Genomic DNA, 115,343 nt, shown 5'->3' with positions numbered 1-115,343 from the left:
GAACGTTGCCAGATCTTGTCCGACTGCCCAAATTACGTTGGCTTCTGCTGTGGCGATGGAACTCAAATTAGCAACAGTCGGTAGATTGGTTTGCTGTATCCATGTTTTGCCGCCATCGAAGGTCTTAAGCAATGTAGAATCGTTTCCAACGGCCCATGCCGTGTTCATGGTCTGCGCGGCAATAGATGTAAGACGTCTAGTATGCCCGAAGCTTTGTGGCGGCCAGGACGTGCCGTTATCCGAAGTTTTGAGGATTGTGCCGGCAGCTCCAACGACCCAGGCCGTTTTCTTGTCTTTGACGACGGCCACTGAGAATAGGATGGAGCTTGTCCCTGCACTGTGTGGTTTCCACGTCTGGCCGCCGTCTTGGGTGATTATAATTTTGCCGCCACCGCTATTCCCGATTGCCCACGCCGTTTTCTGATCCAGTGCGAAGATTGATCGTAAGACGTAGAAGTCTCCTGAATTGTGAGCTACCCAGCCCGGCGTTCCATCGGCTGCGGTATCGCCACCGCTGAGAGTTGTTAGGATTGTGTCGCCAATGCCATCTCCGCCAACTATCCATGCGACGTCAGTGCTGACCGCAGCAACTGAAGACAAGGACCGATGCTGGTTAGCACCTTGGAAAGTCTGCAGGGCCCAGACGTCACCACCGTTGACGGTTTTAAGGATTGTGCTGTCGTCCCCAACAGCCCAAGCAGTTTTTGCGTCCGCGGCCGCAACTGATTTTAAATTTGCGACAACAGGCGCATTGTCTGGTGGAAGTGAGGTGGCGTGCTGTATTACCCAAGTATTGCCGCCGTCTGTCGTTCTTAGGATTGTGCCGATTTCTCCCACCGCCCACGCCGTCTGCGAATCTGCAACGGTAACAGAGGTCAAATTTGGTATTCGGTTTTCCGATTGAATTCCGACAATTGGTTGCGGTATTGGCACCTGGGTTAATCCAGATTCCTGTGCGACCCATGTCGCGCCGCCATCGATTGTCTTTAGGATCGTCCCAGCGTTCCCAACCGTCCAGGCAATCTTGGGATCCTGTTTATAAAATGAAATGGAATTCAGCTTGCTTGACGTTTTTGGATATTGCGGTACCCATGTCGCACCGCCATCCTTAGTTTTTAAAATAGTGCCGTTATTGCCGACCGACCAAGCTATCAATTCGTCGATCGCCACGATGCTTGTTAGATCATCGGCTGTCGGTAACGGATTTTGGACACACCATCCTCGTCCCTGTTTGCCGGTGCTGCATGTACGGTTTGCGACTGAGTCCAGATCTATTTCCTCGACGAAGACCGTGCGCGCAAGAGGCGTGCTGCGCTGGCTGGCGTCGATACAGGTTGCCGTAACCGTCTTATTCCTTCCGGTGTCGTAAGTTGTCGAGATCTCGCTATCCACCGTGGGCGTTCTTGTGCCTTTGCCGTCATCGAGATTCCACTCGTACAACAGCGTGCCTTGACCAACGCATTTTGCTGTGTAGGCCACGGCGCCGTTTATCCATGGCTCAGCTGGCGCAACTGTGAGTTCGGTCATTTCCGGCGGCGGATTCGTGCGTGAACTGCCGCCGTCGCCACCACCACCGCACGAGCCGAGAAAGGACAAAGCAAATATCGCGATACTTGCATCGAGCAGGCTAATGGCTCGCAAACCGCGTCTAGATTTTTTGTTTTGAGAAAATGAAATCATCTGTACGTACTCCTCCCTACTAACCGCGACGGTAGTCGGTTCTGTTGTTGTTCAGAAATTTGTCTGCACAAAAAAATGATACGGAGTTGCTGCGCTCCTCCGTAATGCTGTCCATGTTCACCGACATCGGCGTATCCGCAGAGGTTATCGATTGCGAATACGGCGATCTCAGGGACAGTCGGGGATGACAGTGCCATTGTTGTCTTTGGCTTCGTCATTGCCCCAACGCGTCAAGTAATACGCCGATACATACGCGGACGGGTGGCCCGCGCTATAGCTGTCGAGGTCGGTCCACAACCACCAATGGTTGTGGTCGTTGCCAACCGTTACCGTGTCGCCCAGCTTCTTACAAAAGACGTAGTTCGTCCCGGCGAAGAGTTGACCGACGGAAGCTGCGCCTTGGCTGTACGGATTCGGCGTGAGATAGCCGTTACCCGGAGCGAAAGTGTCGACCCAATATTTCGTGGTGGGCATAGGTGATGGCGGCGGCGGTGGCGGCGGAGGAGGCAAGCCGACGCAGTCGGGAATGTCGGTTCCGTTGTTGTCTTTGGCGACGTCATTGCCCCAGCGCGTTAAATAATACGCCGACACATAGGCTTTACTGTTGCCTGAGCTATGGCTATCGAGATCGGTCCATAACCACCAATGATTATGATCGCTGCCGACCGACACTACGGTCCCCAATGTTTTGCAAAAAACATAATTCCGACCCGCATAGAGTTGGCCAACCGGTGAATACCCGGAGATAGTTGGCGACGGATAACCGTCCGCCGAGGCAAACGTGTCTACCCAGTATTTCGCGTCGGGTGCCGACGTTGGTTCCGGCGGCGGATTCGACGATGGAGGGGGAGGCGTCGAGCAATCGATCGATGAGACGGTAATTTTTTGGTCGTTGGAAATATTGATCCACTGGCTACCCAGTCCGTGTCGATCGATTTTCTCGATGCGGGCGGGGACCCACGGTTTGGCGTATTGTCGCTTGAATTCCGTGGTGCATCCTCCCTCTGCTCGAAACGCTTCGGCGCTGCGAAAATCGGCGCGCTCGTTAGAAGCGTGTCCTGGAGATAGATCGATCAGCTTGGCTTTTTTGTTGGTGTTCTCGCCTAGTGGTGGCGGTAGACACGCTCGTACAAAGATGTCGTCGTCTTGGGGCAGACGATCGCTATAGCACCAATGGTTACTGACTTTGATATCGCGGGCCGGGAAGGTCGAGGTGCTGGTCGTGTTGTCGACCTTGCCGCACGGCGGAGCCGAGCACTCGCCTGGCGCGGCCATGCCGGTGATCGGCCATAATGCCCCAGCGAAAATTGCCAGCCAGGTTATGTATTTGCTGACGGATTGCATTCTTGTTCTCCCGCGCTCTATCGGCTTCTCTGCCGCTAGCCTTTTAATTCACTCGGTCGCGATCTCTGGGCGCCTATTGCGTCAGAGATTATTGCGCTCCATAGAGTCCGCCATTCGTAAGCGTCTTACTGACAAGCCCGCTGGGTCCGGCGATCCAGGCGCCTAGGTCGCTGACGGCGAATACGGAATACATATCGCCGGTCGTTCCCGAGGTCTGTAGTGACCAGGTCTCTCCGCCGTCTGCGGACTTCAACACAGTTCCCCGGTCACCCACGACCCACACGGCCATCGCGTCTCGCGCCGAGATCGACGTGAGGTTGGCCGACGTGCCGTTTTTCGAATTTTTCGACTCCCATGTCGCGCCGCCATCGGTCGTTTTCAGTATGGTTCCCTTGTCACCGACCGCCCAGGCCACGCTCGTATTTCCTGCGAGGACCGCAACGGCGATCAAGTTGTCGGTCACTTTGGCGGCGGTTGATTGGTCGATCCAATGACTGCCACCGTCAATCGTTTTGAAAATCGCTCCACCACGACCAACGATCCACGCCGTCTGCGAGTTCGCCGCCGCAATTGAACTGAGGTCGACGTCTGAATTGTTGCCGAGGTGTTGCGTACTCCAATTCGCACCGCCGTCCGTCGTCTTAAGGATGGTTCCGTTCGCTCCCACCACCCACGCTTCACTCGCGCTGAGCGCGGCAACGGATGTCAAATAGTCGGTGATAGGCGCGTCGCTTCGTGCCCAGCCGACTTTGCTGTCGGCAAACCGCAGGATCGCACCGTTCTCGCCGACTGCCCAGGCCGTGTTGGCGCCGCGCGCGGAAACGGAAACAAGCCGGTTGGTTCCGTAATATTCTTTACGCCAAGTCTCGCCGCCATTTATGGTTTTTAAAATGGCGCCGTTGTCGCCCACCGCCCAAGCGGTATCGGTGCCGACGGCGGCAATGGAGTTCAAGTTGTCAGTGCTATCGGAACTGTGCGGTTGCCAGGTAGTGCCATTCGTGGTTTGCAGAATCGCACCATCCCAACCGACCGCCCAGGCTGATTGCGCGTCGAATGCGACAATAGAGTTGAGGTTGGTATTGTTCCACTCGACTTGCTGGTCTATCCAACTGTCGCCGCCGTTCGTCGTTTTCAAGATCGCGCCATTGTCGCCCACGGCCCAGACAACGGTTGCGCTCAGGGCGGCAACTGAATTCAACCGGCCGACGATTCCTGCCGTCTTGTTTTTGTCCACCCAGGTGGCGCCACCATCGGTTGTTTGCAGGATCGTCGCCTCGCCGACGGCCCAGGCAGTGGTCGCATCCACCACGGCGATGGAGTACAGAGTGTTCGACGTTTGAAAACTGTGAACCGCCCAAGAACCGCCGGTGCCGGTGATTTTGTAAATGACGCCATCGCCGACCGCGAACGCCGTCGTCGCATTCACAACGGCGACGGCGTAGAGGTTGATGTTGATATCGATATCCGGAACGGCTTTCCAGGTTTCGCCGCCGTTTGTAGTGACCAGCACAGTTCCATTGTTACCGACGGCCCAGGCTGTGTTCGGATCGTAGGCGGCAGTCGCTCTTAGGTAATTGACTGTCCCGGAGTTCTGCGTCGACCATGCCGAGCCGCCGCTGATAGTTTTTAGGATGGTTCCTGCTTCACCGACGACCCAGGCGGTTTCGACATTCGCGGCGGCGAGGGCGCTCAGGTATTTGGAAGTGCCGGAATTTTGCACAGCCCACGTGCCGTCGTCCTTTGTCTTCAAGATGCCGCCCGGTCCGGCTGCCCAAAGTGTTGCACGGTCGAGCGCGACAACACTGTTCAGCGATGCCGCGGTCGGAAGGGGGTTTTGCGTGCACCAACCTTGTCCCTGCCTGCCGGTGCTGCAAGCACCGTTCGCCACGGAATTCAGGTTTATGTCCAGTACGTTGATATCCTTTGTGAGCCGGGTCTGTTGGTTGTGACCGTCGGTGCAGGTCAGCGCGACGGTTTTGTTTCCTGGGCTGACATAGATATGCGGGGCGATGGGCTTCGATGTCGTTTTATGAGTTCCATCGCCGAGGTCCCACTCGTATGTCAACGGACCGTCGCCGACACACTGCGCCTCGAACAGGACCCGTCCTTCAATCCACGGATCCGAAGGCGATGCAGTAAACCACGTCACCGCAGGCCCCGGCTCGGCACGCGAACCGCCATCGCCGCCGCCACCGCTGCAAGACGCGAACACGGAGAGGAAGAGTACGGCGACTACCGACGCGCATGCGCGGTTACCAAAAGGTTTGGTCCGCGATCGGAAATTCTTTTTGTTTCTTGTCATCACGACCAGATCCTTTGTGATGTTTGCCGTTCGCAACACTCCCGTGGACTATGCCGCGATTGCGTGTGTCCGCCAGTGGACCAACGTGATCGAAGGGACGGCTAAGGCGTTCAGCGGTGTAGGTCCATGTTTAATCGAGCCGAAGTATACATGCATCCACCACGCACGAAATGACGGCATCGGGCGCCAAGCGACATCGTTGAGCTGGGGATCGTCGTGTTTGGAGGAGGGTGCATCATAGGGCGGCAGTTCTTTCGTGCGGTCCTGCAGCAACACATATTCGGCGCGGCAAAATCCGTTTCATTCCGCACGCGGCTGATAATTCGGTACGCTTCGCGGTTTATGGAGAGTAGATATAGCCCGGAGGAGCGCAGCGAGTCCGGGGCGGTTTCTAAAGACGTCGGTAGTTACTATCTATTTATAATCACTCCCTGAATGAGGCAATTCAACTTCGTCCCCACCCATCTTATCGCCGTCACTTCATGGACCAGGCTTAGTAGCTTAACAACGCTAAACAATATGACATCGATCGCCGCACTCGACGATAAAACAGTGTGGGTCGCCGCTTGGGACGGTGCGATCTACCAGACAACCGATGGGCGATACTTGGAAAACGCAGAAGACGGCGACCATCGTTGGCTTAAACGCCATTATCGCGATCAACGCAAATTTCGCACTGGCAGTCGGTGATACTGGGACGATATTAAAGACGACCGACGGCGGCGCTACAAGAGCTCCAGCGTAACGCCGCGCCGGCTGAATTCGGTCACTGCGGTCGATAACAATACCGCATGGGCCGTTGGCGACGACGGCGTCATTGTGAAGACGACCGACGGCGGTATCACCTGGAGCGGGGAGAACTCGTATAAAAGTAATTCGCTGAGCTCAGTGATAGGCATCGATGCAAGAACAGCGTGGGCCGTCGGCGACAGCGGGGCGATCATTAAAATCACCAACGGTAACTCGTGGACGACACAGGGCGAGGGGATATCGAATGCCTTTTTGACGTCGATTGCCATCGACAAAGCGCATCCCGATACGGCATGGGTCGCCGCCGGCAACGTGATACTAAAGACAACGAACGCCGGTAATAACTGGGTAATTCAGAATCCAAATCCACCGGCGATTTTTCACGCCATCGCCGCAACAGATGCCAATACGGTGTGGGTCGTCGGCGAGACCGGACTCATCCTCAAAACCACGGACGGCGGCAGCACCTGGGTGACGCAGAATTCCGGCGTTAGCAGCGCTTTGTTCGGCGTCGCCGCGTTAAATACTAACGTGGCCTGGGCGGTCGGCGAAGGCGGCATCGTTCTAAAGACAACCAACGGCGGCGCCACCTGGAGCCCGCAAATTTCTACAACCAGCTCCGTACTGTTTTCAGCCACCGTAGTCGATGCCAACACTGTTTGGGCTGCAGGTGAAAGCGGAGCCATCATCAAGACCGTCGACGGCGGCGCTACCTGGCGCTCACAACGGGGAGCGGCAAGTCAGACTATGAGATCAATCGTTGCCGTTGATGCGGATACGGCGTGGGCGGTTGGGGAGGGGGGAATTATTGTTAAGACGGTAACGGGGGGGGTGATTCGGGGCGGCACCGATTTAAATCGTGTATCCCGGAGGTGTGGAGCGAGTACGGGGTGGTTGTTGTCGCGAAGATGGAGAGTTGCGATCCCGCTTTCGCGGAGATGGCGGATTCTGCATAAGCGCATTTGCTATCGGTGAGCGTTACGAGGCCGGCTTGATTTCGCCGATGTACTGAACCACCTACCGTTTCTGTTCCTCGTTGATAGTTGAGCGAGCTGTGTGCGTTGCGGCTCACCGCAACGGTACGGGGCAATGTGCTGCGCTTACTGCGTCCTATTGGAGCAAAAGGCGAGATCTGACCCTGTCGTGTTTTTTGCATTTTCGGGCAATGTCCAGATCGTATGAAGATGTTCCAGCAGGATACAGATGGCTTCAATCGTAAAGGCCCGCCTCGCCTTAATAACTCGAAACGCCTCACGCCTCTCGCACGACGTCGACATACTCCACCAACCACCGCACCGACTGATCCTGCCCGGAACAACATTGCGCCAATACCGAACCATGCTCACTACTTATTTTCGTAGCTCGGAGGAGCGCAGCGAGTCCGGGGTCGTCGTTGTGAAATGTTTAGATGTCAACACAAATCCTACGTTTATAATCGTGTTGGCGATTTGTGCGCCAGGGCAACGGAGATTCGAACCAACTTATTGGTTGATTGCGAATTCTATTTTAAAATCGTCAAAGTCCTGTGGCCGAACCGTTTTAGCACTAGTTAGTTTGGCGATAATTGTTTCAAAGTATTTTTCTATCATGGCCTCATTAAAAAGACCTGTATTTATCGCGTGACTTGCGATAGTGCTAACAACACTTGGGTCTACCTCGCATATTTCCGCGCTGTCATGTGGGTTTAATCCAGCAAGCCTATTTGACCCGTTGATAATCCAGAGGCAATAGTAAAATGTGAAAGCAAAGACCGCATATACATGTTCATGAAACGGTGACGATCTCATTTCATATTCAAGAGAAACCACCTCTTCATTAAATTTTGCATAGAGATCCTCGAAACGCACAGCGCTATCACTTACAAATTGCCACAGCGCTGTTAACACCGACTTCATGAAAACTTGCGATTCTTTCTTGCAATCACAAGAGTCGACTATTTTTTCTGCAAGACGAAGCACTGCACCAACCTTGATAGGCTCGACCAGTTCCTCATAGGCACCAATATCAATTCGCAACAATCTTTCCTCCTCTTATCGTCAACACTTCACCATTTACTGGATTTCTCACAATAATAGTGAGATTTGGATATTGTTCTGAGAACTGGCCCAATACTCCTAACGGTTTATCAGAATTCAATCCTTGTCGACATGTAGAACAGACTGGCTGATCTACCATCATGTGCACAGTTCCAGTGGTATCAGGACCATATCCGTTTACCCGCAAATCTTCCCTCATTTGATTCACCAAATCCTCTTCCGCATGCCGTCTATTAACGGTACTTGGTGACGATAAATCAGGATCGCTCCACGGCCATATAGCCCCACGTGCTGTATATGCACCACCAGAAGCACCTCTGTAAAGTCTATTGTCTAATCCTGGAATATCAGTTCTTGCGACTCCAACTGTACCGCCTGTTACAGTTCCTTTGGAGTTGAATTTCGGAACACCAGTTTCGTCGCGTGCGGCCCGCAGGTCATCAGCGAGATCACCGTTATCAGGTTTGGGTTTAACGTGTGAGTTGTTGTTAGGGTTGGGCTTTTCTATGCCGTCAGATGGATCAGACGCATCTGCTTTGTGAGTTAAACCAAGAACGTCAACCTTGGTGAAGGGGTTTGTTGTATAGCCATACAGATTAATCCCTCCGGATTGTCCAATTGGATCTGACTGTAAATATCGGCCAAGAGCGGGGCTGTAATACCGGAAACGGTTGTAATGTAAGTTCGTCTCTTGATCGTAGTAGTGTCCAGGAAAACGAAAATCGCATTCGACAGTGTTTCCAGCCGCCACTTCGATCAAACCATATGCGGCAATTTTCTTGGCCAACCAAACAACGTTACCCGCCGCATCTTCGATTTTTTCCGGCAAACCAACTTGATTCTGAAAAACGAAGTACGCCTGCCCGTTGTTGGCACGTGCATCCACGCTGGAATAGTCAATAAACATGAACGGTAGAAACGCTTCTGCGTTCGCGTATAGATAAATTCGCAGTTTCCCTTCGGCGTTGACTTCTGCTGCCAATCGATCGCCGTCCCAGTAGTAGTTGGTTCGTTGTTTTCCCACCGTTTTACTAATGCGCCGACACAAGCCGTCGTACTCCGCAGTCCACACGTCGTCGCGGTCGTTCCACGTCACCTGCACTAGCATGTCGAGGCTGTTGTAGTGGTAACTGACGCGGCTGACGTTGTGACGGATTTCCTCGATGAGATGGTTGCGGTTGTTGTGGCGAAATGAACTCGTTAGCGTTGACGCCAGGCGATTGCCTTCAGCGTACTGAATGCTTTGCACTTCAGGCGTGGATAGAAGATTACCAGCCGCGTCGTACTTATAATTTCGCTCAAGCCAGCCGTCGTAGTTTTCCGCAATTAAGCGATGTGCGGTGTCGTAGCGAAAATCGATAGTGCCGTTAACACTATCGATGATGCGACGCAGTTCACCAACGGCGCTGTACTGATAGGTGATCCAACGCGCTCGATCCGGATTTCCTTCGCGCCAATTTATCCGGCTGGTGCAGCGATAGTCGCGGTCATATCGGCGTAGCTCGTTGGTGCCGTTGGCAAGTTTGGTCAGTATCCGGCCGTCGGCAGCGCGCTGAATGCGGTGAGTGCCGCCATCCGGGGTGTGGATCAACACATCACCCGTGGGGACGAGTTCATAGTTGACTACAAAGCGATCGAAATACTCTGTCGCAACTAAATGATTGCCGTGGTATGTATGCCTGATGCCGCGGCCGTCGCGCAAGTCCGAGGTCCTGCGTCCGCGCCAGTCGCGTGACAGCCTGACATCATATTTATCCGTCGACGCCTTGGTAAAATTTCCATGAACGTCGTGCTCGAAACTATGAACTTCGCCAGAAGCGAGGACTCGTTTGCTATGCAGACCGTTGTTGCCGACCTCGAATTGCAGCAGCACATTGCCGTCGCCATCGCGTTTTTCGATCAGCCGGTCGCCCTCGTCATAGGTGTAGATCTCGCGAATCACACCGTGACGCGTCACGCTGATAAGTCGGTCCTTATAATCATAGGTATATCGGCTCTCGTTGCCGTTGGCGTCGATGATTCTCGAGATCTTCTCGCGGCGGGTATATCCGTAAGTAACGGTGTTACCGAGCGGATCGGTTTCAGTGCCGCGCAGGTTCCATGAGGCGGTGCGGTAGTTATATTCACGGCCGTCCTTATCCTTGAAGCGAACGACGTTGCCGGCGGCGTCGTGTCGATACTGCTCACTGCGGCCATCGATGTCTATTTCCTCGATTATGCGCCCAGCAGCGTCGCGTTTTTTCTGCGGTTCTTGGTTGACCGGTTCTGGCTGCGCCAGCGCTTGGTAGGCGCGGGCAGGGAGTCCTTTGGGCATGGCAAAGAATTCCGCCGGGCGCAGCTTTTTGATGTCGCCCCATTGCAGGCCGAGCGGCGTCGTCGGCACTTGGTGTGCCAATGGGTTCGGCAGGTTCGGTGCTTCGTCGATGGTCGGCCACTGGTTGCCCCAACGATCTACGCGTCCAGTGTTCTGGCCGCGTTCGTCATAGAGCCAACGCAACGCGCGACCGCCGGAGTCGATTTCTTCGATGACGCGGCCGTCATCGCCGAGAACACGCTGGCGTACGCCGCCGTAGGGATCGACGATGCGTGTGATCGTGCCGAGCTCGTTGTAGATGAACGTCCACTTGCCACCATCAGCTTCAGTCACGAGCGTGCGGCCGGGTTGGTATTCGAGACGCACCAGCCAGAGCTTGTCTTGGCCAGCGCTGGCGATGCACCGGCCTTCGCCATCGTATTTGTAGTAGAAGGAGTAGCCGTTGCGGTCGCCGACGCGCGTCATGCGTCGGTTGTCGTCGTAGTCATACGTGGCACTGGCGCCGAGTGGATCGCGCCACGTGGCCAAGCAGCCGGCAGCGTTGTAGTCGTAGCGGGCGATGACTGCTGCGGTTTCTTCGGTCGGGCCGCGTGCCACCTCGACCACGTGGTTATTTTGGTCGTGGCGTAGCCAGGTCGACACGGCATGTAAATCGTTCTCGTCGAGCGGAGTCTGCGTAATGCGGTCGAGTCGGCCGTGCTGGTCGTAGTGAAAGTCGCTGCGAATTTTTTTTGTGACTGAGCTGACGAGGCGGGCTGAGGAATCATTGGGATTGGCGCGGACGAATCCCATGTTGCCCATGATGTTGTGTTTCAGCACGAACCGACATTCATCGCGCTGCTCCAATTCGAATCCCCCAAAGACGCCGCCGTAGGTTCCGCCTTCGTAGCGTGAAAATTTGTACTTGCGGTTTTCGCCATTGATAAAGATCGCGCGTGTGCGCAGCAGCCGCAGCTCGAGTTGGTAGTAGTGGCGAAAGCCGAAGCCGAGGGGACCGTCCTGATCGTGCCAATCGCTGTAGTAGTAGCGATCCCATTTGAAAGGCAATGGCCCAGCATCGTCATAGTCGTGAAAGTCATTGGTGCTGGCGCCGGTGACCGGATCGATCGGCTCGCCCGGGTTTTGGCATTTTGAATTCTCGCCCTCGTGTTTCGGCTTCTTCGGCTTCTTCGGCTTTTTCGGTTTGCCCAATCCGCCCAAGAGATCCATCGCATCCGGCAGCGGGAAGCCGCCGACCAACACGGTCGGATTGCCGAGCAGTAAAATGCCGAAGCCCGGTGGGACGCCGGGATCCAGGCCGAGCATGAAGCTGAGCGCGGCTGTTATCGCGTCCGCGGCCGCTTGCGCACCGTCCACGATCGCCGCGGTGGTGTCACCGCCCGCGCCTTCCGCGGCCGCGGAAAGCCCGCCGGCGGCGGCGCCGACCAAGCCCAGGGCGGCACCCAACTTGCCGACATGGGACAACGGATTGCAGTGGAGTGTGATGTCTAACCCCATGCGCGCGACGCGTGCGCCGGCGAAGAACGTATTGCTCGATCCGGTAAAGATGCCATAAAGCGGGTACAAGCCGCCGCAAGTTGGCGCGCAACCCAAATCGCCGGCGCGTACGCCTGGCAACCCGCTGACTAAAACGTTCACGCTGCCAGCGCCCACGGTCCAGCCGATGCTTGGCAGCGGAACCCCGGTGCTCGGCGGATGAAGGTGCGCATGGGGAAAACCCAAATGTGGCACCATCACGAACGCCGCCGGCATGCCGGGCAGAAGTTTCGCCAGTGGGTCAACCGCGACGGACAGGCCGGTATTGAGCAATTCGGGAATAAAACCGACGACGGCGAGCCCCGCATTCACGCCGTGACTGATCTCGCCGACCGTGCCTTGTTTTGGATCTGGTCCTTCTTGGAACGGTTGCGCCGTGTTGTTGACGACGCTCGACATTGCGTCCACGCTGGCCAAGCCGGTCGGTGCGATCAATGGCTTTGCCGGTTGCGATTTATCCGGCGGTTGCAGCCTATCGCTCGGCGTCATGAATGACCTCCGTGCGCGTGGCTCGCATTGCAATCGTGTGCCGTCATGTCGCGACGCAGTGGCGATGCCGCTAGCGCTGTCCGTTCGCGTTCGAGCTTGCGCACTTCGTCCGGCATGTCGAGGGTTCGGTACACGCCGATCAGGTGACCCAGCAACGACTCTTGCTGTTCGATGCAGTCGTACCGCTGACACAGATCCTTGGCATCGCGCCACGTTTGAATCGCTTCGGTCGTCTTCCGGCAGCCGAGTTGCGCGAGGCCGAGCTTTTCCATCGATTGAATCTTGGCCGACAAGTTGACCAGTTTGCCGGCGCAGCGGTTGGCGAAATCGAAGTAGCCTTCGGCCTCGGCGAACTCCTTCAAACGCAAGCAGCACTCGCCAGCGCCGCTCAAGAGATTCAGCAACACCGCGAGATTTTTTTCCGGTACGGCGACCGCCAGGCTTTGCTGGTATCGCTTCCTTGCCTCTTCCAGTTGGTTGCGCTGCATTGCCACGTCGCCGGCGCCGGCCAACGCTAGCGCTTGGCCGACGGCATCTTTTTGCTGCACGTGGTAGGCGTGCAACAACGCATATTTTTCGAACGCCTGATCGTAACGTTTGTACGCGAGATCGAGCGCCGCGACTTGGGTCAGCGCCAGTATCCGTTCCGCGACCGGGATATCCGGATTGTTTATCGTTTTTACCAAGCTGTCCGCCGCTTTGGGTCCGGAGAAATCGACGTCGATCGTCAGGGTGTTTTGAGTTTTTTCGCGCGCGAGTTCCGGTAACAGAAACGGTTGGGTACGGTTGTCGCGCACTAAGAACCGGTGACCTTCCATCCAGTCATCGACGCCGTCGAGCGCCAGCAGGCCGGCGATCAATGTTTTGTAACCGGTGACGTCGCTAATCGTGACCGGACAGAAGATCCAGACGATGTCACCGTACTCGCTGGCGACGCGATGCACATACTCGACGGCGATACGAACGCGCTTGGGGAGTGGTTGTCGCGCGTCGTTGCATAGCAACGGCAACGGCGGCCAACGGTCGACTCCGTCCGCGGTGCGCTGCGCGTTGACCTTGTCGATTTGCGCAGTCAATGCGTCCATGCATTTTTGTAAGTAACTCGTGGCATCGACGCATTCGAATGGAAACAGCAGAAAGAAGTGATTCGGCCATTGCGAATCCCAGCTCTTCACGGCGGCTAGCGGCATTGCCAGATCAGCGTCTGAGCAATTGATCACCAGCGTCGGATAGTCGGGCTGCTCGATGAACTCGCGCATCGCCGATTCCATTGCAACGTACTCGCGGCGCATGTGTCGGTCCCGATCTCAGTTGAGACGAACGAAGCGGCTTCTGACGATGGTGTCCGCCTCGGTGCGGATATCGACGCCGCCCTGACCGCCGACGAATTCGAGCGTCTCGGCCTTGAGCCGCAGCTTGCCCGGGACTTCGATATCGACGCCGTCGTTCACCAGTCGCACCACCGGACCGCTGCTGCCGGAGTAAATCTCGACGACCGGTCGATCGTTGGCATCAACGACGCGTAGGCATTTGTCTTGCTCTAATTGCAGCAAGTGGCTCGCCTCGGTGTTCTCGCGGATCGGCTCCTTGGGCGCGGCACAATCCACGATCGCGGTCACGAGCTTCTCCGGCCAGTTGCCGGGCTGCGTGAGCAATACGCGATCGCCTTTGTCGGGTGTCGCACCACGCACGTACTTCAGCCAACGCTCGGTGGTGTGGCCGGCGTCGTCGGTCCAACGCACGAACACGTGGTTACGAAAATCGGGGTGGTGCGTGTCTAGTACTTCACCCAGTAACGGTTGCGACGTCGTCGCCGCTGCCGTTTTCTGGGAAGGACGTGCCAGCAGCAACTGGCGCAACGACGGGACGTCGGTCTCTTGCTCGGCGTGCGTTGCTAGTTGTTCCGTGTCAAATGACATGAGGGGTTCCTTGGTTGGCGGTTTCATCAGTTGTGGTGAATCATCCCGGTAAGATGGATGCCGCTCGAGTCGAGGACGATCGAGCCGCCCGAGGACTGTAGCGAGACCTTTGAGGGCTCGACCGTCACCGAACAGGATTGGCCGCTGGCTACGACGACTTTGGTGCTGCCGTCGATGAAGACTTCCTTGGGCCCGATGTTGACTTTGTTGTTTCCCTTGATTTCGGTCGTGTCGGTGGAGCTGACGGTGGCTGTCGGTTCTCCATGCAGCTCCGCATGCGGCTTGCCGTCCACGAGTGCTCCCAGTTCGCCCTTACCAACGAGCTTGGCCGTTTTTGCCGCGGTGATTGAGGCGTTGCCGTCCGTGGATTCCGCCGTATAGTCGCCGCCCGTCGCTTTTACCGAGCGTGGGCCGGATTTGACTGTGAGCGAGGCGCCCAGCTGAATCGTTTCATCTTGCATGCCGGCCAACACCTTGAGGATGTCGTTGCCGGTTTCCACCGTGCGCGTGCTGTCGTTCTTGACCATGACCGCGTGCGCGCCGACGGGGACGTTGAGTTGATAATTGCCGGCCAACGACGTGTGTACGATGTCTTTGTTGGCAGTGAGCACGCTCATGCCGGTCGTCACGGTGGTCGAGTCGTCGCCGGTCGCGATGACACTCGATCGTTGGCCCTGTACGAAGTCGGACTGGTTGTTTCCCACCCAATTTGACTGATCGTTACCGGCCCTCATCTGCATATCGTGTTGACCGAGGAGATTGAGCTTCTCCGCGCCGGCGGTGTCGTCCATCGTCATCTCGTTGCTGCCCTGGCCCTTGTGCGTCTGCGATTTCAGTCCGCTGATGACGCCGCCGTGCGGGACTTTTTGGTCGGCGTTGAACACGCGGCCGGTGATGATCGGCCGATCCGGATCCCCCTCGAGAAAATCAACGATCACTTCCTGACCGATGCGTGGCGTGCTCACTGCGCCCCAGCCCTTGCCGGCCCACGGTTGCGACACGCGCATCCAGCACGAGCTGTTCTCGTTGGATTGGCCGTAGCGGTCCCAATGAAACTGAACTTTTACGCGGCCGTGATCGTCCGTGTAGATTTCTTCGCCCGCTGGTCCGACTACGATCGCCGTCTGCGGTCCCTGCACGGCCGGCCGCGTCGTCGTCTGCTTCGTGCGAAACGGTTGTTGGCTGTGCAGGCCGGTGAGGTGAGCGCTGAAGCTCGCGCCGTCCGAGGCACCGGTTTCATAATTTTGGCCGTGCAACTCGAAGCTTGCCTTGACCACCAAGTACTCGCGGTTCTGATCGCTGCGCGGATGTCCAGTGAGCTTAAATAAACGGCCGACGGCCACACCGCGTGCGTTGCTGTCCGCGTTCACCAACTCGTGACGTGCCTGTAGCTCTTCCATGCGAATGCGCGCATATTTTTCGCCGTCTTCGCGGTTGGTGTACGAGCCGGGATAGTCGAAGATCTCGTAGTCCGCGAGCCCATGGCTGCGTTGCAACGAGGTAAGCGCCGCCAGATTAACGCTGGGTTTCTCGAAATCGAAATCGTGCAGTACGTATTTGCCGGGGCGAATCTCGCGCTCGCAAGCCCAATTGCCGATGTACTCGCGTTCAGGACGTGTCGACTGACCTTTGGGCAGAAACGCAATCTCTTCGTAATGCGGAAACGACGAGTGCGCGGCGTAGCTGTCGGTTAGCACCAGCATGTCGCGGTTGTCGCTCGGATCGAAATAGTAGTAGATGCCTTCTTCTTCCATCAGCCGGCTGATGAAGTCGAAGTCCGACTCGCGATACTGCACGCAGTAATCGCGCGTGCGATACGACTCCGTCAGTTCCAGCTTGTACTTCGCAACCTCGTGTTCCTCGAACACCTCTTTAATAATTTCCGGCGCGGTTTTGTTCTGATAGATGCGGCAGTCCTGGGTGCGCGTGAGAAACCATAGCCACGGTTTCAAGATCGCGTGGTATTTGTGATACCTGCCTTCCATGCCGACCAGGCCGAAGCGGGTGACATACGCCGAGAAATAACGGTCACCGCCGTCGGGCAGTTCCATCTTGATGGTGACGCTCTTGCCGAGAATGTCATCAGGATTGATGTCACCCGATTCGCTGAGTGCATCGAGCTGGTAATCGGCGAGCCGGCCGAGCTCCTCGGTCACGGTCATGTGATGGAACAGTAATACGTTCGCGCCGAGCGGGGTCGTGAGCTCGAACGTACGAGCCGATAGCGTGGGTGCGCTCGTGGTTCGGGACCCTGTCGCACGTTGTATGGCGGGTTGCGCTGCGGTCTGTGTCGTGACCTGTGTTGTAGTCGGCGTTGTGACCTGAGTCGAGACCTGTGTTGTTCCGAATCCGCGCTGAACCATTGCCACCTCCCTCACATAAGCATGGCGCGCATTCAATCCAATGACGATGCGGCCTGATAAAGAAATCGAGAATGTTGAGCGCCGATGTTTATGGGTTCGGCAAACCGTCAACGTGTAACCATGCTCCCACGGAGCTCGCAGGCACGAAACGACGTGAGCGGAGACGACGCGACATCAATGGACATCGCGTCGGAAAGATGAAACCTTTTTTGGGAAGCGGTGTGGTCAGCTCGAAGGTTCGTGTGATTCGATCGACTGCGTCCATGAGTTACCGTCCTTCGTTGTTTTTCGAGTCTTACCAGCCCTCGTTGGCGAGGTGTGTCTGCTGATGGGCTTTGCGCAATTCCTTCGCTGAGACATTCCGCAGCGACGGCCGAAACACCTTTGGCGCCGTTTGTAGTGGCAGCAGCGCAAATCGTTCCAGTTTTTTTCCCACCGGCCACGACGACAGTGCCAGGTACACCAGGATGCCAACGGAAAGTCCCGGAAACAAAGCGAACAGCCCGAGCCACGCCGAGTACCCCGCCTTCCTCGAAAGCTGCACGACGATCAGCGCCAATAGCGTATGCACTGTTAAGACGATCGTGATGTCCACCATGGTTCGTTCCTTGTTCAATGGTTCGCTTTGAAGTCCCGTCGAATATTCCCATTGCTCCATAGCGCACAAAACGACACAGGGTGACATCACGCGACATCAACTGACATTGCGTTAGTGAATGGGATAGGTAGAAGGAAGAGTTGGACGGCGTTGACGTCGCGAGCTGTTGTCGCTTAACGGTTCACGCGGAATTAAAAAACTCGAGTTCCCCTCTGCCGTTGCGGAAGAGGGGAACGGGAGAACTGTTCTAAGGCGCGAAGATCGCGACCTTCAATTGGCTAGGAAAGAGTCGTACACCCGATGCGTTGGTGCTGTTTTGTAACGACATGCTGGTCATGCGCGTCGCCGGCATCCCGCCCACCAGAAGGGTATATGCCGCAGTAAGGTGCCGGCTCGGGCCCATGACCATACCGGATGCGACACCCAACGCCACTCCAGCGTTGTCGCCGTTGCTTAGCGGAATGACGGTTCTCATGTTATGAGCCGGCGCAAGTCCCCACATCACGTGGTAAACACCTGGCACTCCCATCGGTCCGCTGGCAATATTTGGGTACGTTACTGGAACCGGCGTCGGTGGAGTCAAACAAACGTCGGGAAACGCGACGTCACTACCGCCCCTTTGGCAATTACCGAACATGGCTCATCCTACCTGTATTTGTTTGCCGTTGATCTTGACCAGCTCGCGCGACTTCACGATCGTATGGCTTGCGCCGATATTGACGACGTGCTCGGCCCGTAGATCTAAATGACCGACGCGTACGAGCTCCATCGATTCGATTTTGCGTTGATGCGTCTGCGCATGCACCGACCATAGCTCGGCGGTCTGTTTGATCACGCGCGCGGTACTCTCAAGCGTATCGGCGATCCAGCAGAACGCCTTGCCGATAATGTTGACCCGTTGGCCGGTAATCTGGATTGCCTCACCATTTACATTTACGTTGCGAGCTTTAAGCTGTAATTCGTTGCCGCTCTTCATAGATACACGGTCGGATGCGCCGAGCGTCAAATCGCCTTTAATCGCCAAGTTTACCGATCTGTCGAATCGCACATCGATCGGTGCTTCGACGTTTCGTTCCAAAACCGCAAGCACGAATACGTCCGCCCGATGCACGGCCAGCAACACCGTATCGCCGTAGGCCGGTTGCACCATGCATGATAGCGCCACCCGCGCAGAACGCAGCCCATGGGGCGTGGTGACGACCACACGCGAGCCATCGTTGCGCTCGGTCTCGCCTATCTCATGGATAACGCCTTGGGTCAAAACTGCATCTTCGACTTCTTTCAACATGTTGTTCTCCTCGTCATGACGTCTCGCGCCTGCTGTTAACGTCGAGGCGTCCAATTTTCTGCATTAAGAAATTCTTTGTCGTCGGGTGCCGCGCGTGCTCGATCGAGCAGCACGGTTCGTTCATCCTTCACACCGCGCAAATTGGCGCGAGTCATCTCGGCACCGCCGAAATGACTCGCGGTGATATCCGCATTGGAGAAATCGGCATACCGGGCATCAGCTCCGTCGAATTTACAATGTTGCAGCACCGTCTTCTGTAATACGGATTCGTAAAGCACGGCATTGCGAAAACTGGTCTCGAGCCCTCGTGCTTCCAACCATACCGATTGCGTAAGCTGCGCCTCGTCGAAACACGCTGCATCCAACTGTGCTTGTACCCAAAGCGTATGATCGGCGCTGCTGCCGGCGAAATTGGCCTGTGTCAGCTTGGCGCCTTTGAAATTGCTTCCGCTCAAGTTAGCGCCGGCAAAATTCGTCTGCGAAAGATCCGCCTCCATGAACTGCGAATGTGTCCATTGCGCGTGCGCGAAGTTCTGACCGGCGAGGTTGCATTCAGCGAATACGCAGCGATCGCCTTTGGGATTTTCAAATTTGACGTTCCGCAAGTCGGCTTTGTAGAAAATAGTCGCGGCAAACGGGGCGGCCGACAGGTCGGTGACGCCGAAGTCGCATTCAATAAACGACGCTTCTACTAACTTAGCGCGCTGAAAGTGTGTACCGGAAAGCGCGCATTGAATGAAATTGGCAAACTCAAAATCGGCGTCGTTGCCTTGAATGTCTGGCAAGGCACATTCGTTGAACGTTGCACCGATCCCCCGCGCCGAACCAAGCATCGCGCCGTGCATATTGCACTGATGAAAGGTGGCCAAGCGTAACCGGGAGTTGCTCAAATTTATCCGATCCATCTGGCATTCGATAAAGGAACACTCTTCCAAATCGGCGCCAGTAAGATCGCTGGTAGTAAAGTCGACTTTGTAGAAAATACCTTTACACAACTTGGCACCGGTCAATGACATGCCGGCCAGACTTATCTCATACAAAGGCTCGCCGGCTGCTACATGGCTTTCAATTTCCGAAAGGTTCATAAGCTAACCACTGCCAACCTGGCGCGCTTCTCCAACTTATGCGTTGGATGTCTGCGTGATTTGGCCATGAAGGCATCATCAAATCTCGTCGCAGAATCGGTTTCGATACGCATAAGGTCAGAAGCAAACAAGTTCGCATCGCTAAAGTCAGCCCCTTCCAGATGCGCATACTGTGCAATCACTTGCATCAGATTGGCCCCGACAAAGCATGCTTTTTGACAGTGCGCTTTCATCAATAGGGCATCCTTGAGGCTGGCTCGATAAAAGTTGCCGTTAGGACACTGTATTTCTGAGAGATCGCTACCATCGAGGCATGCCGCTGTGAAATCTGCATTGTCCAACGGCATCGCGCGGAAGCTTGCATTCGATACTATGGCGTCCTTGAAGGACGTCCGACGCAAAGAAGAACCATGCACGAAACGGATATTCGATGCCTGGCAGCTGTCAAAAATGCTGTCATCGAGCATGCAGGTCACGAAGGCTGTTGCCTTCAGTGCTGCGCCGGAGAAATCGCATGATTGTAGATCGGTTTCAATGAATGACGCGCCGGAAAGTTTTGTTCGTGCGAAATTCACGTGTGGCAATTGGCACTTTATGAAGTTGGCTTCCGTGAGATTCGCTTCACACCAAACGGATTTTCCGGCGGTCACCTCGATGAGCGTAGCGCCAGGTAAGCGGCTACGGTCGAACCTCGCTCCTTCGAGCGCCGTGTAATGCAACGTCGCGTCTGCAAAGTCACAGTCCACGCACGACGCTCCGACAAGCCGGGCTCGACCTAGGTTGGCGCCGGCGAAACTGGCATTGTCGAGCTTCGCGTCATCTAGTACCGCATGTGCAAGCGAGGCATTTCGGAAATTTGCACCGACGAGAATGGCGCCTGTGAAGTTGGCACCTTGAAGCTCCGCCTCCGTGAAGTCCACACCGGATAAATCTAGACCCGAAAAGTCTGCTGACTTAAGAGCGCATCGCGCAAAACCCTCAGTCCTTGCCTTGATGTGCAACGCCCGCTCTCGCCAGTGAGCCTTGGTCGCTGCGTCAAGTGGTTCGGGGGGATCCTGGAAGTGCGCTGCCGCACGCAGCATTGGTGCGAGCGCCTCGTCCGCTTGCATTGCCAGCGCTTTGAGCTTGGGATCGGTAACAGGCAGGAATTCGCTCGACATGGGTATGCGAGCGGACATTTCATCGAATTCCTTGACCATCTGGTTCAGTGACACAGAGTCTTGGGAAGGCTTTTTCGGTTTGAACAGCGCCTCGATCTGTTCCTTATCTTGTCCGACGGAGGCCAGCTCTTCTCGTATGCTCCGATCTATGTCCGCGATTTTTCCATCGAGTTTTTTCTTGAGCACCGGCATTGGGGGTATTTGCTGTTCTATCTCGCGCGCCAGCTTTAGCATCTCTTTAGGATCATCGGGGAATTGCCTTGGCAACTCTGGAATTCCCAACTCGCGCGTGAGCGCTGCAAGTTGTTCCTGGCTCTTTATTGCCTCTTCCGGATCAGGTGCCCACTGTTCCGGAGCAAGTGCTTGGCTCAGTTGCGCTGCCAGTTCTCGCTGTGCTTCTTCCAGCTTTCGATGCACGTTCTCCATCGACGCGCCGCTTGTGCCCAAGGCTCGTTCATAGTGCTTGAGCGATTCATCGGGTGTCGCGATACCTTCCGGCAAAAGCTCTTCGTCGTCCAACATCTTGAGTACGCCCTTGTCGTCATCCAGACGATCAATCACCGCCTGGATGTAGTGTGCTGGCGACTTCGGCTGGCGTATCCATTCGGCGGCCGCCAGCAGCAGATTCACATCGTCCGCGAATGCGTCTTCGACCGGCACGAGCGCGTGCCAAATCAGCACCATGCGCAACTGGTTAGGAAAGAACCAGAGTGTCGTAAGCGTTGGCTCCGCGAGATGTAGCTCGTTGGCAGACATATTTTTCATGCGCACGGCAACGACGGGTTTGATGCCGGGAAGCGTAGCGTGGATGTGCGGATGGTCGGGGTGCCAGTGCACTAGCTCGATGGTTTCGTTGCCATTGAAAGCTTGCTGCTGCCATTGATCCTCAGACGCAAGACAAAGAAAACGCCGGTTGAAATCCTCGGGTATGCCGGGATAATCGTGTTTTAACCATGCATTGTCGTATGTGCCATCGAAACGCTTACGTTGTGGCCACATTGGCGGAACGGGCGCGAAACTCGCGGGCAGTATCGTCGTCTTGGGCGATAGACTTGGCGAACGTGGGTATTCGACGGATGGTAGAGGCTGTAATTGCCTCTGCGGTGTCTCTATCATCGTCATACCGGTGCCGATCGGGTTGGTATCGAACTTTTGCCCACCGTAGGCATGTGCCCAATCGATCGGCTGTGTAAGGAAGGGCTGCGGCTCGCTGGAATGACGCGAGGTCCAATGGCGTGGACCGTAAACGTTCAAGACCTTGGTCAAGTTGCCCACGCGTGCCCCGACTTGGAGTTCCGTCACCGGCTGTCCCTGCGGTGCGCAGGCGTTGCCCACCACAAGAAACTCTCCGCCCGGTTTGGGAAACGCCGCATCGAGCGGAGTTTCTGGATTCAGCAGAGGTGGAACAAACTGCCAGAGCTCTTGTTCGGGCAGTAGGGCGATTTCAGACTGAAGCGGCATGAAAGCCATCACCGAAATTCCAAGATAGGTTTTACGCTGTTGCTCGAAACAGCGATGCAGCACGGATAGATGTTGTGGTTTGAGTATGCGCATAACGTTCCTGTCCTTACCTCGCCCATGCCTCGTCAAATACGATCTGCTGGGGATCGTCTGCAGCGACTCTAATGCGTATCGTGGCGCCTGGTTGGATTGCAACTAAATTAACAATGGGAACTACTTCCTCGTGTTTTAAAACGTATGCGTCACCCTCAGCCGGCTGCACCTGCAGTTCCATCTCCACCTGAGGGTTGTTACCGATCCATGTACCCGTTTGTTTAACCGACACCACTTTCGCAATAGCTGGTAATCCTTCACGTCTAAGTTTTCCTTCGCGCCGTTGATCGAGTATGACACTCACGGTCAGCCATCCAACAATAAGGACAACGATCGACCAAATTAGCCAAATCGGCATGTAGTGACTCCTCTAACCGTGCGATTCAAATTTTGCTTTAACAAAAATGATTCCATTGTTGGCTAGATTAACTCCGCCTTTTGTTAGTTTAACCGCGTGTGAGAGCAGCATGACTTTTGAGGCGTATTTTTCAAACGTTTTGTTTGCAATTTCACAAGCGACTTTTTCAGCTTTGAACGCCACGTTGCTAAGGTGCACTCCTCGGAGTTCGATGTTAACGCCTCTGACCTCAGCATTCATGTCCCTGCGTTCGTAGTTTTCGCGTGTGTGCTTCACGCTTCTGCCGATAGTTTTCAAATCGAGAGGTGTATTAACCCAATCTTGTTTCGTATGAACTGTGTGACCGTCGGGTGCATTGATAAGCACTTTCTTGCCAGCGTCCAATCTAATATTGTTAGCTGGCGCATCGAGAACCACATCCGCATCAGAGTGCAGCTTAAGCTCGCCGGATGATTTTATCGTGGCCAATCCAGCCTTTATGTCTTGAGTAAAATCTCCGTCAAGGATTGTATGTTTTTCTCCCTGGTTGATATCAACTTTTAATCCGTTCTTGTATTCGTAAACAGCTTCTGGACCTTTTACGGTTACGTTGAAACCTGCTTTGGAGTTAGGAACCGTAGGGTCAGCTGCTCCGGCTGACAGGGAGTAAATCCCGCCTCCAGCGGACACCGAGTAACCGATGGCAGCGGTTTCCGAGATGGTTCTGTCACTTTGAAGAGTTATATTGTCTTTGGCCTCCGCCTTGACAACGGACTCGGTCTCCATCGTGATCGAATTCCCAAGCACGACCGTCGAATTATGCCGCGGCGAGTGTAACCGCAGTCGCTGATCCCCGGGCGTTCCCTGCATCACAATCTCGTTGCCGCCGTGATCCCGGATCACGCTATGCGCTTTTCCTGCCGGCAAATCCATCGGCGGCCGATTCTCCGCGTTATAAACCCGGCCGGTAATCAACGGCCGATCCGGATCGCCTTCCAAAAATTCCACGATTACTTCTTGGCCCACGTGCGGAATGAACATTCCGCCCCAGCCTTTGCCACCCCAATTCTGTGACACGCGTATCCAGCACGAGCTGTTCTCGTCGTTCTTGCCATACCGGTCCCAATGGAACTGCGCTTTCACGCGGCCGTGCTTGTCGGTATAGATTTCTTCGGGTCCGACAACGATCGCGGTTTGCGGGCCCAGCACCGCCGGTTTGGGCGTGGTTTGTTGAGTGCGAAATGGTTGCTTACTTTGCAGGCCGGTGATGTGCGCGACAAAGCTCGCGCCGCCGGAGGTATCGGTTTCGTAGGGCTGCCCGTGCAATTCGTACGCGGCTTTGACCACGAGATATTCGCGATTCTGATCGTTGCGTGGATGATCGCTGAGCGTGAACAGTCGGCCGACGGCGATGCCGCGGGCGTTACTGTCTGCGTTCACTAGCTCGTGACGTGCGTGCAGCTCTTCCATGCGGATGCGCGCATATTTTTCGCCGTCCTCGCGGTTGGTATACGAACCGGGATAATCGAATATCTCGTAGTCCGCCAATCCGTGATCGCGTTGTTGCGATGTCAGCGCCGACAAGTTGGCGCTGGGTTTCTCGAAATCGAAATCGTGCAGCACATATTTGCCCGGGCGAATCTCGCGTTCGCAGGACCACGTGCTGATGTGCTCGCGTTCGGGACGTGTGGACTGCCCCTTAGGCATGAACGGAATCTTCTCGTAGTGCGGGAGCGGGGCATGCGCCGCATAGCTGTCGGCGAGCACCGCGGTGTCGCCGTTCTCATCGTGGTTGAAGTAGTAGTAGATGCCTTCTTCTTCCATCAGCCGGCTAATAAACTCGAAGTCCGACTCGCGATACTGCACGCAGTACTCGCGTGTGCGATACGACTCGGTCAGATCGAGCTTGTACTTAGCGATCGAGTGTTCCTCGAACACTTCTTTAATAATTTCCGGCGCCGTCTTGTTCTGATAAATCCGACAATCCTTAGTCCGCGTCAGAAACCACATCCAGGGCTTCAGGATCGCATGGTATTTGTAGTACCTGCCTTCCATGCCAACCAGACCGAAGCGGATGACGTACGCCGAGAAGTAGCGGTTACCGCCTTCCGGCAGCTCCATTTTTACGGTGACACTCTTGCCGAGGATGTCGTCCGGATTGATCTCGCCCGATTCGCTGAGCGCGTCAAGCTGGTAGTCGGCGAGCCGGCCCAATTCCTCGGTCGCGGTCATGTGGTGAAACATCAGGACGTTCGCGCCGAGCGGCGTAGTCAGCTCGAAGGTCCGTATTTTTAGGTCGATGGTGCCCATGGCGTAGCGTCCTTTGTCGTTTTGCAGATCTAATCGGCGAAGAGGGGGTCGCCTTAGAACATGGCCGCATACTTCCATGGCCTAGATGCGCACAAAACGACACTGGGTGACATCACGTGACATCAACCGACATAGTGTCGGTGAACCGGGACGGGTTTGGCAGTAAAGGGGAGAAGTTGCTAACGCGGAATCAAATTTCCATCTTCCCTCTCCCCTTGCGGGAGAGGGGCAGGGGGAGAGGGGTGCCATACATTCCATATTCCTCTCGCTTGCCCGCAAGTACAGAGGAAAACAACAACTTCACTCAAACTGATACTCAAACTCCCCCTCATGCACACCAATATGCACCCGCGCCACCGGTTTCGCTTCCAACATCCGCCGCAAAAACTCTTCGCTGATATGCGGCAACACGCTGTTGGTGAGGATGGTGTCGATCATACGCCCGCCGCTCTCCAGCTCGGTGCAACGACTGACGATCGCTTGCACGACTTGCTCGTCGAACTCGAACGGCACCTTATGGTTCTCCTGCACGCGCCGGCCGACGCGTCCGAGTTGCAGCCGGACGATGTCGGCGAGCATCTCGTCGGACAGCGGGAAGTAGGGGATGATCGACAGCCGACCGAGCAGCGCCGGCGGGAATACTTCCAATAGCGGCCCGCGCAGCATTTTGGTGAGTGCTTCCGGATAGAGCGCTTGCTGCGGATCGCGGCATTTGCTCATGATCAAATCCGAGCCGATGTTCGTGGTCAGCAAGATAATCGTGTTCTTGAAGTTGATGTGGCGGCCTTCGCCGTCTTCCATCCAACCTTTGTCGAACACTTGAAAGAACAGCTCGTGCACGTCCGGATGTGCCTTCTCGATTTCGTCCAGCAACACCACGCTATAGGGCCGGCGCCGTACTGCTTCAGTGAGCACGCCGCCTTTGCCGTAGCCGACATAGCCGGGCGGTGCGCCCTTCAACGTCGACACGGTGTGCGCTTCTTGGTACTCGCTCATGTTGATGGTGATGAGATTATGCTCACCGCCATACAACGACTCGGCCAGCGCCAGCGCGGTTTCGGTTTTGCCGATGCCGGAGGTGCCGCAGAGCATGAATACGCCGACCGGCTTTTCCGGATTGTCGAGCCGGGCGCGCGCGGTGCGGATGCGTTTGGCGATCATCTCCAGGCCGTGACGTTGGCCGATCACGCGTTGGTTCAAGGTATCGGCGAGCTTGAGCACCGCTGCCACTTCGTTCTTTACCATGCGGCCGACGGGAATGCCGGTCCAGTCAGCCACTACCGCCGATACCGCCTGTGCATCGACCGTGGGCATGATCAGCGGGGCATCGCCTTGGAGCGCGTGCAGTTCGATTTGCAAATTGTGCAATTCGCCAAGCAACCATTGCCGCTCTTCGCCAGATAGGTTTGCTTCTGCTACCGGTGCCGCCGCCGTCTCCGTTTCGTCGATGATTTGACCGCCAGCACGCAATTTTTTGCGCAACTCCAAAATTTGAGTGACCAGTTTTTTCTCCTCGTTCCACCGTACCTCCAAGCCGCCGAGTCGCTCGCGTTCGGCGCGCAGTCCCTGCTCGACATCGCTCCACCGTGTACCGATATCGATGCCGATCGTTTGCTCGCGACCGATGATGTCGCGTTCCACTTCCAGCGTTTCGATGCGCCGCCGACAGTCCTCGACGTCCGGCGGCACCGCGTGCTGACTGATGGCGACGCGCGCGCAAGCGGTGTCGAGCAGACTGACCGCTTTATCCGGCAGTTGCCGCGCCGGGATATATCGGTGCGACAGCTTCACCGCGGCTTCGAGCGCTTCATCGAGCAGCTGAATGCGGTGATGTTTTTCCAGCGTCGACGCGACACCGCGCACCATGAGCAGCGCTTTGTCTTCCGACGGTTCATGCACCTGTACGACCTGAAAGCGCCGCGTCAACGCCGGATCTTTCTCGAAGTGTTCTTTGTATTCCGCCCACGTGGTAGCAGCGATAGTGCGAAGCGTGCCGCGGGCGAGGGCGGGCTTTAAAAGATTCGCCGCGTCGCCGGTACCGGCGGCGCCACCGGCGCCGATCAGCGTATGCGCCTCGTCGATAAACAGAATGATCGGCTTCGGCGATGCCTGCACTTCGTCGATCACTTGTCGCAGGCGATTCTCGAACTCGCCTTTCATGCTGGCGCCCGCTTGTAACAAGCCGATGTCGAGCGTGAGCAACGACACATCCTTCAGTGACGGCGGTACATCGCCTTTGGCGATACGCAGCGCGAAGCCTTCGACGACCGCAGTTTTGCCGACACCGGCTTCGCCGGTCAGGATCGGATTGTTCTGGCGCCGGCGCATCAGGATGTCGACGATCTGGCGAATCTCCTGATCGCGGCCGGTGATCGGATCGATCTCGCCGCGACCGGCACGCTCGGTCAAATTAACGGCGAATTTTTTTAGCGCCTGTTGCTTGCCCGAGGTCGCCGCTATCGATTCGTTACCGGTGCTATGGGCGGCCGCGCCGGCACGCAGCAGTTCTTCCGGCGACTCGCTGACAATACGTACAAAGTCGTCGCTCAGCACATCCGGTTTGATACGTTCGAACTGGCGCGAAATATGGAACAAGCCATTACGCAGCGACGGTGTCTTGAGCGCGCCGACCATGAGATGGCCGGTGCGCACGTGCGGGTCGCCGAACATGAGCGTGCTGTAGACCCAGCCGCGTTCGACGGCGTCTTCGATATGTGACGACAAATCGGCGATCGAGGTCGCGCCGCGCGGCAGCCGGTCGAGCGCGACGGTCATGTCGTTGGTCAGGCGCGACGAGTCGACGTCGAAGTGCTGGAGAATGCGGTGCAGATCGGAGTCCTGTTGGTTCAGGATTTGTTGCAGCCAGTGTTCCATCTCGACATACGGATTGCCGCGCATCTTGCATAGCAAGGTCGCGCCCTCGATCGCTTTATACGCCAGGCTATTCAGTTTGCCGAACAGAGTGACCCGATTGATCTCGCCCATTTTTTATTCCTCTTAGCTGGCGCGTGCCATTGGCTGATCGATACGACCGGCGCGCCTTAGGTTCGATGATTGTTGTGATGGCGCCGCCCGTTTCCTGGATGCGGTGACACGCGCGATGCGCTCCGGGTTCAAGATCAAGTCGGTGGCACCGGCGGCTTTATTGCGGATGCCGAGCCAGTTGGTCCAGCCGAGTTGTCCGTACCCACCGAGCGTGGTTTTGGGCACGAGGCCGGCGGCGAGCACGAGCCGGATATCCCAGTCGAATTCGAAGCACAGATATTGCCGGACCCAAGCGATCAAGCGGTCCAGCGCGGCACCGCCCGGCAGAAAACTTTCGTATTGCTCGAGCGACAGCGGGCCGAGCCAGAGACGAAATTTGCTTTGCCGGCTCCACACTTTCGCGCCCAAATTCGTGTCGACGCCGAGCTGCGTGCCGTCGTTGCCGCGTCCGCTGCCGAGATAGCTGCGATCCCGCGGTGGAATCTTTAGCCATTGGCCGACGAACGATTCGACGCGCACGGGAATGTGGAAGTAGTCGGTCAGCATTGCCGCTAAACCTTCCGGATTGCGCGCTGCCGCCGCCAAGCGACCGGCGAAAAATTTTTTCGCCGCGTCCGCCACCTCGTCACGCTGGCGCAGCGCCGTGCTACCGAGCCCGAGCAACGCGCCGACATACACCGAGAATCGGTCGTCACGCGGACGATCCAGATTGACTGTCGGCTGCGCCTGCGCCCAGGCGCGGTAAAACATTTGCAAGAAGCGGTGATGGAAAACGTCGAGCCAGCGCGCGAAGGTTTCGTCGCCGGCATGCAGCTTGCGCTGATAGGTGTACTCCGTCAGATGCAGCGGTAGCGGTCCATTGGCGCCGAGCAGGCCGAAGAAGTGCACCTGCATGCGCGCCGGCCGGTACGACGTCGGCAGATCGAACGCCGCCAGCGTCGCCGGCGCGAAGTTCATCGACGGTTGCTGCGCCAGCCGAATCGGTTCGTCGGCCGGACGTAGCGCCGTGCCTAGCCGCGGTTTGTCGGCGTACAGACATTCGATCTGGCGTAACGCATGGAAGAAGTCGTGCGCATATGGCTCACGCGCGAGTGCGTGGAAATAGCTTGTCCTATCTCCGGTCAAATGAAATGCTCGCGTAGCCAGCATCGACTCGCTCCCTTCTCCCTCCGGGAGAAGGGATGGGGATGAGGGAGCAAGGACATTGTCGATCCTTGCCGGGAGAGGGGCGGCAGTGAGGGACGGGGTTGCCGTACCGTCACGCTGTTTTCCCTCACCCCGTCCCTCTCCCGGGGGGAGAGGGGGAGTTGGATCGCTGCTGCGACTCATAAGATCGGTCGCTCCCCGCATAGCGGCCTCCAGCGCATGATTTCGCCGCGGTTCAGCGAGCGCAGCACGGTTTCGGTAAACGAATTGATCGACACGTAGCGCGCGAAAAATTTCTCCATGACCGAGCCGAAGAGAAACGCGCTGCTCCCTTGAAACGCGATCTCGTCGACTTGCAGGGTGATTTCCAAACCGCGCCCGAACGCGATCGGGCCGGCCATCGGCAAGCGGCGCGTCAACGGTTGCGCCTGAATACTGCGCACGCCTTCGATTTGCTTCTTCAACGCCGCGTCGCCGGTAGCGGCATACAACTCCAACATTTGCCGCAACGCAGCGGCGCCTTCGTGGGCGTTGCTGTTGATCAGCGACAGGTAATTGAGCGACAGATGACTGATGCACTGCCAGGCGACCGCGCCGTCGGCCAGCGGCGAGTACGGCCGCGACGGACCTTTGATGCAACGAACCGATTCGAGCGGCGCGGCGATGTCGAGCGTGAAGTCGGTTTTGCCGAGGCCAAGCGGCATCTGTAACGGCAGATCGCGATTGGTACACAACGTCGTGATCGCGAGTTGCCGCAAGTTATTACTGTACGGCGCTTCGGCCGGATCGACGATAGAAAGAAATACCTCGCTGCCGACGTAACTCGAACGGTTACCGTTGCGCTTTTGCGCTTCCGATAACAGTCGCGGTTCGCGCTGTAGCGTGAAGTAAGCCTGATGCGACGGCGATTCGGCGTGGTGGGCGGCGTATAACGGATGAAACGATTGTTCGCTATCGCTGCCGACACCATAGCCGTTGACGCCGGTAACGTCGTACACCTCGAAATCGATCGGCCGCGTCCGATCGGCGACGACGTGATACTCGTGATGGTTAGTCGTCAGATGAATGCGGTCGGCGCGTTTACTGAATAAGTTGATGGCCGGCGTGCAGAACAGCGAAAAGTTATCGATACCGACCAGGCTTTCCAGCGCCGCTTCGCCGCGGCTGAACAGCAGCACGATTTCGATTTCATCGCCGGCATGTTTGGCCAGCGCGTGCGCGAGCCCGTCGACGTCGATCGACAGGAATCGTTGCGGGAACGCGAAGTATTCCTGCAGTAGCCGGTAACCTTGAAAGCCACGCAGGCACACCGGCAGGAGTGCCTCGTTGTCGCGGAAACCGACGGGTTTCACATGCTGAGCCGGCAGAAATTTGTGCCAGGCCCACGGATGCCGCGCCGGCGCGACCACGACGCCGAGCATGCTGCCGAGGCAAAGCTCGTGCAGTTTGTAGGCGACGTCGTCATTGCCGGAAAAATGCAGACGCAAACTGTCGAGACGGAGTTGGTTGAATTTCAAACCGGCGGTCGTCTTCAGTCTCAGGCGTACACCGCCCTTGATGGTCTTGGCGGTGGACAGCGTGCTAAGCGGCAGGTCCGGTGCATACGAAAAATAGTCGGCGCTGGTCAGTTCCAACGGCCAGAGGGTTACGTCCTGCGCCGTGCGAAATTCGCAACCGGTGGTATCGCCCTTGCCCAGCTGACCGCGCAGGCTAGTGCCGCGCGGAATGGTGACGCCTTGCGCCAGATTGGTTTCGGTTAGCTGCGGGCGAAATTGCGCCATCAGCATCGACGGCGTCGGCGCCAGATAATTCGGGTAAACGATCTCGAGCAGGCGGCGGGTGAAACGCGGGAATTCCGCATCGAGCTTGAGTTGCACGCGCGCCGCGAGGAAGCCGACACCTTCCAGCAGACGCTCGACATAAGGATCGGTAACCTCGATCCCATCCATGCCGAGACGCGCCGCGATCTTGGGAAATTGTTGCGCGAACTCGGCGCCCATCTCGCGCAGGTGCGACAGTTCTTGGTTGTAGTAGCGCAGCAGTCTTGGGTCCATTGGCTATAGCCCCGACCGCGTTAGATCGCGAATTTCCACTTCGCCCGTTTCCAAGTCGACTTCGGTGCGCAACAACAACTCGAGCGGCACCGGCTGTGCCCACAGGTTGCCGCGGATCTGCACGCTGACAACGTTATGGTGATTGAGTTGATCCTCAATGATCAGCGATTCGACTTGCAGCGACGCCGGCATGATGCGCGGCTCGAAGTCGAGAATCGCTTGCTTAATCGAGCGTTCGAGATCGATCACATCGAGTGTCGAGGCGGTTTCGCCGGTGAAAGCCGGCAGACCGAAATTGACGGTCGAGCTTTCTGCGAGACGTAAACCGGCAAATTCATCGCGCTGACCGAGGCGCGTCGTGTTGAACAGCCACGCGAGATCGCGTAGCACCGCCTGCCGCATCTTGGTTTTGTTGATGACGCGTTCTTCTCGCGGTTCGAGCTTGTTGTCCGGATCGTCGTCGGTCAGACGATCCAACAGTGCCGGCTGTAGTCGTTCTTGCGGAGTCAGTTCAGCCATGGTCAGACTTCTTGGTCTATATAAGGAAACTCCCTCCCCCTCAGGGGGAGGGGTGGGGTGGGGGTGGGTGTGTGGCTATGCGTCGAAACCCCCCCCCACCCTGTCCCTCCCCCTGAAGGGGAGGGGACCCATCGGCGGAAAGCAGTGAAGTTGAATGTCACGAGCGCGCTCTGCACACCTGGCTCACTCCCGCTTCCACCTACGCCGACGACACCTCGGCATCAAATTGCATACTGCCGCGGCCCAAACCGTCCGCACCTTGCGGTACGTACTCCACGTTGATGTGTTGAAACGCCAGGCTCAAGCGCTCCGCCAGTTGACCGGTGTTGACGAAATCGGTGGTGTCCACATCGAGTGCCGTGATCCGGCCTTTCTCGATCGTGACCTTAAGATACTCATGCGGCGTTGAGCCCGCTTTACGCACCGTGAGCACCGCCTTTTTGATCAAGTCGTTGCTGCGCATTGCCGCCATCAGCGCGGTCGACGCGCTGTCGACATTTTTGCGGATGACGACTTCGTGCAGCGTCGCTTTGGTGCTGTCGCCGGCGCCGCTCAGCGGTGTATTCGCCTTCATTCCCCACGACCAACCAACGACGTCGATTTCGTCTCGATGGTTCTGGTCTTGTGTCTCGCCCTTGATCGCCCCGTGTCTGGCGGTTTCGATCTTCAGGAACATGTCGCTTTGAAACATGTCGCGTCATCCTGTCGGTTGCTGGGTTAAATCCATCTCGGTCTAAGGTGGAAGTGGGTGAGGGGTGACGTCGATAAATCCATTCGACGTCCCCTCACTCCGATCTCCTCCCTCAGAGCACGAGCTACTACGCCTTGCAGTTTTTCGGAATGTTCCATCCCGCTTCGACCGCGGCATCGCCCGATCCATCCGGCTTCTGCGGCGCATACTCAAGCTTGAACTCGGCGAAGTTGAGCGTGACTTCTTCTGTCAGTCGATCGTCACCTTTCTCGCCACCGGTGGTGATCGACGCGATGAGCGCGTCCGTCATCTTGATCTTCAAATACTCGAGCGCCGTGTCGCCGGCTTTACGCACCGTTAATACCGCTTCCTTGAAATGCGTGCCGCCGCAGCAGGCTTGCACCATCGCTGGCGTTCCCTTATCGATGTACTTGGTGATGACTAAATCCTTCACGCTCACCTTACCGGCGCCGGCACCGGTGCCGAGATGCGCCGAGCCGTTTTGGCTCATGCCCCAGCGCCACGACAGAATGTCGGTCGCGCCGGCGTGTTTGTCGTCGATGGACTCACCCTTTACATCGGCCAGTTTCAAAAACATATCGACTGCCATGATCGTCTCCTTGGTTGTTGGTTTAAAAATTCAGCTCGCCTAACTTGTCGTTCTCATCCGCTCGATCACTGACGGTGTCAGATGGTTTTCAACGATGGCAGCTTCGACACTAGACGTAACGACACCGTCAATCCTTCCAGCTGGTAATGCGGCCGCAGGAAGAACTTCGAGGTGAAGTAGCCCGGATTACCTTCGACTTCTTCCACTTGCACCTCGGCGGCGGCCAACGGCTTACGCGACTTGGTCACATCCGTTGAATGCGCCGGATCGCCGTCGACGTAAGTCATGATCCAATCCTGCAGCATGCGCTGCATGTCGCTGCGTTCTTTGAACGAAGCGATCTTGTCGCGGACGATGCACTTCAGGTAATGCGCGAAGCGGCAGCAGGCGAACATGTACGGCAGCCGTGCCGCCAAGTTGGCGTTGGCTTGGCTGTCGGGATCGTCGCACTCGGTCGGTTTGTGCAGCGATTGCGCGCCGATGAAGGCCGCGAGGTCGGAGTTTTTGCGGTGCAGTAGCGGCATGAAGCCGTTCTTGGCGAGCTCGGCCTCGCGCCGGTCGCTGATCGCGATCTCGGTCGGGCACTTCATATCGACCCCGCCGTCGTCGGTCGGGAACGTGTGCACCGGCAAGTTGTCGATCGCGCCGCCGGACTCGACGCCGCGGATACGCGAGCACCAGCCGTAGAGCTTGAACGAGCGGTTGACGTTGACCGCCATGGCGTAGGCCGAGTTGGCCCAGGCGTACTTACTGTGGTCGGCAGCGCCGGTGTCTTCCTCGAAATCGAACTCCTCGACTGGATTAGTCTTGGCGCCGTAGGGCAGACGCGCGAGGAAGCGCGGCATAGCGAGGCCGATATAACGCGAGTCGTCCGATTCGCGCAGCGAGCGCCACGAGGCGTATTCCGGCGTAGTGAAGATCTTGCTGATGTCGCGCGGGTTGGTCAGCTCCTGCCACGAGTCCATCTGCATCAGCGTCGGGCTGGCGCCGGCAATGAACGGCGAGTGCGCCGCCGCCGAAATCTTCGCTATCTCGCCCAACAGCTCGGTGTCTTGCGGACCATGGTCGAAGTGATAATCGCCGACCAGACAACCGAACGGCTCGCCGCCGAACTGGCCGTACTCCGCTTCATAGACTTTCTTGAACAGCGGGCTCTGATCCCAGTTGGTGCCTTTGAAGCGCTTGAGGGTTTTACCGAGATCCTGCTTCGAGATGTTCATGAAGCGAATCTTCAACATCTCGTCGGTCTCGGTGTTGTTGACCAGATACTGCAAGCCGCGCCAGCCGCCTTCCAACTTTTGGAAGTCGTTGTGATGAATGATCTGATTGATCTGTTGCGACAGCTTCTTGTCGAGCTCGGCGATAATCGACTCGATCGACTCGACGACGTCTTTGCCAATCAGCTTGGTCTGCGACAGCGCCTGTTCCGCAAGCGTACGCACGGCCTGCTCGACGGCACTTTTGGCTTCGTCGGATCGCGGCCGGAATTCTTTTTGCAGCAGCGCGGTAAGCTCGCTGCCATCGAAGCTCAGGTCAGCCGCTGCCGGAATGAGTTCTTGGGTCTGTGACATGGGTCGTCTCCGAATTGGGGTGGCCTATTACTCGGCGCCGTCGTCAATAGGTTTGGGGTTAGCCGCCAGCGATTTCAGCAACGCCGGATCATTGAGCAATTTAGCGATCAATTCCTCGGCGCCGGCTTTGCCGTCCATGAACGTCACCAGGTTGGCCAACTGCTGGCGCGCTTCGAGCAGCTTGTTGAGCGGCTCCACTTTGCGCGCGACCGCTGCCGGCGAGAAGTCGTCCATGCTTTCGAAGGTAATGTCGACCGTCATATTGCCTTCGCCGGTCAGCGTATTCGGTATGGCAAAGGCAGCCCGCGGTTTGATCGCCTTCATGCGATTGTCGAAATTGTCGACGTCGATATCGAGAAACTTGCGATCGGTCACTGCCGCTAATGGCTCTGCCGGCTTACCGGCGAGGTCCGCCAATACGCCCATCACGAACGGCACCTGAACTTTTTTCTCTTTGCCATAAAGCTCGACGTCATATTCGATCTGCACGCGTGGTGCGCGGTTGCGTCCGATGAATTTCTGGCTGCTCTCTGCCACGGCTGTCTCCTCAAAATTTTGTTGGCTATTTGATCGAATCCGGCCTCAACAGAGCTGGGTCGGTGTCCACACTTACCTGTTATTACCGTCACCGGTTAATTTCTGGATTTGCGTCAGGCTGTCCGGCGCCAGGTCCTGAATGATTTCGATAAAGCTCTTCGTCATTAACTGTTGCGCGCGGCGGATAAACAACGGCGCCGGATTACACGGCTCGGTGCGCCGGAAGAATTCGCACACTCGATCGAGCAGCCGCGCCGCGTCTTCGCGGTTAAGAATCTCGCCGTTGATCGAGCGCGCGGTCGGCGCGTCGCTGCCAACGGGCGTCGTGTCGGTCGCCGTGCCGAGTAACGTGTCGCACATTTGCGCCACCGGCCGCAGCGTATCGACCAACGGTTTCAAATCGGGTGAGCCGATCTTTGTCGCCAGCAAGGCCTGCAGTTCCATCGCTGTCTTTAACGCGGCATGCACGGCGTCGGTCGGCACGGCGTTGTTGGCGCCGGCGGTGCGAATGATTCCTTCGATTTCGATTTGGCTCGGCGCGGTGTCGTTTGCCGCAAGTTTGCCGAGCAGTATCAGAATGTCGCGCACCGAAACTTTGCCGTAAGCCGCCGGTTCCACTAGAAACGCGTTGCGCACGTCGAGCAGGAACGTTTCCGCGTCGGCCAACGGCGCCAGCGCGTTCACGCGCATGGTCGGATCGTTGCCGTCGTCGGCCTCGAGCGCCGGATGAACCGTTTCCCAGTAACGCAACAACAACTGTTGAATCAGCGCCAGACCGGCGGCGAGGCCGACGCAGTTTTCGGTGCAGGTGCGAGCGCGTGCATATAACACGGCCACGCGGATATCCTTGGTCCGCTGTAACAGCGTCTGCGCCCGTTGACCGACGTCGCTCCAATCGGGCACCTGCGCCGGTACCACGGTTTCGCCGAGCTGCTGTTCCGGCTTGCTGCGTGCCGCCTGTTCGAGCGCGACGAACTCAGCGTCGTACTCTAGGTTCGGTCCGCAGGGCAGATCGGGCGATATGTCGGCCAGCAGTTTTTCGATGACGACGGACATTGGCTGCGTCGGGTCCTTGTGCCGCTACGTTTCAAGATGGGCGCATCCTGCCACGGCCTTTTGACGCACAAAACGACGTTACGCGACGCGAGCTGACACCAGTGGACACGACGTTAATGCGCCGTGCACTAGACCGGCGGCCAAAAAAACTCATAGAAGTTCGTCAGCGCTTATGTCGCATGACGTCCGATGATGTCGTTTTGTGCGCACGGAGCGCGTGGGAAGATGCCGGCGTCTTGTTAGCGCTCGTTAGTCAACGAGCACGTTTACTTGCATATCGCGGAGAAGGAAATGGCGATCACCATCAGCGTCGTCGAGCATAACGGTCGTGCGCATGCCGAGCCGCTGGTTGCGGAATTCGACGAACTCGGCGGCAGCATCGGTCGCGGCCAGGACAACACGTTGGTGTTGCCCGATCCGGAGCGTCACATCTCGCGTACGCATGCCGTGATCCTGTTTCGTGTCGGTCGTTATGCGATTCGCGACAATAGCAGCAGCACGCCGGTCCACGTCAACGGCTGTGCGCTGGGTCAGGGGAACGAACATGAGATTGGCGACGGCGATCAAATTGTTATTGGCGTCTATCGTCTGCAAGTCGCGGCGGTGGGCGCGGTTAACGGCAAAGACGCGGCATCTATTGTTACCAGCGCGTGTACCGAAGCGCCGGTGTCGACGAAACCTGGCGTAGCTAACGACAATCCACTAGCTAGCTTGATGGACGATCCGTTCGCCGTTTCCGGGGAAGATGACACGTTGTTGTCGGGCTTCAATCCGTTGGCTGTGCCGAATCAGCCGCCGGCGGCGCAACCCGAGTCGGTTTGGTTGCCCAATGATTTCGACGCGGATTTGGGCCCGCCAACCAACAAAAGCCAATGTATCGACGATCTGTTCAGGCTTGGAACGGTCGCAAGCGCCGACCCCTGTGCGCCCGGCAGACCGTTGGCGACGGCTCGCGCCGGAACGACGGTACGCGCCGCGCGTCCGCAGCGAAACGATGCGCCGGAAATACATAGCTCGTTCGTCCCACCGCAGGCGAAGACCGCTCCTGCGCCGGCCAAGTCGAAGCCGGCGGTGACGGTGAATCGCGCGCCGGTGAAACCAGCGCCACCCCCGGCCGCAGCGCCGGCGGCGGTGCCGGCGACCCAGGACGAAGTGCTGCAAGCGTTCTTAAAAGGTGCCGGTGTGCCTCATCTCAAGCTGCCGGGCGGGCTGACACCGCAGACCGCGAACATGCTGGGAGCGCTCTTGCGCGAGGCGACCCAGGGAACGCTTAATCTGTTGTTGTCCAGAGCCTTGGTTAAGCGCGAAGTGCGTGCCGATCGCACCATGATCGCCGCCCGCGAAAATAATCCACTCAAGTTGTCGCCGAACGTAGAAGTGGCGCTGACGCATCTACTGGTACCACAACCTGGGTTCATGCTGCCGTTGCCTGCCATGAGGGACGCCCATAAAGATTTATGCGCGCACCAGTTCGGAGTAGTGGCCGGCATGCGGGCGGCGCTGAGCGGGATGTTGTCGCGCTTTAACCCCAAGCAGTTGGCAGAACGTTTGACGCGAAATAATTTTATCGAGTCGTTATTGCCGAGTAAGCGCAAAATTCGCTTGTGGGATTTGTACGAGCATCTGTACAGCGACGTGTCGCGCGAGGCAGAGGACGATTTTCACACGTTGTTCGGTAAAGAGTTCTTGCGGGCTTACGAGGCGCAGATCGAAAAACTCGAACAGCAGGACAAGAGTGCCGCTAGTCTGAAATAGGAGATTGTTGGTGAACCAAGTCGCGGGTATGGTAAGACATATAATTCGGTTAACGTATAACTCAATGAGTGCACAGGAGGAAAAAATGAAACATTCGCGGTTGGCGATGTTCCTGGTGACGGCGGTGTCACTGATGGGGGTAGCTGAAGCGGCCGGTCCGCTGCTGACGGGGAATGATGTGACCGAGGTCGCGTTGATTAGGGCGCTTACGCCGGGCGAACAGCCGCGCACACGCGGTTTCAGTCGCGATACGACCGACGCGGCAAATCAAGCGGCGAACGCATCGTTGCTTGTTACCTTCGCGACCAACTCGGCGGAGCTCACCGTCGAAGGCGCGGCGGTGCTGGACAAGGTTGGGTTGGCGCTCAAATCCGACCAGTTGGCAAATTACAAATTCAACATCGAAGGCCACGCTGACCCACGCGGCACCGACGAATTTAACCTACAACTTTCCGAGGAGCGGGCCGTCGCCGTCCGGCAATATTTGGTACAGAATTACAAGATCGCCGAGGCACGACTGACGGCGATCGGTAAAGGTGAAAGTGAATTGATGAATGTCGAAAATCCGATCGCGCCCGAGAACCGGCGCGTTACGATCAAGACGATACAGTAAGGTATCTCGCAGTACCCGCCGGCGCGCTTATCGGCGAGTGACTTGCCGATAGTGTGTTCCGTGCGCAAGTGGCTGTTCTCCTGTGGACAACAAGGCGAGTGGGGATGCCGGTCGATCCCCCATCGTTTTATCGGCACACGACGTTTTCTGGCGCCCCTCCTCAAAAGCCCCACCCACGCTAAAAAATCCTGTTTCCGACCCCGAGCTTGCCGTGGCATGCTGATGGTCGTCGGATACCATATATTAAGGTATCAGGCCGGGGCCGCCGATTCGCGAGCGGAACCGGGTAAGCCGATAATAAGCCTCGCGCCGGCAGCGACGCCGGCAGAATTTATAAAAACATAAGATCAGGGCAGGACCATGAGCGACATCCAATCCCCGAGCGCTGTGCGTCGAGCGGTCGCGTCGGTTTGCGCCGGCCTATCGATGGTGTGGCTCGCTGCCTGCGGCGGTGGTTCCGGTTCATCGAACGATCCAGCGCCGAGCGATCCAACCGCGCACATTCCCATCAATACGGCAGCCGGCTGGTCCGATTCTCCTTTCATTTCGCGCGATGGAAAGCGGCTCTATTTCATGTACTCGCGCTACGATTTTTCCGTCTGGTTAAAAAGCGGCGGCATCACGTTGCCGCCGGCCACCGGACCGGAGCGGTCGGGCTTACATAAGAACGGCAACAATCCGTGGGATGAATCCGACATCTACGTCGCAACGAAAAATCCCGACGGTACCTGGGGCGAAGCAGTCAACCTCGGACTCAATGGCGCTTATGCCGATTCAAGCGGCATGGAGATCAACGATGGCAATACGTTCATTTGGCTTCAGGGAAACGGCACCCACAACGATCTGCTCATCGCTAATCGAAACTCGGACGGTGGCTGGAGTTCCGCCGCTAGTTTAGATCCCGGCATCAACGACCCTACGCCCGGCGTGCGCCAGGACAATCCCCATCTTTCGGCCGATGGGCACGGGCTTTGGTTCTTGTCGAATCGTGCCGGCGGCTTCGGCGGAACCGATATTTGGTTTTCTTTCTACACTAACGGCAGCTGGTCGGCGCCGGTCAACGCGGGTGCGCCGTTTAATACCGCCGGCGACGACGATCAAATGTGGGTTAGCCCGGTCGGTCCGGACATCTACTGGAACAGCCCGTCCGGCCTCATGCATTGCCTCTCGAACGGCTCGACCTGTACGGCGTCGCCGACCGTTATCTCGATTGCCGGCTGCGGTTATGCCGCCGAGGCCTCTTTCACCGACGACGGCCAATATATGTATTTCGCCTGCGGCGACCTGACAACGTATAAGATCAAGATTATGTATTCGGTGAAACAAGCGAACGGATCTTGGGGACCTGCCATCCCGGTAGATTAATTCCTTTTAAAGCGCATCCATGAAGCCTCGCATCCTAGTCGTCGAAGACGAACCCAGCATCGCCGATATCATTCGCTACGCGCTGGCGACCGATGGTTTCGAACCGGTGTTATGCCGCACCGGCACCGAGGCGTTGACGAAGCTTGCCGAGCAGGCGGTGGCATTAATTGTCTTGGACGTTGGTTTGCCGGACACCAACGGTTTCGACTTGTTCAAACGCATCCAAGCGCATACCGACACGCCGGTCATGTTCCTGACAGCACGTGATGACGAGATCGATCGTGTCGTCGGCCTCGAGCTCGGTGCCGACGACTACGTGGCCAAGCCATTCTCGCCGCGCGAACTCATGGCGCGCGTGCGCACGATCCTACGGCGCGTGCAGAAGGGTGCACCGGCGCCGGCAAGCGTGGCACCGGCGATTGCCATCGATGACGTGCGCCGACGCATTCACTACTACGGTTGCGTGCTCGAACTATCGCGCTACGAATACGGCTTGTTGAAAGCGCTGGCCGGCGCTCCCGGTCGCGTCTTCACCCGCGACGAGTTGCTCGAACGGGTATGGACCGAGCCCGGCGAAAGCTTCGATCGTACCGTCGACACCCATATCAAAACATTACGCGCGAAGTTACATGCGATCGCGCCACAGCTCGAACCGATCCGCACGCACCGTGGTGTCGGTTACGCCTTCGCCGACGATCTACCCGACGAGCTAACCCGCGGTTCATAATTTAATTCCCTCCCCTGCGATAGCGGGGGAGGGCTAGTATCCTGAGTCATTAATTCGTTGAATAAACGTATCGCTAGCCACTCCCCTCTCCCTTGTTCCCTCTCCCGCAAGGGGAGAGGGAGACACGACATCAAGCGTCCGGGAATTCTTTAATAAATTAATGACTCCGGACACTAGGGAGGGGGCGTTTATGAGTTAGCTCGGACCCATCCGAACGCTACCGTTTCTTCAATAAATCCATATAACGCCACAAATACCACGCCCCAACCGAGCGATACGGCCGCCAACTCTCTGTGAGGCGCACGAAATCGGCCTTAGTCGGTTTACGGCGAAGTTTGTGAACCACCCGCAAACCGTTCTGCACGCCAAAGTCATCCACTGGCAACACATCGAGCCGACCCAGCGTAAAGATCAACAGCATCTCTACGGTCCAGCGACCGACGCCGTAAATCGGCAGCAGTCGTTGAACCAGTGCCTCGTCATCGAGCCGTTGCGCCTGCGCGCGCGTGGGGATGACGCCGTCGTTTGCCTTAGCGGCGATGTCGTGAATCGCCTTCACTTTATTGCCCGAGAAACCGACTGCCCGTAACCGCGCCACCGAGGTTGCCAGCACCGCGCTCGGCTCGGGGAAGCGTGTGTCGGGATAGAGCGCGACGAAGCGATCGAGAATCGTTTGCGCGGCGCGTCCGGTCAGTTGTTGATACGCAATCGCCCGTGTCAGCGCTTCGTACGGCGATCCCCGCGATAGGCGCAGCGTGCACCGGCCAACGTCGGTGATGACGTGCACCAGCGCGCGATCGACGCGGCGCAAATGTTTTTCGGCGGCGGTAATTTTTTCGATAAAACTCGGCATGTGGGCTGTTGTTATCGCGGCGATGAATCGATAGTTGCGCCCGCATGATATCGGCTCTCGCCACCGCCGAGAACCACGACTTCACCGTCGCTTCACACAACCGCACCCAGGCTTCAAACCGCGCCCGCAGAAGCACCGCATGCTGGCGCCCGTGCATCATGTCTATGCTGGGAGAAAAACTATGCTGTTGTGCTACCGCCGTCGTATCGTGTTGTTGGCGCTCGCTGTCGTATTTCAATTGTTACCGTTCCAGCTCGCCCGCGCGCAGACCGACGCCGCGCCGGATCAAGTCGAGAGTCCATACTTTTTCGTCAATAGCGACGACCCGACCCTCGACCGCCTGCCGCTCAAGGACACACAGGTCGATGTCCGCATCATCGGTGTCATCGCCGATGTCATCGTCACCCAGCACTACAAGAACGAAGGCGCACGCCCGATCGAGGCGCGTTACATCTTTCCCGGATCGACCCGTGCTGCAGTCTACGGCATGACCGTGCGCTTGGCCGATCGCCTACTTACCGCAAAAATCCGCGAGAAGCAGCAAGCACGCGTCGATTACGAAGCGGCCAAGAGCGCCGGCAAGACCGCGGCGCTGCTCGAACAACAGCGCGAGAATGTGTTCCAGATGAATGTCGCCAATATTCTTCCGGGTGACGACGTGAAAGTAGAGTTGCGCTACACCGAGTTGATGGTGCCGACCGATGGCCGTTATCAGTTCGTGTTCCCCACCGTTGTCGGCCCGCGCTACAACGGCTCGCCGGCGACCGCCAGCGGCACCACCGAGCAATGGATCTCGACGCCGTACCTGCAGCAGGGCGAGTTAGCGAACCCGCGTTTCGATCTGCACGTGCAATTGGCGACGCCGATCCCGCTGCAAGCGTTAACGTCGCCGTCGCATAAAATCGACACGCAGCGCATCTCCGACAACGAAACGCGGGTCGCGCTCGCCGATACCGGCAACAACGAAAACAACCGCGACTTCGTGCTCGATTATCGCCTGACCGGCGACCGCATTCAGTCGGGCATCTTGTTGTCGCGCGGCGATAAAGCGAGCGGCGGCGAAAATTTCTTTCTAGCGATGGTCGAACCGCCGCGGGCGGTGGCGGCGGCCGCCATCGTGCCGCGCGAATATATTTTCGTCGTCGACATTTCCGGCTCGATGCACGGCTTCCCGCTCGACACCGCCAAGACACTGCTCAAGGACTTAGTCGGCGGCCTGCGTGCCAGCGACAGTTTCAACGTCATGTTGTTCGCTGGCAGCAACCGCATGCTCGCCCCGCAATCGGTGCCGGCGACGCGCGCCAATATCGACAAGGCGTTACGCGTGTTGTCCGAGCAAAGCGGTAGCGGCGGTACCGAGCTGGTGCCGGCGTTGCGCACGGCGTTGGCGTTGCCGCGCGATCCGGATCGTGCGCGTAGTTTCGTCGTCATTACCGACGGCTACGTCACGGTCGAGCGCGAGACGTTCGAATTGATCCAGCGCAATCTTGCCAATGCCAATTTATTCGCGTTCGGTATCGGCTCATCGGTCAATCGCCAGCTGATCGAAGGCATGGCCCGTGCCGGCCAAGGTGAGCCGTTCGTGGTGTTACATTCGGCGGTGGCCGCGTCCGCCGCCGAGCGCTTTCGCCGTTTGGTCGATGCGCCGGTATTAACGCATGTGCAGGTGCGGTTCGACGGGCTCGATGTCTATGACGTCGAGCCGATGACGTTGCCGGATGTGTTCGCGCAGCGACCGATCGTGCTGTTTGGTAAGTGGCGCGGCGAACCGAAGGGTAACGTAGTGCTCGAAGGGCGCGCCGCCAACGGTCCGTTCCGCGCAACGCTAGCATTGAACAATCAGCAAGCGTCGCTACACAACGGCGCGTTGCGTTACCTTTGGGCGCGGCACCGCATCGCCAGTTTGAGCGATCAAGAGTCGCTCGAAGGTAACGGCGCGCGGCGCGAGCAAATTCTCGACCTCGGTCTTAAGTACAACTTGCTCACGCCGTACACGTCGTTCATTGCTATCGACGATGTCGTGCGCAATGTGGCGCCCGCCAGCAGCGACCGCGTCGATCAACCGTCGCCATTGCCGCAAGGGGTAAGCAATCTCGCCGTCGGCGGTGCGACGGTGCCGAGCACACCGGAGCCGAGCTTCTGGTGGATGCTCACGATCAGCGGGATAGTGACACTGTGTGCGTTTCTCGGCCGCCGACGTCCGATCAAGGTTCGGCAATGAATCTGCCGTTGAAATCCGGGTGGGTCGATCGCCTGCCGTCATGGATGTGGTTGGCGTTGCCGGTGGTGGCGCTGACACCGGTATGGCGCTGGTGTGCCGCCCGTTTGTTGGATCGGTCGGACGATCCGTTAGGCATCGTCGCGCTGGCGGCACTCGCCGTATTAGTGCTGCGCGATCGCAAGGGTTTTATCGAGCGGCCGCGTATCGGTTGGTTAGTGTTAGCGACATTGTTGGTTGCCGCCGCCATCCTCGGCGGTGCCGAGTTACCGGCGTTGGCGCGCGGTGTGTTGGCGGTGCTGGCAGTTTGCGCCACGTTGATGGCGCTGCGCATCGCCGAGCAACCGATGTTGGCATTCGTCGGTTTGGCACTGCTGGCGTTGCCGTTGTTGTCGTCGTTGCAATTCTTCGTCGGCTTTCCACTGCGTGTGGTGACTGCCGAAGCATCGCGTCTGTTGTTGACGTTGTTCGCCGTCGATATCGAAAGAAGCGGTACCGCGCTTGTCGTCGCTGGGCGCTTGGTGATGGTGGATGCGCCGTGCTCGGGCATCCAAATGGGCTGGGTCGCTTACTTCACGGCGTGCGCCGCTGCCGCTTGGTTGCGCGTTTCCGACGGTCGCTTCCTGCGACGCGTGCCGTTTATTGGCGTGACCGTGCTCGCCGGTAACATCGTCCGTAATACGGTGCTGGTCGTAAAGGAAGCTGGGCTCGTGCATTGGCCCGAATGGACGCACGAGGCCATCGGCTTGGCGACGTTCACCGGCGTGTGTCTGCTGGTGTTGTGGTATGTCATCAGCGCCGCCGGTACGACGGCGGTCGCATTGGAATGGCACCAGCCGCGGCGATTGTTCACCGCAGTTGCTTGGCGCCGCGGCGTGCGCGTCGGTTCGTTCATCACGCTTGCCGGTTTGACGCTCTGGCCGTGGTTGCAACCGGAGCCGGTGGCGGCGGTTGTGCCGCCGTCGGCGATCGAGTGGCCGCAAGAGTTCGAAGGCCGGCCGTTACGGCCGCTGGCGTTGTCGGCGGTCGAACAGCGCTTCGCCGATCGTTTCCCCGGCGCCATCGCTCGCTTCACCGACGGCGAACGTGCGATCGTGTTGCATCACGTGACGGCGCCGACGCGCATGTTGCATCCCGCGGCCGATTGTTATCGTGGCTTGGGTTATCGCGTGTTGTCGAGCGCGTTGGTACAGGACGGCGATGCGTCGATACTTTGGCGCTGTTTCGTTGCCGAGAAGAACGATCAGCGACTACGTGTTTGCGAGCGGATCGTCGATGCGCAAGGGCAGGGATTTACCGATGCTTCAGCTTGGTACTGGGCGGCGGTGACGGGCCGTTCGCACGGACCGTGGCGGGCGATAACGAAAGCGACGATTAATCGTTAGTGTAATCGCAAAATGCCCCCACCCTAACCCTCCCCCGCTGCGCAGGGGAGGGAATAGAGATTGGCGACTGATAAGTGTCGGTGCTTTTTTTAATCCCCTCCTCCGTGTAGCGGGGGAGGGTTAGGGTGGGGGTAATATCACGAGCTACACGACAACATCGAACACCCCGCGCGGTTGCGCGCCCAGTCTGGCCGACGCTGCGCAAACTGCTCGCGCCCCGGCTGGTCATCATACGGACGCCGCAACACGTCGAGTAATTCATAGATGCCGGCCACGTCACCTTGTTCGGCACGATCGATCGCTTGTTGCGCCAAATAGTTACGCAAAACGTAACGCGGATTAACCATATTCATGCGTGCCCGTCGTTCGTCCGCCGGCAGCCCGTCGCGCCGCACACGCGCGCAATAACGTACCAGCCATTCGTTGAACATCGGCTCCGCCGCGCGTCGCTTCGCGTCGTCGTAAAACGTGCTCGCGAGCGGCGCTACTGTCGGTGCGTCGATGTCGATATCGGCCAGTGCCCGGAAGAACAGCGTCATATCGACCTCGGCCGATTGCAGCAACGTCTGCAGTGCCTGCATGAGTTCCACGTCCTCGTCCAAGTAGTCGACCAGGCCTAGCTTCGCGGCGGTGTTGCGACGTTCGGCCGTGGTATGCACATCGACGTAACGCTGCAACCCGGCATACAGCGGCTCGGTGGAAACGAACGTCGACACCAGCGCATTGGCGAATTGCCCGAGATTCCAATACGCCACCTGCGCTTGTTGCCCGAAACGATAGCGTCGCCCGTGCGCGTCAGTCGTGTTCGGCGTCCAATCGAGATCGAAGTTATCGATCCAACCGTACGGTCCGTAATCGATCGTCAGACCGAGGATCGACATGTTGTCGGTGTTCATCACGCCATGAACGAAGCCGACCCGCTGCCAATGTGCCACCATCCGCGCCGTGCGCTCGCAGACTTGTGCAAACCACTCCGCGCGTACCTGCTCGCCGAGGTCGTCATTCGTTCCGGTGAATAGCTCGGAAAAATCGCGGCGGATGGTGAAGTCGACCAGTTGTTTCAGTAGCGCCGCCTCGCCACGCGCCGCCGGCAACTCGAAGTTGCCGAAGCGAATAAATGACGGCGCCACCCGACACACGATCGCTCCCGGCTCAGGTTTGGAATTACCGTCGTAAAACATATCGCGCATGATCTGCTCGCCGGTTGCCACTAGACTCAGCGCTCGTGTCGTCGGCACGCCGAGGTGATGCATCGCCTCGCTGCACAGAAATTCGCGCACCGACGAGCGCAGCACCGCACGGCCGTCGGCGCGGCGCGAGTACGGCGTCGGTCCCGCGCCTTTGAGCTGTAATTCCCAACGTTTACCGGTGGCGTTAACGGTTTCCGCGAGCGTGATCGCGCGACCGTCGCCGAGCTGTCCGGCCCAGTTACCGAACTGATGTCCGCCATAGTTTGCCGCGTACGGCTCCATTCCATCGAGCAGCGCATTACCGCCGAACACCTGTGCGAATTCGGGCGACGCAATATCGCTCTCGCCGATGCCTAGTAATGCCGCCACCTCGGGCGAATACGCCATCAGCCGCGGCGCCGCCACCGGCGTCGGATCGACGCGCGAATATGCCGCCCCATTTACCTGGCGCACGCCCGGTCCGATTTCCGAATCGGCCGGCAGCTCGCGCACGAACGCGTTGTCAAAACGAAGGGTCTGCATCTATGTGCTCTAGACGTTAATGGGTAACAATCAAATGGGTCGCCATCGAATGGCACTTAACTTAAGTAAAAGCCGAAGCCTATCCGCCGCCACTCCCTCTCCCGCAAGGGGAGAGGGAACGCTTCGTTGGCTACCGCTGGGTCGCGCTATCACTGACGATATTCGTGTCTTCCTCGAACAACCCTTCCAGCTCTTGCGCCGCTTGCTTGGCGGTCGCGATCAATTGTTTCTCGTCATGGTGGACCGCATGTTGCCGACGAATCAACTCTTCGTCGTGTTTGCGGAATCGCCTCACGGTTTCGCGCGCCTGCTCGCTCGTTAACCCGAGTCCGACGAGTACGTCGCGCGCCGTTTCCAGGCTGGCGGCAAACGTTTCGCGATAAATGTGTTCGATGCCGAGGTCCATCAACCGGTAAACGTGTGGCCGATTGCGCGCTCGCGCGTAAATCTTGAGATGTGGGAAATGTTTGCGCACCACTTCTGCCGTCTTCATCGACGCGACCACGTCGTCAATCGCCAACACGAACACCTCGGCCTTATCCGCCTTGGCGGCGCGCAGCAGATCGAGCCGCGAAGCGTCGCCGAAGTAAACCTTGCTGCCGAAGCGTCGTACGAAGTCGACTTGCTCGAAGCTGGCCTCGAGCGTGGTGAAGGTAATTTTCCGCATACGCAGATTGCGTGCCACCATTTGCCCAAAACGCCCGAAGCCGGCGATGATCACGCGATTCTCCGGGGGGTTGATGGCGTCGAATTCGCGCGCTGGCGCCGGCCGTTGGCCGAAGCGGAATACGCGATCGTTGACCAATATCAGCAGCGGCGTCGCCGCCAGCGACATCGATACGATCACCACCAGAAGATTCGCGGTCGTGCGGTCCATGACGCCAGTACCGGTCGCCACCGCAAACAACACGAACGCAAACTCGCCGCCTTGCGATATCACCAGCGCCATGTTCACGGCGGTGGAGTTATCCTGTCCCGAAAGCCGGCCGACGATGTACAACACCGTCGCTTTGACCGCAATCAATCCGAGCGTCAATCCAACGATTACCAGCGGTTCGCTCGTTACCAGCCCGAGATCGAGCGACATGCCGACGCTCATGAAAAACAATCCGAGCAATAGTCCTTTAAACGGCTCGATGTCCGCTTCAAGCTCGTGTCGATACTCCGAGTCCGCCAGCAACACGCCGGCGAGGAACGCGCCAAGCGCCATCGATAGTCCGACCTGTTGCAACAGCAGCGCCGTGCTCATGACAATGAGCAGCGCCGCCGCCGTGAATATTTCCTGACTCGCGGTCGCCGCCACGAAGCGCAACAACGGCCGCAACAAAAACCGCCCGCCGCCGACGACGATGGCGATTACCGTCACCGCTTTGATTACCGCGGTAATACCGGCGGTCTGATCCATATCGGTCGCGCCGCTTAGCATCGGCACGATCGCCAGCAACGGAATCGCTGCCAGATCTTGAAACAGTAAAATCGCGAACGACGTACGCCCAAAGTGCGTGGTTAATTGCTTGCGTTCGGCCAACATCTGCAACGCGAATGCGGTCGACGAAAACGACAACGCCAACCCGGCGATTACCGCCGCCGTCAGCGACAGTCCCAGGGCATACCCGCCGACCGCCAACAGCGCTCCAGTCCCGAGGACTTGCGCACTTCCTAATCCAAACACCGGCCGCCGCAATGCCCACAACCGCGACGGCTGCAACTCCAGGCCGATGATGAACAGCAGCAATACCACACCGAACTCGGCTAAGTGCAGGGTGTTCTCCACGTCCCGCACTAACCGTAATCCCCACGGCCCGATGATAATGCCGGCAATCAAAAACCCGAGCACTGTTCCCAGGCCCAGTCGTTTCGACAGCGGTACGATGATTACCGCTGACGCGAGGAACAGCACCATCTGAAACAGCAGTGAGGAATCCATGCGATTTCCGGGGCTCGGTTGGCGTGGGATATCGGTAGAGCCGTTATACGCCGGCGTCAATAAACCAACAATCAAGGTGTGTCGGCGAACGCATACTCGAATTCGTAGAAGTGGTTGCCGTCGGCGATCTTGATCGCCATCTTTCCCACAAGACCGATGAGCTGATCGGTACCTGAGTCCGGCACCACGTCGACCGTCAATTGCGGCGCACCGCGGTTCATGGTACCGCAGTGCTGGAGCACGAACGTGCCGCTGCGATCGTGCAGTTTTCCGCTGACTCGTTCGATCGCGACGTAACCGGCCGAGCCTTGTCGGCTAGTAATGGCGCTGAGCATTTCGCCCTTGCTGGTCGCTTCCAGATCGCCGTGAAATTTCTTGTCGATCGACTTTCTACCCAGCGTTGTGCCTTCGGCTTTGTCATCCGGGGTTTGTGGCGCTAGCGTTACCTCAAACCTTCCATCGGCGCGAATTGCCATGATTGTTTCCTTCAATTATTAGTGGGAAGTCATTGTACGTTAGCTAAGCTATGTGACCGCTGCAATAATCAGCGACAATCGAATGCGTAATAACAAAAGGAATTGCTATGCGCTCGCTATTTTTGGTAATCGTGCTTATTTTTTCTACGTCGGCAAAGGCCGGGGACTACGTGCTTGCCGTCAGTTGGGAGCCGGAGTTCTGCCAACACAAGTCAAAAATCGTTGAGTGCCAAACTCAGACAGCGGACCGATCCGACGCAAAATTTCTATCGCTACACGGCCTTTGGCCGCAACGCGGAGATTATTGCGGAGTGGATCGGGCGCTGAAGGATCTCGATCGAACGCAACCGCCAGCATGGGAAAAGCTGCCGGCGGTCAGTTTGACGGCAGCACAAATGGAAAAGCTGTCGGAAGTTATGCCCGGCACCCAGTCGCATTTGGAGCGCCACGAATGGATAAAGCACGGTACTTGTGCGCAGGTCCGGGCCGACGACTATTTCGCAAAGTCGGTACAGCTCACCCACGACTTACGGCAGAGCGCGCTGTCGCAGCTGATTGCCAGCCGCATCGGCAAGACCATCACATTATCGAAGATACGCGGCGCCGCTGTTAAAAGCTTCGGACAGAAATCGGTGAGTTCCATCGAATTTATTTGTGACCGTTCTGAGAATAGTCGCCAAGGATTGCTCGAGATCAGAATGCACCTCAAGGCAGATTCGCTCATGGGCCTATCGTTGGATAAATCGGGGTTCGGCACACCCCAACGAAGACCGAAACGAAAGGAGTTGTGCGTAGATGGCGATATCTATGTCGATGACGTGGGTTAATAGCCCCTTTGATAACAATAATGACTTGGGCCTACTTTAAAAGTTAATCTGCGTTTCAAGGAACTAGAAGCCCGATGACGCTGAGCTTCGACCGCTTAACTCAAACAGTAGGTTTCGACATGTATATCCGCCAGCTTTACGCCGCCGATGGCGCTATCTTTCAGGCGCTTCGATTGCAGGCGTTGCGCGATGCGCCCGATGCTTTTGCTTCCAGCTATGAGGAGGAATGCGATACGCCGTTATCCGTGATCGGCGAACGCTTATCCAAATCCGATCGCGGTGTATTCGGGGCATTCGCGGCCGAAGGTGCGGAGCTCGCGGGAATTATCGGAGTAGGGCGGGAAAGATTACGCAGCATGGCTCATAAGGCTTACCTCTGGACCATGTACGTTTCCCCGAACTTTCGAGGCCGCGGGTTAGGGAAGGTGTTGCTGCTGAATGCGTTGCAATTTGCAGACGCGCTACCGGGCGTTCGTCAGATCAATCTTTCGGTCAACGCTGCGAACCGCAGTGCCATTTCGTTGTATAGGACCTGTGGCTTCAAGGAGTTCGGCCGAGAGAAAGATGCCACCTTACTCAACGGAGTGCTCCAAGAGGACCTTCATATGGTGCGGTTCATCAATGAAATCTAATCCGTCCGTTGCGCCGACAGCGGCCGATAAGCTGACGCCCGCAATCGGTAGCTACGTATGCGGCGCTATTGAATTTGAAGTTCAGACCATTCCTGGACTGGTATTTGAGCTATCGCGTGGTCCGTATTATGAGAGGGGCAAAAACTATTCCCTCCCCCGCGTTTTTGCGGGGGAGGGTTAGGGAGGGGGTATTTCGAGATTGCTTTTTATCTCGCTTTTAACTTTTTACCGCCGCATCAATCGCACCACATGCCACCCGCTTGCCGGAATTGCCGGTAGGCTGCGTTTTAAAATCGTCCGCATCGGCATGAACGATCAAGCCACGACCGACGATGCTGTTCGCTTCGCCCGGCGTTGTCGTAACGCCGTCGATTTCAATTTTGACCACGGCTTTGCCATCGCTGTCGGCGACTAAATTGCCGAGGTCGCCTGCATGACGCTCGGTCCCGCTATTTGCGCCGTGCGCTTTGTTGGTGGGATTAAAATGACCGCCAGCGCTGGCGCCGTCGGCGGCCGAACAATCGCCCTTCTCATGGATATGGAAGCCATGCGGTCCGGGCGAGAGGCCGGCAATATTGCCCTCGATGTGCACTTTATTTTCAACCTGGGTGAAGGTAATGGTGCCGGTGGCGGTATTGTTTGCCGTGGGTTTTAAGATGGCAGTTGCGACGGGAGCGGTTGAATCCGTAGGCGACATGAATGAACAGCCGCTAAGCCAAACGGCTCCAACCATCGTTACAGTCGTTGCGATTTTTAGATTCACAAATAAATCTCCTGCTGCTATTGGAATGATTTAGCGATCAAGATGGACGTCGGAGAAACGTGATGACAACGTCTTTCTTATATTTAAGTTGGGCAATATCGCATGCTTACTCGGACTTTGAAACTGTCTAACGGGGCATAACAATACATCGATGAGGGGATAGGACGGACACTTAACGGCGCTGCTTTTAAATTTTCTTGTTAGCGCTCGAACGGGCAGCGGCTCTAATGTAGTTCGAAGTGCGGAAGAGGTTCTTATGAGGCGAGTCACAGCGCGAATTCTAGATGGCGTAAACGTCGTCGCTGAGAATGTCGCTGTCTGGATCAATGAAGAGGCCGACCGCGCTTGTTTGCAAGCATGGTACGGACATTTTCAGCTTGAGCAGCTTCCGGACGAGTTACTCAACAGCCAAGGTCGTTCTTTCGAAATTCAATTGTCCGATGGCAGGTCAGGCCGATTTATCGTGCAGCAAATATCGTTAACCACAACTCCGATCTCTGTCTCTATCTTAAGTGCGAGTCCGCTGCATTAAATTCCTAACGCGGCCGGCGGCACCGAATGCGAGCAGCCGCTCGCCATGGGTTGCCGGCGTAAAAACTGGCTTTAGCGGTGACGCCGATGTGCGGCCGCCGCACGAAGGTGCGGGTGGTGGCTCCGGAGCGGGCAGAGGTGGCGACAGTGCCGGCGCCGGCGGTGGGTTGGGCAAGGTACTGGGCGGTGTCGTCAGCGTCAGCCGGATCGATGACGGTTCGGTGGTAGGCGAGGCTCGCACTGACAGCGACAAGGGACTGGTGACGATTACTTTGTGCGAGGACTACGGTCCGCTGTTGGTGACGTTGAAAGGTGCCACCGGTGGTCTTCCCGACGATTCGGTGGCGCTGCTAAAAAATGGCTACCTTCTGCTGATGTCCGGCTATCCCATTGAAAGAAATAAGGCGCACGACCACCCTGCGTTTTCTCAATGTGTGTAGTCGAATAACGGCGGCCTATCGATTACTTTAAGCCGCTGCAGTTGCTGGTCTAACTACTGAGCTGCCGGATTAGGCACCTTCATTACTTCGCCAGCAGCGGTCACCGGCGGTACACCTTCAAAAACAACGTCGCGACCAACGCGGACCCTGCCGGATATATCCATCATCCACATGGTTTGCGCACCACCGAAGAAGTCGACCACTTCACTCTCGCCAAAATATTGGTTGTCGAAGTTTCGATACAACCGCACGAAGCCGGCGTCTTGCTTGTCACGGTTGAGTAGCCATTGAAAGAGGCTCGGGTAATACATCTCGATACGATAGGTTCGGTCTGGGCTCACCGAGACATATTCCACGTGCGCTCTTGGATAAAAGTACACGGCTAAACCAACCAATACGCTTATCGTTAGAAGCTTGCCTTTGTGCTTGGCGACGATCTTGAGCACCGTTTGCAGATCATTCATGGCTAGACCCCAAGCACGATCGGCACCGGCAAACGCACGCGGCGAACATCGGAGTAGATCACGAAGTCACCGCCCTTGCCGTACTTATTCCGATAGTGGCGGAAATCCTCGTTCTGCACGGCATAAACCCGATCAGCAGGGACATCGTCCTTGTTCGCGTATACTTCATCGATCTCAATGTCCCAGCGCAGCTTCACGCCACGTTGAACGCCTTGGAATCCCCAATAGCCTAGCGGCTGGGAAATAAGGTCGTAGCTATCGTCATTGAAGTCGTAGGTATCGCGCAGATATAAACCGACCTCGTCGACGGCGATGCTGTAGCGGCCGAGCTTTAGCGGTGTTACTACTCCGCTCACGGCAATCTTCAGGCTGGCACGGGCGATCCCGCCGAAGAAGTCGTCGAGCGGATCGGATAGATTCCCTAGCTCCATAAAATTAACTTGGCAGGTTTGATCTAGCGCCTTACCAGGTTGAGAAAGGTCACCAAAGCGCCAGCCTATCTTTCCTTTAGGGGATCTATCGATACGGTCTCTCAGTAACGCGAGCCCGGCCGGCGTTCTCCAACCATTTAGGAGCTGCAGGTAGGCACCGCTCACCCGCGAAAAGCGCAGCGCCCACTCCATGGTGACGATACGTTCGTCAATCTGGAATGCCGAAAGGCTGCGCGCATCGACGTCATTTTTCTTCACATCTCGCGACATCGCGAAAGATGGATTTGCAAACCACCGGCGCATGAGCTTCGCGCCGACCGTCCACCCCAAGCGCTTCTCCATCACGTCCGGAATATCGGTGATACGGAAAAGCCTAACCTTCTCGGATTTTTCTTCTTGGACGGCGGCCGGCGCACTGGTAGACATCGCAAACTCCCTTTGTCGTTATTGTGACCGGCTATTCTGCCTGGTCACGCTCCCGTTTTGCTAGTGGCTCCTATGGACGAAAGTGCCTTTTCAATCCGTCGGCGGCGCAGATAGAATCGCGTTCGCGTTACTAAAAATCAGCCAAGGACACCAGGGAGGAAAGGCGATGCAGACAATCCTCACCAGCCTGTCCGCCTGCGGTCACGGCATCATCCCGTTTGCCGATTGCCTTGGCACCGTCTCGCATACCCTGGGCGGCTATATCACCGTCGACCATCTGTGCGCGTGTGGCGCGATGGTTGCCGAAGGTTCCAGCGATGTAACCGCTGGGGAAAACAGCGGCGGCGGCAGTGCCGGCGCTAGCACAGCCGCCGCTATCGCCTCCGCCGATGTGCTTGCCGACATGAAAAGCTACAGCCAGCACGCCCTGGGGTCGGCACCCCTCGCCCGTTTCGCGACGAACGCCGCGACGCTCGCCGAATCAACCCCTAACGTGCGTGCGCAAACCGCAGCGAATGTCGGTGCGTCGAACTTTCGCACCACCGCGAGCGCGCTCGATCAAGCGCGTAGTACGCCCCATGAAAGCACGCAGCGGCTCAGCGCGGCGGGCTATCAACCGTATCTCAGTGCGGTCGATAAATACCTCGGCGACGGCGGCGACTGGATGCGCAAAGCCGCCGATGCGATTGCCGCGAAAGACACCACGGCACTCCTCGCCACCATTGCCCATCCGCTGGGGTTCGGGTGGACCGCCCTGGCGGCGAGTGCGCATGGCGTCAACGTGAATAGCCAAGTGGCGACGGGCGCGGGTACGGAGAAGAAAACAGCGCCTGTGGTCGATGGCACAAAGAGCAACGTATATAAGGATCCGGCGACTGCTCATATGGATGCCGATCCGAAACGTAACCCCACCGTCGTCAACGGCGTGGCGCAGCCGTTGGTGGGGACAACGGGTAAACCGAAAGCAATACCGATGTATGAAACGGAACGGGACGGTATAGCTACTAGAGAGTTCAAGGGAAAAACTTACTTCCTCCAGAAAGATCAGGATGGATTTCCTGAGTTCACCATATATGAAACTTATTTAGATGATTCACACATTAACAGTGGCGACGAGAAAGCTCACTTTGCGGCAACCAACGGGCGACTTGGACAATTGTTGAAACAGGATTCCACGTTAAAGAAAACACTCGATTTAAATGACGAACAGGTGGAATTTTTTATGAGTGATCCGTCAAAAAGATCTTCCCCGCCAGATCTGACGTGGCACCATCATCAACGGACGGGCAAGGTGCAGTTGGTAAACAAAGACCTGCACGCACGGTACAATCACATTGGCGGCATGGAAATCTGGGGAGGCGGCCGAAATGTCTAACTCAATTATTTGGGAAAAGTATCTTAACAAAGACCTCGCGCGGGCATCAGAAAGCGACGTCAAAGCCGTGGAAGGTGAATTAGGTCGCGTCTTACCGGAGAGCTTAAAAAAGTTAATGATGGAGCATGGCGGAGAGACGCCAGTAAATTTATCAGTGAGGTATCCGAACGGGAAAGAGATGGCTCTTGAGTGCTTGTATCATGCTCATACGGGACAGAGCGAGGTTTACACAACAGCATGGCAGACGCCAAATCTAGCTGAACAAGGCTACGAAAACCTTGTCCCATTTGCAGACAGCGCGGGCAGCGTGTTTCTATGCCTCGACTACAGCGTAAGAGAAAAAGACCCGCCCGTGGTGATGCTGTTTCGCGGCTACATGACGACTGATCCTGATCACAAGCGCCGCCTCGCCTACAACTTCGACGAGTTCCTAAAAAAATACACGGTCTAACCGAAACACGTGGCGCCAGACTGCAAATTTGCGGTCTGGCGCTTGCCGTTGGTGCGGAGTAATGGGAGCAACACTCTTGCTCAACAACAGGCTCTAGAACTCGCTGCCTGCCAACAATGGTTAACAACGACTTCCGCCGTGGAAAGGTTCATCGGTAATAACGCCCAACCCACCGATGGCAAAGATAAAGAACAAACCCTACGGCATCTGCTGGCGAGTCGCCTTCGAATACTGCGCGGTGCACGAGGTTGGTCACAGGAACAGATGGCGGAGGTCAGCGGACTGCATCGCACCTACATCAGCTTAGTGGAACGCGCTAGTTGCAACATCAGTTTGGACAACATCGAGCGTTGCGCCCATGCCTTCGGGGTTACAGCGGCCGAATTACTTGGCGGTGATGGGGTTGCGGAGGGGCGTTCGGTGTCCGCATCGTCGAAGCGCGAGGCCAAGAAAAAGCGTAAGTGGCGATAGCTGCATCGATTTGCACATGTTGGTGGAATGGAAATTTGAAGAACGCGTTCTGTGCATGTTGCAGTTCATCAAAATGGACTTTTCACCCAGCTGGCGGCGTGGACCGCAACCGGCTGATGAGATCTTCGCTCAAGATATCATTGCCGATCCTGAGATCCTCGACCTCTTGATCGGTAATGTCCCGCTTCTCCATCTGGGCACGCTGCAACATCGCCGTCAGTTCATTGCGAGCACGAAGGCTGATTTGCAGTGCGGCAAAAATCACCTGCATGTTAGGTCCACTCATATCTGCCCTTCGACGAAAGAATTCGCGATGACTCAAATTATTGGCAATCAACGCCAGGATAGTGATGGCGGCGCCATCCAATTCTATCGTGCTGAAGCTTCGGCCTTGGAAAATACCAATGGCGAACGCTGTCACCGGCACCATATTAATGAACAGCACGCCATTGACCGCACCAACGAGTTTGATTGCCGTATTCCAGCTCAATACCGCCATTACGCCGCCGATCAGCACGAGATAGGCGATCTGCCATTTGACGGAAAGCACCTCGCTGACGGTCGGCGCATGAATCACGTTGCTTGTCGTCGCCACCGCCGTCACTAACAAAATGGTCACGGCACCGAGCAGACAGCTGATGGTGGTGTAGCGCAGCGGTGACCAACCGGAAAACTGGCCGGCGCCCATGGTGTAAAACAGCCAGCAAACAGCGCCGAGAAAGATCATGAGATCGGGTAGCAGGGCGCCGCCCTGCAGTGCGGCCCAGTTTCCTTTTGTCACCACCAGCAGCACGCCGGTTAGCGCACCGGCGATGCACACCAGCGTAGCGCGCTTGAGCTTGATGCCTTTAGTAACCCAAGAGAGCACTGCCGTTATCAACGGCATCAGCGCCACGATGATGGCGCCGTGTTCTGATGTGGAGCGCGATAATCCAACGAATACCAAAATACTAAAGCCGGCGAATCCGAGCGAGCCGAAGATGAACAACGACAGCGCGCGACCTTCCAGGCGAAATGCCTTTCGACCTTCGGTTAACCAAAGGATGGCGGCAAAAATGACCGATGCCAGTCCATAGCGGAACGCCGTCAGATAGAAACCGTCCATTATCGCTAGCGCGTTTTTGGCGATGGGAAACAACGCGCCCCAAGCCATCGTCGCAATTAGGAGCAGCGCGATACCGTAGCCTCGGCCATTTGTTTTCATGATTGTTGTCGCAATAGCTTGTTGCCAAGCTCCATTTTCGGCGATCTTTTATAGGAAACAATCCAGCGCCTGATAAACTAATAGTTTCTAATAGGAAACTATTGCCGGAGCCTATGGATAAAGCATTTCTCGAACAACTGGCAGGAATGGCGGTGTTCGTGAAGGTGGTGGAGTTGAAGGGTTTTTCCGCCGCCGGTCACCATCTGGGATTGACGAAATCGTCGATCAGTAAACATATCGCCCAGCTCGAGCGCTTGCTCGGTGCCAAGCTGCTCAATCGGACCACGCGTGCGCTGTCGCTCACCGAAGCAGGCCGTGAATTTTACGAGCGTGCGGCGCAGACGGTCGAGCTCGCGCAAGAAGCGCGCGCCACCGTGTCGCGGCTGGCGCAAACGCCGCGCGGAGCGCTGCGGGTGACGACGTCGGTGACGTTCGGAAAAATATGCGTGGCACCGCTGATTCCGGAATTTCTGGCGCGCTTTCCCGACATCCAGATTCAACTGGCCATGCTCGATCGGGTGGCCGACCTAGCGGACGAAGGTTACGATCTGGCGATCCGGCTGGCACGCACGCTGCCCGACGGCGTGGTTGCACGAAAGTTGTTGCCGATTGATTACGTCATATGTGCAGCTCCGGCTTATTTGCGCAAGCATTCGCTGCCGCGTGTTCCCAGCGATTTGGCGCGTCTTAACTGTCTTTATTACGGTCAGAACAACTTTTCTGATAAATGGATTTTCGACGGCGCAAAAGGACGGGAGACGGTTCGGGTAACGACCAACCTCGTTGTGAACCAGGGCGAGGTGATTCGCGATGCATTGCTGGCCGGCATGGGGGTGGGACTCTTACCGACCTTTATTGTCGAACGTGAGTTGCGCTCGAAGCGGCTCGTAGCGTTGTTACCGAAGTGGCAGCCGCTCAGCCCGCTCAGCGCCGCGTATGCTGTTTGGTTGCCGAACCGGCACGTTCCACCGAAGATGCGGGTGTTCATCGACTATCTGATTGAGAAGTGGAGCCGCGGGAAGTCAATATAGCTGTCGCAGTTTTGTGTCTTTCTGATAACGACAAGAGGACCGCCATGACCATCAAGCGAAACGATCTGGAAGCAGCCGCCAATGCCGGCATCTTGCAATCCAACCAAATTGACCCTTTGCTGGCGTTTTTACTTCAGCAAGACAGCAAGTCCGGTACGGCAAAATTCAGCGGCACGCATGTGCTCTATTACCTGGGTGGCATGTTGGCCATTGGCGCAGCGACTTTGTTTACGACGCTGGCAGTGGAATCGCTTGGCATGGCGGCGTTATTCGGTTTGTCGGTGTTGTACATAATTTGCGCGATCGGTGTGGCCGCCTGGTTCGAGAAACATGAGTTAGGCGTGCCCACGGCAATTTTTGCAACGCTAGCCATTGCGTTGGTACCGTTAGCGATCTTCGCGCTACAGCATGTGCTTGGTGTGTGGGCCGACGGCGCGAATGCCATGCACTATCGCGACTATCATGCGTGGATCGATTGGCGCTGGTTACTGATGGAACTAGCCACGCTGGCGGTGGGTGCGGTAATGCTGTGGCGCTTTCGCTATCCGTTCCTGGTCATGCCGATCGCGGTGACGTTGTGGTATATGGGGATGGATGTGGTACCGGCATTGCTCATACAGCTAGACGGCGATACCGGTGGGATATTCAGCGATGCTGGCTGGGAGTTGCGCAAGCAGATCACGCTGGTGTTCGGATTGTTGATGTTGTTGTTGGCATTCTTTGTCGACTTGCGTTCGCGGCACAGCAAGGACTATCCGTTTTGGTTATATCTGTTCGGCGTGATGACATTTTGGGGCGTGCTGTCGTCGATGGGATCGGGCGAGCTATCGGGTAAGTTGATTTATCTGGCGATTAATTTTTCGTTGATCTTCGTCGGCGCGATTTTAGGTCGACGGGTTTTTGCCGTGTTCGGCGGCATCGGCATCGCACTAGTGCTCGGCGACTTGTCGTGGCAGATATTCAAAGATAGTTTTGCATTCGTCGCTGTGCTGTCGCTCTTGGGATTTGCCCTGATCGGCGTTGGTGTTTGGTGGAGCAAGCGCGAGTCGGTTATTACGACAAAACTACGCGCATTGTTGCCGCAAGATGTGCGCGAGTTGCTGGAAGCGCGGACCGGTTAACAGCGCCAAAGCAGCCCTCTGAAAATCGTAGGGCAGGATGTGACGCAAACCAAAGACAGCGAGATTCGTATCGACAAGTGGCTGTGGGCCGCGCGATTTTTCAAAACTCGCGCGCTTGCCGCTGAAGCAGTCGCGGGCGGTAAGGTCAAAGTGAACGGCGAGCGAACGAAAGCCGCCAAAGCAATTCGGCTGAACGACGAGTTGCGCATCCATATCGGTCCGTATGAGCACGTGGTACGAGTGCGCGGCCTGTCCAACCGGCGCGGGCCGGCGTCGGCAGCCGCTTTGCTTTACGCAGAAAGCGACCAGAGCAAAGCGGCACGGGCCGCATTGGCGACGCAGTTGGCCCGCGAAAAAATCTATTTTTCCCACGGCGAAGGGCGACCAACGAAACGAGAACGGCGGCAGCTGATTCAGTGGAAGAAAGGCGATGACCGATAGCGCAAGGACCTTTATCGGTGGTTCACGAGCACCAGCAGAACCGCGCAAGAAAAACTCAGCATTACCCAACCGAATAGCGCGTAAGGCCAAGATGATGTTGGTAAAAGAACAGCATTGGGTTTCGCCAGATCTCGCGCGACCTGCGGAAATAAGATAACGGCGACCGACCAAAGCGGTAAGCCGTAGACCGCCCACACTGCGGAGAAAGATCGCCGTGCCATCCGGCCGTGCGATAGCCAGACAGTGAGCGGATTTTCCCAGTCGACCAGTAACATAACGACGCCCATCGACAGCAGTACGGCGATGGCGACAAGTTTGTTGGGCGACCAGAAGCGAGCGCCAGTACCGCCATCGGCAAAATGCTTATAAGGAAAATACAGCCAGCCGCAGAAAAGCAGAGCGCTAGCGATAATAACGAGAAGGGTCGACATTGGTTTTTATTCGTTAGCCGTCAAAACATTGGCGCAATCGGATCTGGGCATAATAACGCCACAATCCCGGCCGGCGCCCGTTCTTGACGGTCTCCCTGATCGCTGAGACGGGAACAATACCGATTCGTTTAGCTTTTTGGCACCGGCTTCTGCGAAAATCGCCTAATATTGTTGCCACACACCTGTGTGTGCCGATCAAAAAACGAGGGAGCTGATCACAAGGCCGTGACGATTTCCTCCTTGTTTCCTAAGGACGACATAGTATGAGTACAGCAGCAAAACCCAGCGGCGCGCGGCCGATTCTAAAATCGACCAAGCTCGCCAACGTTTGTTATGACATCCGCGGGCCGGTGCTCGCGCGCGCGAAGCAGATCGAAGAGGAAGGCCACCAGGTCATCAAGTTGAACATCGGCAATCCGGCGCCGTTCGGTTTCGAGGCGCCGGAAGAGATCGTGCAGGACGTCATTCGCAACTTGGGTAGCGCCTCCGGCTATTGCGACTCGAAGGGCCTGTTCGCGGCGCGCAAGGCGATCATGCACTACACGCAGCAGAAGCACATTCGCGGCGTGACTATCGACGACATTTACATCGGCAACGGCGTTTCCGAGCTGATCGTCATGAGCATGCAGGCGCTGCTGAACAACGGCGACGAAGTGTTGGTGCCGGCGCCGGATTATCCGCTGTGGACCGCCGCCGTCAGCTTGTCCGGCGGAACGGCGCGCCACTATTTATGCGACGAGGCGTCGGATTGGTTGCCTGACATCGCCGACATCCGCGCCAAGATTACGCCGAATACGCGTGCCATCGTCGTCATCAATCCGAACAATCCGACCGGCGCGTTGTATCCGGACGAGACCTTGTTGGCGATCCTCGAGGTTGCGCGCGAGCACCGCTTGATCGTATTCGCCGACGAGATCTACGACAAAGTGCTTTACGACGGCAGCACGCACACCTCGATCGCCGCGCTTGCCGACGACGTCCTTACTATTACCTTCAACGGCTTGTCGAAGAATTATCGCGCCTGCGGCTACCGCGCCGGCTGGTTGGTGGTCTCCGGCGAGCGGGCGCACGCGCAGGACTACATCGAAGGTTTGAATATCCTGGCGTCGATGCGGCTTTGCGCCAATGTACCGGCGCAGTATGCGATCCAAACCGCGCTCGGCGGTTATCAAAGTATCGACGATCTTGTTTTGCCGACCGGACGGCTCGGCAAGCAACGCGATCTTGCGCACGAGCTGATCACGCAAATCCCCGGTGTCAGCTGCGCCAAACCGAAAGCGGCGCTATATCTGTTTCCGCGGTTGGACCCGAAGATGTACCCCATCAAAAACGATCAGCAATTCATTCTCGAATTGCTCGAAGAGCAAAAGGTGCTGGTGGTGCAGGGCACGGGTTTCAATTGGAAGCAGCCGGATCATTTTCGTGTGGTGTTCCTGCCGAACACCGACGCGTTGACGGAAGCGATCGGGCGGATTGCGCAATTCTTAGATCGGTACCGCAAGCGTCATACAGCGTAACAAACGGTATTCCACCCATTCGTTGGCGTACGAACGGGTGGAGACCGCTTCGATTAACGTTAGTCGTTAACTAAATTTTTCCGGAAACTGTTTCGCCAGCGCTCCAGCCAACGCATCGGCAATGGCGTACATATGGCTCTTCATCGCCTCCCACGTCTGCGCTTCCCCAGCGTAGTCTTTGGATTTCAGTTGTTGAATTTGCTGAACGTGGTGACCGCCATGCGCGATCAGCATGGCGCGCACCGTGTCGACCGGTAGATTCGGATTGGCGTTGCTCAAAAAGACCGCGAGCTCGCCGCCGTTGGTGAGCATCGCCTTTTGGCCTGCGTCTTGTTTGCTGGAATCTCCTTTGGCGACCGCATCGAGATACTGCTTGATCGCACCGTAGTGCCCGGCCAACAGTTGGAATAATTTTTCCGACGCCGCTTTGCCGTAGAACGGCTCGATAGCGGCGGCGATTTGTTTGGCGTTGGCGATCGCTTGATTCTCGGCGTTGGTCGCTGCTGCCGCATTGCCGGCAAGCGTCGCTGCCGCCAGCTCGCGCACCCAGAATCCGTGACCAATCCATAGGTCACGTAACGCCGAGGCGGTTTGCGCGGTTTTGGCCGTCGGCGGCGGCGGGGTGGGGGTGCTGGCGCTGTGGGCGGTTACGGGTAGCGCGCTACTTATTAGTACGGCAAGGATTGAAGACGCCATCGTTAGTCGTTGTTTACGTATCACTGCGGTTCTCCCAAAACAGGTTGGTTAAAGGTGCGACGGGTAGGGAATGGCCCTTGTTTCCCGTGCGCACTTGACACTATACAGAACGGTCTGTATACTTTCAAATATGACAACGAACCCACCTGTAACCAGTGCCGCGCGCGACCGAATTCTCGAGGTCGCGACTCGATTGTTCTATCAGAACGGCATCCGCGCCGTCGGCGTCGACACGCTCATCGCCGAGTCCGCCGTCGCCAAGATGACCTTCTACAAACACTTTAAATCGAAGGACCTACTCGTTTTGGAGTTCCTGAAGCGCCGCGACGAAATGTGGCGCGCCTGGTTCGAGGAGACCGTGCAGCGGCTCGCGCCGGATGCCAAGGACCGGCCGCTGGCAGTCTTCGATGCGCTGGAGGAACGGTTTTCGAAAAAAGATTTTCGCGGCTGCGCCTTCATCAACACGATGGTCGAGCTGGCCGACGGCGAGCATAGCGCGCATCAGGCCGCGGCCGAGCACAAGCAAAAGGTGCAACGGATGGTGCATACACTGTTGACGGACGCCGGCTTCGAAAGGGCCGAGGAGCTTGCCAGTGCCTTTCTGCTGCTCATGGACGGCGCCATTGTGACGGCGGTGCGCGAACGGAAACCCGGTTCGGCCAAAGCGGCAAAAAAAATCGCCGCCGCCTTGCTTTCAACCTATCAACATTCTGCGAGATAAATCATGACACGTATTGCTTCGATCGACCCCGCTGCTGCCAGCGGCCGCGCCAAAGAATTACTCGACAGCACCAAGGCTCAGCTCGGACGCATCCCGAACCTGTACGGCTCGATGGCACAGTCGCCGGCGACGCTGGACGGTTATCTCGCGTTTCGCGGTGCCTTGGGTAAAGGCGTGTTGAGCGTGCAAATGCGCGAACGCATCGCACTGCTGACGGCGGCGATCAACGATTGCGGCTACTGCGTGTCGGCACACACCTTCCGTGGTTCGAAGATCGGATTGTCGGCAAGTGAGCTCGCCGCTACCCAACAGAGTCGATCGGAAGATCCGAAGAGCGCGGCGGCGCTGCAATTTGTCGACGCCTTGCTCGAACGCCGCGGCCTCGTCAGCGACGACGACTATGCCAACGTGAAATCACATGGCTGGTCCGATGAAGAAATCGGCGAAATGGTGGCACATGTCGCCTTGAACGTATTCTCGAACTACTTCAATCACGTCGCCAAACCGGCCTTGGATTTTCCGGCGGCCGAGATCGCGAGGTAGCCGATGAGCGCTACCTCTTCGATACCGGCAAGCGCGACCGGCCCGTTTGTTCGCGGTGGAATGTTGACGGCGGCGCTGATGACCGTGGTTTACGGCGCCGGCATCAGCGCCATGGCCGCGCCGTTCAGCGCTACCTGCGTGCTGCTCGCCTTGATGCCGCAAGCGCCGTTTTCGCAGCCGCGGACCCTATTGCTGGCGCACGTCATCTGTATCGTTCTCGGTGCCGGCTTCGCGGCATTACCGCTTCCCGCTTTTGTCGCCGTGTTCGGGGTGGTGTGGTTGTCCATTATGTTGATGGCGGTGTGCCGCGCCGTACATGCACCGGCGGTGGCGCATGCGGTCATCCTCACGCTCGGCGCGCAACCCGTTGCCACGTACTCGCGTTGGGCGCTGATACTCGCCGTCGCTTTCGCTATGTATGCCCGCGTATCGTCGCCTGTCGGCCGAACGAACTAACTCTGTGAGCAGATCGAGTTATGGCTAATGCGCAAGCTGAGTACATGATCGAAATAAATTCGATCGATTTGCCACGGCCGATAAATCAGATCGGAAAAATTATTGGCTTCACGGCGGCCGACGATGAACACTGGGCAGGCGTCGTCGATGTGCCGGCGTATGGCGCCTTGTCGCTGGCGCCGAATATGCGTACGGATCTTTACTTGCTTGAGGGCGAGCTGGCCGAGGGCGATGATCTCGTTTATCCCGTCGGGAGTTTCATTAACCGCCGTGTCGGCACAACGCTAATTGCCGGCGCCGCTGGCGCGCGGGTGTTTAGGTATAACGATCGTACGCACGCCGATTCGGCGGTTATGTTGCCCCGTCAGCTAAGGTGGCGCGAGGGCGGTGCGCCGGGCATGCAGGTAGCAACGCTTTTTAGCGTGCCGCACCGCTTGATGCTGGTGTCATGGCGTCCGGGCACACGGACACGTTTCCATCAGCATCCGTTCGGCGAGGAAATTTTCGTGATCGCCGGTGAGTTGCAGGATGAGCGCGGTCGCTATCCCGCCGGTACCTGGCAACGATTGCACCGCGAAGCCGGTCATGCGCCTTTTGCGGAAACGGATACGATAATTCTGCTGCGCAACGGTCACTTGCGCTCTTAAGTACAGTCCGCCGTCAGCGTGTCGCTTACAACCGCGACCAGCGTTGGATCCAACTTTTCGTGCCACTGAATGCCGATAGTTCGCGCGACCGTCAGGTCTGACACCGTGACCGCCACTAAATCGTCGGGCACTAAACTCTTCGGGGCGAGGGTGAAGTGTTTGCCGCTGCGGATCAGTTGGAATGCCAGCTGTTCGCGTTCGGCACGCACGCTAACTCGTAACGTCACGCCCGCCGCCCGCAATTGCGCGCGGCCAACAAGATCCAGCTCACAACGTGAGCGATGCACGAACGATTGGCGATCGAAATCGCGAATCGCAATGACACGACCGCGTACTTTGGCAAATGGGTGGCGTGGTGCCACGACCGCGACCAGCGGCTCGCGCCATAGCACCTGAGTATTTGGCGTTAGGTCGTTAACGTTGGTGCAAGCGATGTCGACCCGGCGCTGCGCCAGCCAGCCGGCGACACGCTCGGCGGAACCTTCCCACAGTTCTAACACGATGTCCGGTTGTTGCTTACCGAAGCGGCGAAGCAGGCTGACGATCGTGCTTTGTGCCAATGTATCGATAACGCCGAAGCGCAGCCGCCGCGGCTCGTCGGGTAGGCCGACAATGTCCGCGCGCGCGGCATCGCATTGCTTGAGGATGTCGAGCGCGCTTCGGTAAAACCGCCGACCGGCCGGCGTCAGACGCAGCGGCCGATTTGCCGGCGTCGACCGATCAAACAGTGATCGGCCGAGCTCGCTTTCCAGCGCTTTTAGGCCGGCCGATATCGCCGGTTGCGACAGATGCAACCGCGTTGCCGCCTTGTTCACGCCACCGTAATCGACCACGGCGGTAAGAAACCGCAGATGTTGAATCTTCATGATCAATAAATTTTATGACGTCTCATAAAAACAATCTATTTTAATTATTACCGAGCAGGGCGTAGGTTAGCCTCCCATCCAAGTCTAGGGAGAGCAATGATGGAAACCGTGGTTGCCGACACCATCGATACTATCGATGTCGACTACGTTCGCCGCGGCCTCGCCGCCAGCCACCTCGTTGTCCGCGATGGCCGCGCCGCATTCATCGACACCGGTCATCCAGCGGCAGTGGCGCTATTGCACGCCGCGTTAAACGAACGCGGACTCCGTCGTTCGCAAGTCGACTACGTCATGGTGACGCACGTGCACCTGGACCACGCCGGCGCCGCCGGTGGCTTGATGCGAACGCTGCCGAACGCAAAACTCGTCGTGCACCCGTTGGGTGCGCGGCATATGCACGATCCGGCGCGGCTGATGACGGGGGCGCGTGCTGTCTATGGCGATGTCGAATACGAGCGTCTTTACGGCAACGTCGTTGCGATCCCGAAGGAATGGATGATCGAAGTCAACGACGGTGATCGGCTGCCGTTGGGGGAAAGCGAACTATTGGCGATACATACGCCAGGACACGCGTGTCATCATTACTGTATCTACGACGCCGGCACTCGCAGTGTCTTTACCGGCGACACCTTCGGCATGTCATTTCGCGAGTTCGATACCAATAACGGCGCCTTCGCCTTTCCGACAACGACACCGGTCCAACTCGACCCACCGGCGCTGCATGCATCGATCGATCGGTTGTTGTCGCTGGATCCCGAGGCCGCCTACTTGACCCACTTTGGTCGGGTGACGGATCTTCGGCGGTTGGCGGCGGATCTCCATCGTGACCTAGAACGTTTTGTAGAAATTGCTCAGCGTCACTCGAACACTGGCGCCGATCGGAAAAATGCACCGATACCGCATTCATGAACGGCCGCCGGCAGAAAATTCTTTGCGTTGGTAATTTTCGACCGGTCCATAGTGTCTCCGTTTGGATAGAACCGAATGGATGCTCTATTGATGCAAGGTCTGATGGCCGTTGCCGGGCGCTGCTGGAAGCGCGCATCTTCGCCGAGGAACCAATTCAATTAGTGTAGTACGGACTCGGCGCAATGATCGGGGACGGCGATGGCTAGTCGACGGGCAACGGCGCTGGTGCCGACGCGTTAGGGAAGGAGCGGCGAAAGTAGCCGGCGCCAGCTTCCTACGCCAGCCTTATACCGGCGTAGTGCCAACGGCGTAACGCCGAAGAATGCACGGAAACTGGCGGTGAAATGACTATGACTGGCAAAGCCGCGCTCGACGGCGATGGCCGTCAGATCTGCACCGGCGTCGAGTACCGCTTCCAGCGCCTGGGTCAGGCGCGTGCGCACTACATACTGATGAATCGGCGCGCCGACTTCTTTGCGGAACACGCGCGCCAGATGATAGGGCGAGGTATTCGCTAACCGTGCTAGGTCCGCCAGTGTCCAGTGCTGATCCGGCTGCACCGAGATCGCTTCTTTAACGGTTTCGATCTGGCGCAATCGCCGGGTCAAGGTGAGAGACAGCCGCGCTCGTTTCTGTTTGCCTTCGTCCCGGCAGGCGGTGCGTACCGCCGCGCCGAGCAGAGCGACGCTGGTCTCCTCGATTTCCAACGGCTCGGCGGTGCCGCCCAGCAATCGCCGCCACAGCAAGCTGCGACCAAGTACCGCCGCCGGCGATAGCAACGCGTGTGTCGCCAACGACGGTGCGCTCAAATCTTCGGTGGCGACGGCATCGGCGAGCACGCTGGCGAGCGCGTTCTGCGAAAACTCGAGTGATAGGCAATCATCGCCGCTGCACGCCGGATGACTGATGCGATACGAGCGCGTGCGCCCGAATAGCAAGGCGTGGTTCGAGTTGGCGATGATGTGTTGGCGCGGTCCGTCGTGTTTAGCGAACACGCCATTCAGCGGCAGCACCAATAAATCTTTGCCCGGCTGCTCGACCTCGCCGCAACCCCAGTACGACGGACGACAGGCAACGTGCGTTAAGCATACGAGCTCGTTTTCGAACAAGCGGCGGCGAGCGAGAGCCATGCGTTCAGCGGTTGAGTAAAGTGCGGTCAGTATAAAGGTGATCGCCGCTCAGCTCACTTTGCCGATAACAGGCTTTGCGCCCGGTCGATCAGCTGTTGCGTTTGTTGCGGCATGCTGTTGGCGACATCTTCGGCGACCAGCTTGCGCCAAATGAACGACAAGGCACCGTCGATACTCACTGTCGTTCGAATCTCTAAGTCATCACCCTTTTCGACGAACTCGTGAACCCCGTACATTTTTGCCAGCGGGAACTGCGTGAAATCGGTAAACGACTTGTTCGGTTCTACTTTCGCGATCCGAATATTTACTTTCGGGCCGCCTTTGGGTTTTAGCAGGAAGCGGTTGCCGACGCTGAATGCACCGTCGAGACGGGCGTAGTCGATATCGCTTTGCCAGGTGTGCCATTGGTTGACGTCGATCCAAACCTTCCAGACCTGTGCGGCTTTCAGTCCTTTCACGGTTTTGCTGTAAGTTTTACTCCACATGGTTCGTCCCCGTTAAATATGAAAATGATTTGCTATTTTTCTTGCGCCGACGCAATCAACGCGCTGAGTAATTTATTGAACGGTCTTCGACGAACGCCGACGGCTGCGAAAAATGCGTCGTCCGCTTTTTCAACGACCGGAACCGCGCTCCACGTCAACGTTTCCCCGGCTTTCGTTAGCTGCAGGATTTTGGCGCGGGTGTCGCGCGGATGCGGCTGCCGCTCGATCAATCCTTTGGTTTCCAAGGCGCGCAATACTTGCGACGTCATCATGACGTCGAGCTTGGCGTGACGCGCCAACATCACTTGCGTGATCGCGCCCTCTTTGTTGGACAACCATAGCAAGCTCGCTAACAACGCAAATTGCACCTGCGTTAACCCGTGCGGCCGCAGTGCGGCGGCGATGCGACGTTGCCACAGCGCCGTTACCTGCCACAACAAGAAGCCGGAGCTGTCGCTGGCTTCCTTGTGGGCAAACGGCGCTTTCTTTTTAGTCATCGAAACGAACTGCCATCGCCTGGGCGATGAGTTGGCAATCGTGCTGCGTCATTTCGAAGTGGCCCATGCGGAACGGATAACCCCAGCGCTTCGGGTCGCGGATGAATGACAGCTGCGGAATCAGCGGCTGAATAGGCGCCGGCTTGCCTGTCAGATAGATGATGTCGCGCCGGAACGGTACAAAATCCGGCGCCATCGCATATTCATACGTGGTTTCGCCGCCGACCCGGCCGATCGCGGTGAACATTTGCAGCGGTTCGCCGTCGCTCATGTCCGTTTTCGGCGAGTAATAAACGAACCAATCGCCGACATTCATCCGCCGTAGCGGCGCCGCTTTGCCATGGCAGACCTGCGCGAAGCCGCCGGCCACGCCGCGTTTCACGTGCGCTAGGGAGACGACGCCGATCCAATATTTGCGCGCCGACGGCGCAGTGTTAGGGTGTACGACCGGCGTATGCCCGGATGCTGTTATCGCCATAAGTTGGGCTCTCATTAACATATGCATGAATTATATATACATACATATCATATTGTCTAGAGGGACACCCTTGTGCCACCTCAGGCATCCGGTCGGCGTGCCACCCACATGATATTTTCCAGCTCCATGACCGTTTCGTCGCGCTGGTTACGCGTGGTCCAGCGCGCGAGCGCTGTGCCCCAGCCGGGCCGCGAGCGAGATGGTTTGGTCTCGACGATTTCCACGGTGACGCGCAGCGTATCGCCGGGCCGGGTGGCGCGCGGCCAACGAAGATTGCGGATCTCGACGCCGACAAGTCCGTTGGCGACCTCGGCCAGTCGCGATTGTGTGAGCAAGCGCATGGACAGCGCCGCCGTATGCCAGCCGCTGACGGCGAGGCCGTCGAATACGCTGGTCTTGGCAGCGATGGGATCGGTGTGGAACGGTTGCGGATCGAATTGACGAGCGAAGTGGATCGCCTCCGCTTCGGTGACGGTGATCGGGCCGCCGGTAACGGTAAAACCGGGGACTAAATCTTCCAAGTAAAGCGGCATAAAAGTTCTCCAGTCAGGCAGTGCGCTCTAATGGCCACTATACCCGTATGCGCTTAGGCAACGACGGTTCGATAATCTCAGCAAGGTATCGTTGGAATTTCTCGGAGGTGCAGATTACGCTGCATCCATTCGGACGATGACATTGGAGAATTGCGATGACCGATTACATTGCCCCCGTCAAAGACATGTGGTTCGTCCTGCAAGAGCTGGCCGATCTCGACGAAATCGCCAAGCTGCCGGGTAACGACGAGTTGTCGGCGGACTTGGTGCAGGCGGTGCTCGAGCAAGCGGGCAAGTTTGCCGCCGACGTGTTGGCGCCGCTCAACGTCGTCGGCGATCGAACCGGCGCGCGTTGGCACGACGGCGCGGTCACGACGGCACCGGGTTTCAAAGATGCGTACCGACAATTCGTCGACAACGGTTGGCCGACGTTGGCGTGCGCGCGCGACTTCGGTGGCCAGGGCATGCCGTATACCGTCGCCTCGGCGGTGCATGAGATGTGGAAATCGGCGAACTTGGCGTTCTCGTTGTGCCCGATGTTGACGCAAGGCGCGGTCGCGGCAATTGCGCATCACGCGAGTGCTGTGCTCAAGGCGACGTATTTGCCAAAAATGGTTTCCGGCGAATGGACCGGCACTATGAACTTGACCGAGCCGCAAGCCGGCTCGGATCTGGCGGCGGTACGCACGCGCGCCGTAGCCGACGGCGACCACTACCGCCTCGCCGGTACCAAAATTTTTATCACCTGGGGCGAGCACGATTACACCGACAATATTGTCCATCTGGTATTGGCGCGCTTACCGGATGCGCCAGAAGGTGTCAAAGGGATCTCGTTGTTCATCGTGCCGAAGTTCTTGTTGAATGCCGACGGTAGCCTCGGCCAGCGCAACGACGTGCGCTGCGTATCGCTCGAGCACAAGCTCGGCATCCACGGCAGTCCGACGGCGATGATGGCGTACGGCGATAACGCCGGCGCCATCGGTTACCTGGTCGGCACGCCGCATCGCGGGCTCGAATACATGTTCACCATGATGAACCATGCGCGCCTGGCCGTCGGTCTCGAGGGGGTGGCGATTTCCGAGCGCGCGTATCAACAAGCGCTTGCCTACGCCAAGCAGCGCGTGCAGGGCCAACCGATCGGCGCCGGCAATTCCACCAAGACTGGCATCATTCACCATCCCGATGTGCGCCGCATGTTGATGAGCATGAAGACGCAAATCGAGGCGATGCGCGCGCTCGCCTACGTTGCCGCATCGTACATGGACCGTGGGCAACGCGAGCCCGACGCCAAGCGGCGCGAGCGGTATCAGGCGTTAATCGATTTTTTCACGCCGGTGGTGAAAGGCTGGTGTACCGAGCAAGCGATCGAAATCACATCGACCGGCATACAAGTGCACGGCGGTACCGGCTACATCGAAGAGACCGGCGCCGCCCAGCATCTGCGCGACGCCCGCATCATCGCGATTTATGAGGGCACGACCGGAATTCAAGCGATGGATCTGGTCGGCCGCAAAGTCGCGCGTGACGGCGGTGCTATCGTTGCCGCAGTCATCGTTCAGATGAGCGAGACCGCTACGGCAGCGGCGACAGCGACCGACGCCGATCTGAATGCGCTCGCCAAAGCGCTCACGGCGGCAGTATTGCGCGTGCAGTCAGCGACCGAATACGTCGCGCGGACGTTTGCGCAAAATCCACGCGCAGTGGCCGCCGGTTCGGTGCCTTATTTGATGTTGCTCGGCACCGTTTGCGCCGGTTGGCAGATGACGCGGGCCGCATTGGTTGCCGATCGCAAACGCGGCACCGATAGTGATTTCTGTCAAACCAAGATCGTCAGCGCGCGCTTTTATGCCGATCACATTCTGCCGCGCAGCGAGGCGTATTGGCGAGAAGTGGTGCATGGTGCTGAGTCGACGTTGCGATTGAATGAAGCGCAATTCTGAATTGAGGTGTCGCTGACACTCATTGTGGCGTCTCTTCAACCGCAACTTGATCGGCATCGATGTGATCGGTTGCGGTTACTTTTCCGCTTACATGCACTCGTTGGCCTTCGGCCAGAGTAGTACTTGTGCCGTCCGTGCCGCTGATTAGCGTATGAGCGGAGATCTTGATAGTTAAATCGCCAATTAGGAAGTCAGTCGCACTTCGGCGAGATTGCACATATCCCTCCAGCTCTATGCGTTTGCCGCGTTCGACGAACGGCGGCAACGACATTTGTTCGGCGTGCAATTGCCCCTTGTTATAGATGCCGACGGCATGAACGACACGGCCGAGCTGTAATTCGGACGAGAGCAAATGATCTGCTCGCTGGATCGCTAGAGCGCCGACATAAATTGTGTCGTTGTCGATGGCTGAAACCGGGCCGGTGACGCCAGTGCTCGATCCGGTTGGCGCGGCATCGATACGCGAGGCGATGATCGAACCGTCGTTTTGGCGCAGACCATAAACGCGAACGGTATCACCGACGCGGGGTTTGCTGGTCGGCGCCGAAAAGATCGTGCGTTGCGTTAACCGAACGACTTGGCCGAGTACCTGCAGTCGATCAGCCGCCGAGCTCACCGATTCGACCGGGCCGACGACGGCGCTGCTGATATCAATTTGCATTGCTTGGAGCTGAGTACCGGCGCCGATCGCATCGATCGCGACGACTTGGCCGGCAGCGAGTTCGGCGCTGCTGACTTGCTTACCGTCGAGCGTCACCGGCGTATTGCGGTTGTAAACGGCATCGATGCCGTTGACGCGAACACCTTTGGAATCGGTAACAACACCGATGACGCCGGTGCGACCGATGCTTCTAGTAACGCCGGTGCCGCCAATGCCGCCATCGATAGAAGCGGCGCCGGTGCCACCTATACCTCCGTTATTGGCGGCGACCATGAGATCCACGGTCGCGTGCATGTTGTCGTCCGCCGGGCGAGCGCCGACGACGATTTCCGCGGGCAGCCATAGTGCGATGGCGACGCTCGATACGAGTGCCTTCCGTAGCGAAAATCGAGCATTAATTTTTTCCATGATCGTCCTTGTCCGGTTCGGTAAGCACCGGTGCGCTGAAATAATAGATTCCGAAGTTCATGCGCTGTATGGCATCGACGTTGCCGGCGTCGCGTTGGCTAAGCTCGATCGCTTTCTTGTTGATCGTCTGTAACGCCTGCATACCGAGCTCACGCGCCAGCAGATCGAGCTGCTCGATCGACTTCGGCGTCAACTGATCGTAATACACGCTGCGTTCGAGCAGCGGTGGCTGCGCGTCGAGCAGGTTGTGCACACACGCGGCCATGTGGTCGGCGATGTTCTGACCGAAGTAGTACGCCTTTTCCTCGAAACCATGTTTCGGCACGAATGCATCGACGTTAAGACACACACAGTCGTCGGCATCGACGTGGGCGACGCCGAGGCGCAGCCACTCGTCGAGCACGACGCGCGAGCGAATGTCTTTACTGACGGATTGCACCAGCGCCTCGAATGAGCGCGTACCGCCGTCGTTGGCGAGTCGCGCCAATGGCCGCGGCTTGCCTTGCTTGTCGAGATAAGCCGGCGTGCTGCTCCAGCGCGCGATGAGCTCGGCGCCTAACGATACCGTCGCCGGCGGCGCATCGTTCGCCGGCGTTTGTTGGCGCAGCCGCTTTACGTCTTTGCGATGCACGCCGCTCAGCAGGCTGATGCGGCTGTCGGTCGATGGTTGCTGGTCGATGCGGAAGTCGTCAGCGGCGACGTCGACAAAGATCGATTTGAGCAATTCGGCGAGGTAGGGATAGGTGATGCCGTGCGACAGCAGCAGGCGTACCAGCGGCCGCAGTAGGCGGCGCAGGGCATTTACCAGCGGGAGCGGCGGAGCAGCGGTGAATTTCCCCATGTGCGGCAGTATATCTTGACGAGGGAAGTTTTCCCACACATACTGCTTGAGCGTGTGAAATTTTCCCACGTCAAAAAACTGGTGGCCAATCCCCAGATCCACGTATTTACGCAAGGAGGAGTAACAATGACAGCTTTGCTTTCACTTGCCCCGGCCGATTTCAACCTTAAGAACCCGTCGTGCCAGTCCTACGATCGCCCGATCTGCGGCACCGAGCTCGCGTTGCTGGCCCGTGAAGCGCCGTCATTGCTGTTGTTGGGCCAAGTATTCGTACGCGGCGAAGCGTTGCAACGTTAAGGAACGGATCGTGTCATGAAACAGAGCAATAAAAGCGCCGCTACGTCGGCCAGTAAGGTGGCGGCACTGCTCGCGCGTATCGCTGAGCGCGACCAGCGAGCAATGGTTGAGCTGTATCGATGCTTCGGCATGATGCTGTTGCGCGACGCGTTGCGGCAACTGAGCGATCGCGCCGTCGCCGAAGAAGTGGTGCAGGACACGATGCTTGAGATTTGGCGGCGGCCGCTGAGCTTTCGCGGCGAGTCGCGCTTCAGCACTTTTCTGATCGGCATTGCCCGCAACAAAGTGCGCGCCGCGCGCCGTAAAAGCTCGCGTGATCGCATGCAGGTGCTGACGGACGATCAGTTGTTGCCGTTGTTGGAACAGAACGCACGACCGCAGACGGATTTGTTCGACGAGATCGACAAGAAGCGACTGCAGGGCCGGTTACGGCGCTGCATCGATGACATGCCCGGCGTTCACGGCGATTGTTTGCACTTAGCCTATGACCTCGACATGTCGGTCAAAGAAGTGGCGCAACTCCAAAACTGTCCGCCGAATACGGTGAAGACGCGCATGTTTCACGCACGCGAAAAAGTCAGGAACTACCTGCGGCGTTCACCCATCGGCTAAGCGGCGCCGGAATCACCTCGGATAGGAGGACAAACAATGAAATATCGCCAGCAATGGTTGTTATTCTGAAATTATCGCAGCGCCGTGCCGACACAGTGAAGAGCTACTTGATGCAGGCGCACCGCGTGCCGGCGCAAACTTTGATCACCGTCGGTTTCGGCGCCGAAGCATTATTGAACGGGCGTGATCCGTATGCGCCAGAGAATCGTCGGGTTCAGTTCCGGGCAGCACCAGCGTCGGCCGAACTCACCGACGGGCCGGCGCATGCGTCGTGACGGTCGGATAAATTGGCGGATCGGCCCGCTAGGCTGGCTGGCGGTGCTTGTGGGCGTCTGCACCAGTGTCGTCGGTTGCACCGCCTTGCCGCCGACCGAGCCGGCGGTGCGGGCGGCGGCACCGTTAGCTGCCGGTCGCTATGGCCAAGCGCTCGAGCGATTCGGCGAGCTACTCGACGTGTATCGCGCGCGTGACAGCGTGCTCTATGTGCAGGCACGTTCGTCGGCGGATGTCGGTGAGCGGGTACGTCGCGCCGTCGGCCGTATCGGCGATCGTGTCATTTATGTGACGGCATCGGCCGATCCGACGCCGTCACAAGCGCCGGATGTATTGCTGATCGGCGCACTTACGGCAACGGATAGCGCGCGCAAAATGTCGAGCTTTTCGTTCGACGTCGATCTAATGGACGTCGAACGCCAGCAGCTCGTCGCCGGCTCGCATTCGGTCAACACCGTGCGTGTATTCGATGAGCCACAGGACAATTTCGACTTTGCGCTGTATGGCGCTGGCTTCGGTCTTGTGACCAGCCGAAAATATTTAGCGGAGCAGAACGAGGCTATGCAGTTACTGGTCGACCTCAGTGTGGTACAAGTCATCGGTCGTTACTTGAGCGTGCCGTATTGGCGCTGTTTGCCCAGCACCCAAGCGGATCCATTGGTCATCGAGCATATCGAAAAGCGCTACGCCAAGCTTGACGGCCCCACGCGCGTGAAATGGTTACAGGCGACGTTGACTAGCTATGGCTTCGATCTCAACTTCACCGGTATGTTGGACGAAAAGACCACGTTTGCGATCGATCAAGTAGCGACGCGCTTGAAGTTTCCACGGCGCGTCGACTATCTCGACGTCGGCTTGTTCGTCGATCTTTATGTCAACGTTCCGATCAAATCGATGCGGCGTGCGGCCGCACTTCCCGTGCAGACGGTTGCTGGTTAATCTAGCGCAAAGTGAGGAGCACCGATTCATGAAACGGCGCCGACTACAAAAAATATTTTTCTGCGGTTGTTTTTTCCTCGTCACGTTGGCGGTCCAGGCGACTACCGATCCGTTACTCCGGATAGAAGCGCAGGCGCATACCGGTCCGATTCGGCGTCTAGCGGTGGACCGCACCGGCACGCGCGTCGTCACGGTCAGTGACGACAAAACCGCGCGTGTCTGGGAGCTGCCGACGCGACGATTGTTGTCGATCTTGCGGGTGCCGATCGCCGCTGGCGAGGTCGGTAAGTTATACGGCGCGGCGATTTCGCCGAAGGGCAACGAAGTCGCGATTGGCGGCACCACCGGCAGCGACGCGCTGGCCCATCGGATTTATCTGTTCGACATCAATACTGGCGCCGCCACCGGCGTCATCGACGCACGTGCCGGTCACGTCAAGCACCTGGCATGGACCGCTGACGGCCGCTATCTCGTGGCATCGTATGCGGGCGCCGACGGCATGCGCGTGTTCGACCGGCACGGTCAGCAGTTGTATGCCGAAACCTTTGGCGGTGCTTCGTATGGCGCCGCGGTTTCTGCCAACGACCAGATCGCGGTGCCGGCGTTCGACGGTAAAGTGCGGCTTTATCGCATTGTTGGCGGTGTCGTGAAAGCCAATGGCACGCTCACGACGGCGTTGCCGGATCCGGTCAGCGTCAGCTTTTCCCCGGACGGCAAGCAGCTCGCGGTCGGTTACTTATCGCGCCAGAGTGAACGCGTCGTGCAAGTGGATGTATTCGAGCTGGCAGCGGCACGATTGGCGCAACGATTTCAGATCAGCGATATGCCCAACGGCAATTTGATGAACGTCGCTTGGTCGGCCGATGGCTCGGCAATCTACGCCGCCGGCACCGGTTATCGCGCGGTGTCGCAGTATGTCGGCAAACGCATTGCCTGGCCTTCCGGTAAAGTAACTGAGCTCGATTTAGCAACGAACTCGATCACCGATTTCGCTGCCACTACCGACGGTATCGTATTTTCCACGTTCGAGCCCGCGTGGGGGTTGATCAAGGGCGAGCGTGTGCTCGATAAACGCCGCTCGCCGATCTTCGATTTGCGCGGTGCGTCGGCATTCAAGATCAATAGCGACGGTACGCAAGTCAGCTGGCTGGCGAAAACGTCGGCAGCGCCGATCTACTTCGACGTCAAGCAGCGCACGCTCAATGACGACACGCCGAACGATGTGCACGCGGCACCTACGTTGTCGACACGCTTCTACAACGCTACCTGGGAAAATACCTATACGCCGCGGCTCAACGGCCGCGATATCAAGCTGCAGCCGGGCGAAGTGTCGCGCGCGCTGGCGGTATTGCCGGATAACTCCGGCGCATTGCTTGCCAGCAGTTGGAGCTTGCGCAAGCTCGACGCGACCGGCGCGGAAGTCTGGCAGCGGTCGTTGGCCACCGAAGTTACTGCTGTCAACGTCAGCGACGATTCGCAGCTCGTTGTCACCGCGTCGGCCGACGGCACGATCCGCTGGTGGCGCGCGACCGACGGCGAGCTGCTGTTGTCGCTGTTCGTGGTCGACGACCGGCGTTGGGTATTGTGGACCGAGGCCGGTCACTACGACGCTAGCATCGGCGCCGAATCGCTGGTCGGTTGGCACGTCAATCGGCCGGATGGTATCGGCGCCGATTTTTATTCGGTGGCACGTTTCCGCGATCGGTTCTATCGGCCGGATGTGATTCGTAATGTGTTGCCGTTGCGCAGTGCTGAGCGAGCGTTGACGTTGGCGAACAACGATTTGCGTAAGCAGGCGCCGTTGGCGAAATCCCAATCGCAGAGTCAGCGAATTCAAGCGTTGATCGACGCCAAGCGGCTATCGGCGGCGGAATTGCCGCCGGCGCTGACATTAGTGAGTCCGAAGCTGGTGCGCACCGATCGCGCGACCGTGACTGTGGATTTCTCGGCGTTTTCGCGTGCGGCTAAGCCGATCGGCGCGGTTGCCGTAAAGGTCAACGGCCGACCGGTCGATCCGCTGTCGGTGGCACCGCCGCGCCGCGCCGACGGTAAGGCGGTCGGGCGCGTGTCGCTGTCGATTCCGCCGCGCGATTCGACAGTGCAGTTGTTCGTGACCAATGCGTTCGGTGTTTCCGAACCGTTGACGGTGCACTATGAATGGGCGCTGCCGCCGGAGCCGGTGGTCAAGCAGCCGGTGCTGTATGTATTAGCGATCGGTGTTAGCAAATACGCCAACGCCGCCTATAACCTCGGCTTTGCCGCGAAAGACTCGGTCGATTTCACGCAGTCGCTCAAATTACAGGAAGGCCTGTTCTATAAGAACGTGGTCGTGCGCACGCTGACGAGCGAGCAAGCGACACGACAAGCGGTGATTGCCGGACTGGCGTGGTTGCGAAACAGCGTCGACCCGGATGATGTCGGTATCGTCTTCATGGCCGGACATGGCATCACCGACGCCGGTAATATTTATTACTTCCTGCCGCACGATGCCGACTTAACGGCACCGCAGGCGACGATGGTGGGCGAGGACGACATCCGTGAAGCGTTGATCCGCATTCGCGGCAAGGCGTTGTTGTTCATCGATACTTGTCATGCCGGCAAAGCGGTCGGGCTGTTTACCAAGCACGATGTGACGATGATCGCCAATAAGTTGTCGAGCCCGGAGAGCGGTGTCGTCGTGTTCTCGTCGAGCGACGGCCGACAGGATTCGTTGGAAGACGACAGCTGGGGCAACGGCGCGTTCACTAAAGAACTGATCGTCGGTTTGAAAGGCAAGGCCGACTTCCGGCACGAAGGTGTCGTGACCTACAAAGGCCTCGACTACTTCGTGTCGCATGAAGTTAAAAAGTTGACCAAGGGCAGGCAGACACCGGTGACGATCGTGCCGGTCGGCCTGACCGATTTTCCGTTAGTCAAAACGTTGGAATAAGTCGTGTGGGACGTTCGTAATAGCGATCGATCTTTTCGGCACCGATCATAACCTCACCACTTGCGCTGTTGAAGGTATTTCCTCGCCATAGCTTCCGCCGAGGACGATATATACCAACGTATATAGTGCAAGCGGTAGGGCAAACGTTTTAAGGTGTGGGTCGCGGAAGTCGCAACTCCGCCGCGCCGTCGAGCGCAGAACAAGCCGATGTGACAGCGAAATCGTGGTCATTACTACCACATAGCGACGGTTTTGAATCTTACAGCGTCACGCGCCACTTACTCTAATGGAGTGAGAGCGCCGTTCCTCACCGACATTTATCGGTGAGGTCATCTTTGCTGCTGCGTATTGCGACCGCGTCATCAGAAAGAATAACGGAGCATGTTTCTACCGATGCCAAAAATAATAGGGAAACTGATTGCTGCGTCGGTGTTTGTACTGACGACATTCGTGCTCACGGCCTGCGGCGGTGGTGGCGGCGGCGATAATGAGGACCCACCGGGTTCTTGCGTTGCCGGGGTCGAGACCGGTTTTGGTGGAAATATCGAAGACAAGCCACGTCACAAGGATGGCGGCGGTAAGGGCGGCGAGGGTGGTGGTAGCGCCGGTGCCGGCGGTGGTCTCGGCAAAGTGCTGGGCGGAGTGATAAGCGTCAATCGGCTTGCCGACGGTTCGTTGATCGGCGAGAAGACCACCGATACCACCGACGGGCTGGTGACGATTACCGTCTGCGATACATCGGAGCCGCTGCTGGTCACGCTCAAAGGTGCAACGGGTGCGCGGTATTACGACGAAGGTAAAAATACCTTCGTCGATTTTGGCCCCGAGCAAGAGTTGCACGCGCTGGTCGATCGATTCGACGAAAGCATCGGCGTGTCGGCGTTCACCGAGGCGGCCTATCGCTATGCGTTAAACAAATTCAGCGGCAATTCGGCGGCGATCGCCGCCGGCAAGTCGCAGTTGCTGAAGACCGGTAACGTATTCGGCTTGAAGCTCGACGACGTGCGCGAAGCTAACGAGTTAGTGCTGAACGAGATCAATCGGGTGCTGACGACCGATACCCGGCTGAGCTCGATCAAATCGTTGCCGACCCCGGTCGACAAGTTGAGCTCGAATTCCTCGTTCCCCGTTAGCTCCCATGGCATCGCCGCCGCCGTGACGGGTGGCTTCGTCAAGATGGCGGCGAATTATCTGCCGACGGCGGCGGCACCGGCGTTGAGCGCGACTGAACAATTGGCGCGCGATCTCACCGACGGCAAGCTCGACGGCTTTGCGCTGGATGGTTCGCCGGCGACGCTAAGCGCGGATCTTTTTTACGACGCGGTTCGCTTTCCGGTGGCGCTCGATACCGGTACCCGCGCGGTGTCGCAACAGTTCGGTCAAGGCTCGACCTTCAATCTCGGCGCGCCGATTGTCGACGCCATGCTGGTGTTCACAACGGCGGCTAAAGGCAAGGTGCATTGCGCCGATAAATTCGACAGCGTGGCCTTGCTGAAGGACGGTTCGGTCAGTGTTCGGCGTGACGTCTACGAGACGAGTATTTGCGCCGGCGAAAAATTCAAAAGCTCGACCGTCGATCCCCAGTTCGCCACCGACGTGAAGCAGATCGGCGGTTCGTACGAGGCCGGGTTCTTGGTAAAGAACGACGGCAGCCTCTGGTCGTGGGGCGAGGGGACATGCGGTTATCTAGGTAACGGTAAAGCGCATGGAACGGTCGATACGCCGACGCGCATCGACGGCTTGGCCGATGTGACGTCGATCGCTGCCGGTAGCAACTTCGCCGTCGCTCGCGATAAAGAGGGTCATGTTTACACCTGGGGCGTGGATCGGTTGGGACAGCTGGGTATGGGCAACGCTAAAACCGACCTGACGTTGTGCGATCTGACGTCGCGCGGCGATATTATCGGCGTCGATACCGGCAATGCGTATCGCGCGAATTTGACGCCGAAGCGTATAGAAACTCTGAATAATATTGTCAGCGTATACGCCAGCGGTAACACACCGATCGTTCTCGCGGTCGATCAAGCGGGTACTGTCTTTCAGTGGGGCTTGAGTCCGGATGCACAGTTTAGTTGGCTGGAACCGTTTCCAGTGCCGGGGATTTCGTCGGTGGTATCGGTGGCGATCGCCGGCAATGTGTTTGCCGTCAAATCGGACGGTACCGTATGGGGATGGGGCGGCAACAGGCTCGGCAACTTCGGTGATGGTTCGACCACATCCAAGCCGGAACCGCAACAAGTGCCCGGTCTAAGCGACGTCGTGCAGATCGCTACCGACGGCGGCATTTTTCCGGTGGTATTGCGGCGCGACGGGACTATCCGTTATTGGGGCGACGACGCTCATAAAACGCCGACCGCGCTGAAGCAAGTCGGCGCGCCCAAAATTCGCCACATTGTCGGTACCACCGACAACGTGTTGTTGTATGGCGAAGACGGTGTTATTTACGGCATCAACACCGACAGCGGTACGTTGGTTCCGCTCAAGCTGCAAGAGCCGGCGACAACCGCGCATGTCTACACCGGCACCGGCACTACCACGACCACGACCTTCGGTGGGCCGCCGTATTGCACGTATCGAGTCACTTTACGTGACATGAAAATGACGGCGGTGGTTGACCAGAACAATAATCTGTCGGCGAGTTTGTCGACGACGATGATCGAAAGCACCGTCGGCGATTGTCCGCATTTACCGATTCCGCGGAATACGCACTCGTTCTCCGGTGTCGGTACCGTCGCTAGCGACGGTACCGACAGTGGGTTGCATCTGAATCCGTCGAGCTCCAACTTGCCGCAGGACACGGTCTTCTTTAACGGCCGCGTGACAGCAGATGGATTTTTGGACGGCACGGTTACAGTTCGGCGTACCGATATACCGGTGACCTACGGCAACTTCGATTGGACAGTGCAGAGCCGTATTTTGCCGCTGGTCGACAACGGCAATTCGCTCAGTCCGTTCAGCGCGGTCGTGTCGAACGCTGATAGCCGCATGGAATTTTTTATCATCGACGATAACAATCAAATTCAACACAACTGGCAGGTGTTACCGAACTCGTATTGGTCAGGATTTTATTTCATGGATTTTCGTCACGACTTCGTGCCGAAGACAGTGGCGGCGAGAAACGCCGACGGCACGCTCGAGGTGTTCGGCATCGGTCCCGATAACGCCGTCTGGCATGCGCGTCAGGTTCCGTTTGATACCGCTTGGTCGCGCTGGTCGAGTCTGGGCGGCGACGTAAAAAAAATTGCCGTCGGTGCCAATGCCGATGGACGCTTGGAAGTTTTCGCGATCGGCAGCGATGGCGCGCTGTTGCGTCAAGCGCAGATCGCACCAAGCGGCGATTGGACTTACAAGTGGGTCGACATGAATAGCGAGCATGGCAGCGATGTCACGGCGGCACGCAATCAAGACGGCCGACAGCAACTGTTTCTCATCGGTCTCGATGGCCAGGTACGTACGGCCTGGCAAACATCGGCTAACGGTAGTTGGTCCAGTTGGTCCGCCCTCGGCGGCGCGCCGGCAAACCAAGTTACTTGGGCCGCCAACCAAGATGGACGCATCGAACTGTTCATCGTTCGCGACGGTGGCGTGTGGCAGCGTTGGCAGACGTCGGCTAATGGCGGTTTCTCGAATGATTGGGTATCGATGAATCGCAGCGCTGTTGCGGTGACCGCTACGCAAAATCAGGGCGGCCGGATCGAGCTGTTCGTGATCGCACCGGACAACGTGCCGTGGCATGCCTGGCAACAATCGCTGAACGGCGATTGGTCGTCGTTCGCGACGTTGGGCAGTGGCGGTTGGCTTTCCAGTTTTGCCGTCGGCCAAAACGAAGACGGTCGCTTGCAAGTGTTTGGTGTCGGTGCCGACCGCGCCGTATGGAGTATTTGGCAGGATCCGGCTGCCGGCGACGGCTGGAGTGGTTGGCTAAACCACGGTGGCACCTGGCGCAGTTTTTGAGACGCTAATTTCGCTGTAGAAAACGCTGGCTTGCACCAGCAAGCGATCGATTTTTGCTGCCTTTCCTCGGTCGTTTTTGCCCAGGGGAACCACTGATCCGAATACCGGACACGCTCGGGTGACCCGGGGTTTTACCTTAGCGCGCCGAATGGTCAAATGCTGTCACAAGTCGCGACGCTTGTCCGGGGCGCCGCACACTATGACCAAATGTGGAGGACGGAAGATGTGGAAGTCAGCACTAATAATGGTTGTATGTATGTTAACCGGCGCCTGCGGTAGTGGTGGCGGCGGCGGTGGCTCCGCCGGAAACAACGACTCCAGCAAGGCAAGCACCGGGCCTGTGTCGGATAGTGCTAAAGCAGTCGAGGGGGATCTAGATGTTACGGGCGCCTCGCGCGCTGCTCCCGGCCCGACAATCGGCGCTTTCGAAGCCGGTTAAGTACCCATTCACGCGCCTACGCGCGTCTACCCCTCCCTCCGATCCGTTGATCGTCGTGCTGTTCGGAATGGCACGAAACTTGATCGTTATTCGGTCAATGAGTCGGAGGACGAGGGGTGGAGACGAAACCGCACGTTTTGTTATTGGACGACGAACCACTGAACCTGGGTCAGCTGGAACAGCTGCTCGGGGCGGACGTTGAGTTCGTACGCTTCGTCGACCCGCTGGCGGCGTTGACGTGGTGCCAGCAACACCGACCGGATATGTGTTTAGTCGACTATCGCATGCCGGGCATCGACGGTCTCGAGTTTCTGCGGCGCGTACGGCACGTACCTGAGTTCGAATCGGTGCCGATCGTCGTCGTGACCACGCTGGCGGAGAAAGCAATTTGTCGCGAGGCACTCGCCCTCGGCGCCGTCGATTTCATCACCAAACCCTACCCGTTCGAAGAAACACGTTTACGCCTGCGTAACTTGTTAGCGTTACGCGGTACCGCGGCCACCGTTATCGACGCACCAACCGTACCCGTCGTGCCGGCGGCGGCGCACGAAGCGACGCTGCGCGAACAGATTTTAATTTTGCGTAAGTTGTCGCGTTTAAGCTGCTCACGCGATGAAGAAACCGACAAGCACCTACGCCGCGTCGCCGGTATCGCCCGGCTGATCGGGCGAGCGCTCGGTCAGGACGAAGAATTTTGTACGAGGCTGTTCTTGGCAGCGCCGATGCACGACGTCGGCAAGGCCGGCATTCCCGATCGTATTCTGCTGAAGCGCGACAAGCTGAATGCGGAAGAATGGGAAATCATGAAGAGTCACACCCGCATCGGTTACGAGTTGCTGAAGGACAGCCAGTCGTCGTTGATGCGCATGGGCGCCGAGATCGCGCTGACGCATCACGAGAAGTACAACGGCAGGGGTTATCCGAACGGGCTCGCCGGCACGGCGATTCCGTTGGCGGGTCGCATCGTCGCCGTCGCCGATTGTCTGGATGCACTGCTATCGGTGCGTTCTTACAAAGAGGCGTGGAGCGTACAGCGCGCGCTGCAATATTTGTGGCGCGAGCGCGGCAAGCATTTGGATCCGCACGGCGTCGATGCGGTATTCAAGAACATCAACGAGATACTGGAAATCGAACGGCGCCATGTCGACGAAACGCGCCAATTCGCCCACGACTACGACCGCGTATTGCCGCGGGCCGCGCCCTGAGTATTAGCGGCTGTTAGTTGCCGGCTCCTCCGCCGACTTGTGATAACGCAAGCGGTACCACAACAATCCCAATCGTTCCTGCACGGCAAATCCTGTTAGCGACAGCGCCGACGCGGTCGGCAGATATTCCATGGCGCTGAACGCTGGCAGCTCGGCGTTGGCTGTGGTGATGAACGCCGTCGGCGCCATGGTCACTTCCAAGCCGGCATTGTGGAACGCCCAGACCGCGCGCCGCATGTGCCACGCATGCGTCACTAACAACACCCGCTTGATGCCGGCGGTTTCGAGGATGGTGCGGGTGTAATCGGCGTTTTCCTGCGTGTTGCGCGAGCGGCTTTCGACCCAGCGCGCCGGTGTGTGGAAGTCTTCGGTCAGCACTTGCTGCATCAGCGTCGCTTCCGAAACGGTTTCGCCGTAGACCGTACCGCCGGACACGAGCAACGGTAACCCGGTGGCGCGATGTAAGCGGGCGGCATAGCGCAGTCGTTCGAGCGATGCGCCGCTGACCGTATCGCCGCCGTATTCCGGCGCACTTTCGTGGCGGCCGCCGCCGAGTACGACGATGACACCGCCGCGATTGCTGAGCGAGGCATCGGCCTTCGGCAGCGGTGTCGCCTCGGCTTCTAGTCCGCGCAACAACAGAAAGCCGGTGATCGGCAGGCTGAAGATCAACAAACCGATAACGCTGAGGGCGACCAGCGCGACACCGAGTTTGCGCCAACGCCATTGCAGAATTAAGCCGAGTAGGGCGAGCAACAGAAAGATGGCCGGCGGCGTGAGCAGCAGGCCGATAATTTTGGCGGCGATCAACATCGGTGGTTCGCGCTCCCTCGTTCCATGCCATCGGCCGCGCGCGGCCGATGGCTAAGGCGGTGTTGTTAGTAGGTCGTTAGAACTCGCCGCGCGCTTGCTGCTCGGCATGGTACGACGAGCGCACCAGCGGTCCGCTGGCGACGTTGCTGAAGCCGAGCTCGCGACCGACTTGTGCGAACTGGTCGAACTCCGCCGGCGCAACAAAGCGTTCAACCGGCAGATGATGCCGGCTTGGTTGCAGGTACTGGCCGATCGTCAGCATGTCGCAACCGTGCGCGCGCAGATCGCGCATGACCTCGACGATCTCTTCGTTGGTTTCGCCTAAGCCGACCATCAAGCCGGATTTGGTCGGAATGCCGGGATAGCGTTCTTTGAACTTTCGCAGCAGCTCGAGCGAGTGCTTGTAATCCGAGCCTGGGCGCGCGGCTTTGTACAAGCGCGGCACGGTTTCGAGATTGTGGTTGAACACGTTCGGCAGCGCGCGACCGAGGATGTCGAGCGCTACGTCCATGCGGCCGCGGAAATCCGGCACCAGCACTTCGATCGACGTCGTCGGTGTGCTGGCGCGCACGGCGTCGATACAGGCGACAAAATGACCGGCGCCGCCGTCGCGCAAATCGTCGCGATCGACCGAGGTGATAACGACGAAGCGCAGTTTCATCGCTGCGATCGCCTTCGCCAAATTCGCCGGTTCGTTTTCATCGAGCGCATCGGGCCGGCCGTGGGCGACGTCGCAAAACGGGCAGCGGCGCGTGCACAGCCGGCCCATGATCATGAAGGTGGCGGTGCCATGACGAAAACACTCGCCGAGATTCGGACACGATGCCTCTTCGCACACGGTGCTGAGCTTGTGCTCGCGCAGTAAAACTTTCAGCCGGCCGACTTCGGGATGGGTCGGCGCACTGACGCGGATCCACGCCGGCTTGCGCAGCGGTTCCTTCGGTTGGATCTTGATCGGAATGCGCGCGGTCTTCGACGCGCCTTTGCCCTGGCGCACCAGGTCGGCGTTGGGTTTGTCCATAGAGCTCGGCGGTGTATTAGGCATGCGCAGGAGTATATCCCAACCGTTCCAGCACCTGCGCCAGTAGTCGTGCGCCGGCGGCGGCGGAGCCAATTCCGGAAATGAGGTCGGCCAATTGCGTCACCTCAAGCCCGGGATAACCACAGGGATCGATAGCTTTAAAGGGCGATAGGTCCATATCGGCATTGAGCGCTAACCCGTGATAGCTGCGGCCGGCGCGCACGCGCATGCCGAGCGAGGCAATCTTGCGCCCGGCAACGTAAACCCCGGGCGCACCGGCGTGCCATTCGGCATCGATGCCGAGCTTGGCGAGCATGGCGATCACTGCTTCCTCAAGCATTTGCACGAGCGCGCGGATGCCGAGGCCGCGACGATTGAGATCGATGAGCACGTAGAGGATTGGTTGCCCCGGACCGTGATAAGTCACGTCGCCGCCGCGGTCGGTTAATGCGAACGGGATATCGTTGCCGGTGTTGAACGCGCGTTTATGCGCGCGCACGCCTACGGTGTATACCGGCGGATGCTCGAGCAGCCAGAACTCATCGAGCGTGTCGGCGTCGCGCGCATCGGTGAATGCGCGCATACGTTCGAACGTCGTTTCGTAGCCGACGCGGCCGAGATGTTGTACGCGGCAAGTTAAATGGCTGGGCATGGTTCCGCGAGTGTAACTTCCTCTCCATTGAAAAGGAGAGAATGCTATCGATGCAACGCGTTAGCGAGCAACGCCGTCGCCTTGATGTCGCAACGTTGCCAACGGATGTCGACGGCGGCCATGCCTTGGGCGATCGTTGCCGGCAGCGGCGGGCTTAATGTTTGGGCGTAGGCATAGACAGTGGGTTGCGGATGAACCGGAAACGCATGATCGCGCGGCGCGGCACCGCGGGTGATCTGCAGGTAAATCGATTGATCGACGGCGCCGTTGTCCAACATCAACCGCGTGCACACCTGTTCCCACTCGGCGGCCGTCAATGGATTGCGTAAGCGAATTTCACTGAGGCTGCGTTCCAGCCGCGCCAGATGTTGCGGCAGGCGAAACAGCCGGCCGCCGAACACCGGCATGACGTCGTAGATGCCATCGCCAAAAATGAAACCGCGGTCGAATACCGATGCCGACGCCCGCTCCGGCGGCAGGAACTCACCGTTCAAATAGACGGTGCGCAGGTTGAACATGGAAGCGAAGCGCGGCGCGCCCTCAGCCGGGTCCTTGTACCGCCAGGCGCGATACCGGCGCCGGTGTCGCCGGCTTGTCGTGGAACCACAAGCGCAGATTGTCGACCGTTTGTTGAGTGAAGGTGCCGTTGGCGACTGCCTTCAGCGCCACCAATGGATATTGCGCGAACACCTTGTTGTCCAATTGCAGCGCCAGCACACCTAAGTGCTGACCGAGCTTAACCGGTGTCGACAAATTATTGGCCAACGTCATTTGCGTGCGTACCCGCGGATGCCAACCGCGTGGCAACGTCAGATAAAGATTCTGGCCGGTGCCGAGCGGCAATACCGTGTCCTGCCCTTGCCACACGCGCGCCTCGGCGGCGGTTTGATTGGCGGCGAACAGCAGGCGGGTTTCATAGTTACGGAAACCGTAATCGAGCAAACGTTTGCCGGCGGTCATGCGGATGCTGCCGCGCGGCGAGCCGAGCACAGCGGCGATCAAGCGCATGCTGCCGTGGCGGGCGGAGGCAACTAAGCAATAGCCGGCCTGCGAGGTGTAACCGGTTTTCATGCCGTCGACCGCACGGTCGTACCACAGCAGCCGGTTGCTGTTGCGTACGCTGGCGCGCCGGAACGTAAACTCACGCAGCGAGAAGAATCGGTAGTACTCCGGAAAGTCGCGGATCAATGCCATCGAGATGCGCGTCAAGTCGCGCGCCGTCGACGTGTGGCCGGGCGTATCGAGGCCGTAGGGATTCATGAAATGCGTGCCGCTCAAGTTCCAGCTACGCGCGCGCGCATTCATGTCGGCGACGAATTGCGTTTCGCTGCCGCCGACGTGCTCGGCCAAGGCGACCGTTGCGTCGTTCGCCGAGCGCAGCAGCATGCCGCGGATGAGATCCTCAACCCGCACCGATGCGCCGGCGCGCAGCCGCAGTTGCGAGCCGCTGGTGCGCGCCGCGTTTTCGCTGACGCTGATCATGTCGGTCATGCGCAGCTTGCCGGCGTGCAATTTCTCGAAGACGAGATAAATCGACATCAGCTTGGTCAGGCTTGCCGGCGGCAGCGGCTTGTCGGCGTTGTGCTCGGCGATCACGCTGGCAGAATCGTAGTCGACCAGCAACCACGCCTGCGCATTCAAATTCGGCGGGCGCTCGACAGCAAAAGCGGAAAGTGGAAGCAACAGCAACAGGGCGAACAGCAGGCGCATCGGTTAATCCACCACTAATAACGCATCGTTAATACCGGCGCGTGCGACGTCTGCGACTAGGCGGTCGCCTTGTTCGACAGTGGCTACGGGTCCGATGCGCACGCGATAGATCGTGCCCGTTGCGTCGGTCTCGACCTGCACCGAGCTGAAACCGGCGCGTTCGAGACGTTGGCGTAATTGGTTGGCGTTCTCTTGTACCTGGAACGCGCCGACCTGCACCGCCAAGTGCGGCGGCGCATCGGCGGCATTCGCGGTCGATACCAGATTGAATGACGGTTGCGCCGTGACCGTCGTCGGCGTATTCGAGCCGACGGCTTCGACTTCGACGACAGCCGTGCCGGCGCCGGTCATGCCGAGCCGGTAGGCGGCGCTGTACGACAGATCGATCAAGCGGTTATGCAGGAACGGCCCGCGATCGTTGACGCGCACGACGACGCTGCGACCATTCTGCAGATTACGTACCCGTACATACGACGGTAGCGGCAGCGTGCGATGGGCGGCGCTCATGGCGTACATGTCATACGACTCGCCGTTGGAGGTGCGCTTGCCGTGAAACTTGCGGCCGTACCACGAAGCGACGCCGCGCTCACGGTAACCGTTGGCGCTTTTGAGCGGCGTATAGCTGACGCCGAGGGCCGTATAGGTTTTATTGCCGGAGCTGCTGAGCGGTTCATCGCGCGGCACTGCATCCGGCACCTTGGCTAAGTCGGCCGGGGACCGATCCTGCGGGCCGTCGTCTTGGTAATAGCCGCCGCCGCGCGGCCCGCTGCTGCAGGCGCTGATCAATAGCGCGACGACACCTATTAATAGAGCGGGGTACTTCATTTATCCTCGGTGCGCTGTAGTCGAATTAACCGGCCCAGCTGGCAGACCGCCATCGCGTAGTTCTTGCTGCGATTATAGCGAGTGATTGTCATGAAATTGTTATACGCCAGGTAATAAAGCGGACCAGCGTCGCCTTCCAAGGTGACGAGCGTGGCCAGTAGCGCGTCGTCGTCCGCTTGGCCACTTTCGCGCTGCGGAAACACGCCCTGACCGACCCATTCGTTCACCGGTATCGTCGGCGGCTCGCCGAGTTTTGCCGGCCAAACTTCCAAGGGTCCTTTGACCTCGGCCGGGTCGACGATCGGTGCGCCCGTAATCCAGCCGTGGGCACTGAGAAAGCTGGCGACGCTGCCGATGGCGTCGCTATCGCTAGCTATTAAGTCGCGCCGTTGATTACCGTCGAAGTCGACCGAATAGCGGCGATAACTGCTCGGCATGAACTGCGGAATACCAAGCGCGCCGGCGTAGGAACCTTTGATCTTGCCGACGTCGAGCTTGAGCTCGCGTGCCAGCAGCAGTAATTCCTCGAGCTCGCGTTGAAAGAACACCGCCCGCCGCGGGTAGCCCAACGACAGTGTCAATAACGCATCGAGCGCTGAATAGTCGCCCTTATTCGCTCCGAAACGTGTCTCGACACCGATGATGGCGACGATGATCTCGGCCGGTACGCCGAATTCCTGTTCGGCACGCGTCAGCAGCCCCTCGTGCTCGTCCCAGTACTGCTGGCCGAGACGCACGCGCTGACTATTGAGAAACAGCTTGCGGTACTGGTACCACGGCTGCGATTCGTGCGGGCGTTCCATGGCGGCGATGATTTCCGGTCGCCACTGCGCGTCGGCGAACGTGCGCCGCAGTTCGGCACGGTCGAAATGATCACGTGTCACCAGCGAGTCGATGATGAGCTCGACCTCCGGGTATTGTTCGAGCGGCAAGGCGTGCGCGGGCAGGGCGATCAGTCCCATCGCCGCCAAGGATGCCAATGTAAGACGCTGACAAAAACTTCGATGCATTCTGTAAACAGTGCTTAAAAGGGTTAAACCGATACACCCGCTGCCGAAGAGCGCGGGGAATCATTAAGATACTTCAGATACTTCCAATTATTTCCGGGTCCTCTCCCGGCGGGAAAAGAAGCGCTTCGCTGTCGGCTGTTTCTAAAACTCGACGATCTTACGGTTCGTGTGAATGCTCATCAGTATGCCGAAGCCGGCCATGAGCGTGAGGATCGAGGTACCACCGTAGCTCATCATCGGTAGCGGCACCCCGACCACCGGCAAGATGCCGGCGACCATGCCGATGTTGATGAAGAACTGGATAAAGAACGCGAGTCCGAGGCCGCCGGCGAGTAGCCGGGCGAAAGTGTCTTGCGTGTAGAACGCGATCAGCAGCGCGCGCGCGGCAATGAAGCCGTAGAGCGCGATCAGCAGCAAAATACCGATCAGGCCGAATTCTTCGCCGAAAACGGCGAAAATGAAGTCGGTCCACGATTCCGGCAGGTATTCGAGGTGCGCCTGGCTACTGTTGAGCCAACCCTTGCCGTAGAAACCGCCGGAGCCGAGGGCGATCATCGATTGCAGCGTGTGGTAACCGCTGCCGAGCGGATCGGCGCTCGGATCGATCAACGTCAGAATGCGATTGCGTTGGTAGTCGTGCAAATGGCCCCACAAAATCGGCAAGGCGGCGGCGACGGCGATGCCGGCGATAACGATCAGTCGCGTCGGCAGGCCGGCCAAGAACAGCACGAACAAGCCGGACGCAGCGACCAGCAGACTGGTGCCGAGATCCGGTTGCTTGGCGATCAACGCCGCCGGTACCAAGGTGATCAGCAAGCAAAGTGCGACCCGGCCCATCGACGGCGGGACGCCGCCGCGTGCCAGATACCAGGCGAGCACCATCGGCACGCCGAGCTTCAAGAATTCCGACGGTTGAAAACTGACGAAACCCAGGCTCAACCAGCGTTGCGCGCCCTTGCTGATGGTGCCGACGCCGAGAACAGCGACGATCAGTGCCATACCGGCGGCGAAGAACCACGGCGCCCAGCGTTCCAGCAGCTCCGGCCGGATTTGCGCAACCACGAACATGACGACGAAACCGATGCCGATACGAACCCCGTGCTGTATCACCATGGCGACGTTTTTGCCGCTGGCGCTGTAAACCACCACCAGGCTCAAGCCGCCGAGCATGAGCAGCGCGTACAGCAGCGATTTATCGATGTGCCAGCGTGAGCGTTCCATCAGTTATTCCTCATCGTCTACCGCTGCCGGCTTTGCCGTCGGCGGCGGTGCCGGCGGTACCACCACCGGTTTGCCGTCCGCTTGTTTACCGAGGATGACTTGGTCCATCACCTTGCGCGCGATCGGCGCGGCAACGCTGCTGCCGTGGCCGCCGTTTTCGACGACCACCGCGACCGCGACTTTCGGATCCTCGACCGGCGCAAACCCGACGAACAGCGCATGATCGCGGAAGCGCTCGGGCGTGCCGTGCTCATCGTAGCGAGCGCCTTGGGCGATGCTCTTTACCTGGGCCGTGCCGGTTTTGCCACCGATATGGTAGGGCGCATTGCGGCCGATGCCCTGCGCCGTACCGTGGGGCGAGTGAACGACGCCCATTAAATGTTCGTACAACTGGTCCCAATGACTCTTGTCGTTGATCGAGAGGGCGACGCCGGGGGCGAGGGTCCAGTCTTGTCGTTCCTTCGTCCGCGGGTCTTCGAGCGCACGCAGCAGTGTCGGCTTAAAGCGGAAGCCGCGGTTGGCGACGACGCTCATGGCCGTCGCCAGTTGCACCGGCGTTACCAAGACTGCGCCCTGGCCGATACCGGCAACCACCGTCTCGCCGGGATACCACGGTTGCCCGTGCGCCTTGCGCCAGGCCGGCGATGGCAGCAGGCCCTGCGATTCGCCGGGTAAATCGATACCGGTCGAGTGGCCAAAACCGAACGGAATCAGAAAATCCTTCATACGCTCCGGGCCGAGGGTGACCGCCAAGCGGTAGAAGTAGACGTCGCATGATTGGACGATGGCATCATGCAAGGTGACCATGCCGTGACCGCCGTGCTTCCAGTCGCGAAATTGGTGGATGCTGCCCGGCAAGTTGTACGAGCCGTCGCACAACACCGGCCGGTTGGCGTCCCACAGCGGTCCGGCTTCGAGCGCCGCCATGCCGAGAAAAACTTTGATGGTCGAGCCGGGCGAGTACTGCCCGTTGATGGCGCGATTGACCAGCGGTTTGTCCGGATCGGTCAGCAACGCCTGGTACGACGCCGAATCGATGCCGTTGACGAACTCGTTCGGGTCATAAGTCGGCGTGCTGGCATAGGCTAGGACGGCGCCGGTAGACGGATCCATCGCTACTACCGCGCCGCGGTACTTGCCGAGTGCCTGTTCGGCGACGGCTTGCACTTGTGCGTCGAGGCTTAGGTAGAGATTTTTGCCGGCGGTCGGTGCGATCCGATCGAGCGTACGCAGCGCCCGGCCGTGCGCATTGGTTTCGACCTGTTCGAAACCGACCTTGCCGACCAGCAAATCTTCGTAAGTCGCTTCGAGCCCGGTTTTGCCGATCTGCTGCATGCCGCGGTAGGCGGATTTATCGATGCGCGCCAAGTCCAGTTCGCTGATGCGGCTGACATAACCGAGCGCGTGCACCGCCAGGCCGCCGAGCGGGTAGTGCCGCTGCAGGCGTGCACGGAGCTCGGCGCCGTTCAAGAACGGTAGCCGCACCGCCACCCGTGCCGCTTCTTCTTCGTTGAGATGCGAGCGCAGCGTGATGTTCTCGAATCGCGGGCGCTCGTGCATTTGTTTGTAAAACGCCTTCAGATCGCCGTCGGTCACGCGTACCAGCTGCATGAGTTGCGCTACCAGTTCATTCATGTCGTCGACCTGCTCGGGCACGACTTCGAGCGTGTAGACCGGAAAGTTTTGCGCCAGCACGACGCCGTTGCGGTCGAGGATGACGCCGCGCGCCGGTGGAATCGGCAGCGGCCGGATGCGGTTGGCTTGCGACAACGTCGCGTAGTGGCGGTAATTGATGACTTGTAGGTAGGTCAGGCGGATCAGCAATAACACCGTCAGAATAATGACGAGCACAGCGGCGACGCCGAGCCGCGCGTTGAAGATGCGCGTCTCGCGTAGATAATCTTTTAACGGGATGTTGAGCATTACTTGCTTAGTTAGGACGTCATCGATGTTGAAATCGGTAGCGGCGAGGGAGTGATAAATTATTCCGCGATAAAGACACCCCTCATCCTATTCTTCTCCTTAGGGAGAAGGGACCAGCGTATTACCGCAATCAGGCCACACGCCCGCGCCGTCGCAGATCGCGTAGGATCACGAACAACCACGGCCAGATCAGCATGCCGACGACGCTCGGTGTCCAATAAAAGACCGTGCCTGGGTCGGTGCCGATCGCGCCACGGATCCACAGCACCAGTAATTGGTTGATAGCGAGCAGCACCAGCACGCTCACCGCTTGTTGCCAGCGCGGGAACATGCGTAATTGCGGATGCAGCCGGACGGTGATGAATGCGATCACCGCTTTGGCGAGCGCATGTTGACCCAGCAACGCACCATACAGCACGTCCAGGAACAGACCGAGCGCCCAGCCGGTACCGACCGAGATGCGCTGCGGCGCGGCCATGCACCAATAGATCAACACCAACGCGACCCAGTCGGGAATGAACGGCTCGGCCCACGCCGGGCCGGGCAGAATGTTCAACAGGATCGCCACCGCGAACGTACCAAAGAGGATCAACCGGCCGCGGGTGTGCACGCTCATCGTCATTTTTTACGTCCCCGCACGGGTGGTGCGTCGTCGTCGGCCGGTGGCAGCTCCAGTTTTTGTCCCGGCCAGATGAGTAGGAGTTGTTTACCGTGGTTGATTTGCGCCGCCGGCCGCGCGCTTATGATCAGGTAGCTTTCGCCCGGATCGTTTTCGATTTTGGTCACGTACGCCACCGGATAACCGGCGGGAAAGGTGCCGCCGAGGCCGGAGCTGACGAGCAAGTCGCCTTCCTGAATGTCGGCCACGGCCGTCAAATACGGCACGGTCAAGCTGTCGTGATCGCCTGAACCGAAGACCATCGCGCGCAAGCCGCTGCGGTTATCGAGCACGGGAATAGCGTGGCCGGGATCGGTGATCAAGGTAACAGTGCTCAAGCGTTCGCCGAGCACGGTGATTTGACCGACAATGCCGTGCGCGTCGATCACTGGTTGGCCGATGTAGGCGCCGTCGTGCGCGCCGCGGCGCAGCATCAGGCGGCGCGCAAACGGTTCCAGATTCACGTGTACGAGATCGGCCGCGAGCGCCCGATCGGCGACCCGTGCCGACGAGCCGATCATGGCGCGCAGTCGGGCGTTTTCCGCTTCGAGCGAGTCGAGCTGCTGGAGCCGCGTCAGTAACTGTTGGCGCTCGGCGTTCAGCTGATCGCGCTCTTGGCGCAGGGTCGTGCCGGTGGTGAGGAATTCAGCCATGCCGTTGTAGAGCGACACCGGTAGCGACGCTACCACCTGGAGCGGATGTAACAACACCATCAGTCCGGCGCGGACATCTTTTAGATAGTTGCTGCGGTGATCGAGCATCATCAGTGCTGCCGACAATGTCGCCAGCAGCACGAGCCGAGTAAGAGGGGTAGGTCCGCGGAGCGGTTTGCCGAATACCGTAATCATGCGACGGCGAGCGCAGTCGCCTTGATCGAGTTAGCCCTTATCTTAACCCTCCCCCGCTGGCGGGGGAGGGACTCGGCAAGGGCAGTTAAGTGAAGGGCAAGATCCGAAATAAATGAGCGTTGCATACCTGCGCATTTTAGCAGGCCATTACCGAGCAGCGCGCTATTCGTGCACAAATACGTCGCTCAATTTTTCCGATTCCATCAAGGCTCGACCGCAACCGCGGACGACGCAGGTAAGCGGGTCTTCGGTGATGATGATCGGCAGGCCGGTCTTCTCGGCCAGCATGCGATCCATGTCGCGCAACAGCGCGCCGCCGCCAGTAACGACCAGGCCCTTCTCGGCGATATCGGCGCCGAGCTCCGGCGGGGTTTGTTCGAGCGCGATTTTGATCGCGCCGACGATGCCGGTTAGGCATTCGGACAACGCTGTGTGGATTTCGTTACTGTTGACGATTTGACTGCGCGGCACGCCGTCGGCGATGTGCCGGCCTTTGATATCCATTTCGCGCACTTCGCTCGAGTCCCAGGCGGTGCCGATGGTTTTTTTCACGTTCTCGGCGGTGGCTTCGCCGATCAGCAGGCCGTACTTGCGGCGCACGTAGTTAATGATCGCCTCGTCCATCTTGTCGCCAGCGATGCGCAGGCTGTGGGAGTAGACGATGCCGCCGAGCGAAATGACGCCGACTTCACTAGTGCCGCCGCCGATATCGAGCACCATCGACCCGGTCGGGTCCATGATCGGCAGGTCGGCGCCGATGGCAGCGGCCATCGGTTCTTCGATCAGGTACACCTCGCGCGCACCGGAGCCGATGGCGGATTCGCGGATGGCGCGGCGTTCGACTTGGGTCGCGCCGCAGGGCACGCAGATGATGATGCGCGGGCTCGGTTGGAATAGTCGGTTTTCGTGAACTTTCTTGATAAAAAACTTAAGCATTTCGCCGGTGATGGCGAAGTCGGCGATAACGCCGTCTTTCATCGGCCGGATAGCCTGAATCGACCCGGGCGTGCGCCCCAACATTTTCTTCGCGTCGTGACCGACCGCCAGGATCGAGCGGTTATTGCGCGATCCGTGTTCCTGGCGAATCGCTACCACCGATGGCTCGTTCAAGACAATGCCTTTGTCGCGGACGAAAATGAGGGTGTTAGCGGTCCCCAGATCGATGGCGAGATCGCTGGAGAAGAAACCGCGGATTCCTTTGAACATGGAGTGATTTACCCGGGGTGTAGGTTATGAAAAGGGGTGCCAACAGCGGGCGCCTAACTGTATCAACCGTGTGCAGTGGGTTCAACCAAATAGCGGGATATGATAACTTGCCGCCTCTTCTTAATGCCGCCGCGCTTACTCTCGTTATCGCCGCATGTCGCTCGATACAACTCAAGTAAAGAAAATAGCACATCTCGCTCGTTTGCAAATTACGACGGACGAGGCGCAACGTTATGCCGAATCGCTATCGCGGATACTCGGGCTCATCGAGCAGATGAACGCCGTCGATACCACCGGCGTCGAGCCGATGGCACATCCGTCAGACGCAGCGCTGCGTTTGCGCGACGATCGGGTCACCGAGCCGAACGAGCGCGAGAAGTTTCAGTCGATCGCTCCCGCGGTCGAAGCCGGTTTGTACCTCGTCCCCCAGGTCATCGAGTAGGCCATGATCGAGCAAACCGTTACCGAACTCGCCGCCGCGTTGCGGACCCGCAAGATTTCCAGCGTCGAGCTGACGCAAGCTTTCTTGGCGCGTATTAATAAGTATAAGGACCTCAACGCCTTCATCACCGTCGACCCGGAGCGCTCGTTGGCGCAGGCGCGGGCGGCGGACGCTGCCTTAGCGAAGGGCCAGGCCGGAGCGCTGACGGGAGTACCGATCGCGCAGAAGGATATTTTTTGTGCCGACGGCTGGTTAACCACCTGCGGCTCGAAGATCCTGTCGAATTTTGTGGCGCCGTACGACGCCACCGTCATCGCCCGCTTCAACGCCGCCGGCGCCGTCATTCTCGGCAAGACCAACATGGACGAGTTCGCCATGGGCTCGTCGAACGAGAACTCGTTTTACGGGCCGGTAAAGAATCCGTGGGATACCGCCGCTGTTCCCGGCGGTAGCTCCGGCGGTTCGGCCGCCGCCGTGGCCGCGCGTTTGGCGCCGGCGGCCACCGGAACCGATACTGGCGGCTCGATTCGGCAGCCGGCAGCGCTCACCAACTTGAGCGGTATCAAGCCGAGTTATGGCCGGGTCTCGCGCTACGGCATGATCGCCTACGCTTCGTCGCTCGATCAGGGCGGACCGATGGCGCGAACCGCCGAAGATTGCGCGCTGTTGCTGAACGTCATGGGCGGTTTCGATCCGCGCGACGCGACCTCGCTCGACCGGCCGATGCCGGACTACACGAAGACGCTCGGCGACGATATCAAGGGCCTACGCATCGGCTTGCCGAAAGAGTATTTCAGCGAAGGTCTGAACCCGCAGGTTGCCAAGATCATCGAAACCGCGATCGCCGACTACCAAAAGCTCGGCGCCCAAGTGGTCGAGGTCAGCCTGCCGAATTCGGCGCTGGCGATCCCGTGCTACTACGTGTTGGCACCGGCCGAGGCGTCGAGCAATCTGTCGCGCTTCGACGGTGTGCGTTACGGCCGCCGCGCTGCGGAATATAGCGATTTGCTCGACATGTACAGCAAGAGTCGCGCCGAAGGTTTCGGGTCGGAGGTTAAGCGCCGCATCATGATCGGCACTTACGCGCTCTCGGCCGGTTACTACGACGCTTACTACCTCAAAGCGCAGAAGTTACGGCGTTTGATCGCCGACGATTTCACCAAGGCGTTCGCCGCGTGCGACGTCATTATGGGCCCGGTGTCGCCGACGACGGCGTTTAAAATTGGCGCCAAGACCGACGATCCGGTGACGATGTATCTGTCCGATATTTATACGATCTCGGTCAACCTCGCCGGTTTGCCCGGCATGTCGATCCCGGCCGGCTTCGATAACCAAGGCTTACCGGTCGGCCTGCAATTGATCGGCAAATATTTCGACGACGCCAAGTTACTCAACGTCGCCCATCGCTACCAGCAAGTGACCGATTGGCATAAACGTGTGCCGAAGGGTTTCGAATAGAGAAGCGGTGGTAGATCGACCGGCGTATCAGCGGGTTCCCTCCCCCTGAGGGGGAGGGAGGTTAGTTGTAGGGTGCGCCCTGCACACCGCTTGTTGTCTTGAGGACAGAAGTCGGTAAATGGCGAACTACCGCCGTACCAATGTAGCGGGTGGAACTTATTTTTTTACCGTTGTCACCCAAGAGCGGCGACCGTTACTGGCAACTGATGCGGTCAGGAACGCGTTGCGCAATGCGATCTATCAAGCAAGAGTGACCCTGCCGTTCGATGTCGAAGCATGGGTATTGCTACCGGATCATCTTCATTGCATTTGGCGACTCTCATCGGGAGATGCGAATTTCTCGGCACGATGGGCGGTTATTAAACGCTGCGTGAGTCGAGACTGTGCAGCGTTGGTTGACGCTACGCGAAGTACGTCAAAGAGTGGTCGAAATGAGTATGCATTTTGGCAGCGAAGATTTTGGGAGCATCAGATCCGAGACGATAAGGACCTTACGGCGCATCTGGATTACATTCATTGGAATCCGGTAAAGCATGGGTTAGTGCGGTTGGTAAACGAGTGGCCTTACTCTACCTTTCACGGGTATGTAGCAAAAGGGACGTATCCGAGCGATTGGGGCGGAGGAAACGCCATTAGTGCTAAAGGTAGTTTCGGTGAATAATTCGGTGCGTAGGACGCACCCTACTTAACCTGGCGTTATAGATCTTCAATATGGAATGGGAAACCGTCATCGGTCTTGAAGTGCACGCGCAGCTCTCGACGCAGAGCAAGGCGTTCTCCGGCGCGTCCACGCAATACGGCGCGGCGCCGAATACGCAGGCATGCGCGGTCGATATTGCGTTGCCGGGGGTGTTGCCGGTCTTTAATAAAGAAGCGGCACGAATGGCGGTGAAATTCGGCCTCGCCGTCGGCGCGGCGATCAATCGTCGATCGGTGTTCGCGCGCAAGAATTACTTCTATCCCGATCTGCCGAAGGGCTACCAGATCAGCCAGTACGAATTGCCCGTGGTCGGCAAGGGCGAACTCGTCATCGAGCTCGATGGCGTCGAGAAGCGCATCGGCATCACCCGCGCGCATCTGGAAGAAGACGCCGGCAAATCGCTGCACGAAGATTTTCGCGGCATGAGCGGTATCGATCTCAATCGTGCCGGCACACCGCTGCTGGAAATCGTTTCCGAGCCGGATTTGCGCTCGTCGAAAGAAGCGGTCGCGTATCTCAAGAAGTTGCATCAGCTGGTGGTTTACCTCGGCATCTGCGACGGCAACATGCAGGAAGGCTCGTTTCGTTGCGACGCCAACGTGTCGGTGCGGCGCAAGGGCGAGAGTAAATTCGGCACGCGCGCCGAGATCAAGAACGTCAATTCGTTCCGCTTCGTCGAGAAGGCGATCGAGTTTGAAGTCGATCGCCAGATCGATTTGATCGAATCCGGCGGCAAGGTCGTGCAGGAGACGCGGCTGTACGATTCCGACCAGAACGTCACCCGTTCCATGCGCAGCAAGGAAGAGGCGATGGACTATCGCTACTTCCCGGACCCGGACCTACCGCCGTTGGTGGTCGACGAGAGTTTTATCGAAGCGACGCGCAAGACGTTGCCGGAATTACCGGACGCCAAGCGCGAGCGCTTCATGAGCCAGTATGGCCTGAACAAATACGATGCCGGTGTTCTGACCAGTTCGCAGGCGATGTCGGTGTACTACGAGCAAGTGATCAAAGTCGCCGGCGCCGACCCGAAGATCGCCGCCAACTGGATCGCGGTCGAGTTGTCCGGTTTCTTGAACCGCGACAATAAAGAAATCGAGCAGTCGCCGGTGACCGCCGCCATGATGGCTGGGTTGCTAGAGCGCCTGGCCGACAACACCATCTCCGGCAAGATCGCCAAAGAGGTCCTGGAAGCCATGTGGGTCGGCGAGGGCGATGCCGACGTCGTAATTGAGAAAAAAGGCTTGAAACAGATCACCGATACTGGCGCCATCGAAAAGGCCATCGACGACGTTATGGCCAAGAATCCGAAGCAGTTGGAGCAATACCGCGGCGGCCAGGAGAAATTATTTGGCTTTTTCGTCGGTCAGGTGATGAAAGCCACCGCTGGCAAGGCCAACCCGGCACAAGTGAACGAGCTGCTCAAAAAGAAGCTCAGCAATTAAAAATGTAGGGTGGGCAGCGCTTTCCCGCCCACGCGTTTAACGGCAGAGTAGGCAGAAAAGTGCGGCACTCTACCTGAAATAATCCAGGACTATAGTTAAGTACACCGTTTTCCATTATCCGCAGGGCTAACACTAATGAACCTCGACCGCGTTACCTCCGGCAAGAATTTGCCGGAAGACTTCAACGTCATCATTGAAATCCCGATGAATGCCGATCCGATCAAGTACGAAGTGGACAAGGAAACCGGCGCGCTGTTCGTCGACCGTTTCATGATGACGGCGATGCACTATCCGTGTAACTACGGCTACATCCCGCATACGCTGTGCGACGACGGCGACCCGGTCGACGTGCTGGTGATTACGCCGTTCCCGGTGACGGTCGGTGCCGTTATCCGCTGCCGTCCGATCGGTGTGCTGCAAATGGACGACGAAGCCGGCGGCGACGCTAAGCTGATCGCCGTGCCGGTCGATAAAGTTCTGCCGATCTACAAGCATTGGAAGAAGCCGGAAGACTTACAGCCGGAACGTTTGTTGCAGATCCAGCATTTCTTCGAGCACTACAAAGATCTGGAGAAGGGCAAATGGGTGAAGGTCAAAGGGTGGGGCGGCCCGGACGAAGCGAAGAAGGAAATCGTCGACGGCGTTGAACGCTATAAGAGCGCCAAGAACAAGCCGATGTTCTAGTTGTTTTACGGTGAGGCGGGATCTTCTCGCCTCACCGTCCCGCATTTATTGGCGATCCAGCGTTTTCTGCAAGAACAGTGTCGTCTCCTCCATCGACACCGGCTGACCGAAGTAAAAACCCTGCACCGCATCGCAACCGCGGCTGCTTAACAACGCCAGCTGTTCCGGCGTCTCCACGCCCTCGGCCGTTACTTGTAAACCTAAGTTGTGTGCCATGGAAATGATGGCGCTGACGATGGCGACATCGTTCGGATCGGTCGGGATATCGCGCACGAACGATTGATCGATCTTGACGCGACTGATCGGCAGTCGTTTCAAATAGGTCAAGCTCGAATAGCCGGTACCGAAGTCGTCGACCGAGAACTTTACGCCAAGGTCGTTCAGCTTACGCATCACTGCCAGCGCGTTGTCGACATTCTGCATCAACAAGCTTTCCGTGATCTCGAGCTCCAACGCTGCCGGCTTGAAACCGGTGCGACGCAGGATGGCGTTGATCATGTCCGGTAAATCGGGCTGCTGAAACTGTCGCACCGATAAGTTCACGGCCAGCCGCAGATCCGGATGCAATCGCCGAAAAGCCTCGAATTGCTCACAGGCGGTATGCAGTACCCACTCGCCCAAGTACACGATGAGACCGGATTCTTCCGCCAACGGAATAAATTCCGACGGCAAAATGATGCCGCGAGTCGGATGGAGCCAGCGTACCAGCGTCTCCAGTGCTTCGAGCTTACCGCTCTTAAGGTCGATCACCGGTTGGTAGTACAGCATAAACTCGCTGTGCTCGATCGCGTGCCGTAAATCGTTTTCCAGCTCCAAGCGCTCGCGCGCTTTGACCATCATGTCGCTCGAATAGAACGCATAGGCGTTGCCGCCGGCTTCCTTCGCGCGATACATGGCGATATCGGCATTACGCAGCAAACCATCGACGTTGCCTTCGTCGAACGGATAGAGCGTCATGCCGAGGCTGGCGCTGCTGAAGAGCTCGTGGCCGGCGATATGAAACGGTAACGCCAGGCTGTTCAAAATTTTCTTGGCCACGTACGCCGCATGATCGACGTGGCCCATGTCGGCCAGGATCACGGTGAATTCGTCGCCGGCGAGTCGCGCCACGGTGTCACCGTCACGTACGCAACGCAGCAAGCGCTCGGCCGCGCTCTTGATCAGCAAGTCGCCGATGCCGTGACCGAGGCTGTCGTTGATGGTTTTGAAGCGATCGAGATCGAGGAAGGCGACACCGAGGATACGATCGTGCCGGTTCGCTTCGAGAATCGCTTGATTGAGCCGGTCGACGAACAGCACACGATTGGGTAGTCCAGTGAGCGCATCGTAATGCGCGAGATAATGCAGGCGCTCTTCGGTGCGCTTGCGCTGCATTACCCCGCCGAGCTGCTCCGCGACCGCGGCCACGAAGTTGGTCAGACGTTCATCGCCGGGACGCGGTTCGCGCAATAGGAATTCGAGCACCGCCAGCACTTCCTTGTCGGCGATGACCGGAATGCCGAGGGCCGCTTGTAGACCGGTTTCGCGGGCGAACGGGGCGCGCGCGTAATGGGTGTCTAGCTGAACATCGTGCACCCACACCGGCTGCTTCGACGACCACACTTTCCCCGGCAAATCTTCATTCAATCCGAAGGCGAAACTCAAACTGGCGGTGCGAAATTTTTCCAAGCCGTTGCCGTAGCAACACCATGCCGGGCCGCATTCGATGGCGGCTCCATCGGCGCGCGGGATCCATGCCTGGGCCAACGTCCAACCGGTAGTCTCGCAAATCTTCGTCAGTGTGACCGATAGCGCCGCGTGCAAGTCGCCGGCGGCGGTCGCGGCGTGGGCGATCGTTTGCAACAGCTCTAACTCTTGCTCGGAGCGGCGTCGCTGTCGCCGTTGCTCGGCGTCTTTCATCTCGCGTTCGACCGCTGGCAACAAGCGCTTGCGATTGCCCTTCATGACGTAATCTTGCGCACCGGCACGCATGGCCTCGACGGCGGTGTCTTCGCCGATCGTTCCGGAAACGAAAATGAACGGCGTATCGAGCCCGCGCTCGCGTACGATCGATAGTGCGTGCGTACCGCTAAATTGCGGCATGCTGTAGTCGGCGAAAATAATGTCCCACTCCTCGGCCGCGAGCGCGGTCGTTAGCTCTTCCGGCGTATCGACGCGTAGCCAGTGCGGTTGGTAGTCGCCTTCCGACAAATCGTGCACCAACAGCAGCGCGTCGTCTTCCGAGTCTTCGATGATGAGAGTGCGCAGGATGCCGCTCATAGAAAATTACCTGATAACATTTAAGTATAGGGAACGGCCCAATCGCCGATTACCAACCGTCGACATAATGAGCATGAATTCGGCGTGCATTTTTTTATGGGCTTCGATCCGAAAGCCGATGACTCGGCCGATTCTTACGCCGCGCAACGACGCTTCAACGACACGCCGATTGCTCTGTCATGCACCGTTCATGCCGGTGGCCGCTCGTTGAGCAGCAACCAGTACAGGCCGAGTTGCCGCGCCGCCTGAACGAACTCGTCGAAATTGACCGGTTTACGCACGTAGCTATTGCAACCCAAACGATAGCTGCTAATGACGTCTTGCTCTTCCTTGGAAGACGTCAGAATCACTACCGGCAACAACTTCGTGCGTTCATCGCCGCGTACCTGCCGCAGCACTTCCAAGCCATCGATTTTCGGCAGCTTGAGATCGAGCAATACCACCGCCGGCAGTTGTCGAGGATCACGGCCGGCGTAGGCGCCGGTGCCGAATAAATAGTCGAGCGCTTCGACACCGTTACGCGCGACGATTACCTCATTGCTGATGTTATTGGTGCGAAATGCACGCAACGTTAGCGCTTCGTCGTCCGGATTATCTTCTACTAACAAGATCGCTTTTTCGGCCATTGTCTGCTCCTAATGTTTCTCACTAGTCACTCCCTCTCCTTCGGGGGAGGGTCGGGGTGGGCGGCTTTGCTCAATATCCGCCCCCTTCGTTTCAACCCACCCCTTGATTCCCGCCCGGGGTGCACGAAAACCTCGTGCACCCGTTCGGCGGCACAGATGCACGTTAAGTGCATCTGTGAAAACCCCGCCTCACCCCCCTGAGGGGGAGGGGAAGTCGGTAAAAATCTTCATAATTATTGCTTCATTAATTTAGTTGAGCGTGAAGTAAAACGTTGCCCCTCGATCGACCGTACCCTCGGCCCAAATGCGGCCGCCATGCTTACGCATGACGCGCTGCACCGTGGCCAGACCGATGCCAGTACCGGGGAACTCGTGGGCGGCGTGCAGTCGTTGAAACGGTGTGAACAATTTGCCGGCGTAATTCATATCGAAGCCGGCACCGTTATCGCGGACGAAGTAGACAGTCGGTGTATTGCTTTGCACACCTAGCTCAACTTGCGCTTCCGGTCGCGTGCCGGTGAATTTCCACGCATTGCCTAACAAATTTTCGAGAGCGATCCGCAGCAATCGGGGATCGCCTTGCACTTTCAAGTTCGGCGCCAATACAAATCGTACCTGGCGCTGTGGATCTTGCGCTTGCAGGGTTTGCACGATGTCTTGCGCGAGCGCGCTTAAATCAACCGGTTCGCGGGTCGGTTCAGCGCGAGTCACGCGCGCCAGCTTGAGTAAGTCGTCGATCAGCAGGCCCATGCGCTGCGCGCCGCGTCGTACACGCTCGAGCGAATCGCGGCCGTCAGCGTTGAGCGTAGCGCTGTGCTCGTCAAGCAGAATGCGTGAAAAACCGTCGATTGCCCGCAGCGGTGCGCGCAGATCGTGTGACACCGAGTAAGAGAACGACTCGAGCTCCTTATTGGCCGTTTCCAGTTGCGCCGTGCGTTCCGCGACGCGTTGTTCAAGATCGGCATTGAACTGGCGAAGCTCGTCACGCGTGCGTTCGAGCTCGGTTCGGTTTTGGCCGATTTCCTCGAGCATGTTGTTGAAGCCGTCGACCAGCACGCCGATCTCGCCGTCGTTGCGCTGGTAGGACCGTAGCGTGTAGTCGTGCTCCTGGCCGACGCGTCGCATCAGCTCGGCGAGATGGGAGATCGGGTCGGCGACTTGTCGTTGTAACCAAATCGAGGCGAACACGCTGACAGCGGCAACGGCAAGGAATAGCACAGCGATGCTGCCGCCGAATGCCCATAGCGTTTCCTGCCATTCATCAGTGTCAGCACCCAGGTAGACATGGCCGATTAGCTTGCCTTTGAGTCTGATAGGTCGCAGTACCGCCGCTTCGTGGTCGGTGAACGTCGGGTTACCGATGGCGGGCATCGTCTCCGGCAGTGGCGCAGTAATGTCGCCCCGTCGATAGTGTGCGAACAGATTGCCGTGCTGTTCATACAGCGCCGCCGCTAACACATGTTCGTCGCTTGCCAACACTGCCAATGTCTCGTCGGCCGCTGCCGGATCGTCGAATGCTAACGCTGCCGTGCTATTCAAGCCGACGACGTCGGCGAGTAAGGTCAACTTGCGTGTCGTTTGCCGCTCAAACTCAGCGCGCTCGTGCAGCAGTAAACCGATGCCGATCAGCAATAGACTGATAGTGGAGACGGTCAGTTTTATGACAACGACCTTGCGGCCTAGCGACATCTGTCGGAAGAAGCGGCTGACGTTGATCATGGTGGCGGTGTCGACAGGTTGAGTAGGCGCGAGCTCACGATTAATCCGACCTGTTGCGCCGATTGCTGGTTGACTTGAAATCGAATACGGCCACGAACTTCGATTAGGTTGATGATGCCGCCTTGTTCGAGGAAGCCGGCCACTTCGCCGACCGTCAGCATGCCGCGTTCGCTGGCGATAGCGGTCGGATCGGCAGCATCAGCGGCGACGAACAGTAGATGGCAGCGTGCGTCGTGTGCTTGCGCGGGTTGCTGCAACCGGCGGACGATGATTTCGTGATTGTCGACGCGCTCGCCGGTAAATATATCGAGCGCATTGCCGAAACGATCGGCGCCGACTACACATAGATTGAATTTGTCGTCGTCGCCGAAGACGTCGGCGGGCCAAGAAACGAAGTGTACGAAGTTATATAAATAAGACGCCTTCACTTGATATTCGAGCGCCGGTGGCGGTGCGGGTGTTTGCGCCGATGCTGCCATTGACCGCAGTACCAGCAAACCGGCAACGATTATTTTTTTTAATATCGCCACGTTAGTTTGGGATAAACCGCAACTCGTGACGCGGTCGGTAGGCGAAGCGCAACGCAACACCCATCCCCATCCCGAGTCCCTTCGGCGAATACCGGCGCATTAACACGTTCCTTTGATGGAGTTGGATGACTTCTTATTTCTTTGAAGTATAAGGGCCCATCGGTAAAGCTAACGGTCAACTACAGGAATATCCCATTGTGAGGTAGGTAGTTTACGTAGTTGCGGGAAGCGACAATGCGGACGAAAGGCGTTCCTGGTGGCATCTTCAACCTCCTTCCATGGCGGCGATCCGCATCAAAACATCACTCCCGGTTATCAGGCAAGGGCTTAGTCTTTCCGCTCGTATTTCCTTATTAGAGGTGGCGCTCGACTGGCGAGCGCCACCAAGAACGTAAAGCTTCAACTACAAGGGCAGTGTCGTATCCTTACTTAAGCAGGCTTTCGATGGCGTCGCGTTCTTCCAGCAATTCCTTTTGCGTTGCGCCGATCCGACCGCGCGAGAACTCGCTGACCGGTAGTCCTTGCACGATTTTGTACTCACCGTTTTGGCAAGTGACCGGATAGCCGAAGATGAGCCCCGGCGCGATGTCGTAGCTGCCGTCGGACGGTATGCCCATCGTCACCCAATCGCCGCTCGGCGTGCCGAGCACCCAGTCGCGCACGTGTTCGATGGCGGCGTTAGCAGCCGAGGCGGCCGACGACAATCCGCGGGCGTCGATGATGGCAGCACCGCGCTTTTGCACGGTCGGGATGAATTGGCTCTCGATCCACGCTTGATCGTTAATCAACTTGGCAGCGTTCTGGCCGCCGACGTCGGCGTTGAACAAATCTGGGTACTGCGTCGCCGAATGATTACCCCAGATGGTCATTTTCTTCACCGATGTCACCGGCTTGCCGAGCTTCTGCGCGATTTGCGTGAGCGCGCGATTGTGATCGAGCCGCATCATCGCCGTGAAATTTTTCGGGTTGAGGCTCGGTGCGCTCTTCATGGCGATAAGCGCGTTGGTGTTGGCCGGGTTGCCGACGACGAGCACTTTGACATTACGGCTAGCGACTGCGTCGAGCGCTTTGCCCTGCGGTCCAAAAATTTTGCCGTTGGCTTCGAGCAAGTCTTTGCGTTCCATGCCCGGACCGCGCGGGCGCGCACCGACGAGCAGGGCGATGTCGGCATCTTTGAACGCGACCATCGGATCGGACGCGGCGACCATGCCGGCGAGCAGCGGGAACGCGCAGTCGTCGAGCTCCATCATCACGCCCGTCAACGCCTTTTGCGCCTTCTCGTCCGGGATCTCCAGCAACTGCAAAATGACGGGCTGGTCTGTGCCCAGCATTTCGCCGCTGGCAATGCGAAATAACAGGCTATAGCCGATCTGACCGGCGGCGCCGGTAACAGCGACGCGCAAGGGCTTCTTCATAACATGAACTCCTAATGCGAGGTGGGTGATCACAAAGGCCGTTGGCCGAGCGGCGAATTATAAACGCGCCGGGCTCGGTTTGGGACCGTTGGCATCACGCTAGGGTACCTCTCAGCTTGAATATCTCGATAAACTTTGCCACCATCCTTAGCGCACTGGAAATGCAGGCTTTATGCGCGCCACTTGTGCAGCAATAAAAAAAGGACGTTCAGGGAGAGAACAATAACCATGGTCAATATGGCGTCGTCGCCCGGAATGGCGACAATTCAACCGCCTATATCATTCAGTTGTTTTATCCCTTCCACGCCCTCTATGCGCCGGCGTTAATTGACCTGCCAACCACAAACTCAGAGGAGGAGTCAGAATGTCTATTTTTCTACGCATCGACGGTATTACTGGCGAAGCAAGCGATAAGAATCACAAGGGTTGGATCGATATCGTCGATTTTAAATGGGGCACGCGACGCGGCATTACGTCAGCGACTTCCACGCGGGGCGATCGCGAAAGCGGCAACGCCGCCATCACCGATCTCGAGTTCACGAAGCTGATGGACATCGCTAGTCCCAAGCTCTTTCTCGAAGCCTGCTGCGGAACCGGCAAAGACATCACCCTCGAATTGACCAAAACCGGACAAGGCCAGGGCGCGGATACTTACATGGCCTATACGCTCAAGAAGGCGTTGATTAGCCATTACGGTGTTGGCGGAAACGCGCAAGATATTACGCGCCCAATGGAAACACTCACCATTAGCTTTACCAGCATCGAGACGCGCTACACGCCCTACGACGACAACGGCAAGGTAACGGCGCCAATGTCTGTCGGCTTCGATACCGCCACGAACACCAAGCGTTAATAACAGGGAGGAATTTTTATGAGCACTACGGCTGCTACCGACAACAACCACTCGCAAATTCGTCTGGGTCTAAAGATGTCTATCCCGGCGCTCTTTCCGGGCGACATCATCGCTCTCGACGAGCCGGCGCTCCGCTCCGTATTCATTCGTTGGTCGACGGGCGGGGCTTACAACCACGCCATTTTGTATCGTGGATCACGGCTCGCCGTTGATGCTATGCCGGGTCCGGGTGTTACCCAAGGTTTTTTAGCGAGAAAACTTGGCGCTGCTAAATTCACCACCGCTGCTGTTTTTCGCCACCGTACCGCCAGCCGTGAACAATGCGAAATCGCTGCCAAGTGGGCTGAAAAGCAAGTTGGTAAGCCCTATGACTTCGTAAGCGCGACGCTTGTCGGACTGCAGCCGGGCGCCCCTGCTCGTGGGGTCGTAAGCTATGGGCCGCTTTCGCTCCGTGTGTTGCCAGTCTTAGCCGACAAATTGACTGAAGAAGAAACAAAGAGCGGCAATCGACCAAATTCTGCTTTCATGTGCAGCGGCTTGATCCTCCGTGCCTTCGAGGTAGCTGGCGCTCCGATAATTGATACGCCCGCCAACTTTAGCTCTCCAGGAAAATTCCTAGAAACCTACGCCTTAGCCTATATGGGCAATCTGGATACAGCCTGACATGCGCTTCGCGTTTTTTACTGTGATATTACTGTTGTCCCTTGGTTGCCAACCAAGGGACAACCGTTATCCCGAAGACCAATTTCCCGAAGATCAGCATGTCGTCGGGCCGTTTAATATCACGAGCGAGTGGCAAACCATCACATTCTCAAAGCCGCTCGCAATTAACCGAGAAGGATCGCAGTCGTTTAACTTCGTGGTGGATCGAGATCGATATGTTCCTAACAGCGAATACCAGATCGAGGACATCCCTAATCAAGCTAACCTCCGCCGTCGCGACGGAGTCTTGGTCAAGCCCGAAGTAGTGCTAATCGGCGACAATGGTCAGGAAGTCTTGGTGACCGCTGTAAGCAATACATGGCTAAATGTTGGTGGCTTAACCATCGGATTTAGCATGCTTATAAATCCCGACACGCCGTCACCGCCCTTCCCCGAAGCGATCAGCGCCTTCCGTGCCGTGCGCGTGCGCAGCAACGAACCGTTTACCGCGAATTATCTGTGGTGGTGGGTGGACGGGCATCCGGATTATCCTCGTTGCGGGTATCGCCGATGCGCCTGGTGGCAACGAATTTTTTGGTCCGTTGCTGGTGAACAAAAGGAAGGGCAAAAGTAATTTTTTGGGGTACGCGCCTCGCGTTCGTTACCCTGACATTACTGCTATCACCTGGTTGGCAGCCAAGTAATAGCCGCTATCCGAAGTCAACATGTCGTAGGCCCGTTTCATATCACTCACCCTCGGGTTACATACGCCTGACCTAAATCGTTCATCTCCTTGTCAAACAGCCCCTTTAATCTGTGCCGGCTTTTTTTGGCAGCGTAATAAATCGAAGGAGCCGACATGTCGCTAACCGATGCGACGCTGGATCGTCGTCATTTCCTCAGTTAAGGAAACAGTGCCGCACGGACGCTCTTTGTTTCGATATCAAGCCCGGCCTCGGCGGGGCTTTTCTTTTTGGGGTGCGCGCAAACGTTCGCGTTAGTCACAAATTTTTAACCGGATCACGTTACCGTTGCGCATATAAACAGACGGGGACGCGATTGGCGCGGCCCTGCGCATTCCTCTCGGGGAGAAATGAGTCATGTCCGACCACAACGACGACATCAGCACCAACACGTCAAACAATCCTTCTTTCGATAGCGTTTTGCAACAGCGCCTGTCACGCCGCGGATTACTGCGCGGTACCGCCGGCGCCGCGGCGTTGGCGATTTTCGGCAGCGTCGGCGCTGCGTGCGCTAGCGCTGGTACGCAACACGGCGAAGCTCGCGGCCATCGTTTGCAACTCGGTTTCGACGCCGTTCCGAAGAGCAAGGCCGACGTTGTCACACTGCCGTCCGGTTATCACTACGACGTGCTTTATCGCCTAGGCGATCCGATTGCCGCCGGTGTCGCCGCTTACTTGAATAACGGCGCCGACGAGCCGGCCAGCTTTGCGCAACGCGGCGGCGATCATCACGACGGTATGCAGTACTTCGGTCTCGGTCCGAACGGCAAACACCACAAGAATGGTTCCGACCGCGGCCTGTTGTGCATCAACCACGAGGCGATCACCCCGGCGTATTTGCACCCGACCGGCCCGACCATCGTCGCCGATGCGCGTACTGACGCCGGTGAGGTGTTGCGGGAATTCTATGCGCACGGTATCAGCGTCATCGAGGCGGTTAAGCAGCACAAGAAGTGGAGCTATCAGCAAGACTCCCGGTTCAACCGCCGTATTCACACCTTGAGCGACATCGAGCTGTCCGGCCCGGCGGCAAAGATGCCGTACATGATCACGAAGTATTCGCCCGACGGCGCCAAGACGCGCGGTACGGTTAATAACTGCGCCAACGGTTATACACCGTGGGGCACGTATCTGACCTGCGAGGAAAACTGGGCGGGCTACTTCCGCCGTATCGTTGCGACCGATAACCCGAATCGTACCGCCAAGGAGCTGACGTCGTTCGCCCGTGACGCCATCGCCGGCACCGGCCGTGAGTTGTGGGCCACGGTCACGCCGGATACGGCGGACAATCTGTATGGCCGTTGGAACGCGATGAAGCTTGGCAGCTCCAGCGACGGTAGCGACGACTATCGCAATGTCGCCAACACCTTCGGTTGGGTGGTCGAGATCGATCCGTTCGACCCGACCTCGACGCCGAAGAAGCGTACGGCGCTCGGCCGGTTCGCGCATGAAGGTGCCTGGCTTGGCCCGGTGAAAACCGGTAAGCCGTTGGTGTGGTACATGGGTTGCGATTCACGTAACGAGTACATCTATAAGTATGTCTCGCATCAGCCATGGAACCCGGCTGATGCCAACGACGGCCGGGCTGCGGGCGACAAATATTTGAACGACGGCAAGTTGTATGTCGCCAAGTTCAACGCCGACGGTAATGGCGAATGGGTAGAGTTGCGCTTCGGCGCCAACGGTATTACGGCGACCCAGCCGGCGTACCCGTTCGCCGATCAAGCGGATGTGCTCGTCAACGCCCGTCTCGCCGCCGATGCCGCCGGCGCTACCAAGATGGATCGTCCGGAGTGGGGCGCGGTCAATCCGAATAATGGCGAGGTATATTTCACCTTGACCAACAACAACGCCGCCAGCCGTCCGCTCGCTAAGGTCGATGCGGCCAACCCGCGCTTCTACAACGACAAAAAGACCACCAGCCAGGATCAGAAAGGCAATCCCAATGGTCACATCATTCGTTTCGCCGAAAACGGTGGCGACGTCGATGCGACCTCGTTCAAGTGGGATGTGTTCCTGTTCGGCGCGCGCGCCACCGCCGATGCCAACGTCAATTTGTCCGGCCTCACGGACGCCAACGATTTCTCCAGCCCCGATGGCCTGCGATTCAGCAACGCCACACCGGGTTTGTTATGGATCGAAACCGACGACAGTGCGTATACCGACGTTACGAACTGCATGTTGTTGGCGGCGATCCCGGGCGAAGTGGGTGACGGTGCGGCGCGCACCGTGACCAACGTCGATGGTGCGGTGACCACGACCGTCGACACCTACGTCGGCAAGCTGCTTGGCGACGAGAAGTTGCGGCGTTTTCTGGTTGGCCCGAAGGAATGCGAGATCACCGGTATCGCCGAGACCCCGGACGGTAAGACCTTGTTCATTAACATTCAGCACCCGGGCGAAGATACCAAGCCCGATTTCGCCACCAGTGCCTTCGGTAGCCACTGGCCGGAAGGTAGCTTGGCGCGGCCGCGGTCGGCGACGATCGCCATCAGTCGCGATGACGGTGATATCGTCGGTCGGTAAACGATACTCCATCGGCGCAAAAAGCCCGGCGTGCTGCCGGGCTTTTTGTTTTTAGTAACTCGGATAGCGCTACGGTAGGCCGATGGTGATGTCGCGCCGCTTGCGCGATTGACGCAGCAACGCCAGTTGATGCCAGACCACCGTCAGCAGAATAATCGAGCCGCCGATAATAGTGGCCTGGGTAGGCACCTCGTCGACGAATACGTACACCCAGATCGGTGCGAGCGGCGCATCGAGCAGGCTTAACAACGCCGCGTGCGACGACGGGATCAGCCGAGCACCGTAGCTATAAATAGCGAAGCCGCCGCCGACATTGAGGATGCCAAAGGCGATCAGTAATCCGAGCGTTTCAGCATCAAGCGACCATGGGTCAACGGCCAACGGTAGTGTCACCGCGGCGGCGATGAATCCGGCCAGCGCCATCGCATGCACCACCGGCGTCGCCGGATACCGGCGCGAGATCACCGTGATGAATGCCATGCAGATCGTCATTACGAATGCCAAGACATCACCGAGCAACGAGCCGGTTAGTGCCGATCCCTGCATCATGATACCGATACCGACGAGACTAGCGGCACTGGCGGCGACAGTGCCGGCCGTCGGCTTTTCGCGCAGCCATAGCCAGGCAATGGCGGCGGCCACCAACGGCAGCGTCGCATAGATCACGGAAACCTCGGCGACGCTGGCATGCATGAAGGAATTGATGAAGACGATGATGCTGCCGGCGGTGATGAATGCCAGTGCAAAGCCCGGTGCACCGAGCGGAACGATCAAGCGCTTTTTGTTGCGCGCCGCGTCGATCGCCAGCCACAGCACAATCGATAGACCGCCGAACAAGCAGCGCCAAAATAACATGGTCCAAACGTCGGTCTTGATGAGGCGCGCGAATAGGCCGGCGGTACTCCAGAAGCCGATGGATATGAGCACGAGCGTAACGCCGAAGACGTAACTACGATCGGCATGACCGGCGGTGGTCGGTTTAGGTGGCACGCTTCCTCCCGTTATTCATTTTTATATTATCAGTGCAAATGCGTTAGCGAGTCGGCGGTACGTCGATCGCGGCCGGCGCTTTGCGCCGGTTCTCTCGTTTAGCGGTAAACTTTCCTAGAGCTCATCTCCCTCTCATAAGTCCCTCACCCCAGCCCCTCTCCCGGGGGGAGAGGGGTTTTACTCCCTTCTCCCACCGGGAGAAGGGACGGGGATGAGGGAAGAAGTGCCGATATTGGCACTTCTGAGATGGCCTCTAGTATCTCGTCACCTGACTTCCCAAAGATCTTCTCCAGCAGCTTATCCGTGCGTCTCCCTCTCCCCTTGCGGGAGAGGGAACAAGGGAGAGGGGAGTGGCTTACGGTTACTTTATTCACCGAATTAACGGAGACCGGGGCTAGATACGCCACCCTATACGGTGCGATCCAGATGTCAGAATCCTTCCAGCACCAGCTTGCCGACAGTGTGTCCCGCTTCCAACAGTTGGTGAGCGCGCTTGAGATTCGTCGCATTGATTGTGCCGAGGTTCTGCCCCAGCGTTGTCCTCAGCGCGCCTTGCTCGATCAGCCGTGCGACGTCGTCCAGTAACTGGTGTTGCTTGATCATATCCGGTGTCTGAAACAATGAACGCGTAAACATAAGCTCCCAAGCGATGGTTGCGCTCTTGCGCATGAGCTCGGCCAACGCCACCGGTCGTTCGGTGTTGACGATAGTACAAATCTTGCCTTGCGGCTTGATGATCGTAGCAAACGCTGGGAAATGCTGATCGGTGTTGTTGCAGCAAAAAATATAATCGACTTCGGTGGCGCTGCATGCCTGCAGCTGCGCCGCTAAATCCTTGGTGTGATCGACGACCTCATCGGCACCCAGCGTGCGTACCCATTGCGCCGATGCCGGCTGCGAAGCGGTGGCGATGACGCGCAATTGACCGAGCCGTTTCGCCAGCTGAATGGCGATCGAGCCGACGCCGCCGGCACCGCCGATGATCAGCAACGTCTTACCGGCATCGGCGCCGGTCGCGGAAATACCGAGGCGATCGAACAGCGCTTCGTAAGCGGTGATGGTGGTGAGCGGCAGCGCCGCCGCTTCGGCAAAACTCAAGTTGCGCGGCATCTGGCCGACGATGCGCTCGTCGACCAAATGCCGCTCGCTGTTCGCGCCCGGCCGGGCGATGCTGCCGGCGTAGTAAACCGCGTCGCCCGGTTTAAACAACGTGACCGCAGCACCGACGGCGCGTACCACGCCGGCGGCGTCCCAGCCGAGCACGCTCAACGTTGTGTCGCTCGCGTCCTTGCGCGACCGCGTTTTGTAGTCGACCGGATTTACCGCCACGGCGTTGATGGTGACCAATAAATCGTGCTCCGCGGGTGTCGGCTCTGGCAGCTCGACGTCGAGTAACGATTCGGCATGATCGATAGGAAGGTAACGATAAAACCCGACGGCTTTCATGGTGGTCTCGAAAACGTTATTGGTTAGATGCGGCGATTCTTCGCGATATACGCGCCAGTAACAAGTACGCACATTTTCTGGTAGTAGTACACTTTTTGATACCGTCGATGGGAGTCGAACGATGGCAAAACACAAAAGTTATCACTGTCACGGCGGTTGCCCGGTAGAGGCGACCTTGGATCTGATCGGCGGCAAGTGGAAGGGAATATTATTGTTTCGTTTGCTCAACGGTACACAGCGTTTCAACGCGTTGAAGCGCCAGCTGCCGAACATCACTCAGCGCATGCTCACCAAACAACTGCGTGAGCTGGAACAAGCGGGCCTCGTGAAGCGTGTGGTCTACGCCGAAGTACCACCGCGCGTTGAATATAGTCTGACGCCGTTGGGCACAAGTTTGGAACCGGTCGTTGCCGCGTTACGCAGTTGGGGTAAAGATTATTTGACGCGGAAGTTACGCGCGAGCAAAGCGGTGTGATGAAAAAATGCACAGCGTGCGCCGTGATGTTGGTTTTTGGTTTCGCCCCGAGGGGCAAACCGATAAATTTATTCCGTATGAGCTAGGGCGTGTCCTCATTTCCGCTGCAGCCAGATCAAGGTACAGGCGAGATAGGCCATCGCCTTGAAATTACGCGCCAGTTTTTCATAACGCGTGGCGATACTACGAAAATGTTTAAGTCGGGCGAAGAGATTTTCCACCA

At 57.9% G+C, this 115,343-nt stretch carries 102 protein-coding genes and 1 pseudogene (1 of these 103 running past the window's edge); 41 read left to right on the top strand and 62 right to left on the bottom strand.

Annotated features, from left to right (window positions below; genetic code table 11):
* The 3 genes and pseudogenes from HY308_04135 to HY308_04125 form a co-directional block, all read right to left on the bottom strand.
* Positions 1-1,680, bottom strand: the 5' portion of a protein-coding gene (locus HY308_04135; GenBank protein MBI3897470.1) for a hypothetical protein. The gene continues 750 nt to the left of window position 1, outside the view; the window shows 1,680 of its 2,430 coding nt (coding positions 1-1,680); it begins with the start codon at positions 1,678-1,680; its stop codon lies beyond the left edge, outside the window.
* A 168-nt stretch (positions 1,681-1,848) separates the two neighbouring features.
* Positions 1,849-1,989 (bottom strand): annotated as a pseudogene (locus HY308_04130) (M23 family peptidase).
* Positions 1,990-3,112: 1,123 nt separating this feature from the next.
* Positions 3,113-5,326 carry a PKD domain-containing protein gene (locus HY308_04125; GenBank protein ID MBI3897469.1) on the bottom strand — a complete coding sequence of 738 codons (2,214 nt, stop codon included), beginning with the start codon at positions 5,324-5,326 and terminating at the stop codon, positions 3,113-3,115.
* Positions 5,327-5,845: 519 nt separating this feature from the next.
* On the opposite strand from HY308_04125, the gene HY308_04120 reads away from it, so the two are divergent.
* Together HY308_04120 and HY308_04115 are read left to right on the top strand one after the other, a co-directional pair.
* A complete protein-coding gene (locus tag HY308_04120) occupies positions 5,846-6,016 on the top strand; it encodes a hypothetical protein (protein ID MBI3897468.1) in 171 nt (56 codons plus the stop codon).
* Between the two features lie 129 nt (positions 6,017-6,145).
* The gene (locus tag HY308_04115) at positions 6,146-7,051 is read left to right on the top strand and encodes a hypothetical protein (GenBank protein ID MBI3897467.1); all 906 of its coding nucleotides are present in this window, start codon (positions 6,146-6,148) and stop codon (positions 7,049-7,051) included.
* 506 nt (positions 7,052-7,557) lie between these two features.
* Here the strand turns inward: HY308_04115 and HY308_04110 are convergent.
* The 21 genes from HY308_04110 to tssA form a co-directional block, all read right to left on the bottom strand.
* Positions 7,558-8,094 carry a hypothetical protein gene (locus HY308_04110; GenBank protein ID MBI3897466.1) on the bottom strand — a complete coding sequence of 179 codons (537 nt, stop codon included), beginning with the start codon at positions 8,092-8,094 and terminating at the stop codon, positions 7,558-7,560.
* A complete protein-coding gene (locus tag HY308_04105) occupies positions 8,081-12,451 on the bottom strand; it encodes a hypothetical protein (protein MBI3897465.1) in 4,371 nt (1,456 codons plus the stop codon). The genes HY308_04110 and HY308_04105 overlap by 14 nt, the downstream gene beginning before the upstream one ends.
* Positions 12,448-13,743, bottom strand: coding sequence for a tetratricopeptide repeat protein (locus HY308_04100; GenBank protein ID MBI3897464.1), 1,296 nt, complete (start codon positions 13,741-13,743; stop codon positions 12,448-12,450). The genes HY308_04105 and HY308_04100 overlap by 4 nt, the downstream gene beginning before the upstream one ends.
* 15 nt (positions 13,744-13,758) lie before the next feature.
* Positions 13,759-14,370, bottom strand: coding sequence for a hypothetical protein (locus tag HY308_04095; GenBank protein MBI3897463.1), 612 nt, complete (start codon positions 14,368-14,370; stop codon positions 13,759-13,761).
* Positions 14,371-14,396: 26 nt separating this feature from the next.
* Complete coding sequence (locus HY308_04090; GenBank protein MBI3897462.1) at positions 14,397-16,733, bottom strand: type VI secretion system tip protein VgrG; 2,337 nt, start codon at positions 16,731-16,733, stop codon at positions 14,397-14,399.
* A 295-nt stretch (positions 16,734-17,028) separates the two neighbouring features.
* A complete protein-coding gene (locus HY308_04085) occupies positions 17,029-17,331 on the bottom strand; it encodes a hypothetical protein (protein ID MBI3897461.1) in 303 nt (100 codons plus the stop codon).
* A gap of 247 nt (positions 17,332-17,578) precedes the next feature.
* A complete protein-coding gene (locus tag HY308_04080) occupies positions 17,579-17,968 on the bottom strand; it encodes a DUF4150 domain-containing protein (protein MBI3897460.1) in 390 nt (129 codons plus the stop codon).
* Between the two features lie 3 nt (positions 17,969-17,971).
* Positions 17,972-18,619, bottom strand: a complete 648-nt coding sequence (locus HY308_04075; protein MBI3897459.1) for a DUF3540 domain-containing protein — start codon at positions 18,617-18,619, stop codon at positions 17,972-17,974.
* 35 nt (positions 18,620-18,654) lie between these two features.
* A complete protein-coding gene (locus tag HY308_04070; GenBank protein ID MBI3897458.1) occupies positions 18,655-19,659 on the bottom strand; it encodes a pentapeptide repeat-containing protein in 1,005 nt (334 codons plus the stop codon).
* Between the two features lie 41 nt (positions 19,660-19,700).
* Positions 19,701-22,418 (bottom strand): DUF2169 domain-containing protein, encoded by a 2,718-nt coding sequence (locus HY308_04065; GenBank protein ID MBI3897457.1) that lies wholly within the window; start codon positions 22,416-22,418, stop codon positions 19,701-19,703.
* 13 nt (positions 22,419-22,431) lie between these two features.
* Positions 22,432-22,776, bottom strand: a complete 345-nt coding sequence (locus HY308_04060; protein MBI3897456.1) for a hypothetical protein — start codon at positions 22,774-22,776, stop codon at positions 22,432-22,434.
* Between the two features lie 12 nt (positions 22,777-22,788).
* Positions 22,789-25,065 carry a type VI secretion system tip protein VgrG gene (locus tag HY308_04055; protein MBI3897455.1) on the bottom strand — a complete coding sequence of 759 codons (2,277 nt, stop codon included), beginning with the start codon at positions 25,063-25,065 and terminating at the stop codon, positions 22,789-22,791.
* A 300-nt stretch (positions 25,066-25,365) separates the two neighbouring features.
* Positions 25,366-28,050, bottom strand: a complete 2,685-nt coding sequence (tssH, locus tag HY308_04050) for a type VI secretion system ATPase TssH (protein ID MBI3897454.1) — start codon at positions 28,048-28,050, stop codon at positions 25,366-25,368.
* A gap of 12 nt (positions 28,051-28,062) precedes the next feature.
* The gene (gene tssG / locus HY308_04045; protein ID MBI3897453.1) at positions 28,063-29,199 is read right to left on the bottom strand and encodes a type VI secretion system baseplate subunit TssG; all 1,137 of its coding nucleotides are present in this window, start codon (positions 29,197-29,199) and stop codon (positions 28,063-28,065) included.
* Between the two features lie 176 nt (positions 29,200-29,375).
* Positions 29,376-31,250 carry a type VI secretion system baseplate subunit TssF gene (tssF, locus tag HY308_04040; GenBank protein MBI3897452.1) on the bottom strand — a complete coding sequence of 625 codons (1,875 nt, stop codon included), beginning with the start codon at positions 31,248-31,250 and terminating at the stop codon, positions 29,376-29,378.
* A 3-nt stretch (positions 31,251-31,253) separates the two neighbouring features.
* Positions 31,254-31,769: a type VI secretion system baseplate subunit TssE gene (tssE, locus tag HY308_04035; protein ID MBI3897451.1), complete on the bottom strand. Its 516-nt coding sequence runs from the start codon at positions 31,767-31,769 to the stop codon at positions 31,254-31,256.
* A 199-nt stretch (positions 31,770-31,968) separates the two neighbouring features.
* Positions 31,969-32,460 carry a type VI secretion system tube protein Hcp gene (locus tag HY308_04030; GenBank protein ID MBI3897450.1) on the bottom strand — a complete coding sequence of 164 codons (492 nt, stop codon included), beginning with the start codon at positions 32,458-32,460 and terminating at the stop codon, positions 31,969-31,971.
* Positions 32,461-32,587: 127 nt separating this feature from the next.
* Positions 32,588-33,070: a type VI secretion system tube protein Hcp gene (locus HY308_04025; GenBank protein ID MBI3897449.1), complete on the bottom strand. Its 483-nt coding sequence runs from the start codon at positions 33,068-33,070 to the stop codon at positions 32,588-32,590.
* 77 nt (positions 33,071-33,147) lie between these two features.
* Entirely contained in the window at positions 33,148-34,641 is a 1,494-nt protein-coding gene (gene tssC / locus HY308_04020; GenBank protein MBI3897448.1) for a type VI secretion system contractile sheath large subunit, read from the bottom strand.
* Positions 34,642-34,668: 27 nt separating this feature from the next.
* The gene (gene tssB, locus HY308_04015; protein ID MBI3897447.1) at positions 34,669-35,178 is read right to left on the bottom strand and encodes a type VI secretion system contractile sheath small subunit; all 510 of its coding nucleotides are present in this window, start codon (positions 35,176-35,178) and stop codon (positions 34,669-34,671) included.
* 72 nt (positions 35,179-35,250) lie between these two features.
* On the bottom strand, positions 35,251-36,234 hold the full coding sequence (tssA, locus tag HY308_04010) for a type VI secretion system protein TssA (GenBank protein MBI3897446.1): 984 nt from the start codon (positions 36,232-36,234) through the stop codon (positions 35,251-35,253).
* A gap of 291 nt (positions 36,235-36,525) precedes the next feature.
* Between tssA and tagH the strand changes: the two genes are divergently transcribed.
* From tagH to creB, 4 genes are all read left to right on the top strand, one after another.
* Positions 36,526-37,989, top strand: coding sequence for a type VI secretion system-associated FHA domain protein TagH (gene tagH / locus HY308_04005; protein MBI3897445.1), 1,464 nt, complete (start codon positions 36,526-36,528; stop codon positions 37,987-37,989).
* An 85-nt stretch (positions 37,990-38,074) separates the two neighbouring features.
* Positions 38,075-38,602 carry an OmpA family protein gene (locus HY308_04000; GenBank protein MBI3897444.1) on the top strand — a complete coding sequence of 176 codons (528 nt, stop codon included), beginning with the start codon at positions 38,075-38,077 and terminating at the stop codon, positions 38,600-38,602.
* Between the two features lie 360 nt (positions 38,603-38,962).
* Positions 38,963-39,967 carry a PD40 domain-containing protein gene (locus HY308_03995; protein ID MBI3897443.1) on the top strand — a complete coding sequence of 335 codons (1,005 nt, stop codon included), beginning with the start codon at positions 38,963-38,965 and terminating at the stop codon, positions 39,965-39,967.
* Positions 39,968-39,986: 19 nt separating this feature from the next.
* A complete protein-coding gene (gene creB, locus HY308_03990) occupies positions 39,987-40,694 on the top strand; it encodes a two-component system response regulator CreB (GenBank protein ID MBI3897442.1) in 708 nt (235 codons plus the stop codon).
* A gap of 217 nt (positions 40,695-40,911) precedes the next feature.
* On the opposite strand, the gene HY308_03985 is transcribed toward creB, so the two are convergent.
* Positions 40,912-41,547 (bottom strand): DNA-3-methyladenine glycosylase 2 family protein, encoded by a 636-nt coding sequence (locus HY308_03985; GenBank protein MBI3897441.1) that lies wholly within the window; start codon positions 41,545-41,547, stop codon positions 40,912-40,914.
* Positions 41,548-41,728: 181 nt separating this feature from the next.
* On the opposite strand from HY308_03985, the gene HY308_03980 reads away from it, so the two are divergent.
* On the top strand, positions 41,729-43,768 hold the full coding sequence (locus tag HY308_03980) for a VWA domain-containing protein (GenBank protein ID MBI3897440.1): 2,040 nt from the start codon (positions 41,729-41,731) through the stop codon (positions 43,766-43,768).
* Entirely contained in the window at positions 43,765-45,150 is a 1,386-nt protein-coding gene (gene xrtQ, locus HY308_03975; GenBank protein ID MBI3897439.1) for an exosortase Q, read from the top strand. The genes HY308_03980 and xrtQ overlap by 4 nt, the downstream gene beginning before the upstream one ends.
* 137 nt (positions 45,151-45,287) lie before the next feature.
* Here the strand turns inward: xrtQ and HY308_03970 are convergent, their stop codons facing one another.
* From HY308_03970 to HY308_03960, 3 genes are all read right to left on the bottom strand, one after another.
* On the bottom strand, positions 45,288-46,862 hold the full coding sequence (locus tag HY308_03970; GenBank protein MBI3897438.1) for a YdiU family protein: 1,575 nt from the start codon (positions 46,860-46,862) through the stop codon (positions 45,288-45,290).
* Between the two features lie 130 nt (positions 46,863-46,992).
* Positions 46,993-48,789 carry a cation:proton antiporter gene (locus tag HY308_03965; GenBank protein MBI3897437.1) on the bottom strand — a complete coding sequence of 599 codons (1,797 nt, stop codon included), beginning with the start codon at positions 48,787-48,789 and terminating at the stop codon, positions 46,993-46,995.
* A 71-nt stretch (positions 48,790-48,860) separates the two neighbouring features.
* Positions 48,861-49,265, bottom strand: a complete 405-nt coding sequence (locus tag HY308_03960) for a DUF3224 domain-containing protein (protein ID MBI3897436.1) — start codon at positions 49,263-49,265, stop codon at positions 48,861-48,863.
* 107 nt (positions 49,266-49,372) lie between these two features.
* Here HY308_03960 and HY308_03955 point away from each other — a divergent pair, with 107 nt between their 5' ends.
* Positions 49,373-50,092: a ribonuclease gene (locus HY308_03955; protein MBI3897435.1), complete on the top strand. Its 720-nt coding sequence runs from the start codon at positions 49,373-49,375 to the stop codon at positions 50,090-50,092.
* A gap of 119 nt (positions 50,093-50,211) precedes the next feature.
* A complete protein-coding gene (locus HY308_03950; protein ID MBI3897434.1) occupies positions 50,212-50,724 on the top strand; it encodes a GNAT family N-acetyltransferase in 513 nt (170 codons plus the stop codon).
* A 217-nt stretch (positions 50,725-50,941) separates the two neighbouring features.
* On the opposite strand, the gene HY308_03945 is transcribed toward HY308_03950, so the two are convergent.
* Positions 50,942-51,457, bottom strand: a complete 516-nt coding sequence (locus HY308_03945; protein ID MBI3897433.1) for a superoxide dismutase family protein — start codon at positions 51,455-51,457, stop codon at positions 50,942-50,944.
* Between the two features lie 542 nt (positions 51,458-51,999).
* Here HY308_03945 and HY308_03940 point away from each other — a divergent pair.
* A complete protein-coding gene (locus HY308_03940; GenBank protein MBI3897432.1) occupies positions 52,000-52,458 on the top strand; it encodes a hypothetical protein in 459 nt (152 codons plus the stop codon).
* A 53-nt stretch (positions 52,459-52,511) separates the two neighbouring features.
* Here HY308_03940 and HY308_03935 read toward each other — a convergent pair whose 3' ends face one another.
* Together HY308_03935 and HY308_03930 are read right to left on the bottom strand one after the other, a co-directional pair.
* Positions 52,512-52,922 carry a hypothetical protein gene (locus HY308_03935; GenBank protein MBI3897431.1) on the bottom strand — a complete coding sequence of 137 codons (411 nt, stop codon included), beginning with the start codon at positions 52,920-52,922 and terminating at the stop codon, positions 52,512-52,514.
* A 2-nt stretch (positions 52,923-52,924) separates the two neighbouring features.
* A complete protein-coding gene (locus HY308_03930) occupies positions 52,925-53,779 on the bottom strand; it encodes a hypothetical protein (GenBank protein MBI3897430.1) in 855 nt (284 codons plus the stop codon).
* A gap of 883 nt (positions 53,780-54,662) precedes the next feature.
* Here HY308_03930 and HY308_03925 point away from each other — a divergent pair.
* The 3 genes from HY308_03925 (at position 54,663) to HY308_03915 (ending at position 56,076) form a co-directional block, all read left to right on the top strand.
* Positions 54,663-55,154 carry an HNH endonuclease gene (locus tag HY308_03925; GenBank protein ID MBI3897429.1) on the top strand — a complete coding sequence of 164 codons (492 nt, stop codon included), beginning with the start codon at positions 54,663-54,665 and terminating at the stop codon, positions 55,152-55,154.
* Positions 55,147-55,605: an SMI1/KNR4 family protein gene (locus HY308_03920; protein MBI3897428.1), complete on the top strand. Its 459-nt coding sequence runs from the start codon at positions 55,147-55,149 to the stop codon at positions 55,603-55,605. The genes HY308_03925 and HY308_03920 overlap by 8 nt, the downstream gene beginning before the upstream one ends.
* Before the next feature lie 150 nt (positions 55,606-55,755).
* Positions 55,756-56,076, top strand: coding sequence for a helix-turn-helix transcriptional regulator (locus tag HY308_03915; GenBank protein ID MBI3897427.1), 321 nt, complete (start codon positions 55,756-55,758; stop codon positions 56,074-56,076).
* A gap of 82 nt (positions 56,077-56,158) precedes the next feature.
* Here HY308_03915 and HY308_03910 read toward each other — a convergent pair whose 3' ends face one another.
* Positions 56,159-57,280 (bottom strand): DMT family transporter, encoded by a 1,122-nt coding sequence (locus tag HY308_03910; protein ID MBI3897426.1) that lies wholly within the window; start codon positions 57,278-57,280, stop codon positions 56,159-56,161.
* A 113-nt stretch (positions 57,281-57,393) separates the two neighbouring features.
* Between HY308_03910 and HY308_03905 the strand changes: the two genes are divergently transcribed.
* From HY308_03905 to HY308_03895, 3 genes are read left to right on the top strand one after another with little or no spacing between them, the layout of a single operon-like run.
* The gene (locus HY308_03905) at positions 57,394-58,311 is read left to right on the top strand and encodes a LysR family transcriptional regulator (protein ID MBI3897425.1); all 918 of its coding nucleotides are present in this window, start codon (positions 57,394-57,396) and stop codon (positions 58,309-58,311) included.
* Between the two features lie 44 nt (positions 58,312-58,355).
* On the top strand, positions 58,356-59,432 hold the full coding sequence (locus tag HY308_03900) for a DUF2157 domain-containing protein (GenBank protein ID MBI3897424.1): 1,077 nt from the start codon (positions 58,356-58,358) through the stop codon (positions 59,430-59,432).
* A gap of 39 nt (positions 59,433-59,471) precedes the next feature.
* Complete coding sequence (locus HY308_03895) at positions 59,472-59,873, top strand: RNA-binding protein (protein MBI3897423.1); 402 nt, start codon at positions 59,472-59,474, stop codon at positions 59,871-59,873.
* A gap of 11 nt (positions 59,874-59,884) precedes the next feature.
* Here the strand turns inward: HY308_03895 and HY308_03890 are convergent, their stop codons facing one another.
* The gene (locus HY308_03890; protein ID MBI3897422.1) at positions 59,885-60,304 is read right to left on the bottom strand and encodes a hypothetical protein; all 420 of its coding nucleotides are present in this window, start codon (positions 60,302-60,304) and stop codon (positions 59,885-59,887) included.
* A gap of 263 nt (positions 60,305-60,567) precedes the next feature.
* Between HY308_03890 and HY308_03885 the strand changes: the two genes are divergently transcribed.
* Complete coding sequence (locus HY308_03885) at positions 60,568-61,821, top strand: pyridoxal phosphate-dependent aminotransferase (GenBank protein ID MBI3897421.1); 1,254 nt, start codon at positions 60,568-60,570, stop codon at positions 61,819-61,821.
* A gap of 66 nt (positions 61,822-61,887) precedes the next feature.
* Here the strand turns inward: HY308_03885 and HY308_03880 are convergent, their stop codons facing one another.
* Positions 61,888-62,538, bottom strand: coding sequence for a hypothetical protein (locus HY308_03880; protein MBI3897420.1), 651 nt, complete (start codon positions 62,536-62,538; stop codon positions 61,888-61,890).
* A gap of 109 nt (positions 62,539-62,647) precedes the next feature.
* Here HY308_03880 and HY308_03875 point away from each other — a divergent pair, with 109 nt between their 5' ends.
* From HY308_03875 to HY308_03860, 4 genes are read left to right on the top strand one after another with little or no spacing between them, the layout of a single operon-like run.
* Positions 62,648-63,238 carry a TetR/AcrR family transcriptional regulator gene (locus HY308_03875; protein MBI3897419.1) on the top strand — a complete coding sequence of 197 codons (591 nt, stop codon included), beginning with the start codon at positions 62,648-62,650 and terminating at the stop codon, positions 63,236-63,238.
* 3 nt (positions 63,239-63,241) lie between these two features.
* Positions 63,242-63,781 carry a carboxymuconolactone decarboxylase family protein gene (locus tag HY308_03870; protein ID MBI3897418.1) on the top strand — a complete coding sequence of 180 codons (540 nt, stop codon included), beginning with the start codon at positions 63,242-63,244 and terminating at the stop codon, positions 63,779-63,781.
* 3 nt (positions 63,782-63,784) lie between these two features.
* Entirely contained in the window at positions 63,785-64,237 is a 453-nt protein-coding gene (locus HY308_03865) for an HPP family protein (protein ID MBI3897417.1), read from the top strand.
* Positions 64,238-64,257: 20 nt separating this feature from the next.
* Positions 64,258-64,884 (top strand): cupin domain-containing protein, encoded by a 627-nt coding sequence (locus tag HY308_03860; protein ID MBI3897416.1) that lies wholly within the window; start codon positions 64,258-64,260, stop codon positions 64,882-64,884.
* Here HY308_03860 and HY308_03855 read toward each other — a convergent pair.
* Positions 64,881-65,750, bottom strand: a complete 870-nt coding sequence (locus HY308_03855) for a LysR family transcriptional regulator (protein ID MBI3897415.1) — start codon at positions 65,748-65,750, stop codon at positions 64,881-64,883. The genes HY308_03860 and HY308_03855 overlap by 4 nt on opposite strands.
* 96 nt (positions 65,751-65,846) lie before the next feature.
* Between HY308_03855 and HY308_03850 the strand changes: the two genes are divergently transcribed.
* Positions 65,847-66,659, top strand: a complete 813-nt coding sequence (locus HY308_03850; GenBank protein ID MBI3897414.1) for an MBL fold metallo-hydrolase — start codon at positions 65,847-65,849, stop codon at positions 66,657-66,659.
* A 236-nt stretch (positions 66,660-66,895) separates the two neighbouring features.
* Here the strand turns inward: HY308_03850 and HY308_03845 are convergent, their stop codons facing one another.
* From HY308_03845 to HY308_03825, 5 genes are all read right to left on the bottom strand, one after another.
* On the bottom strand, positions 66,896-67,789 hold the full coding sequence (locus tag HY308_03845) for a helix-turn-helix transcriptional regulator (protein ID MBI3897413.1): 894 nt from the start codon (positions 67,787-67,789) through the stop codon (positions 66,896-66,898).
* A gap of 53 nt (positions 67,790-67,842) precedes the next feature.
* On the bottom strand, positions 67,843-68,274 hold the full coding sequence (locus tag HY308_03840) for an SRPBCC family protein (GenBank protein ID MBI3897412.1): 432 nt from the start codon (positions 68,272-68,274) through the stop codon (positions 67,843-67,845).
* Positions 68,275-68,306: 32 nt separating this feature from the next.
* Entirely contained in the window at positions 68,307-68,771 is a 465-nt protein-coding gene (locus HY308_03835) for a MarR family transcriptional regulator (protein MBI3897411.1), read from the bottom strand.
* Positions 68,764-69,249: an EVE domain-containing protein gene (locus HY308_03830; GenBank protein ID MBI3897410.1), complete on the bottom strand. Its 486-nt coding sequence runs from the start codon at positions 69,247-69,249 to the stop codon at positions 68,764-68,766. The genes HY308_03835 and HY308_03830 overlap by 8 nt, the downstream gene beginning before the upstream one ends.
* Before the next feature lie 80 nt (positions 69,250-69,329).
* The gene (locus HY308_03825) at positions 69,330-69,782 is read right to left on the bottom strand and encodes a MaoC family dehydratase (GenBank protein ID MBI3897409.1); all 453 of its coding nucleotides are present in this window, start codon (positions 69,780-69,782) and stop codon (positions 69,330-69,332) included.
* 155 nt (positions 69,783-69,937) lie between these two features.
* Here HY308_03825 and HY308_03820 point away from each other — a divergent pair, with 155 nt between their 5' ends.
* A complete protein-coding gene (locus HY308_03820) occupies positions 69,938-71,722 on the top strand; it encodes an acyl-CoA dehydrogenase (GenBank protein ID MBI3897408.1) in 1,785 nt (594 codons plus the stop codon).
* A 19-nt stretch (positions 71,723-71,741) separates the two neighbouring features.
* Here HY308_03820 and HY308_03815 read toward each other — a convergent pair whose 3' ends face one another.
* Together HY308_03815 and HY308_03810 are read right to left on the bottom strand one after the other, a co-directional pair.
* Entirely contained in the window at positions 71,742-72,791 is a 1,050-nt protein-coding gene (locus HY308_03815; GenBank protein MBI3897407.1) for a hypothetical protein, read from the bottom strand.
* A complete protein-coding gene (locus HY308_03810) occupies positions 72,778-73,632 on the bottom strand; it encodes a hypothetical protein (protein MBI3897406.1) in 855 nt (284 codons plus the stop codon). The genes HY308_03815 and HY308_03810 overlap by 14 nt, the downstream gene beginning before the upstream one ends.
* Before the next feature lie 126 nt (positions 73,633-73,758).
* On the opposite strand from HY308_03810, the gene HY308_03805 reads away from it, so the two are divergent.
* The 7 genes from HY308_03805 (at position 73,759) to HY308_03775 (ending at position 84,280) form a co-directional block, all read left to right on the top strand.
* Positions 73,759-73,929 (top strand): hypothetical protein, encoded by a 171-nt coding sequence (locus tag HY308_03805; GenBank protein MBI3897405.1) that lies wholly within the window; start codon positions 73,759-73,761, stop codon positions 73,927-73,929.
* A gap of 15 nt (positions 73,930-73,944) precedes the next feature.
* A complete protein-coding gene (locus tag HY308_03800) occupies positions 73,945-74,541 on the top strand; it encodes a sigma-70 family RNA polymerase sigma factor (protein ID MBI3897404.1) in 597 nt (198 codons plus the stop codon).
* Between the two features lie 53 nt (positions 74,542-74,594).
* Complete coding sequence (locus HY308_03795; protein MBI3897403.1) at positions 74,595-74,816, top strand: OmpA family protein; 222 nt, start codon at positions 74,595-74,597, stop codon at positions 74,814-74,816.
* Positions 74,806-75,753, top strand: a complete 948-nt coding sequence (locus tag HY308_03790; GenBank protein MBI3897402.1) for a hypothetical protein — start codon at positions 74,806-74,808, stop codon at positions 75,751-75,753. Before HY308_03795 ends, HY308_03790 begins: the two co-directional genes overlap by 11 nt.
* A 28-nt stretch (positions 75,754-75,781) precedes the next feature.
* Positions 75,782-78,682: a caspase family protein gene (locus HY308_03785; GenBank protein MBI3897401.1), complete on the top strand. Its 2,901-nt coding sequence runs from the start codon at positions 75,782-75,784 to the stop codon at positions 78,680-78,682.
* 393 nt (positions 78,683-79,075) lie between these two features.
* Positions 79,076-82,636, top strand: a complete 3,561-nt coding sequence (locus HY308_03780; protein MBI3897400.1) for a hypothetical protein — start codon at positions 79,076-79,078, stop codon at positions 82,634-82,636.
* 555 nt (positions 82,637-83,191) lie between these two features.
* On the top strand, positions 83,192-84,280 hold the full coding sequence (locus tag HY308_03775) for a response regulator (protein ID MBI3897399.1): 1,089 nt from the start codon (positions 83,192-83,194) through the stop codon (positions 84,278-84,280).
* Between the two features lie 3 nt (positions 84,281-84,283).
* Here HY308_03775 and HY308_03770 read toward each other — a convergent pair whose 3' ends face one another.
* The 12 genes from HY308_03770 to HY308_03715 all read right to left on the bottom strand — a co-directional run bounded on the left by HY308_03770 (position 84,284) and on the right by HY308_03715 (position 96,167).
* Positions 84,284-85,093, bottom strand: a complete 810-nt coding sequence (locus tag HY308_03770) for a YdcF family protein (protein ID MBI3897398.1) — start codon at positions 85,091-85,093, stop codon at positions 84,284-84,286.
* Between the two features lie 76 nt (positions 85,094-85,169).
* The gene (gene lipA, locus HY308_03765; GenBank protein MBI3897397.1) at positions 85,170-86,138 is read right to left on the bottom strand and encodes a lipoyl synthase; all 969 of its coding nucleotides are present in this window, start codon (positions 86,136-86,138) and stop codon (positions 85,170-85,172) included.
* Positions 86,131-86,766: a lipoyl(octanoyl) transferase LipB gene (gene lipB, locus HY308_03760; protein ID MBI3897396.1), complete on the bottom strand. Its 636-nt coding sequence runs from the start codon at positions 86,764-86,766 to the stop codon at positions 86,131-86,133. The genes lipA and lipB overlap by 8 nt, the downstream gene beginning before the upstream one ends.
* A 44-nt stretch (positions 86,767-86,810) precedes the next feature.
* Entirely contained in the window at positions 86,811-87,284 is a 474-nt protein-coding gene (locus HY308_03755; GenBank protein ID MBI3897395.1) for an aminotransferase class IV, read from the bottom strand.
* A 22-nt stretch (positions 87,285-87,306) separates the two neighbouring features.
* Complete coding sequence (locus HY308_03750) at positions 87,307-88,476, bottom strand: D-alanyl-D-alanine carboxypeptidase (protein ID MBI3897394.1); 1,170 nt, start codon at positions 88,474-88,476, stop codon at positions 87,307-87,309.
* Between the two features lie 3 nt (positions 88,477-88,479).
* Positions 88,480-89,301 carry a septal ring lytic transglycosylase RlpA family protein gene (locus tag HY308_03745; protein MBI3897393.1) on the bottom strand — a complete coding sequence of 274 codons (822 nt, stop codon included), beginning with the start codon at positions 89,299-89,301 and terminating at the stop codon, positions 88,480-88,482.
* Positions 89,298-90,311 carry a lytic murein transglycosylase B gene (mltB, locus tag HY308_03740; protein MBI3897392.1) on the bottom strand — a complete coding sequence of 338 codons (1,014 nt, stop codon included), beginning with the start codon at positions 90,309-90,311 and terminating at the stop codon, positions 89,298-89,300. The genes HY308_03745 and mltB overlap by 4 nt, the downstream gene beginning before the upstream one ends.
* A 141-nt stretch (positions 90,312-90,452) precedes the next feature.
* Positions 90,453-91,532, bottom strand: coding sequence for a rod shape-determining protein RodA (rodA, locus tag HY308_03735; protein ID MBI3897391.1), 1,080 nt, complete (start codon positions 91,530-91,532; stop codon positions 90,453-90,455).
* Positions 91,533-91,535: 3 nt separating this feature from the next.
* Positions 91,536-93,455 (bottom strand): penicillin-binding protein 2, encoded by a 1,920-nt coding sequence (gene mrdA / locus HY308_03730; GenBank protein MBI3897390.1) that lies wholly within the window; start codon positions 93,453-93,455, stop codon positions 91,536-91,538.
* Between the two features lie 130 nt (positions 93,456-93,585).
* On the bottom strand, positions 93,586-94,071 hold the full coding sequence (mreD, locus tag HY308_03725; protein ID MBI3897389.1) for a rod shape-determining protein MreD: 486 nt from the start codon (positions 94,069-94,071) through the stop codon (positions 93,586-93,588).
* 2 nt (positions 94,072-94,073) lie between these two features.
* Complete coding sequence (mreC, locus tag HY308_03720; GenBank protein MBI3897388.1) at positions 94,074-94,961, bottom strand: rod shape-determining protein MreC; 888 nt, start codon at positions 94,959-94,961, stop codon at positions 94,074-94,076.
* Positions 94,962-95,123: 162 nt separating this feature from the next.
* A complete protein-coding gene (locus tag HY308_03715) occupies positions 95,124-96,167 on the bottom strand; it encodes a rod shape-determining protein (protein MBI3897387.1) in 1,044 nt (347 codons plus the stop codon).
* Positions 96,168-96,321: 154 nt separating this feature from the next.
* Between HY308_03715 and gatC the strand changes: the two genes are divergently transcribed.
* The 5 genes from gatC to ppa all read left to right on the top strand — a co-directional run bounded on the left by gatC (position 96,322) and on the right by ppa (position 100,896).
* A complete protein-coding gene (gatC, locus tag HY308_03710) occupies positions 96,322-96,609 on the top strand; it encodes an Asp-tRNA(Asn)/Glu-tRNA(Gln) amidotransferase subunit GatC (GenBank protein ID MBI3897386.1) in 288 nt (95 codons plus the stop codon).
* Between the two features lie 3 nt (positions 96,610-96,612).
* Positions 96,613-98,067 (top strand): Asp-tRNA(Asn)/Glu-tRNA(Gln) amidotransferase subunit GatA, encoded by a 1,455-nt coding sequence (gene gatA / locus HY308_03705; protein ID MBI3897385.1) that lies wholly within the window; start codon positions 96,613-96,615, stop codon positions 98,065-98,067.
* 118 nt (positions 98,068-98,185) lie between these two features.
* A complete protein-coding gene (locus HY308_03700) occupies positions 98,186-98,728 on the top strand; it encodes a transposase (protein ID MBI3897384.1) in 543 nt (180 codons plus the stop codon).
* A 50-nt stretch (positions 98,729-98,778) separates the two neighbouring features.
* A complete protein-coding gene (gene gatB / locus HY308_03695; GenBank protein ID MBI3897383.1) occupies positions 98,779-100,212 on the top strand; it encodes an Asp-tRNA(Asn)/Glu-tRNA(Gln) amidotransferase subunit GatB in 1,434 nt (477 codons plus the stop codon).
* 135 nt (positions 100,213-100,347) lie between these two features.
* A complete protein-coding gene (gene ppa, locus HY308_03690) occupies positions 100,348-100,896 on the top strand; it encodes an inorganic diphosphatase (protein MBI3897382.1) in 549 nt (182 codons plus the stop codon).
* Positions 100,897-100,941: 45 nt separating this feature from the next.
* Here ppa and HY308_03685 read toward each other — a convergent pair whose 3' ends face one another.
* The 5 genes from HY308_03685 to HY308_03665 all read right to left on the bottom strand — a co-directional run bounded on the left by HY308_03685 (position 100,942) and on the right by HY308_03665 (position 107,445).
* A complete protein-coding gene (locus tag HY308_03685) occupies positions 100,942-103,155 on the bottom strand; it encodes an EAL domain-containing protein (protein ID MBI3897381.1) in 2,214 nt (737 codons plus the stop codon).
* 188 nt (positions 103,156-103,343) lie between these two features.
* On the bottom strand, positions 103,344-103,781 hold the full coding sequence (locus HY308_03680; protein MBI3897380.1) for a response regulator: 438 nt from the start codon (positions 103,779-103,781) through the stop codon (positions 103,344-103,346).
* A 249-nt stretch (positions 103,782-104,030) separates the two neighbouring features.
* On the bottom strand, positions 104,031-105,152 hold the full coding sequence (locus tag HY308_03675; GenBank protein MBI3897379.1) for a HAMP domain-containing protein: 1,122 nt from the start codon (positions 105,150-105,152) through the stop codon (positions 104,031-104,033).
* A 344-nt stretch (positions 105,153-105,496) separates the two neighbouring features.
* Entirely contained in the window at positions 105,497-106,030 is a 534-nt protein-coding gene (locus tag HY308_03670) for a YfiR family protein (protein ID MBI3897378.1), read from the bottom strand.
* A 425-nt stretch (positions 106,031-106,455) separates the two neighbouring features.
* Positions 106,456-107,445: a malate dehydrogenase gene (locus tag HY308_03665; protein ID MBI3897377.1), complete on the bottom strand. Its 990-nt coding sequence runs from the start codon at positions 107,443-107,445 to the stop codon at positions 106,456-106,458.
* 364 nt (positions 107,446-107,809) lie between these two features.
* On the opposite strand from HY308_03665, the gene HY308_03660 reads away from it, so the two are divergent.
* The 4 genes from HY308_03660 to HY308_03645 all read left to right on the top strand — a co-directional run bounded on the left by HY308_03660 (position 107,810) and on the right by HY308_03645 (position 112,209).
* Positions 107,810-108,298, top strand: a complete 489-nt coding sequence (locus tag HY308_03660; protein ID MBI3897376.1) for a type VI secretion system tube protein Hcp — start codon at positions 107,810-107,812, stop codon at positions 108,296-108,298.
* A gap of 18 nt (positions 108,299-108,316) precedes the next feature.
* On the top strand, positions 108,317-108,961 hold the full coding sequence (locus HY308_03655) for a hypothetical protein (protein ID MBI3897375.1): 645 nt from the start codon (positions 108,317-108,319) through the stop codon (positions 108,959-108,961).
* A gap of 1 nt (position 108,962) precedes the next feature.
* A complete protein-coding gene (locus tag HY308_03650) occupies positions 108,963-109,574 on the top strand; it encodes a hypothetical protein (GenBank protein MBI3897374.1) in 612 nt (203 codons plus the stop codon).
* Positions 109,575-110,040: 466 nt separating this feature from the next.
* On the top strand, positions 110,041-112,209 hold the full coding sequence (locus HY308_03645) for a PhoX family phosphatase (protein MBI3897373.1): 2,169 nt from the start codon (positions 110,041-110,043) through the stop codon (positions 112,207-112,209).
* Between the two features lie 69 nt (positions 112,210-112,278).
* Here the strand turns inward: HY308_03645 and HY308_03640 are convergent, their stop codons facing one another.
* Together HY308_03640 and HY308_03635 are read right to left on the bottom strand one after the other, a co-directional pair.
* Positions 112,279-113,199: a DMT family transporter gene (locus HY308_03640; protein ID MBI3897372.1), complete on the bottom strand. Its 921-nt coding sequence runs from the start codon at positions 113,197-113,199 to the stop codon at positions 112,279-112,281.
* 429 nt (positions 113,200-113,628) lie between these two features.
* Positions 113,629-114,645, bottom strand: coding sequence for a zinc-binding alcohol dehydrogenase family protein (locus tag HY308_03635; protein MBI3897371.1), 1,017 nt, complete (start codon positions 114,643-114,645; stop codon positions 113,629-113,631).
* 121 nt (positions 114,646-114,766) lie between these two features.
* Between HY308_03635 and HY308_03630 the strand changes: the two genes are divergently transcribed.
* Positions 114,767-115,120: a helix-turn-helix transcriptional regulator gene (locus tag HY308_03630; GenBank protein MBI3897370.1), complete on the top strand. Its 354-nt coding sequence runs from the start codon at positions 114,767-114,769 to the stop codon at positions 115,118-115,120.
* 95 nt (positions 115,121-115,215) lie between these two features.
* On the opposite strand, the gene HY308_03625 is transcribed toward HY308_03630, so the two are convergent.
* Positions 115,216-115,343: transposase (locus HY308_03625; GenBank protein ID MBI3897369.1), on the bottom strand; the 128-nt coding region annotated here is incomplete at its 5' end.

This window comes from Gammaproteobacteria bacterium, from assembly GCA_016199745.1.
Taxonomy (GTDB): Bacteria; Pseudomonadota; Gammaproteobacteria; order Acidiferrobacterales; family Sulfurifustaceae; genus JACQFZ01.
This window is presented reverse-complemented; position numbering and strand designations above follow the sequence as displayed.

What these genes read in the sequence shown, in the direction of transcription:
- HY308_04125 (MBI3897469.1), bottom strand. Translation starts at nt 5,326, where the DNA reads ATGACAAGAAACAAAAAGAATTTCCGATCGCGGACCAAACCTTTTGGT.
- HY308_04120 (MBI3897468.1), top strand. Translation starts at nt 5,846, where the DNA reads ATGACATCGATCGCCGCACTCGACGATAAAACAGTGTGGGTCGCCGCT.
- HY308_04105 (MBI3897465.1), bottom strand. Translation starts at nt 12,451, where the DNA reads ATGACGCCGAGCGATAGGCTGCAACCGCCGGATAAATCGCAACCGGCA.
- HY308_04100 (MBI3897464.1), bottom strand. Translation starts at nt 13,743, where the DNA reads ATGCGCCGCGAGTACGTTGCAATGGAATCGGCGATGCGCGAGTTCATC.
- HY308_04095 (MBI3897463.1), bottom strand. Translation starts at nt 14,370, where the DNA reads ATGTCATTTGACACGGAACAACTAGCAACGCACGCCGAGCAAGAGACC.
- HY308_04090 (MBI3897462.1), bottom strand. Translation starts at nt 16,733, where the DNA reads ATGGTTCAGCGCGGATTCGGAACAACACAGGTCTCGACTCAGGTCACA.
- HY308_04085 (MBI3897461.1), bottom strand. Translation starts at nt 17,331, where the DNA reads ATGGTGGACATCACGATCGTCTTAACAGTGCATACGCTATTGGCGCTG.
- HY308_04080 (MBI3897460.1), bottom strand. Translation starts at nt 17,968, where the DNA reads ATGTTCGGTAATTGCCAAAGGGGCGGTAGTGACGTCGCGTTTCCCGAC.
- HY308_04075 (MBI3897459.1), bottom strand. Translation starts at nt 18,619, where the DNA reads ATGTTGAAAGAAGTCGAAGATGCAGTTTTGACCCAAGGCGTTATCCAT.
- HY308_04065 (MBI3897457.1), bottom strand. Translation starts at nt 22,418, where the DNA reads ATGCGCATACTCAAACCACAACATCTATCCGTGCTGCATCGCTGTTTC.
- HY308_04060 (MBI3897456.1), bottom strand. Translation starts at nt 22,776, where the DNA reads ATGCCGATTTGGCTAATTTGGTCGATCGTTGTCCTTATTGTTGGATGG.
- HY308_04055 (MBI3897455.1), bottom strand. Translation starts at nt 25,065, where the DNA reads ATGGGCACCATCGACCTAAAAATACGGACCTTCGAGCTGACTACGCCG.
- tssH (MBI3897454.1), bottom strand. Translation starts at nt 28,050, where the DNA reads ATGGGCGAGATCAATCGGGTCACTCTGTTCGGCAAACTGAATAGCCTG.
- tssG (MBI3897453.1), bottom strand. Translation starts at nt 29,199, where the DNA reads ATGCTGGCTACGCGAGCATTTCATTTGACCGGAGATAGGACAAGCTAT.
- tssF (MBI3897452.1), bottom strand. Translation starts at nt 31,250, where the DNA reads ATGGACCCAAGACTGCTGCGCTACTACAACCAAGAACTGTCGCACCTG.
- tssE (MBI3897451.1), bottom strand. Translation starts at nt 31,769, where the DNA reads ATGGCTGAACTGACTCCGCAAGAACGACTACAGCCGGCACTGTTGGAT.
- HY308_04030 (MBI3897450.1), bottom strand. Translation starts at nt 32,460, where the DNA reads ATGTTTCAAAGCGACATGTTCCTGAAGATCGAAACCGCCAGACACGGG.
- HY308_04025 (MBI3897449.1), bottom strand. Translation starts at nt 33,070, where the DNA reads ATGGCAGTCGATATGTTTTTGAAACTGGCCGATGTAAAGGGTGAGTCC.
- tssC (MBI3897448.1), bottom strand. Translation starts at nt 34,641, where the DNA reads ATGTCACAGACCCAAGAACTCATTCCGGCAGCGGCTGACCTGAGCTTC.
- tssA (MBI3897446.1), bottom strand. Translation starts at nt 36,234, where the DNA reads ATGTCCGTCGTCATCGAAAAACTGCTGGCCGACATATCGCCCGATCTG.
- tagH (MBI3897445.1), top strand. Translation starts at nt 36,526, where the DNA reads ATGGCGATCACCATCAGCGTCGTCGAGCATAACGGTCGTGCGCATGCC.
- HY308_04000 (MBI3897444.1), top strand. Translation starts at nt 38,075, where the DNA reads ATGAAACATTCGCGGTTGGCGATGTTCCTGGTGACGGCGGTGTCACTG.
- HY308_03995 (MBI3897443.1), top strand. Translation starts at nt 38,963, where the DNA reads ATGAGCGACATCCAATCCCCGAGCGCTGTGCGTCGAGCGGTCGCGTCG.
- creB (MBI3897442.1), top strand. Translation starts at nt 39,987, where the DNA reads ATGAAGCCTCGCATCCTAGTCGTCGAAGACGAACCCAGCATCGCCGAT.
- HY308_03985 (MBI3897441.1), bottom strand. Translation starts at nt 41,547, where the DNA reads ATGCCGAGTTTTATCGAAAAAATTACCGCCGCCGAAAAACATTTGCGC.
- HY308_03980 (MBI3897440.1), top strand. Translation starts at nt 41,729, where the DNA reads ATGCTGTTGTGCTACCGCCGTCGTATCGTGTTGTTGGCGCTCGCTGTC.
- xrtQ (MBI3897439.1), top strand. Translation starts at nt 43,765, where the DNA reads ATGAATCTGCCGTTGAAATCCGGGTGGGTCGATCGCCTGCCGTCATGG.
- HY308_03970 (MBI3897438.1), bottom strand. Translation starts at nt 46,862, where the DNA reads ATGCAGACCCTTCGTTTTGACAACGCGTTCGTGCGCGAGCTGCCGGCC.
- HY308_03965 (MBI3897437.1), bottom strand. Translation starts at nt 48,789, where the DNA reads ATGGATTCCTCACTGCTGTTTCAGATGGTGCTGTTCCTCGCGTCAGCG.
- HY308_03960 (MBI3897436.1), bottom strand. Translation starts at nt 49,265, where the DNA reads ATGGCAATTCGCGCCGATGGAAGGTTTGAGGTAACGCTAGCGCCACAA.
- HY308_03955 (MBI3897435.1), top strand. Translation starts at nt 49,373, where the DNA reads ATGCGCTCGCTATTTTTGGTAATCGTGCTTATTTTTTCTACGTCGGCA.
- HY308_03950 (MBI3897434.1), top strand. Translation starts at nt 50,212, where the DNA reads ATGTATATCCGCCAGCTTTACGCCGCCGATGGCGCTATCTTTCAGGCG.
- HY308_03945 (MBI3897433.1), bottom strand. Translation starts at nt 51,457, where the DNA reads ATGGTTGGAGCCGTTTGGCTTAGCGGCTGTTCATTCATGTCGCCTACG.
- HY308_03935 (MBI3897431.1), bottom strand. Translation starts at nt 52,922, where the DNA reads ATGAATGATCTGCAAACGGTGCTCAAGATCGTCGCCAAGCACAAAGGC.
- HY308_03930 (MBI3897430.1), bottom strand. Translation starts at nt 53,779, where the DNA reads ATGTCTACCAGTGCGCCGGCCGCCGTCCAAGAAGAAAAATCCGAGAAG.
- HY308_03925 (MBI3897429.1), top strand. Translation starts at nt 54,663, where the DNA reads ATGGATGCCGATCCGAAACGTAACCCCACCGTCGTCAACGGCGTGGCG.
- HY308_03920 (MBI3897428.1), top strand. Translation starts at nt 55,147, where the DNA reads ATGTCTAACTCAATTATTTGGGAAAAGTATCTTAACAAAGACCTCGCG.
- HY308_03910 (MBI3897426.1), bottom strand. Translation starts at nt 57,280, where the DNA reads ATGAAAACAAATGGCCGAGGCTACGGTATCGCGCTGCTCCTAATTGCG.
- HY308_03905 (MBI3897425.1), top strand. Translation starts at nt 57,394, where the DNA reads ATGGATAAAGCATTTCTCGAACAACTGGCAGGAATGGCGGTGTTCGTG.
- HY308_03900 (MBI3897424.1), top strand. Translation starts at nt 58,356, where the DNA reads ATGACCATCAAGCGAAACGATCTGGAAGCAGCCGCCAATGCCGGCATC.
- HY308_03890 (MBI3897422.1), bottom strand. Translation starts at nt 60,304, where the DNA reads ATGTCGACCCTTCTCGTTATTATCGCTAGCGCTCTGCTTTTCTGCGGC.
- HY308_03885 (MBI3897421.1), top strand. Translation starts at nt 60,568, where the DNA reads ATGAGTACAGCAGCAAAACCCAGCGGCGCGCGGCCGATTCTAAAATCG.
- HY308_03875 (MBI3897419.1), top strand. Translation starts at nt 62,648, where the DNA reads ATGACAACGAACCCACCTGTAACCAGTGCCGCGCGCGACCGAATTCTC.
- HY308_03870 (MBI3897418.1), top strand. Translation starts at nt 63,242, where the DNA reads ATGACACGTATTGCTTCGATCGACCCCGCTGCTGCCAGCGGCCGCGCC.
- HY308_03865 (MBI3897417.1), top strand. Translation starts at nt 63,785, where the DNA reads ATGAGCGCTACCTCTTCGATACCGGCAAGCGCGACCGGCCCGTTTGTT.
- HY308_03860 (MBI3897416.1), top strand. Translation starts at nt 64,258, where the DNA reads ATGGCTAATGCGCAAGCTGAGTACATGATCGAAATAAATTCGATCGAT.
- HY308_03855 (MBI3897415.1), bottom strand. Translation starts at nt 65,750, where the DNA reads ATGAAGATTCAACATCTGCGGTTTCTTACCGCCGTGGTCGATTACGGT.
- HY308_03850 (MBI3897414.1), top strand. Translation starts at nt 65,847, where the DNA reads ATGATGGAAACCGTGGTTGCCGACACCATCGATACTATCGATGTCGAC.
- HY308_03845 (MBI3897413.1), bottom strand. Translation starts at nt 67,789, where the DNA reads ATGGCTCTCGCTCGCCGCCGCTTGTTCGAAAACGAGCTCGTATGCTTA.
- HY308_03840 (MBI3897412.1), bottom strand. Translation starts at nt 68,274, where the DNA reads ATGTGGAGTAAAACTTACAGCAAAACCGTGAAAGGACTGAAAGCCGCA.
- HY308_03835 (MBI3897411.1), bottom strand. Translation starts at nt 68,771, where the DNA reads ATGACTAAAAAGAAAGCGCCGTTTGCCCACAAGGAAGCCAGCGACAGC.
- HY308_03830 (MBI3897410.1), bottom strand. Translation starts at nt 69,249, where the DNA reads ATGGCGATAACAGCATCCGGGCATACGCCGGTCGTACACCCTAACACT.
- HY308_03825 (MBI3897409.1), bottom strand. Translation starts at nt 69,782, where the DNA reads ATGCCGCTTTACTTGGAAGATTTAGTCCCCGGTTTTACCGTTACCGGC.
- HY308_03820 (MBI3897408.1), top strand. Translation starts at nt 69,938, where the DNA reads ATGACCGATTACATTGCCCCCGTCAAAGACATGTGGTTCGTCCTGCAA.
- HY308_03815 (MBI3897407.1), bottom strand. Translation starts at nt 72,791, where the DNA reads ATGGAAAAAATTAATGCTCGATTTTCGCTACGGAAGGCACTCGTATCG.
- HY308_03810 (MBI3897406.1), bottom strand. Translation starts at nt 73,632, where the DNA reads ATGGGGAAATTCACCGCTGCTCCGCCGCTCCCGCTGGTAAATGCCCTG.
- HY308_03805 (MBI3897405.1), top strand. Translation starts at nt 73,759, where the DNA reads ATGACAGCTTTGCTTTCACTTGCCCCGGCCGATTTCAACCTTAAGAAC.
- HY308_03800 (MBI3897404.1), top strand. Translation starts at nt 73,945, where the DNA reads ATGAAACAGAGCAATAAAAGCGCCGCTACGTCGGCCAGTAAGGTGGCG.
- HY308_03795 (MBI3897403.1), top strand. Translation starts at nt 74,595, where the DNA reads ATGGTTGTTATTCTGAAATTATCGCAGCGCCGTGCCGACACAGTGAAG.
- HY308_03790 (MBI3897402.1), top strand. Translation starts at nt 74,806, where the DNA reads ATGCGTCGTGACGGTCGGATAAATTGGCGGATCGGCCCGCTAGGCTGG.
- HY308_03785 (MBI3897401.1), top strand. Translation starts at nt 75,782, where the DNA reads ATGAAACGGCGCCGACTACAAAAAATATTTTTCTGCGGTTGTTTTTTC.
- HY308_03780 (MBI3897400.1), top strand. Translation starts at nt 79,076, where the DNA reads ATGCCAAAAATAATAGGGAAACTGATTGCTGCGTCGGTGTTTGTACTG.
- HY308_03770 (MBI3897398.1), bottom strand. Translation starts at nt 85,093, where the DNA reads ATGTTGATCGCCGCCAAAATTATCGGCCTGCTGCTCACGCCGCCGGCC.
- lipA (MBI3897397.1), bottom strand. Translation starts at nt 86,138, where the DNA reads ATGCCTAATACACCGCCGAGCTCTATGGACAAACCCAACGCCGACCTG.
- lipB (MBI3897396.1), bottom strand. Translation starts at nt 86,766, where the DNA reads ATGCCCAGCCATTTAACTTGCCGCGTACAACATCTCGGCCGCGTCGGC.
- HY308_03755 (MBI3897395.1), bottom strand. Translation starts at nt 87,284, where the DNA reads ATGTTCAACCTGCGCACCGTCTATTTGAACGGTGAGTTCCTGCCGCCG.
- HY308_03750 (MBI3897394.1), bottom strand. Translation starts at nt 88,476, where the DNA reads ATGCGCCTGCTGTTCGCCCTGTTGCTGTTGCTTCCACTTTCCGCTTTT.
- HY308_03745 (MBI3897393.1), bottom strand. Translation starts at nt 89,301, where the DNA reads ATGAAGTACCCCGCTCTATTAATAGGTGTCGTCGCGCTATTGATCAGC.
- mltB (MBI3897392.1), bottom strand. Translation starts at nt 90,311, where the DNA reads ATGCATCGAAGTTTTTGTCAGCGTCTTACATTGGCATCCTTGGCGGCG.
- rodA (MBI3897391.1), bottom strand. Translation starts at nt 91,532, where the DNA reads ATGGAACGCTCACGCTGGCACATCGATAAATCGCTGCTGTACGCGCTG.
- mrdA (MBI3897390.1), bottom strand. Translation starts at nt 93,455, where the DNA reads ATGCTCAACATCCCGTTAAAAGATTATCTACGCGAGACGCGCATCTTC.
- mreD (MBI3897389.1), bottom strand. Translation starts at nt 94,071, where the DNA reads ATGAGCGTGCACACCCGCGGCCGGTTGATCCTCTTTGGTACGTTCGCG.
- mreC (MBI3897388.1), bottom strand. Translation starts at nt 94,961, where the DNA reads ATGATTACGGTATTCGGCAAACCGCTCCGCGGACCTACCCCTCTTACT.
- HY308_03715 (MBI3897387.1), bottom strand. Translation starts at nt 96,167, where the DNA reads ATGTTCAAAGGAATCCGCGGTTTCTTCTCCAGCGATCTCGCCATCGAT.
- gatC (MBI3897386.1), top strand. Translation starts at nt 96,322, where the DNA reads ATGTCGCTCGATACAACTCAAGTAAAGAAAATAGCACATCTCGCTCGT.
- gatA (MBI3897385.1), top strand. Translation starts at nt 96,613, where the DNA reads ATGATCGAGCAAACCGTTACCGAACTCGCCGCCGCGTTGCGGACCCGC.
- HY308_03700 (MBI3897384.1), top strand. Translation starts at nt 98,186, where the DNA reads ATGGCGAACTACCGCCGTACCAATGTAGCGGGTGGAACTTATTTTTTT.
- gatB (MBI3897383.1), top strand. Translation starts at nt 98,779, where the DNA reads ATGGAATGGGAAACCGTCATCGGTCTTGAAGTGCACGCGCAGCTCTCG.
- ppa (MBI3897382.1), top strand. Translation starts at nt 100,348, where the DNA reads ATGAACCTCGACCGCGTTACCTCCGGCAAGAATTTGCCGGAAGACTTC.
- HY308_03685 (MBI3897381.1), bottom strand. Translation starts at nt 103,155, where the DNA reads ATGAGCGGCATCCTGCGCACTCTCATCATCGAAGACTCGGAAGACGAC.
- HY308_03680 (MBI3897380.1), bottom strand. Translation starts at nt 103,781, where the DNA reads ATGGCCGAAAAAGCGATCTTGTTAGTAGAAGATAATCCGGACGACGAA.
- HY308_03675 (MBI3897379.1), bottom strand. Translation starts at nt 105,152, where the DNA reads ATGCCCGCCATCGGTAACCCGACGTTCACCGACCACGAAGCGGCGGTA.
- HY308_03665 (MBI3897377.1), bottom strand. Translation starts at nt 107,445, where the DNA reads ATGAAGAAGCCCTTGCGCGTCGCTGTTACCGGCGCCGCCGGTCAGATC.
- HY308_03660 (MBI3897376.1), top strand. Translation starts at nt 107,810, where the DNA reads ATGTCTATTTTTCTACGCATCGACGGTATTACTGGCGAAGCAAGCGAT.
- HY308_03655 (MBI3897375.1), top strand. Translation starts at nt 108,317, where the DNA reads ATGAGCACTACGGCTGCTACCGACAACAACCACTCGCAAATTCGTCTG.
- HY308_03650 (MBI3897374.1), top strand. Translation starts at nt 108,963, where the DNA reads ATGCGCTTCGCGTTTTTTACTGTGATATTACTGTTGTCCCTTGGTTGC.
- HY308_03645 (MBI3897373.1), top strand. Translation starts at nt 110,041, where the DNA reads ATGTCCGACCACAACGACGACATCAGCACCAACACGTCAAACAATCCT.
- HY308_03635 (MBI3897371.1), bottom strand. Translation starts at nt 114,645, where the DNA reads ATGAAAGCCGTCGGGTTTTATCGTTACCTTCCTATCGATCATGCCGAA.
- HY308_03630 (MBI3897370.1), top strand. Translation starts at nt 114,767, where the DNA reads ATGGCAAAACACAAAAGTTATCACTGTCACGGCGGTTGCCCGGTAGAG.